Source organism: Methylobacterium mesophilicum SR1.6/6, from assembly GCF_000364445.2.
In the GTDB taxonomy this organism is placed as follows: domain Bacteria; phylum Pseudomonadota; class Alphaproteobacteria; order Rhizobiales; family Beijerinckiaceae; genus Methylobacterium; species Methylobacterium mesophilicum_A.
The window spans coordinates 6,447,094-6,555,179 of sequence record NZ_CP043538.1 but is presented as its reverse complement, the minus strand read 5'-3'; the positions used below and the strand labels follow the sequence as shown (position 1 = coordinate 6,555,179).

The following is a 108,086-nucleotide window of genomic DNA, read 5'->3' as shown; positions in this document are numbered from 1 at the left end:
CGCTATCGGCCATCAGCATCGCGGGCTCGCTGCCGTGTAGCTTCGTCGGCGGATCGGTCCAGATGGTAGGCCGAGACGGCGACTCAAAAGCCACCGTGACGACCCGCGATCTACGATCCGATCGCTCATAGTTGCCCGGATGCAGGATATGGGCGGCGGCGAGCAGGCCGACTACTGCGATCGCCGTCGTTCCGAGGGTGGATCGATAGTGTTCCATACCGGCAGAACAAACGGCCAAGCTCGCCGTTCCAGCGGAACCTCCGCGATAGCTAACCGTGACTTTACAGCCGCAGCCTGCCGCTCAATCCCCCGATTGAACCGCCCGCTCCAGAATGCGGTGAATTGCTGAGATACGCCTGCAACCAGGATGGCGCTTCGGGGTTGGAAGCCGGACTCCTGACGCGGCCAGAACCCTGTTGGATCCGACGATGCCCACCGAGATGCACGACAAGGCCCACATCGACGTGTTCGACCGCGCCGCTCGCGAGCATTGGGCGCTGCGCTTCGGGGTCACCGAGGAGCGTTTACGCAAGGCCGTGCGGATGGTCGGTTCGCGCGCCACCAGCGTCGCAGCCTATCTCGGCCAGTCCGTCCATTAGACGAACGGCGCAGACCTTGGGTCGGGTCCTCTACGCTAGCTCGAACGGTGATCGCTGGGTCCTTCTGCGTGATCCCACCGATGAGCGAAGCTTCGTCCGGCACGAAGCCAATCCGGCTTCAGGCGGCCATACCACCGACATCGCGTTGTCCGCCTTCCTAGCAGCCGATCGTGGTGGCCCGGAGCACCGCGCGCTTTGGCGGCTCATCGGTGCCCTCCTCGAAGACCACGAACCTAAATCGCAGACAGACTTGGCATAGCCGTGCTGCTACCGCCCGGAGCAACGCTGCCTTGTCGACGATCAAGGCCGCGGCGAAGCCTATCGACGGGCTTGTCGATGGGACAGTCGATGATCAGCGACACCATGAGGCAGCGCCACACCAACGCATGCCCACGACCGACCCCGTGACAGCAGGATCGCCGACGAGGCGTTGATCCCCTGTTTTCGGCCTATTCGCTTCGACCAGCATGGCCGCGGAGAAGCAGCACAGCACGAGGGCGGCGACCCAGAGGCAAGCGCGCAGGGTGCGGGTGGTACGCTTTGACATGCCCGCTAGCGTGGAGCGGCAGCGTTAGCGAACTCTTGCGCACGGCTTCGGAGAAAGAGCTGCGCTACTTCGGATCGATGTTCACGTTGCGGGCCATGACCCAGCCGTGATCACAAGGACCGGTGTACGCCTGCTCGACGGGTACAAGGATCGTCGTCCGGCAGCCGAGTAGGGCCGCCCCGTAGACGACACCTACCCATGGCCCAAGCTTCTCGCAGACCACAACCATATCGCCGTCGTGCAGGCGCCCGATCTCGCGGAAAGGCGCTTCGCCCGGCCCGCTCTGCACGGGCAGGAAGCTTTCGGGCTTCGGGCCGACCTCGACGATACGCCCGTTCTCAGGACAAGCATCGTCGCCGATCGAGCCGTGCATCAGGATCGGCACGTTCAGGGGCGTGGTCTCCGCCACGGCCACGCTGGGCAGCATGAGTGCGAGGAGCAGCCCAAACCGCGACGCTATCGAAGGCATCAGAGATGCAGTGCTGTTGGGTGCCGAAGCCATACGGGCTGCTCTGACGGCGCGGGGTCGGCTCGTGAGCCGCCGCTCGGCCGTGAGTTAGTCGGTCAGGACGGCGATGAGCGAGAACGATGTGGCGAGCACGAACGTGCCCGCCACCAGGGACGAGATAAGCAGCATGTGAAGACCTTGGTGGGATGGCTATATGGCCGTGCTTTCCCAACGCTCAAGGTCAAGCGCAGTTGCGCGACCGAATGCCAGGCATGGCCGCTCGTCCCCGCCCCGATCTGCTCACGGGGCGGGGGAGCGTCCGATCACACCAGTGGTGGGCCGATACGCAACGAGACCCAACAGCATCATGCCTATGCTCGGTTAGGCGGCCGTCACCGACGTCGGCCGGAAGCTGTCCCGGGATGGACGCAATCGCCTCATCGGCGACCGAGGGCCGTCCACTGTGTGACGACCGACTCGTCGGCCGGCATGTAGGCGTCGACGATGGCGCCCTTGCGGTTCACGATGCAGATCATCGTCGCCTGGCGCACCTCGTACATCATCGGCCGGTCGTAGGTGATGCGGAACAGCACCGGCGCGAAGTAGTCACCCTTCTTGTCCGTCTTGTCCGCGCCCATTGAGACTGCTTCGACCTGCTTCATGCCGGCTTTGCCAGCTTCGCTCATGACGACCGCGCGACAGGTATCGACGGTGCGGTTGCGGCCCGGCACCTGCGGCAAAGGCTGTCCGATGGATTGAAGGGCCACGGCTGTCCCCTTCACCAAGCCGGTTCCAGGCACCATCGACAGAATGGTCTGCTCACCAGCCGACATAGAGGCTGCCCCGATCGGCGCGATCTGCCAAGGCATCTGCCATGTGGCGGCCGAGGTATCCGGTGCGGCGGGCGCATCCTGAGCCAGCGCAGGGCCAGCCAAGGCAGAGACGAGGGCAGCGCAGCAGATCGAACGTATGGACATCACGGCTTTCCTTCTTCGCGGGGGTGAACGAGGGGCCGCGGCATCGCGCTAGTCCGTCGGCGCGAGGGCGGGTGGCAACGTCCAGGGAGAGGACGGTGCGGCAGTGGGGGAGGAGGTGGGGCGATTGGCTCGCGCCCGGTGCATGGAGGCCTGTGCGACCGCGCCGGCATCGATCCGCCCCGCCGCCGAGGTCGGCCGGCTGATGATGCTCGCCGTCTGGTCGGTGTCGCGGCCGGGCACCCGAGGCCGCGAAGCCGCTGGTGCCGATTTTGGCCGTCGCAGCGCCCGTGCGTGCCGTGCTGGTCCCGGGTTCAGGACCGGCACCTCGACGGTGCCCACTTCTCGCGGCGGCGCGGTCGTGCTGGCTCGATCCACCACCTGCTGCGCAGGATCGGGACTGAGAGTCGCTACGTGTCCGAGCGGGGGCGCGGTGGTGATCGCCGGTGCGGAGCGAACGATGACTTCGGTCGGGGCCCGCGCCTGTGTCGATCGCGGTGGCAGGATCAACGTCGGCACTGGATCAGCCGGCAGTGTCCGCGTCGTCCTCGTCTCCGCTGGATGTTGCGATGGTGGCGGCACGTCCGGTTCGAGCGTTGCCACCACCGATGGCGGGGCTGCCTTTGCGATGTCTTGGCGATCGGGGCGTTCGTTCCAGGCCGGCGGCCGCTCGTGTGTCAGATGCGCAGCATCGAGCGGTGCGCGGCCGATCAGCGGAAGGCGCGGGTTGACGCGTGGTGGCAGGTGGACCAGCGGCTCGACGGCGTCCGCAGGATCAGGATCCAGGAAGGTGCGGGGTCTGTCGGCGCCGGAGAAGGCATCTGGATCGTTTGCTTGGGAGAGTGGGCCCGTCAGGTGAGGGACTTCAACCCAGGTTGGGAAAGTGGATGGGGATTGTGGCCGAGCAGATGACACTGATGCCGGCTGCCGAACGGACATCATCGAAGTCCAATCGCTGTGGGGGACAAGCCAAGCTGCGCCCAGGGCGAGCAGTGTGAGGGTAGAGAGGCAGGAAATCGAGATGGTAGCCAGAGATGACAGAGAAGCACCGGGCCTTACGACCGCGAGGGGCCGGGCCACGCCAACGGGCTTCAGGTCGCCCACATAGATGGGACCACGCTGCAACATCCTCCGAGAACTGGATTTTGCGAGAGACAGTTCAAGACCGGAGCTTTTGAGAGTCGGCGACAGTTCGGCGTGGTTAAGATCGCGCTCGTGCGCGCCGATTATGCAGGCGGTCCAAATATTCTGCCGCAGAGTCTCGTCCCAGCCGACGAGCTTCGCCTGAATCGGGCGCGTTCCTCCTGTTGATCAGCTGCAGACTCTCACCGCATAGCACAGCTCGCCCACCCCCACGCGAGAATCCTGACAGGAGCGACGTGGCCGGAATCGCCAGCTTCTATGCGGCAACCTGTTCAAGGACGGGGTCTGAGCCGGAATCGGACGATGGTGATGTCCGGACGCACCTCAGACTATGCCGGGGAACGCAGCGGATCGCGGAACGTAGGCTCCAGAGCACGGAGGCGCACACCATGATGCAGGCTGACACCCCGATGCCGGGAGAAGATCCTGGCGCTTTGATCGAAGACCCCTCGCGCCTCGATGAAATCGAGCCCTCGCCAAAGCCCATCGTGCCGGAAGAAGACGATCCAGAGGTTGAGGACACTGAGGTGCAGCCGACCTGATCCGTTGCCCGGGTCGCCCAGTCTGGCCTGCCGATTGCCAAGGGTTTCTGGCTCGTCAGTGAGACCGCGGGCCGACTAGCGGCGCGCTCCTGACGGGGTGCGTCGCCCTTTTAAACAGATCCTGCAAAACCGCCGGCCGCAGATGACGCAGGCGGGTGGCGGACTGAACGCCTACATCCCCTTTACCGAGTCGACGAGGCCGGGCTTCTCGGCTTCGGGAACCGTGTCAGGCGTCTGATCGTCGGTCGCGGCGTCTGGGACCTGCGACTGCTCAGACGGGCCGCCGTCTTCGACGAGTCGTGTCTTGCTGGCGTTCTCGCTGGCAGCGACGTCCTGCGTAGAAGAGGGTTTGGCGCCGTTCTGTTCATCAGCCATCGCGACCTCCCACAGCCATCACGATCCCAACATTCGTGCTTAGCGGTCGCCGAGCATCCCCCTGCCCACGGCAAGCTGGACGACCGCAGCCTCCGTCATGATGAAATCACCCATCCGCCAGTGCTGAAAGCCGTCCCTGTCTTGATACGGCACCACTTTGAGCCCGCCTGCACGTAGGGCTGCTACAGCCTCCAAGATGCCAGAATGGCGGACAGGTTTGCGCCTACCCGCCCAACGGCGCAGCCAAACCAAGATCTGCATGCGCATGGCGGTGACCTTGCCCGGCTGAGAGCCTCTAGCGACTGACGAGCCGGCCCCAGACTGCTAAGGCCATGACTCGCCGCCTGCGTAAGATGCGCCTCAAGGTCTGCCAGGGGAAGACGACGGTGCAATGTCGCCGCTTCATGGCAGGCGGATTGCTTCCGAGAATGGATGGCTGTGTTCCACCTCGAATGCTCCGTCCATCGCCGCTGTATGAGCGGGATCTCGGTCGCGAGTGAACAGATTCACGCGCCGACGGAAGCCGATGCGATCGCGGACTCCGAAGCTTGGTTCTCCCAGCTACTCGCAGGTCGATCAGGGGTTGCGATCCTGAGGGATGAGGCCGGTAAGGTTGTCTGGACCGCTCGGCGAATGGAACCCGTCACAGCATAGCAGTCGCGGCTGCCGCCGAATGGAAGTGCCAGCAATCTTACCCTAAGTATTTTTTACGGACAGCAGACGGTGACGCCATGGACACGCGCCAGCCCACAATCATCGAGGCGATTGCTGAGGGCGCACACGCGCGGGCCATTGGCTTGCCAAAAGATAGCTGCCCCTACGACGCAGACATGCCGGAGCGTAAGGCGTGGCTTGAGGGCTATGACGGTACGCCGACCGAGGATGCGTTCGACAGGCCGATAGGGGATACCTGATCACGGGCGGTAGGCGGCGAAGGCGGATTAGGAGCGACCGCTCTCAATGGGCATCGTTGAGGACGGACCGTAGCGCTCCTCCAACTCGGCCCGGCCGGCGTCAGTGATACTGTACTCGGCGCTGTCCTTCTCGGGATCTGTTCGACCGGTGGCCTCGATCAATCCGAGCACTTCCATGCGGCGCATGTAGACGCTCACTTGGTAGAAGCGCGCGCCGGTCTGAGCGAGCGTGCGAAGACGGTAGAGGCTGCCCGGCGCGAGCTTGTGCATGATCTGCGCTCTATGAAGCCATATCTGGCGTCAGTGCAGACGCAGAACCTGCAGCGCCTTGCGCACCAAACGCTCGCCGCACGGCTTGGCGATGAAATGGGCCTCGTCCGGCAGCAGCGCGGCCTCATGGGGCATGCAACCCGAGCAGACGATGATCCGCGTCTCCGGCCATCGCGCACGGACCGCATGGGCCAGATCGCAGCCGTCCATCACGCCAGGCATGTTCACGTCGGTGTAGAGGAGCGCGACACGCTCATTGGCCTCTAGGTGCTGGAGGGCGCCGTGTGCGTGCTCCGCCTCCAGAACATCGAAGCCCAATGCCGTCAGCATGTCGGCCGCCACGAGTCGGGCGAATTCCTCATCTTCGGCGAGGACGGCGATTGGGCGAGGTGCTGACATGGATTAGTGAATGCAGCCGCACGTTGCGTGTTTCAGCGTGGCTGCAGATTTTTCGATCTCACGCCCCACCGGCAGCGACGACGAGAGCGAGGGCGGCGAGGGCTGTGCCCATGGCGGCGGGATAGCCGCCGGGATGGCGGTGTCGCGACGCTATGGACGTGTATGAGAGGTGAGGCACAATGCTCAACCAAGGCATTGCGATCGCTGCCGGTCGTTCTAGGTACCGTCGCCAGCTCACCGGGGTGCGACTTTCGATGGGGCATATTTCATTCTGGGTCGCGGCTATCGTTGCTCCGTTTCTTTCTATCGTTGTCAACGGCGTGCTCCGTATTTGCTTGGGTAAGCCCCAAAGCGCCGCAGCAGACTTTATTCTGACGATTATTGTATTCGATGTTGTTGTTATATCGCAATCAGAGGATTTCAAAAAGTTCATTATGCCCGCAATGCGTGGCGATATTGGATCTATATTTGCGTGTTTAATATTAATTAATCTGTGTATGTGGTTTGTAGCCATATTTAAAATCGAGGAAAAATGGATAAGTTTTATGATCGCAAGAGCCGCACCTATCGCCCTGGCATCACGGGACCCATATTGGGTACTGTGGTGATGTCGGTCGCCGTGGTAACGTTGAATTTCCTGCCATTCGCCTACGGGGAGTAGCCATGCACGAGTTCCTTGTATCGGCTCTCATCGCTGTACCGGTTGCCTGCGCTGTCTCTGTGCCGGCCGGGCTTCTGATCGCGCGCTTGGCGGTGAAGGGCCCGCCGAGGTGGCTCAAATTTTACAAGGAAACGGTTGAGCCTCAGCAAGCTAAGAGCAAGCCGATCATCTTCGTGGCCTCTGCAGGAACGATCATCGGTGCTTGGCGACAAACCTCGGCCGCTGGAGTGACTTATGGCGGTTTGGAAATCGCCCCACTTGCCGCTCCGTCTGAGGGGACGCTTGTCTTTGACGGCGCGCCGGATGGCGCACCACGAGCGGCGGCGTAATTAATGAGTCTGCCTGCTCAAAATGAAGTCAGATTGCTGCTCTGTGACGAGGTTCGTCTCGAGCAGGGGAACAAGCTGGCTATACTTGGCTTCTTTCCTGGATCTGGAGTCGCACTTCCTCGGTCTGCAGATGATCAGCCTGATGCCGTTCAGGCGCTGACCTTCGTATTCATGATCGAAGGTGGCGAGGGCATTTATGAAGCCGGTATGAAGATTTTTGGTCCGGATGAAACTGTAATATTTGATCAAAATATGGGCTCTATGCAGAAAATGCCTGGAGCAGTCGCTGTCTTAATTTGCAGGGTGTCGCCATTCAAGTCAACCAAATGGGGGGAACAATATGCGATTCTTCGGCTGAACGAACAAGATTATAGAAATTTATTTACCGTACAGCCTAACGCAGTTAGTTGAACCGCCTCAGCCGCACCCTGCCTTCCCTAGCCGCACCACAGGCGCCTCGCCGTTCTCGTCAATGAAGATGAGGCCGCAGCCACTGGTATAGCGGTTGCAGTCTCGGTGCGATCGATCTTGCAGGAGAGGCAACACCATGCCGGCCAGGAGCCAAGATCCAGCCAAGTACAGCACGCTCGCCGAACGGTGCGCAGTCGCCATCGCTGACGCAAACTGGTTCCGCAACATGGCCACACAGGCGTTGCGGGACGAGAAGCCTAAGGGCCGCCTCCGCGCCGCGAGCGCGCGAACCGCGGCACGCATCATCTTGGCGCGGGCAAAGCAGGATGCAGCGATGCACCACGCGATCGCTGAAGCAGCGGCAGCTGGGCGGAAAGTTACCTGAGCTGAAGAGTCTTCAGCGCCTATTCCACGAGGCGGCGGATGGGGTCAGTGCAGGCCGGGCGAGTCGACGAACGATTGGATGCCGTTTTCAGCGACGGCTCGCTCAAAGGCCTCGTAGGCCTCTTGATCGTCCGAGAAGGTCTCGTCCCAGACGGTATGGCCACCCTCGTGGTCGACGACCTCAAGGGTCCACTCGTCATCGGTGCCGGCGAACCGGTAGATGTGGACCTGAACGGTGCACCCGTGACGCGTGACGGATCCACCGAGCGATGAGTCATCGATCTCTCGATCCGGGATGGTGGCCATTGGGCGCCTCTTTCAGGATCCAGCACTCTCGCGCGCCAGTCGCTTCGCCCGCAACTCGGCCGTTCGCTCTTCAACGGCGCGCTTCTCAGCGTCGAGTTCCTGCTGCACCTGCTCCGCCTGTTTCTGACGGGCGGCTTCCCTATCGGCCGCGGACGTCAGCAGCCCGCGGGCGTGGTGCGGCAGCTTAGGCATCGGACTTCAGATAGCCCTTCGCCTTCAGATACTCGGTGAGCAGCCTCACGAATTGCCTCCAGGCTTGGCCCTGCTGGCACTATGCCTGTCCGGACTTGGGGATCAACGTAGGCAGGAAAGAGGCTGGTTTTATCGGGATGCAGGCGAGCCGAGCGAGCCATGATGATATGGCCGCCCGGCGAGCGCGTATCAGGCCTTTCTGAAGGGCGTATGCCCCTTGAAATTTTTGGACTGCGGCTGAGCTTTGCGCGGGTCTGGCTTGTTAGCCAGCAGGCGCTTCACGCGCTCGTTGAAGTCCTGAGGTGTGACAGATTGAGCTTTGCCGGTCGTGAGTTCGCGTGCCATCTCGGCCTCCGCATCGTCACCCAGGGCACGGGATTGCGCGGAGGGATAAGCTCATATGGGCCTTCGATGGGCAAGGCGCCAATCTGGAACTCTGCTGTAGCTCTGTTGGTCCGCTGGTGGACGCATCAAACACGACACGATCGTTCTTTGGGAGCGCAAAAGAGATTTTCAGCGGCGGCGAAGCGCGGCCTCGTCTGATCGTAGCATCGGCTGAGCTTTAGGATCGCATCAAGCCGCTGTTAGACTTCTTGGCCAAACAGGCGCAGGATGCTGCGATCACCAGCCGGTCGCAGACCCGTAGGCGCTGGTGGCTGAGAGTAGCGTGTGCTCCCGCCTGCATCGCGTGGAGCGCCGTCATGCCGCTTTCGACCTTCGAACCGCTCGCTCCAGACGAGTATGAACAAGCCCTTCGCCGGATCGCTCGGCGCGACGCCCTGGCCGACTACAACCGAGGGGTCATCCGAGACAGCCGAGACGCGATCCGGCGCTCACGCGAGCTCCTGGAAGCAACCAAGCATCAGGTTCGCCCGCCGAGCGAAGGAGAGTGAACCTGGTCTCCGTGGCGGCGGGTTCAGGTCACCTGTGCTGCAAGCCACCGAGACCGTCGTCTCTCTTACAAGTAGTCCTCTCAGCCCCTAGGTGGTGTCGATGATCGTTTTCAAGCCGAACCCGCACGCGCTGCGCGTGACGCCCTCCGCGAAGGAGCCCGGCCGCTTCGACTGGTCGATCGCGCGCGACGGCGTCGTCGTCCGCCAGTCGGTTCGATCCTTCGGGTCGGAAGGCGCGTCGGAGGCTGATGGCGACGTGGCCTTTCGGGAGATCACCGCTCGGTGGCAGAGCGCGCGCTGAGGCAGTCCAACCGAAGACCGGCAAATGTCAGCGTCGCCGTGTAGACGATCGCTCCGACCTCATCGCGGACCAGCACGATGAAGGCCTGGTTGTCGCCGTCGCTCGGGATGGCGAAGCGCCCGATCTCGGGCAGCGTCTGCATGGCCAACACGCGAGCGGCATCGACATCGTCGCACTCGCTGCCTTCGTTATCGCGGTGAAAGCCGCGGTCGTGGATGTCGAAGAAGAAGCGAGGCACGCTCGACGCTCGTAGTAAACCAACCCGAAAACGGGCAACCTGCGGCTGGGGCGCGAGTTCTGTCCGATGCCAAACGAGGCGGTGGACGGGGCAGGGGCCCCGCCATAGCTCTCCGGCACGGCCGAAGAGATCCCCAACTCGGCGACCTGCGCCGCTCAACGGGGAGCAACTTTCTCAGCGCCCGTACATTCCTCCCCCCTGTGCCAGCATGAGATTGGTGCAATAAGTTCTGGGAGGTCGAGCCATGAACGGTATAGGACCGCATACCGTTGCGGCCGCCGATCCGGCCGAGTGCCCTAATGACGAGTGGTGCCCTACCGAGTTGGAGCAGGCATTGTTTGAGGCGCTCGACAGAGATTTTGTGAGTACGACTGTCGTTAGGGACAGGGCGCACCTGAAGATCCGGGCGACATCACTGATAGTTGCAAGGAGGATGCTGTCGAGAGCGCTGCCCATCGCGCCGATCCTCTCTGCGCTCTACGAACTGGATCGACGTGGATGGGCCGAACGGCTCGATATCAACGGGTGCACACGGTGGCGCCGGTCCCCGGAACCAAGCGAGGCCCAGCCAGACGCTTGAAGGTGAGGGCCACCGCTGGGCGGGACCAAGGCCATTAACCTCGGCGTTCCAGCGGCACGCCGCTCAGCGTAGGAGCGGTGCAGTCCGCACGATCCCTCCAGCAGAGTGCAGGAACGCCAAATCCCCGGGCCGGCCGCACGTGTCGGCCCAGCTTACTTGGATGACCTGAGCGCTCGGCGCTGTGGTCGCGGGTGTCTCGACCAGCTTCGTGGCGCGGCGCTAGGCAGCGCCGATCCAGCGCACGACCCAGTGTTCGCGTCCGCGGCGTGAGGCTGGCGACTGCTCAGGCTTGGACCAGCGCCGGGCCGGCCGGCCGTCGCCGTCTATGGCTAGAGACATGATGATCCCCTTTCTGGGTCTCCGGAAGTCTCTTGATAGCGTAGCCGTAACCTACGCCACATCCTCCATAAAGGGTAAGCTGCGCAGGTGAGCGGCCTCGACCAGCCACCACACCAACTGGTGCACTGCAAGCGACGCTGAATTGCTCCACCGATCATGCGTCATACCGGTGCCGGCGAACGGCAGCGCAGTGCCATCAGCAGGACGATGATCAAGCCACCGAGTTGCGAAGCGAAGATCGATGGTGTTTGGCGAACGGTATTGGTGGTCGAGGTGCATCATCGGTGTCGTGACGCCCTGAAGCGCTGCCCCGCCTGCCACGGACGTGTGCGGATCTATAGCCATCACCTGCGGGCGCACCGGCCCGTGATGCGGCACGACGAGCCGCACAACGGCTGCCCGCTGATTGTCGCGACCTATTCCGGAACGCCATCGCCGCATCCGAGGGCCATCGACTGACCGTCGTCACGAAGCCACCATCTACGGCTCACGAAGCGGGGGAGCTCCTGCTGCCGGGCATCGGTGTCTCTTCACAAACCGTAAACGCGCCGACGCTATCACAGAGCTGTGATGCTCCAGTATTGCGATGGGTCGGTGCGGTGCCTCAGCTGTTACAGCGGTTTATACGCGACGAGACCGGCGCTACCGCGATTGAATACGGGATGATTGCCGCCCTAATTGCGGTCGCCATTATTGCCTCGTTAAGGCTCGTGGGCGGGCGACTTGCCACGAAATTCACCGCGATCTCCAGCAACCTGAATTGAAGCGTGCTCCACACGCTGGGTGCCGGCGAACCATCAACCGCCGAGCGCGTTGCCGACTCTTCAACGGCAAGGAACGCGACATGAAGGTGATCTCCGCAACCGTCCTCGGAGTGGCTCTACTAAGCGGCGTAGGCCCAGCCTTGGCGCAGCCCTACGGCGGGCGCGACTATGGCTACGACCGCAGCGACTACGGCTCTCGCGACAGGGGCTACGGAGATCGAGGTTACGGAGACCGTGACCGCCGCGATTACGACCGCGACTATGACCGGGGCTCGAGAGGTGGGCGGGGCGACTACGCTTTCAACGAGGAAGAGTATCTGCGCTGCAATCCGGACGTGCGCCGGGCGGTCATAGGTCGAGCAATCAAGTCCGGGCTCGAACACTATCGGAAGGTCGGGATGGCGGAAGGCCGGAAGTTGACCTGCAATTAGAGCGCGACTGCTCGGTGTCAGCAAAGCAGGCCACAAAGAAGCCCGCCACGGCGAACCGGGCGGGCTTAGAATTTCGTCCTGCCAGACAGCTACTTGCCGCTGGGCGCTGCGCCGCTACCGGTGGCTCCGTTACCCGTGCTGTTGTCGCCGGCGGGCGCGCCGGAGGTTGAGGTACTGCCATTGGGCGTGCTCTGCGCCGCAGCCATACCGGCACTGCTAACGACGAGGGCAAGGGCGAGAAGGGCTGACTGCACGCTTCGGTTGGTCATCGGATTTCCGCGTCATAACAGGTCGGCGAAGGCCGACATGGCTGACCAACACAGGTCGTCTACCACTGTTCCTGACGCCAGACTGAGAAGTTGAGGCGGATACGTCCAGCGAGAGCCCCGTTGCCCGATCCAATCGCTGTCTGATCGTGCAGCTACCGCAGACATGCTAATGTGGGTGAGATCCGCACAGCGTCCCGAGGCGTCTGCCATGTCCTCAGCGATCGCGCAAGAAACCGAGCTTGAGATGGTTCGGCGGCATATCCGCGAGGGAGCGGGTCATCTTGCCCGTCAACGATTTCTCATAGCTCGGATGAGAATGGATGGTATCTCGACCGAGGAGGCGGAAACGCTCCTTGCCACCCTCGAGGACAATCATAGGCAACATGAAGCCCAACTCGCACGGATTGTGGGCGTAGGGCGGTGACAACCGTGAAGTGGCGCACTATGGGGTAGCGGGTCGCGACGCCGACCGAACTCCTTGCCCCGAATAAGGATTCTACTACAGGTCGCGAAAATCGAGGCGGGACCCGAGGAGTGCCCCCTATTCCGAATAAAAACCGGGTCGCCTTTTTAAGGGTGCCTCACGGCAGGTCGGCCGGCGGGAAGCTGGCGCCGTCAGCGCGCAGAGCCTGCACTAAGAGCGCCTAACAGAACCGTTTGATCTGCTTGAGGGTGATGAGGCTCGCGGCCAGGGTTGTGAAGGCCTCGTAGATGTCGCCGCGCCGCTCGTAGCGGATGGGCAGGCGGCGGAAGCGGTTGAGGACGCGGCCGGGGCGGCGGAAGAAGCGGGGCGATCTCAGTCCACAGATCGTTGGGAAGAAGGGGGCGAGCCATCCCAGCCAACGCCCGACCACACGATCCGTGCCCGTTCTGTTAGGCGCTCTAAGGCGTTGAGCTGCGCGATGGTGACCGCCGGTTCGCCAGGACTGCAGACGGCGGCACGTCGCAGCCAAGGCAAGCGCCTGGGTGCTATCCGGCGCGACTGCTATGGGCTCCCGCGGCGAGCCGCACGGCCGGCGGGGTGTAGCCCTGTCTGCGGGCCTCGGCAGGCGCGACCCAGATCGGGACGCGGCCGCCTTTCCGCGGGCGCCATTCGAGGCCCGGCGCGTAGTTGTCTCTCATGTCCAGTCTTCCTCTCCATCAGGCGCGAATCCGCCCGACGGCGAAGCTAATCCGTTTCGGCGTCGCAGCCGCGCGGCGACGGCAGGCCAATACCGGCGGTTGCCGAACAGCGGGTCCCGCTTGGGCAAGCCGCCGCGTTCAAGCACAGCGGTGACACCGTCCCACTCCCTCGTCATTTCTGGTACGGCGTCCGAGCCGTAGATCTCGGCGACGATGCGAGCCTCGCTTGGATAGAGTGGCATTGGCTCGGTCTTTGTTTTTGCGGATCGCACTGCTGGCTTCCCCAAGGCGCTTACGCAGGGGGCACGTCATCACGTGCGAGCAGCATTATCACGGATGGGAAGTTTTATAGCAATTGGCATATCTGTGACAGACGTCATCGAGCGTGACGCTTCTCAACAATTGCGATCCTCGCGGCGCAGTGCTGCGATCAGCGTCCGGCATAAAGCATCTGTCTGGGTCGCCTACGGTGCGTTCGTGCTCGCGCATGGGAGCGCCGATCTCTCCGGTGGACCTAGTCTCTCTCGCCGCGACGAAGCTGGACTGATAGGATCGCTCGGGCGGTCAGGTTGACTCAGAATGATGAAGTGCGTTGCGGCCGGCTGCTTCACCCCACAGTTGAGGCACCTCAGACCGGGCACTTCCACGACGCGGTCCTGGGCACACGCTTCTGCAAGTGGTCGATGCTCTCGCCACGGTTGAGCATGTCCACCAGCTCCTGCGCCCGCTGACGCGTGGGCCGGAACACCGGCACGTAATCCACCAAGTAAATCGACCACGCGCCGTCCACGAACTCCTCGACCGCCCACGCGCTCAGGTTCAGGTTATTCCGAGTTGGTCTTATCCGCAGCACGGAATTTTGGTGTTGGCATCGGATTTCGTCTCAGTCGCATATAGGAGGCCGGTTGCCTCTGCCGCTCGCGGCTGTTCACCGAATGCTGACGAACCGATTGGCCGGCTGGAGCAATGGCAAATTCAAACAACGAGTCGGAAAATTAGCATGGCTTGGTGGGTCGGCTAAAATCTCTCACACCGAACACCATGCGCGGATGACGTCGGGGTCATCCTGGGACGTTGCGCGGCCTCCGGAAGCCAAAAATTCATGTGTCGGGTAAAAACCCGGGGTGGGCGGGGACTCATTTCTGGAAAATCGAGGTTCGCCGCAATTTGCGGGGGCATCGTCATGGCGCGGACTCGCATCTCACGGCCAGGAACCGTCGGGCGCCGGTTTCTCGCTGGGCGATGAAGCCACCGCTCAGCACGGTTTCACCTCACCGCCCTCATGCTGCCTTGCGGGAATGGGCTTACGCGCTTCCCCTTCTAATGAACGAACTCAAACGCTTGTCCCTTGCACCCCAACCCAAGAGCGGGTGGTGAGCCGTCATTGCGGGCCGCCCGAAAGCCGCCATTCGGCTTTGCGCCCATCTCAGTCATTCAAGGAGCCTGAAGTGGTGCTCCAGAGCGGACATTTAACGCGGTGGCTGCCATGGCCGGCCACTCGCATAACGCAGGCTAATGGAGCTCGAGTCGGCTGAGGCGGGGTCGTGATGAGCCGTGCCCCATGTCAATCGGTTCAGATGCTGCCAGAGCCAATGGAGCGAGACACGCACTCGCTGAGCGTAGTTCACCAGCAGGATTATGGGCTGGAGCGTGAAAAGTGGCGCTTTCGATGACATTTTCGGCAACGCTGGAGGGGCGTCCGTATCGGCATTCGGCAGGCCAAGCGAGTCCGGTCAGCGCATGACAATCGAAGACGCGCAGACGGCCCTTTGTCCCTGAAGAGCATTTCGGACGAGCCAAACCTCATCTTTCGACGGCGCTGATACGCGAAACCGACTGGTTGTGAGCTCCGCGCAAGATCCCGAACCGGGCGCCTACCCTACCATGGCTTGTTCAAGCGGCGTTTCGCGCCGGCTCCGACGTCTGGTCGATTGCGGCGATGACCTCGCCATGCCGACGACGGATCGGAGTTTATGGCAGTCTTTGGAAACGCCCGGACCCGTCAGGGCTATCTTTGTCGATTGCGAAAGCGCAGGGTGCCAACATCACCGGATCGGTTGATCCAGGCTCCGGTGGCTGAGGGTCCATGCCCCCGCCTGCAACGGACAGGCGCGCATGGCGGACATCATCACGTTCTCCACCAAGCCCCGCTCTCGGCACGCCCGCCGAGCCTATCAGGTGCATCGGTTCGCTCAGGGCGGCGGCGTGCTCAGGTCCTGCATCATCACCGCGCGCGACGACGGTGACGCCAGACGGCAGGCGGCGCGGCTAATCGACGGCCATCGCACCGAGCTCTGGGCCAACAACCGTCTCGTCGCCGTCTTCGGTTCGGTCAGGAGTTTGCTCGCGACCGCGATCCAGCCTGCGGATCAGCCCACGATCGGACGGTGAAGTCGGTTCCGTCCAGCCTCGCAGCATATCCAGGAGCAAGACCATGGCGACTGAAAAGAAGCGCGGGCATCGCGAGACCAAGAAGCCGAAGAAGTCCGTGCCCAAGACCAACGCGGCGGCGCCCTCGAACAAGGGTACGGTCTCGGCTGCCATGAAAACCAGCGGTCGAGGCTGAGGCGATGTCCGACCCTCATGGCTGCACGGTATGGTAGAGTTCGTTCGCCCGCTGATGTGCCCAGTGATGCGGAAGCTGATCGGGATGATCCTCCGCATGTCGCAGCACCCCGGCCTTCAGGAGCGGGGCCAACTGATTGATCAGCTCACGGAGCTCGAGACTGAGGGCATAGCCAAGGATGTTCCTTGGCGGACCGTGGAGGCAATCCGGGCCACCCGGTTGAAGCTGCGCGTCGAGGGCCTCATGCCCAGGACGCCACTCCCGCGCGGTCACTGATGGCTTGGTGCATGACCGGGCACGAGGCGTGCTTGAACGACCTTCGCGCGCTCGTCAGCCGGGCGGACCGGGCCGACCTTGCCGCCCAGGAGATCCTGCTGGAAGTCACCTTGCGCGCGGACGGTGCGGAACAACGGGCGAAGACCCTCGACGGCGCTCGCCGAACTCGGGCGCGATGATGACGCGGACGCGTGCTCGCGGGTGCAGCACGCTTTCCGTATATTGCTGTTCGCGATGATTCAGCGGGCCCGTAAGACGGCAGGATCGATGAAGGGGTGACGTCCGCCGCGGGACGAATCTCCGGGAAGCCGCGCCTTGGCGCCTTACGCGATCAGCTGGCCTAGACGGGCTTACCACACCTCTTCGCTGACGAGCGCACCGTTCTCGTCGAAGATGCCGCGCCAGCCCCTGTTATGCAGCCGGACGGTCACGCGAGTCAGACAGATGCCGTCGCCATCGCTGGACGCGACACGGGCATCGAGCCGTCCCTGCCGGTCCATGCGCTTCAGATCTGCGGTGCTCACCCCAAGCCGAGGCGCCAGTTCGCGGGGATCGACGAGCCAATCACCCACGCGGCCGAATGCGAGCTTCACGGAGCACATCTCCATCAGCGCGGCAGCAGTTTGCGGGGCTGAGACCGACCATAGCACCCTTCCCGCTCGTCGGGGCGACCACGTCGAGCGGGGATGCGGCGAGCAGTCCGGCAGAGCCCGGCGTTCCTGGGTCTCGATCAGATACCGATACTGGCTGCCCCCGCCGTGGCGGCCTGTTGAACGGTGGCACCGTTCCGCAGCGCCATGGCTATGGCGATCGACATGGTGTCGATGGCGAGCGCACGGTCCTGTCCGTAATCGTACGAGCTGTTCCGGCCCGAGCTGAGCCTCGCATAGTAGGCATCCGGGAACTCCTTATCGATCCGGGCCCTGAGGAGACGTGCAGCCGCAGCGTAGTTTTCCTCGAACTTCCGATCCTTGCTCGCAGACGCGCCCTCGAACGTCCCAACTTCCTTGCGCTTTGCGGTCGCATTGGACCTGCGCTCCTGAGCGCTGCCAAGAAAAAACTGGATCGTTTTGGAGATCAGCCACCGGATGACGGGCATTGGGATCTCCTGATCGGGTCGCGACGGACGCACCCACACGGTTTCAATAGCACGATCTATCGGTCCCTGTGGGCTCCGCGATGTAATACGATCAGCCTGCGCCGGTTTGTCCTTCTGCGAGGGACACCGGGGAAACGGAATCGGGCTGGCAGCGTTACGGCCAAGTTCTGCCGCGATGAGCATGGGCATCGCAACGGGGGCGGCCTGTGTAGCCCGGAAGCCAGCAATGAGCCTGTCAAACAAGCGACAGCGCCTCGCTTCACGGAACGTGACGATCCCAGCAGAGCACGCTGCCGGCAGTCACGGCGGCACAATCTGCGGGCCTGGATGCACCAGGATCGCACCGCGGTCGGAGGCCTTCCACACCGGCAAGGATCCCTCGCGTACGAACATGGCGAAGCCTTCGATCGCATCCGGTCGGTCGAAGTCTTCGACGTCGTGCACGGCACGACCGACGATGCAGGCTGAGTCTGGTCCATCGGCCACAGGAGATCGGCTATCTAGCGAGAACATCACGCCGGATCGATCGGGCCTGAGCGCGTCCGGCAGCACGCTGATCCTGCGCCACAGGCAATGCCACCGGGCGCAGGCGTCCGGGCGTTCGGGGTAGATCCCACACCCCGTTCCGGTGTTGTGCCAGCACAGAATCCCTGCGGGCTTGTCGAGAGCTTGGATCTCCAGAACACGACAACACAGTGTGCAGGAGCCACAGGATCGATCCAGAACGGAGGCCTTGAGAAGCCTCGGGGCCGCCTCTCGTCTGCCGCCGCGGAGGTGTATTTCGCTTGGGATGAGCCTGACCTCGCTATCACGCCGCTGCAGTTACAGGCGCCGCTCCCCGCCCGCAGCGCTGGATGACCACCGGAGGCATTCCACAGCCCTCGCCGCGCGATCGAGCAACCCCAGGAAGACGATTAGGGCGGGACGGATGACGCCCGCGATTCCGCCAGCACCGCCCTCAAGTCTTCTGCGGAGCCCTGCCGGTCCTGAAGTTCCGGGTCTTCGGTTCGGGCTTAAGCGGCTTAGGCTTGTTGTCCAGAAGTCGCTTCACTCGCTCGTTGAATTCTTCCGGCGTGACCGCCTGAGCTTTGCCGGTCGAAAATTCACGCGCCATGTCTGCCGCTCCTCGCGTCGTCGCCCAAGGCACCGGATTGCGCGGAGGGAGTACGAGGCTATGCGCTTTCTAGAACCAAAGAACCACTGCTAATTCTTCGATCGAGCGGCGGAGTGCCGGAAAATTGCCGGGTGTAGACGTCGAGGCTAGTCCGTACGCTCGGCTCAAGCTGCCGGCCGTCTCACATGCCGCCACGCCGCGATCGCGCTCCGTCGCGCCTCGAAGGTCGTGCGCAGCCGCGTGCCGGGCTCACCCTGACGCTCGGCGCCGAAGCCGTGGAGCAGAACCGCGTCCGGTCCAAAAACCCGCCGCATCTCAGCGCGCCAGAGGCGGTCCGTAACGGCAAGGACACTCTCGGTCTCCGCGAGGCAATCCATGTTCAAAATCGATCTCCTCCGTTCGCTGCCCTTTTCACAGCGCGATGCTCTGTCCGGAGGTCCAGCTCGACCATGAGAACAGCTTTAGCCGCGACTCCTCTCCGAGCTTCGCTGTCTTACCTTACAGGGCGTAGCGGTTGCGTCAGAGGGCCCGCGCGAGACCGGCCTCCAGATTGAGGGCGCTGGCTGTCTGCTGAGAAAGGCGGACGCCCGTCGGCTCGACGGTCGCGTCCTCCTTCACCACGCGGCGCACGATGGTCAACGCTTCGGTTTCGGATGTGGTGATCGCGACGTAGAACATCACCAATTGTCCGGACAGTTCCGCCTCATCAGGCCGCGTCACCTTGAGGATATAGGCGGTCTGATTGGGTTCGATCATCGCCGCTTCGGCCGAATGAGTAGGCGTGTTCATCATCGCGAGCTTCAACAACCTCGATCGCGCACTGACCTCGCATTTGAGCGCAGTCAGAAAACCTTGGCGGATGTACGTTGCAGGGGGGCGTCTCTCCGTCCGAAGGGCCGGTCGGCAGAGACCACTTAGGTCGCCCGTGTGAGCTCGCCCTCCCGGACGGCGCGCTCGCCGCCCGCGGACCGGATCCGATACGTCGGCTCACCGGAACGATCGTCCGGCGTCAGGCGAACCACTTCGAAGAGGCCGTCGACGATGCTCTTCCCACCGGTATAGCTAACCCCCAGCTGCCTGACCTGCTGGCCGATCTTGAACTTGTGAGACATACGGCATCCTCCGGGTGATGGCGTTTGCAGACTGGGACCGACTTACCGGCGGGCCCGCGCCTTGCGGGCCGCAAAACGCGCGTCGCGCGCGGCCTTCTGCTCGGCCGCGAGGGCAGCCTGCCGGTCCGCCTTTTCCGCAGCCTGACGGACGCGCTCGGTGGCGGCATCGGCCTCCGCGGCCAGAACCTCAGCCTCGCGTGCGGCCTGCGCGGCGAGACGTGCCGCTTCCCGCTCGGTCGACCGCACTTCCCGCGCCTGAACAACCGCGCGTCGCGCAGCTTGGCGGACAAGGAGGGCCGGATCATCGGGTGCGGGGCGCGCCCGGAAGCGAGCCAGCATGGCCTGCCGCGCTTTGGCTGTCGCCTCGAGACGATCGACGAGTTGGTTGCTTTTAAAAGGATTCACGCATTCTCCTGAGGCACACCGGAGTTCAGCTCCGGGGCCTGAAATCGAAGAAGCCGTTCCGCGAAGGGAACGGCTTCGAAGCGCGTCACAGGCGGACGCGCGATGCTCAAGCGGCCTGCAGGCTGCCCGCTGACTGTTTGCCGCTCCGGCGGTCGGTCTCCATTTCGTAGGAAACCTTCTGGCCCTCGCTCAGGCCCTGCATGCCGGCGCGCTCGACAGCGGAGATGTGGACGAACACGTCCTTGCCGCCGTCATCCGGCTGGATGAAGCCGAAGCCTTTGGTGTCGTTGAACCATTTAACGGTGCCGATAGTCATAAGTAATCCATATCAAGTTAGGCAAACAATAAGGCCGGGCGCATAAATCGTACGCGCCCGGTCGCCGGTCGTCGAAAATGGGAGAGATGCAGAGCGCTCGCCCTGTTGAGGCGATACGGCCGGATATCTGGCCAAAAATCGAGGAATCATCTGTACGCTATCACAGTGACGATGACAACCGCGTGGCGAAATAATGTAATTCATGCCGATCCGCGCGGAAAATATTTATCCTGCAGCACCGTCTAGATCGCTTGTGCGGACAGCCCGGACGAGGTGCGAAATGAGCTATCCGCTAGCCCTGTCGCCGAACCTCCTGCTGCGCCAGGTCATCGGTGTTAGCCGGTAATTCTTGCCTGAGATCGGCGATCGGCGGCGTACCCAGATCAGTCGGTCCGCAACTTTGGCTGACTGCTCGGACGCGGCCAGCGGCATAGGTTGAGATGCTGAGGCTTGGGATGCACTCGGCGGACATAAAGCAGCGATGCGTTATCGAAACGGTCCAGAGGCACCACAAGCACACCAAGGGTGCTACCCGCGGCGTCGTGCCCCGCCGCTCACGCTTTAGGCCGCCGACACCAACCTAGATGACGAAGGCGACAAGCAGACGGTTGAGATCTGACATCGCGGACTAGTCTCAGACGTTGTATAAGCATAGACATGCAACGAAGTGATTGTCTCTCCAGCATCAAGGCTATAGCTTTCGTTCCGCTCTCGGCCAGCTTCAGTCGCGTTGACGGACCTCTCGGAATGGCTGGCCTGGGGCGGTTTCCAGCCCTTCCAATTTGGGCGGCAAGGCACTGAGGCAGACGTCGTCTTTAAACCCGCCTTCTATCCCTCTCGGAACTTTGGAGGCTCTGCTCGTGGCCGGTTTGATGGATGTAGATCGTTAGCTGCACCGTGACCGCCTTGATCATATTGCTGGCTTGGCGGCTGAACCTGATGCTTGGTCGCTTCAAGCAACTCGCGCGAGCGCTGGACTGCCTGCAGGGCATTCCGGATGATCCGGTCATTAAATTCGGAGGTTAAGGCGCGCCGGTCGGCTTCGGCGATCGCCCTTTCGTGCTCGGCATGAGAGCCGGTCAGACCGGGAGCCGGGACACCCCGCCGCCAGTCCAAGGCGTGATAGCCCGCAAAGCAGAGTGGGACTCAGCTCGCGGATACCATCAGGGCCAGCGGTCACATGAACGACTGCATCAACAGGCCGGATACAAGACTGCACCCGACCAACTCGTCAGAAGCTCAATTCGCCACTTGCAATGCGGGAGCCATCCACACAGGACCGGCGGCTTTCGACCAGCCTCGGTCATGACGCAGACCCGTGTGAGCGTCTCAGATGGGTGGTTCAGTGACGTTCCGCTTTCAGGCCATCTGCTGGTTGTAGCTGACATCGTGTCCCGACTAGGGATGACTTTATCGAGGTGGGTACCCCCTACATCCCGCAGCGACGCGTTTCGCCGCCGTATATAGCAACCCAGGAAAAACTAGGACGCGTTCGTATCTGCAGTCCAGCCTGACTGCGGACCCGCGACGCAAACTTCGCTGCCCCGGACGCCGAGTGCAGACGCCCTAATCCGGATCTTTCCTCGACCACTAGGGATCGTTCTCGGCATCCGAGGGTTCTCTTGTTGCACCGCAACCATCCCCGAGATCATCCGTCGGCCGCGCGAGTATCCCGCTGCCGCTCGGATCGTGCGGCCTGCCGCGCTGGGAAATCGTGGATCAACGGCCCGCGGTACACAGGACCTCTTCATGCGCGTCGAACTCTCTCTTGCGGCTTCAGCCCTTCTGCTCGGTCTCACGCAGCTCCCGGCTCGGGCCAGCTCCTGCGCCGAGCAGATCGGGACGATCGAACGCCGTCTCGACAGCGCCGGCGCTGTTCACGTGGCCGGTCTTCAGGACGGCCATGCGATCCGCAGCAGCCATTCGCCGAAGGCTCTCGCAGCGGCTCCAACTGGCGACCCCAGCGACGCCACGATGATCCCCACTCCGGCGCACGTCGCTGACGCCCGTCGGCTTCTGAGCCGAGCCGTCGAGGAGGATCGCCAGGGTGATCAGCGGGCGTGCGAGGACACGATGACCCAAGCCAAGGGCATGATTGGCGCGCTGCCGTAGCGCGGCGCAGGAACTCCCGGCTCGGCGTTCAATCCGCGCGGCCTATACCGCATGCCTTCAGAACGATCCGATTGATCGAGGAGCATGTCCCGCAATCCACCAGGATCACCTCATGACACGCCATTCCTCTACCGGCCGTTGGCTCGGGCCGACGCTACTCGGATCCGCCGCAGCGCTCGCGGCATCTGCGTTCTACGCTGCTTCGAAGACGCGGGATGCCGAGCGCCAAACCCCGCCGATCGGCCAGTTCCTCACCGTCGACGGGGTGCGACTGCACTATGTCGAGCGAGGCCGCGGCGAGCCGCTGGTGCTGATCCACGGCAATGGCATGATGATCCAGGATTTTCTGGTCAGCGACATCGTCGACGATCTCGCCAAGCGCTACCGCGTCATCATCATCGACCGGCCCGGTTACGGCTACAGCGATCGCCCGCGCGGCCTCTGGACGCCACGCGCCCACGCCACGCTGTTCCAGAACGCGCTTCAGCAGCTCGGCGTGACGCAAGCCGTCGTGCTCGGGCACTCCTGGGGGACACTGGTTGCGGTCGCCCTCGCGCTTCAGGCCCCGCAGCTCGTCCGTAGCCTCGTCCTGGCCTCCGGGTATTACTATCCGACCGTGCGAGCCGATGTGGTTCTGTTCTCCCCACCTGCCATCCCGGTGCTCGGGGAGGTGATGCGCTACACGATCTCGCCTGTGCTCGGGCGTATTCTGCAGCCCGCCCTGATCAAGGCCATGTTCGCGCCGGCCGCCGTCACAAAGCGCTTCGACCGCACATTCCCGAAAGCCATGATGCTGCGGCCGTTACAGCTACGGGCCTCAGCGGAGGACGCCGCGCTCATGACGCCGGTGACGATCGAGCTTCAAAAGCACTACCGCGACCTGAAGCTCCCGGTGGTGATCATCGTAGGCGGGGACGATCAGATCGCCGACGTCGATCGGCAGTCGAAGCGCCTCCACAGCGAGCTACCCAACAGTGACCTCATTGTCGTCCCTGGCATGGGCCACATGATCCAGCATCTGGCACCGAGAGAGGTTATCGCGGCGATCGACCAAGCATCGGAGCTGGTTCGCGAAGCTGCCTGACGAGCAGACGGTGCGGACGCCCGTGTCGCGATCGTGCGGTCCGAGTATGAGGACGCGCCTGTCCGTCGACGAGGTCGCGTCAGCGATCAAGGCGGGGTGGGCATAATTGAGTGCTTATCACTGCTGCACTCCGAATTTCTGCTTCCGGGAACGGCGCCAACAGGTTTCTACGATGTAATTGGGTCGGTAGCGGCAGGACTGCTCGGGGTGATTTCCTGACTGTCCGCTTTGAGGCAGAAACGTACGGAAGCGAACGTCGCCTTCAATCCCGCATCCGCAGCCAGCCAAACACCTCGCACAGAAGGTTTTCCACCACGAGGTCGTAGTCTCAGCAGACCATCTAGCACACCGTTCCCATGGCTTAATACATGCTAGGCTGCAGCGCGATAGCTTGTGCATCCGCGCGGGTTTGATGGATCGAGAGGTCAATTCCTTGGTCGACCTGCGTATTCACCACCGGACGACATATCGGTATCGCAAGCCGGTCAATCTCGGACCGCACCGGCTCATGATGCGGCCTCGGGAGAGCCGCGACCTTCGATTGCTAGCGAGCGAGGTTACCCTGTCGCCGGACGCCACCATCACTTGGGCTCACGACGTCGCCGGCAATGCCGTGGCTACGGCTGTGTTCAGGTCTCCGACTGAGCGGCTCGTCGTTGAAAGCATAGCTCGGGTCGATCTATCGGCGGCGGCGTATCCGGTTTTTGCCATCGCCGCGTCCGCCATTACGTTCCCGTTCCGGTACACCGACGACGAATGGACCGACCTCGGCAGCTTGACGGTTCTGCAGTATCCCGAGGGGACGCCAAGTGTACGCTCTTGGGCGCAGAGGTTCGTGGCGTCCTACCCGACCGACACCCTATCGCTCCTCAAAGACCTGAACACCGGAGTCGGCAGCGCCATCGCCTATCAAGTTCGGGAAGACGAAGGCACGCAGGCTCCGAGCGAAACCCTTGCCCTTGGGATGGGCTCGTGTCGGGACCTAGCAACCCTGCTCGTCGAGGCAGTGCGGAGTCTCGGCTTCGGAGGCCGGGTCGTTTCCGGCTATCTCCACGACCCGACACGAACGTTACTCGGTTCCGCCGATGCCGGGTCGACACATGCGTGGGCGGAAGTTTTCCTGCCTGGAGCGGGATGGATCACCTTCGATCCAACGAACCGCAAAGTCGGGGGCGCGAACCTGATCCCCGTCGCGGTCGCGCGAGACGTCAGGCAGGCGATGCCATTGGTCGGAAGCTTCGTAGGGCCCGCGGACGCTTTCCTGGACATGTCCGTGGAGGTCAGCGTCAACGAATAGGAACTCGTCCGCGTCTCCGACCGTAACGATTGGGATAGGTTCGACGAACGTGCCGATCAGCGTGAGAAGCTCACATTGCTCGGGCGAACCTTACTTGAATGCGAGGAAGGCTGCGGTTGAGAGAGCCGGTCACCGGCCTATGCAACCTAAGTCCCGCGAGTCCGTTGCATCAGTATCCATTCAATCGGTTGCAATGAGGCGCGATCTTCGTGAGAAGTCGCGAGAAATCGCTTATGTCTTCCAGTCCCACAGCAGTCCTGAGTCGAACCATCACGCATATCGATATCCATGATCGCGCCGTCCGCGCTGCGTGGGCTGAGCGCTACGGCGTGACCGACGCGCAGTTGCGTAAGGCCGTGCGGATGGTGGGTTCGCGGATCACCACACTCTCAAACCATCTTCGCATGGCGTCCACATCGTGATCGCTTCGCTTGCCTCGGATCAAAGGGCGTCATTGGCTGCGCATGAAGTCGGCGTCTTGGTCGTGGACGACAATCCCCTATTCCTGATGGACTTGGCGCAGTTGCTCGCCAATGCCGGCATCGTCGTGTTCGAGGCACGAAATGCGGACGAGGCGCTAGAGGTGCTCTCCACTCGAACTGACGTGCGCATGACGATCACCGATGTGGACATGGGTGATGGTAGCCAAAACGGCTTCCAGCTGGCGAAAACAATTGCTGCGCGGTGGCCGGAGGTGGGCCTGTTGATCGTATCCGGTCAAAGCCATCCGAAAGTGAGCGACCTACCGGAGGGGGCACGGTTCCTCACAAAGCCTTGTGACCCCAACTTACTTACTGGCAACGTGTTTGCTTTCGTGTCTCAGAAGAGTGGCTCCATTTAACGCCCTGCTCATACAAAGACATTCAGATCATAGCGCTGCAGGAGGCGTAGATGCTATGTCGCACTTCGGTCCGCATGATGTCTGCTTTCGGGAACTGCTCACGCCGAGAGCTATGGCGAGGTTGGGTCGACAGAGGACCGTCTGCTTTTCAAGCGGTCAATCTCCGAAGCGGACCAGCTGCTTTCGGCCAGATCCGGCCACGTGGCCAAACGCCTATGAGCGACTGAGTTGGGTGGATTTCTGCCGGTCTGCTTCGGGGAGCCAGAGCGGTCGACGCGGACACCCCGCGATGCGCGCTTATAAACTCAGACGGCCTTCGAGTGCAGCACCACGGCTGGATCTCGACAACTATCGCTCAGGGTATACTGCGCTTCGAGGGGGGTAGCTGGCCAAGTACCGAGCTCGTTCCCACAAATCGATACCATGGCCGTTCGGCAGCATTTCGGCGATAGCTTTCGCTTCGTCATCGCTCCGAGCTTCAATCGCACGGCTTTCACCCACTCTCCCATCGGGGCTGAGGCTGAACACTCGGTACGCCCGGGGCCCCGGGTCGGGTTCATCAATACTGGTTGGCGAGCCTGACACGCGAGAGACCGTCCAATGTGAGCGGAACCACGTAACGGTCGCCGCTTCGAATTGCAGACGCTTACTGCAGTGGATCGAGGGCATGAAGAAACATCGACACAGTCGGCACTGGCAGAGCCGGTAAGATCAATGTTTCATGATCGCCGCTGAACCGCATCCCGGGAAAACGCTGAGACCCCACTAGCCATCCACAATTTTCCTCGAGACCGGGGCGCAGACAAACTTCGTTTCCCGCACCGCCATCAAGTCGTGCGTTGCCATAAGGCAGAACTGCGTTGGCGAATTTCAGATCGTCTATCGATTGCTACCCTGCTCGGCGATCCAGCGGAGGTAGGCGAGGCCCCGCTGTCGAGCATCACGATCAGTAATGCTCGCAAAGATTTCTAAGGCTTCGGCATTTTCGGCAAGAACGCGGTCTCTGTCGCCGTGAGGTTCTACCGTTTGCTTAAATGCGGTTGTTGAGATGGCGAGCGCGGCAGCAATCCTCTTCACCGTCGCGTCTGCGTTCGATCGAGCCTCGGTCTCAGCCAAGTTCCGGATAGACGCTGCGCTCCCTTGCTGACGAGGCGGGACATGGCGAGTCACAGTCGGAGCTCCTGTCGTTTTTAACGATATGGGGAGCCCGGCAAACGACGGTTATGATGCAAATGTACCGGTTAAGGAAGTCGTTGGGAGGTGTGCCGTCACCTTCTCGGATGCTGTACCTTTGCGCTGACGACGAGCAGGTCAACACGACAAGGCAATTGCCACCCTTGGCGGCGTGGAGCCAGCGCAAGGGCAGCGACGACTTGGCGACCGCACCACGTCTAAGAGTGGATTTCCGCCGGTCTGCTAGCGGAAGCGAATGCATTGAAGCAGATGTCGCCGCCGTGGCCGTTTCGGATTGCTGGCATTTACTTTAAATGCTTGCTTAGCTGCGAGTGCTGACGGCGGACATGCTCGCATCTCTTAGAAGGGGTTCTTCCTGCGCAGGGGATCCGGCTTCTGCTCGTCCGGCATAACCTCGTGCAGGTGGTGATGCACAATCCTTGCGCTGAACGGCTTGCCGATGAAGTGTGCGCCGTCCGGCAGATCGTTCGGTCCAGGCTTAATCTGGCCCGACGCGACGACGATCGAGATGTGCGGATAGGTGCTGGCGACTTTGCGGGCGAGGGCGAAGCCATCGTGTACGCCAGGCATCTGCACGTCGGTGAACAGCAGCGTTAGGCACGCGTGGTGTTCCTCAAGCACGAGCAAAGCCTTATCGCCGGAGGCGGCCTCGAAAGTCGTGAACCCTGCTTCCTCCAGGATGTCGACCGCAGCCATTCGGACCATTTCGTCGTCATCGACAACGAGAGCACAGGGCGAAGGGTTCGAGGAGGCGTGGCTCATTTCCCCTCAATGCTACGTCTCACGGAAAGGTCCGGGTGGAACGACCCGAAGTTCAGCCGCCGGCCATGAGATCGACGCCCAGGCCGTCAGCGTGCAGACCACATCCTCGGGGATAGCAGACGTCGACGCCTCCGCCGGCGAGGTGTTCACGGATGTCCGTTTCCGAAGCGCATTGAACGGATCTCCAGCGGAGGCATCGGGTCGCTATAGGACCGTCCGCTTCTTCAGCGCCTCCGCTTCGAAGCGGACCAGCGGCTTTCGGCCAGACTGCGCCACGACGGATCGTCTTTGCGTGCAGGAGCGGACATTCGACTTCGCGCCCAATCCTGACGAAGAGGTCGTGCCGCCGTAATTACCCACGCGTTTGATGGCAGGGTTCAAGCGCCGATGGTTTTGAGGATGGCGTCGAAGGAACTGCTGCCTGTGAGGCGCGCGGTGTCGACGACGGTGCGGATGGCGGCCTCGCCCTCGGCTGGTCCTGAACGCCCGTGCTGCCGTTGACGTGGCCGTAGAGCACCCGCCGCTGGGACAGGCCCTTCATCCGCGCGGTCAGCACATACTGCTTACGGATCTCGTCGAGGAACGAGCTTCATGAGGTCGTGCCTTCTGCCACACCCCACCCCTACCCCTCCCCGCAAGGGGGAGGGAAAAGCTCAATTTTCTCAGGACATTGGTGCCGGATCGAGACGTGTGAATCCGTTTGCCATTGCGGCAGACGGTGCACCCGCCTCACGACTTCCCGGACACCCGCTTCTCGATCCAGCCCGACAGCCAGTCGGCGATGTCGAGGCTGTTCTTGTCCTGCATGAGCATGTGCGAATTGCCGTGGATGCCGATCTCCGGCAGCAGGATCAGCTCGGCCTTGCCGCCTGCCGCGTTCGCCGCCGCCACGAAGCTGCGGCAAAGCTTCAGCCGCGGCGCCCAGCGGGGCGAGGCATCGACGTAGTCGCCGAACAGGACGAGGATCGGCAGGTCCTTGTAGGGGGCGAGGTCATCCTTGGCCGGATCGGGACAGGCGGCAGGCTCGATGGCCACGAGGGCGCGGATCCCCGTGCGATCGAGGGCGGCGGTCTGGAACGGGTAGATTCCCGACTGCGAGTGGGAGACCAGGACCGCGCCCTTCAGGCGCTTGGCAAGTTCCGACAGGGCCGGCACGGTCGGATTCGGGACCGCTAGGGAGGCCGACCAGTCGGGGACCATCTGCTTCCAGAACTCGCCCTGGGCCTCCAGGGGGAATTGCATGCCCGGGAAGACCTTCGGGTATTCCGGGCCGAAGCGGAAGATCGCCCAGGCCGGCTCGCGGCCGGCCGAGAAGACGGTGGGCAGAGAGTTCAGCTCCGCGTGGCCGCTCTTCACGGCGTTGATCTGCGCCGGGCTCGCCGCCGAGCGCCCGCGCCAGGCTTGATCGATCACGTAGGTGGGGAAGCCGCGGCGCACGAAGAACTCGTCCCAGCCCATGCGGCCGTCCGGCGTGGTTTCCCAGGTCTTGCCGGTGAGGCAGCAGCCGTGGATCAGCACCAGCGGCGGGCGCGCGGCCGAGACCGGCACCTGGTAGCGGACATAGATCTGGTCGACGCTGATCGTGCCGGAGGGCGCGTAGGCCGGCAGGGTCGAGAGCGTGTCGGAGGCGACGTCGCGTCCGCCGACGAAGAAACTGCCCTGCTCGGCGATGGTCAGCGGTCCCGGAGGCGGATCCGCCGCCCGGGCGGGGCCGCCGCCGATCAGCATGGCCACGACCGCCGCGCAGGCGGCTCGCCGGGCGCGCGATGGGGCGGGCACTGACGATCCTGCCATGAAATGTCCCGGCCCTCCGCGCTCGGGCCGATCCGGCCCTGTTCAAGCACCGAAGAGCCTAGCATGGAGCGCGGCAATATTGGGATGTCGGTCGACCGCGGCGATGACAGGATCAGGCCGCGATGTCGCGCTCGACCCGCTCCACCGCCTCGGTGGGCAGGTCGAGGGCTTCGGCAAACATCTTCAGGAACTGGCGTTCCTGGAGGGTGTCGGGGTCGATGGCGAGGCGGGCTGCCGCATAGATGCGCGCCGCCGCGTCCGGCCCTGCGACCCGCTCGGCGATCTCGTCGACATCGGCCGGGCTCGCGAGTTCGCGCTCCAGCCACGATCGCCCGTCGGGATCGAGGCCCGCCTCGGCAACGGCCGCATCGAGGCGCTTGCGCTCAGCGGCGTCGACCAACCCGTCGGCCGTTGTGGCCGCCACCATGGCCCGCAGCATCAGCCTGGCCTCGTCCTCGGCGACGTCGGTGAAGTCCGGACCACCCGTCTCGGGGGGCGCCGCGCCGCGCAGGGCCCGGTAGGCGAGCCCGCCGATCAGCGCCAGTCCGCCGAGGGCGGCGCCCGCGGCGAGTCCGCCACGCCGCGCGCGCACCAGCGCGTCGACGATCCGCCTGCTGTCAGCCATGCCATCCTCCCGGGATCAGATCCGAACCGGATCGGAAACCACCCGGGAGGCGGTCGGGTTCAGCCGCGCTCAGGCGTCGGCCTCGTCCTCGTCCTCGTCGATATCCACGAGGAAGACGATATCCGCCTCGTCCTCGTCGTCCGAATCGGCGTCGGCGTGGCGCGGATCGTCGGTGAAGTCACCCTCGCCGTCGTCTTCCGCCAGGGCATCCTCGAAGATCTCGATCTCGTCCTCGGTCGCCGCACGGACCTTGAGCGCCGAGGTGCCGTTCCAGAGCGGCTTGCCCTCGCTCGTCATCGTCCGGATGTCTTCCTTGAAGCCCGTGCAGGTGAAGAGGTCCTTGGCGGACGCCTCGTCGCTGTTGATCACCGCCACGGCGGTGCCGTCGATCTCGAGCGTGAACATGGCCGGCATCCCTCTCGTAACCGTGCTCTGGTGCGCCCGGGTGGTCGGACGGCACCCGACGCGGCGCATCCGCCCCGGGGCGACCCGCGGGTCCCAACCGGCGGTCCTGCGCGCCACGCCGGATGCTGTAGGGATGAACCCGACGGTCGCCAAGCCCGGCCGCTCCGAAGAATCGCGCTCCCGCCTGTGACCGCGTGGATGCCTCAGACCCCGGTCCCGCGGGCGATGGCGCGCTTGACCACCCCTTGCACCTCCGGATTCGACAGGAACAGGTCGTGGTTGATCAGGCCGCCGCCGTAATCGGAGGCGTCGGCGACGCGCACGCCCAGCGCCTCCAGCTTCGCGCGGTCGACTGCGCCGGCCCGGACCCCGCCCGCCAGGGCCGCCGAGAGCTCGAGGGCGCGGTCGTTGGTGGCGGAGATCACGGTGATCTTCGAGACGTCGGGTCCCAGGCGCGCGACGCCGTTGGAGAAGAGGTCGAAATCGATGTCGGGGGCCGCCAGCACCACGGCGCCGATGCGCGACATCGCCGCCTCGCCGGCTTCGGCGCGCAGCATCCGGAGAGTTTCGAGGGTCAGGAGCGTGCCCATGGAATGCGCGACGATATTGATCCGGCCTCCGCTCGGCGATGCGGCGAGCGCCTTCAGCAGGTCCTCGAAGGCATCGCGCGACCAGAGCGCGCTCTCGCGATCGTAATTGTAGTCGAGCGTTGCGGCCGCCGAAGGCCACGTGAACAGGCCCGAGACGCCCCGGAAACGGATGCCGTCCGACAGGCGCGCGGCACTGACGGCGGCCGATTCGAACGATTCGCGGTAGCCGTGGACGTAGATCAGCACGTCGCGTCCCAGCGCGGCCTGCGCGAAGGCCTCAGCGGCGCCCGGTCCGGTCTCAGATTTCGGCACGGCCCCGATCGTCCAGTCGCCGGTGATGACGGAGGAGACCTTACCCAGCAGCGAGCGGTCGGGAGGCGAGAGGCGCACCTCGGCGAAGCTCAGGCCGCGGCCGCGGTCGCTGCTGAAGTATGGGGGCCGGGGCGGGTGACCCACGGGCTTGCGGGTCGTGGCGACCAGCAGCACCGGCATGACGTCGAGGGCCGACTGCTTCTCGGGCAGCGCCGCACCGGTGCCGAGATCATCGGTGACGCAGGCGCCGAGGGATGGAGCGAGGCCTGCGGCGCCCGCGAGGGCACCGAACCGGAGAAGGACGCGGCGTGAGACGGTCTGGCTCGACATGATCCGGGTACGCTCGGGCGGGGGGCACCCTCGTCGCGCAGGATCATGACCGTGGCGGGGCACGCCGCCTGTTGGTCGTTGTGGAGAACCCGCAAGGCCCGGCTTGTGGTCCCCCGGCCACAGGGCGCCGCGGGCTGATCGCGTGTCCGACCCTCTCGACGGCGGCCCGCGCCACAGCCATGAAGAGATCATGACGCCGTCCATCGACATCGAGAGCCTGCGCGAGCGCCTGCTGCGCGGCGACCGCGCCGCCCTGGCCCGGGCCATCACCCTGGCCGAGTCGAAGCGGGCCGATCACCGGGCGCTCGCGGCCGGCCTGATCGACTCGGTCCTGCCGGAGACCGGCAGGGCGATCCGCGTGGGGATCACCGGCGTGCCCGGGGTCGGCAAGTCGACCACCATCGATGCCCTCGGCTCGAACCTGACGGAGGCCGGCCACAAGGTGGCGGTCCTCGCGGTCGACCCGTCCTCCTCCCGCACCGGCGGCTCGATCCTCGGCGACAAGACCCGCATGGCGCGGCTCTCGCACGATCCGAACGCCTTCATCCGCCCCTCGCCGTCATCGGGTACGCTGGGCGGAGTCGCGGCCAAGACCCGCGAGACCATGCTGCTCTGCGAGGCGGCGGGATTCGACGTGATCCTGGTTGAGACCGTGGGCGTCGGTCAGTCGGAGACCGCGGTGGCCGACCTGACCGACTTCTTCCTCGTTCTGATGCTTCCCGGCGCCGGCGACGAGCTGCAGGGCATCAAGAAGGGCATCCTCGAACTCGCCGACATGATCGCGGTCAACAAGGCCGATGCCGGCGAGGCCGAGCAGCGGGCCAACGCGGCGGCCTCGGAATACCGCGCCGCCCTGCACATCCTCACCCCGGCCTTCGCCACGTGGACGCCACCGGTGGTGACGATCTCGGGCTTTCACAACCTACGGCTCGATGCCCTGTGGGCGAAGATCGTCGACCACCGGGAGAAGCTCACCGCCACCGGCGAGATCCAGGCGAAGCGGCGGACGCAGGACGTCAAGTGGATGTGGGCGCTGGTGGACGAGCGCCTGCACCAGCGACTCGTCGGCTCCCCGGAGGTCCGGCGCCGCACCGCCGAGGCGGAAGCGGGCGTCGCCCGCGGCGAGACCTCTCCCGCAGCCGGCGCGACCGCCATCGCCGAGCTGATCGGACTCTGAACCGCTCGGGGACGCCGGCCCCGGAATGCGCAGGTCGGCAGAAATTCATGATCGGTCGGGGGCACAAACGCGATCTCGTGCGTTCCGAGGACGACGGCGTATCGAGGGCGCCCGGTCCCGGCGCCGCGCCCACGTCCAGGAGAGTGCCATGGTTGATACGGATCGGATCGTCGGCGGTGCCAAGGAAGCCGCCGGCAAGGTTCAAGGTGCGGCCGGCGATTTCGTCGGTTCGAACCGCGACTCGGTCGAGGGACGGTTCCGCGAGGCTCAGGGCCAGGCGCAGAACGTCTATGGGCAGGTCAAGGACAGGGCGCGCGACATGGCCGACCGGGCCGGCGACTACGCGAGCGATGCCTACGATCGCGCCGGGGATCTGGCGGGGGACGCCTACGAGCGGGGTGGTTCCTATCTGCGCGACGGCCGCGCGGCCGTGGGGGCTCGCGTGGAGGAGAACCCGCTTGTGGCGCTGCTGATCGCCGGCGCGGTCGGGTACGGCCTCGCGCTGCTGATCCACAGCCGTCGCTGACCGAACGCGGCCCCGTCCGCCCTCGGGCGGGGCCGCCCCCCATTCCAGGGCTACTGCGCCGTCCAGCCGCCATCCATGCTGATGTTGGCGCCGGTGATCTGGCTCGCCGCGTCGGAGCACAGGAACACCGCGAGTGCGGCGACCTGATCGACCGTCACGAACTCCTTGGTCGGCTGCGCTTTGAGCAGCACGTCCTCGATCACCTGCTCCTTGGTCAGGCCGCGGGCCTTCATGGTGTCGGGGATCTGTGCCTCCACCAGCGGCGTCCAGACGTAGCCCGGCGAGATACAGTTCACCGTGATCCTATGAGGCGCGAGTTCGAGCGCGGCCGTCTTGCTCAAGCCGGCGATCCCGTGCTTGGCGGCGACGTAAGCCGACTTGAACGGCGAGGCGACCAGCGAGTGCGCCGAGGCCGTGTTGATGATCCGGCCCCAGCCCCGCGCCTTCATGCCCGGGATCGCGGCGTGCATCGCGTGGAAGGCCGAGGACAGGTTGATCGCGATGATCTGCTCCCACTTGTCCGCCGGGAATTCCTCGATCGGCGAGACGAACTGAATCCCTGCATTGTTGATCAGGACGTCGACGGATCCGAACGCCTGTTCCGCCTCCCGGACCATGGTGGTGATCGCCTCGGGCTTGCTCATGTCGGCGGCCGAGTAGCGGGCCTCGACGCCGTAGGCGCCCTCGATCCCCGCGCGGGTCTCCTCGATGGCATTCGCGTCCCCGAAACCGTTCAGCACGACGTTGGCGCCCTCCGCCGCCAGAGCCCGCGCGATGGCGAGGCCGATGCCGCTGGTGGAGCCTGTGACGAGGGCGGTCTTGGTCTTGAGGGTCATGGGACCTCCTGGGACGCGGACGCACCGTCGATCGGGACGGGCGCCGCGAGCGCGGCGGGACGAAACGGGGATCTAACTAGCGCGTGAAGGCGCCGCCGGCACAGAGGCGGCCGATGGCGGCGCGTCGCGGATGTCACCGGCCTCCGCCACGGCGCGCGCCGCGGCCGGAAATGCGATCTCGACCCGCAGCCCCGGAGCATTGTCGGAGAGGTGCAGGACCCCATGATGCAGGCGCACCACGGCGTTGACCAGGCTGAGTCCGAGCCCGAAACCCGGCCTCGACCGGGCATCCTCCAGCCGGACGAAGCGATCGAGGACGCGGGCGCGCTGTGCCTCCGGGATGCCTTGTCCGTGATCGGAGACGGCGAGCCGGATCGAGTCTTCGGCCCGCCACGCCTCGAGGGTCACCCGGGCCGCGCCTCCCTCTGCGGCAGCCCCGTATTTCAGGGCGTTGTCGACGAGATTGGCCAGGGTCTGGCCAATCAGCTCTCGGTTGCCGGCGATGATCAGCCCCTCCTCCGCGCGCACGTCGAGGACGAGTCCCTGATCCTCCGCCAGGGCCTCGTACAGCTCGCCGACGCCTCTGACCGCGGGGCCGATGTCCAGCGGCACCAGGATCTCCCGCGCACTGCCGGCCTCAAGCCGGGCGATCATCAGGAGCGCGTTGAACACCCGGATCAGCCCGTCCCCCTCCTCGATCACCGCCTCGAGCGCGGCACGCAGCTCGTCCGGCGTCGAGGACCGGCGCAGGGCCTCGTCGGCGCGGTTGCGCAGGCGCGTCAGCGGCGTCTTGAGGTCGTGGGCGATATTGTCGGAGACCTCACGCATCCCGCGCATCAGCTCGCCGATACGCTCCAGCATCAGGTTGAGGCTTGAGGCGAGGCGGTCGAGCTCGTCGCCGTTGCCGGCAACGGGGAGCCGGTCGTCGAGATCACCCGCCATGATGGCCCGGGTGGTCTGGGTCATGGCATCGACGCGCCGCAGGACGCGGCTCGCCGCGAGCCAGCCGCCGATTACGCCCAGGAGCACCACGGCGGCCAGCGAGGTGACGAAGGCCCGCCCGATCACCGCGCGCAGGCGGTCGCGCTCCTCGGTGTCGCGCCCCACGAGGAGCCGGAATCCGCCCGGCAGGGTGAAGACCCGCACGATCGCCCGGTGCGCCTCGGCATCCGAGTCGTTGCGGCCGTAGCGTGTCTCGCTCTGGCCGGGGGTCGCCAGCACGGCGGCGGGGACGTAGCCGACATTGCCGACGACGTGGTCGCCCCCGGCCGTGGTCACGAGGTAGAGCGAGGCCCCCGGCTCGCGCGAGCGCCGCTCCACCACGGTGATCAGCCGGCGCAAACCGCCGGCATTGTACTGTTCCGACAGGCCGTTGATCTCGGCGTCGATGGTCGAGACGATCTGGTCGTCGAGCACCGCGCGGGCGTTCCACGCGACGTAGCCCAACGCCAGGAAGGCGCAGAGTGCGAAGATAGCGAGATAGGCCAGCGACAGCTTGAACGCGGTGGTGCGGAACAGCTTCTGGAAGCGCGCGCCGCTCGTCTCTGGCGGGAGCGCGGCGTCGGCCCGTGGCGTGTTCACCCGGAGCTGCCCTCATCGACGCGCAGCACGTAGCCCGCGCCCCGGACCGTGTGGATGATCGGGGTGGGAAAACCCTTGTCGAGCTTGCCGCGAAGGCGCGAAACGTGGACGTCGATCACGTTGGTCTGCGGATCGAAGTGATAGTCCCAGACATGCTCCAGCAGCATGGTGCGCGTCACGACCTGCCCGGCATGGCGCATCAGGTACTCGAGGAGGCGGAACTCCCGCGGCTGCAGCAGGATCTCGCGCCCGGCGCGGGTCACACGATGTGAAAGGCGGTCAAGCTCCAGGTCGCCGATCCGGTAGCGCGTCTCCTCCGCGGCCCCGGTGCCGAACTGCCGCCGGGCCAGGGCCTCCGTACGGGCGAGCAACTCGGAGAACGCGTAGGGCTTCGGGAGGTAGTCGTCGCCGCCGGCACGAAGACCCTTCACCCGGTCGTCGACCTGCCCCAGCGCCGAGAGGATCAGCACGGGCGTCGCCACCTTCTGCTCGCGGAGCGAGCGGATCAGCGAGAGGCCGTCGAGCTTGGGCAGCATGCGGTCGACGATCAGCACGTCGTAGGCGCCTTCGCGCGCCAGGGCGTACCCGTCGAGGCCATCATGGGCGCTGTCGGCGACATGCCCGGTCTCGCGGAACGCCTTGACCAGGTAGGCCGCCGCCTCCCGATCGTCCTCGATGATGAGCAGTCGCATGGAACTGGTCCATAGCGTGCCACGCAATGCGGGGGAACGTGTCTCGGTCAGCATGGTCAAGCCGATCCCCTCCCCTATCGCCCCATGAGCCGATCGGATGAACGGGCCGGGTCCGCGGGGCGCGAATCCCGACCCGTTCCGAAGCGGCATTGAGGGTCCTCGGAGGGCGCGAGGTTCGCCGCGGCTTCGTCCGCGCGATCCGAGGAGCGGATCGGCGGCTCCGGCACCATCGCGCGCTGCCGATTACGGGACGCTCGCGGCGAGATGACTTCGCGGTAAGGCAAGCTCCGTGAGGGCCACGGTCCAAACGCGAAAAGGCCGCCCCGGAAGGAGCGGCCTTTTCGCGTCGTGTCTCGCGATGAGGGAATGGTTGGAGGTGTGTCCGGCAATTGCGATGGGCAGGCCTGGCGGCGACCGACTCTCCCGTGTCTTGAGACACAGTACCATGGGCGCTGGCGTGTTTAACGGCCGAGTTCGAGATGGGATCGGGTTCTGGGCACGCCGCTCAGGCCACCTCCCACGAAGGAATCAGCGAAATTCGCCCCGCGCAAGAGACGACCCGCGCAAGAGGCAAGCTTGGCTCGGCAGGAGCGCAGCCGCGGGCGTTCAACCGACGACCAAGCTACCCCGTGGGTAATTACGTGCCGCCGACATCTCGAAAGCAGACATCAACTCTGGATTGGTTTCGCTGCCGCCAAGTCGAGGGAGGCCTACCGCAGACGGAGTCGCCGGCCTACAGGCAAAGCACTTGATTAACCCTAATCCGGCTTGATGAACTTGCACTTGCCCCGCAGTGACCACGGTCCCCGCGCCCCTGCCTCGGCGCAGAACGTATCGACCGCCCGGGTAACACCCGGGAAGCGGCCGCCCAGGCGGTCGTAATCGTCGGCGATCAGGAGGCCTCCAGGTCGCAGGACCGGCCACCAGGCGCGCAGGTCCGCCGCGACGGACGCCTCCTCGTGCCCGGCATCGAGATGAATGACATCGGCGGTCACGCCGCGCAGACGCAGAAGTTCCGCGGCATTCACCGAGTCGAGCGGTAACGGCACGATGTGGTCCGTCATGCCTTCGCGCAGCACATTGGCCAGGAAGGTTCGGTAGAGGCTCGGATAGCCATGCTCGGTGGCGAGTTCCGCGAAAAGCGTCTCGTCCGCCCAATGATCGACGGCTCCGAGCCACGTATCGACCGCGATCACGGTGCCGGCGACGTTGTGCTCGGCCATGGATCGCGCAAGAAAGAGCGCGCTAGCTCCCTTCCAAGTCCCAATTTCGACGACCACGCGTGGCCGGAACTCGATCACCGCCTCCTCGAGGTAGGGATGGATGCTGCGCCAGCCTTGAAGGTCGCCGGCGCGTAGGTCCGTCGGGGGATCCGCGAAGGGGTCGCAACCGTGCCACAGGGCGGCGATCAGTTCCTGACGGGTCATGTCACTCTGATTTTAGGCTGTTGAGAAGGCGCAGGAGGGGCAGCCATGCGGGAAGAGCGGTGGGGTCACCCGACGGCGCAGGCCTGCGCGTAGAGCGCCTCGCATCGGTCGAGCCACCGTGCGCGGGTGAACAGGCGCAGGACACGCCCGCGCGGGACCGGCCGCGGGATCGCGATCGCCTCGCCGATAGCGCGGGCAAGACTCTCCTCGTCCCCCGGCGCAGCGAGGGATCCAGATTCGCCAACGACCTCCGGGACGGCGCCCCGGGCGAAGCCGGCGACCGGCAGGCCACAGGCCATCGCCTCGATCGCCGCCAGCCCGAACGGCTCGTCCCAGCACGGGGTGGCCAGGAACACGGAGGCGCGGCCGACCTCCGCAGCCAGATCCGCACCGCTGAGTTGACCGCCGTAGCGGATCGATCCTCCGAGCAACGGCGCGACCTGCCCCTCCCAATATCCGGGCTCCTCGATCGGGCCGAACAGGGTCAGCGGAAGCCCGGCCCGACGCGCCGCCGCGATCGCGTGCGGCGCGCCCTTGTCCGGCGTGATCCGCGCGCACCAGACCGCGCTGCCGTCGCCGCGCGGTCGGTAGGGCCAGGCGGCAGGATCGATGCCGTTGTGGAGCACCGATGCCTCCGGGGGCCCCCCGTCCGGCCACCACGCATCCAGCTGCGCCCGGGACGTCGCGGTGATCCGGTGTCCCGGGGCGGGGCTCGCCTGCACGAACCAGCGGAGGGCATCGTAGGGCGGCACGTGCAGCGACGTGACGGTCGGCGTCGCAGCGGTACGCCGCTTCTCCAGGGGCAATCGGCTCAGGCTGTTGTTGTGGAGCACGTCGAAGCCTCCGGCCGCGATCCGGTCGCAGGCGGCGGTGTAGCCGCTGTCGAGATGACTCTTCAGCCCCACATCGCTCCGGTGCTCCAGGCCGGCATGGCTCCGTTCGTGATGGATCGGGATCACAGGATCCAGGGCGAAGCGCGCGTCGCTATCACCGGAAGCGAACAGCGTGACCGCGTGGCCGCGGGCGGCGAGTCCGTCCGCGAGGCTCCAGGTGTAGGCTTCAAGGCCGCCCGCGAAGGGCGGGGCGATCGGGTGGCGGAGATGAGCGAGGAGCGCGATCCTCACGCCGTCACCGGCGCGGGCTCGCCCGCCCGGGCCTCGATGGCACGGATCACCGAAGCTGAGTTGGTGTAGGGCTGGTGGCCCTGCTGGCCGGTCAGCGCAAGATCGGCGGCGTCGGGCCGGCGCAGGATGCGGATCGGCCGGTCGGGCGTGTCGTCGATCAGGCCCATCACCTTGAAGGCGTAGAGCCAGTGGCCCATCGTGCGGTAGCCCCACTTGGCCTCGAACAGCTCGGCGTTGCGCACCACGCTCTCGAGGTGATGGACCGGCGGCATGTGGTGCGGGTGGTACTGGTGATAGGCGCGCGCGCCCTTCATCCAGGCGATTGGGATGCCGCTCCGGTCGAGGAGCTTGCCGAAGTCGGTGTCCTCGCCGCCATAGCCGGTGTAGCGCTCGTCGAAGCCGCCGGTCGCCAGGAAGGTGGCCCGCTGGATCGCGAAGTTGAGCGACCAGAAGCAGCGGTAATCGTTACAGATCTCGATGCCGGAAGCAGGAGGGCCCCGGCGGTCGGAATGCTTCTCCGCCACGGCGTCAAGCCCGGCGTAGTCCCAGGCTTCCGTCGTGGCGCGCTCGGGCAGGTGCAGCACCTCGCCCATCAGCAACCCGTCGAGCTCGGAGAGGCCCCGCGCGTAATCGGCGACGAGTTCGGGCGCCGGGATGCAATCGACGTCGAGGAAGACCACAGCATCGCCGGATGCCGCCGCCACGCCGCGGTTGCGCGCGGCCGCGAGCGGCAATTCGCGGCCCGGCACGAGGATCTGGCGCATGGGGAAATCGACCGCGGGCAGGTCGTAGGGCGTGTCCTGCATCACCGCGACGATGAACTCGACGGGGGCCTGCGTCTGGCGCTCCAGGCCAAGGAGCACGTTGCGCAGATGGGCCGGCCGGCCCTTCGCGAGGGTCACGACGGAGACGGTGGACATGCGGGCGGCGGGCTCCGGTCGTCGCGGGGGGAGGTGGGCGTTCATTCGGCCGCGAGGTTCTGAAACGAGCTGGGTTCGACCCCGGCGGGTCCAAGGTCCCAGAGCGCGTCGGTCAGCTCTTCGAGCCAGCCGGCGGCGCGGGCGGCGGCTTCGGGGGCATAGAGGCCGCGCAGGGTGGTCCCATCCAGGGCGCGGGCTCGGGCGAGGAGGTCGCGCCAACTCTGGAGATCGCCGGGCCAGATGGGGGCTTGCACGGCGGCCCCGAGGCGGACCAGCGCCTCGGCCTTGCGGGTCTGCTCGGCGAAGTAGCGCCATTCCGGCATGACGATCAGGCGACCGCCGACACGGGCGACCTCATGGACCGTGTTGTCGCCCGCCGAGGCAATCACGATGTCGGCGGCGGCGAGGTAGTCCGTCACAGACGGCACCCAGCCAAGTTCGCGCAGATTGGAGAAATCGGTCTCGTGGCCCTCGCGATGGGTCGGCCCGAGCGTGAGCCACAGGGCATTGGGTTCGGCGCGGGCTGCGACTGTGAGTGGCGCGTAGGGCGTGCCGCTGCCGCCGCCGCCGGTCACCGCCACGACGATCTCGCGCTGAGGGTCAAGGCCAAGCTTGGCGCGAGCCTCCGCGCGCTCCGGCACCCGGTCGACGCTGGTGCACAGGCCGCCACTGTAGAAGGTCTTGGCGCGCAGGTGCGCCGGGTACTCGTCCTGCTCCAAGCGCTCGTCGAAGGGGGCGAGCATCCCGACGCAGGCTTCGTAGGCACCGACATGGCCGATATCGGAGCGGTCGCCGTGCATGCGGATCTGCACCGCCGGCACGCTGGCGATGCGCGCGAGCAGCGCGATCTCCGCCGAGACATCGACCACGAACAGGCCGATTCCGCGCTCGTCGAGATGGTCGAGGATAGCCCGCATGGTCCGGCGCATCGCGTCGAGACCCAGGGGGACGCAGTGCATTACTTGGGGCGTCGGCTCGGCGTAGAGGCGCGCCGTCGGCACAGCGGCGCCGATCATGTTGGGCAGCGCCACGATCTCGATGTCACGGCCGAAGCTGTCGAACAGGTGCGGATCAGCGGTCAGCACCGAGACGGCCCGGTCTCGGGCAAACTCGGCGGCCACCGCCATCGTGCGGTTGGCGTGGCCGCGGCCCTGGTGATGGACGAAGAACGCGATCGGCTTCTTCATGGCGGGAGGCTCGATCTCAGGAGAACAGGGCGTTGGGCCGCAGGGCGGCGGCGATCTCGGGTCCGGTCGGCGGCCGGATCAGGCGGATCGCGGGGGCGTCGGCGTGCCAGTCGATCAGCCCGGCCGCGCGGAACTGGTCGAGCCAGTAGGTCATGCACCAGCGTCCGTGCCGCGCCCGGAACCGCGCCGCGTTCGCGAGGATCGGCGCGAAGTGCTGGAGGGGCGGCACGTGGACCGGATGGTGCTGGTGGTAGGCGCGGGCGCCCGCGACCCAGAAGGTCGGCAGCCCAGATGCGGCGAGCCGGGCGGCGAAGTCCGTCTCCTCACCGCCGTAGCCCACGAAGGCCTCGTCCATGCCGCCGGCCGCGCGCCAAGCCGCGGACGGCAGGGCGAAGGACAGGCCCCAGAGCTGGCCGGCATCGGGTTCCGGCCGCAGACCGGTTTCGGGCAGGGCGGGCCGGGCCGGATGGGGCCGGCCCAGGCGGTCCAGCACCGTGGGATCGGGATCGTGTTCGAGCGCCCGGGGCGGCAGGTAGAGGACTTCGCCGAGGAACAGTCCCCGCGTCGTCCGGGCCGCCCCCGCATAGGCCGCCACCAGACCGGGCGAGGGGATGCAATCCACGTCGAGGAAAAGCAGGAGATCCGCCGTGGCCGCCTCGGCGGCCCGGTTGCGGGCGGCGGCGAGCGGCATCGGCTCGCCCGACACGTGGATATGCCGCACCGGGCAGCCGGGATCGGGTAGATCCGGTGCACGCTCCGGCTGCATCCAGGCGATGACCAGTTCCCGCGGGGGCAGCGTCTGGCGGGCGAGACCCTGCATCAGGTTGCGCAGGCGGTCGGTCCGGCCGCGGACCAGGGTCAGGACGCTGGGAGCCGGCTCCCCCCCGTGCTCATCCGACATCGGCGAGCATCCGGCGGAAGTGCGAGACCCCTTCGATGATGCCCCGGGCGTGGGTCCGGCGGGACACGTAGGAGTGCTTCAGGGCGGCATGGCTTGCGAGGTCATCCGAATAGTTCGCCACGATGATCGCGTGCACCCGAGCGCCCAGCATCTCGATGTCGTTGCCGGAATCGCCAGCCACGAACACGGCGTGCTCCGGTAGGTCGTACAGGGCTCGGACGTGATCGACCGCGGTACCCTTCGAGGCGGCCTCCGGCAGGACGTCGAGATACCGTCCATGACTGTGGATCACGCGCGCGGCGATACCGGCCTCTGCCAAGCGCGCGCGGACGCGCCGTTCGGCCGCGGTATCACCGAAATAGCTCAGCTTCAGGACCCGCTGCTCCAGAGGACCCTGGGGGCTCAGCCCGTCGAGCTCGTCGAGCGCCGCCCGCACGGCGGGCCGATCCCAGCCGGGCGCGATGATCTGGCGCCACGCGGCGTCCGCCGTGTAGGTCACGCCGTTGGCGTCGAGGTGGTAGATTTCGGACCCCACCGAGGTGATCATCACCTGGGGCCGGGGGCTGTCCTGCTGCTCCAGCACCGCCATGGCGCTGTGAAAGGACCGGCCGGTGGCGACGCCGAAAGCCAGCCCCGCCTGCCGGCTGCGCCACCGGCGGAAGATTCCCATCGCTGCGTCGCAGCCGACCAGCGTGTTGTCGATGTCGCAGACGAGCAATTGCCGAGGAGCCGAGGCGGGCGGTTCCGCGGCCAGCAGCGCGCGCAGTAGGACGTGATAGCGGGCGGCGTGCCGATCCCAGTCGTAGGCCGCCGCTGCCCGGGCGCCGCCAGCCACGCAGCGCGCGTAGAGGGCCGGATCGCCCAGGATCCGCAGGCACGCTTCCGCGATCGCCCCGTGGGCCCGGGGATCGACCAAGAGCCCGTTGCCGCAGGTCTCGACGATGTCGTTGGGGCCGCCGCTGTCGGTGGCGACCAGCGGCAAGCCGGCGGCCGAGGCCTCCAGCAGCGTCAGGCCGAACGGCTCGTTGAGGGCCGGGTTGACGAACAGGCCGCCCCGGGCCCGAGCATAGGCGTAGATCGCCGGCACATCCTCCGGACGATGGGTCTTGGGGTAGGCGACACGCCCGTAGAGGTCATAACGGTCGATCAGGACCAGGAGGTCGCGCATCGTCGCGGCCATGTCGCCGTCGAGGGTGTCGATGTCGTCGCGGGTCCCGGCGACGATCACGAGATTGGCGCGGGCCTGGAGCGCACGACTCTCGCCGTAGGCGCGCACCAGCGCCGCGAGATTCTTGCGCGCCACCGGCCGGGCGAGCGCCAGGACCGCCGGCTTGGCCGGATCCTCCAAGAAGCGGTCGATCACGGCGTCGACCCGGGGATGCGGCTTGGCCGCGGCGAAGCGAGCGAGGTCGCTTCCCGGAGGTAGGACGCGGACGTGCCCGGGATCGTAGGCCGCATAACCGGCGTACTGCACCTCGGCCTCGTCCCGCGAGGAGGCGATCACGAGTTGGGCCCGCGCCAACGCCTCCTCCTCGGCGGCGATTCGGCGCGCGAGGTCGGGCTGGACGGGGACCGTGCCCAGCATCGTCGCCTTCACGCGTCCCAGGGAATGGGCCGTAAACACGAAGGGGATGCCAAGGCGATCCTCCACCAGGGTCGCCACCGTCGCCGCGTCCGCGTAGTGCGCGTGAATGAGATCCGGCGCCCGGTCCTGGGCGGCGATCCAGCCGATGAGGTTCTCGGCGAAGGACGCGACCTCGGCGTGCATCGCCTCCTTGGCGCAGTAGTCCGGGGACGCGCTCGCGAGCCGCACGAGCGTGACCTTGTCGGCGATCGGCTCTTCAGGCACGGCGTAGGCGTCACCGAGGGAGCCACGAAACAGACGGGTCGCCACCACGATTCGAGTGAGATCGCGATCCTGCACCGCGGCCGAAACCAGATCGAGCAGGTAGCGGATATGGCCGCCGGTGTCGGCGGTAAGCCCGTAGACGACGCCGTCACCGCGCAGGCAGCCCTGCAGGGCGATGTGCAGGACGAACATCAGGCGTGCGCTGCGGCTCTCGAGCGACCCTGGACACTTAACTTATGTAAAGCGATCGCCGCGCCCCGGCTTAACATATGTAAAGAGGTTGCCGTGCTTCGCGTCGCGCAGGTCGCTCCAAACATTTTTCCCGTTCCCCCAGGCCATCACGGCGGCACCGAGCGGGTTGTGCACGATCTCAGCACAGCGCTACGAAGCTTGGGCGTGGAACTAACATTGTTTGCTTCTTCGGACAGTGCGACAGACTTGCCGCGCGTCGGCGACTATCCGAGCCTCGCCGCTCTGGAACGTCAATACGGGCGCGTCGCACCCGGGGTACCGGCTTCCCTGGACGCCCTGCAGCTGGAGGCCCTTTGCCGGCGGCTGGACGCGTTCGACATCGTTCATTGCCATGGCGAATTTGCGCATGCGGCTCTCCTGGGCGCGCGTCGCCGGCACAGCCTGACCACCATCCACTGGCGGGTGGACGAACTCGACCGGGCGCTTTTCTTTCAGGGCTTCCCCGACCTTCCCGTGGCGGCGATTTCGGCCGCGCAGGCCGCCGGCATCCCGGCCTCCAACCGGGCCGGCATCGTGCATCACGGCATTGACCGGACCCGCTACAGCCTTCGCGGCGTACCGGACGACCATGTCGCCTTCGTCGGCCGCATGACCGACCAGAAGCGGCCCGACGTGGCGATCCGCGTCGCCCGCGCCGCCGGCCTGCCGATCCGGCTCGGCGGCACGATCGATGTCGGCAACCCGGACTATTTCGATCAGCGGGTGCGGCCCCTACTCGGCACCGATGCGACCTATCTCGGGCCCGTCGACGATGCTCGGAAGGGCGAGCTCCTGGGGGCGGCCCGGGCGCTTCTGTTCCCGATTGACTGGCCCGAGCCCTTCGGCCTCGTGATGATCGAGGCGATGGCCTGCGGGACACCGGTGGTCGCCTGGAACCGAGGCTCGGTCCCCGAGATCGTCGAGGACGGGGTCACGGGCTTTATCGTCTCCACCGAGGCCGAGGCGGTCGCAGCCCTCGCCCGCATCGGGCAGCTCGACCGCGCAACAGTCCGCCGCCGATTCGAGGAACGGTTCACCGCCGAGCGCATGGCGCGGGATTACCTGGCCCTCTACCAGCGCCTGCTCGCCGCCTGATGCGCACAGCCCTTTTGACCTGGGACTACCCGCCATCCCCGAGCGGCCTGTCGACCGCGGCCCGGGAGATCGCCGAGAGCCTTGGGGAGGCCGGCGCGGCGGTGACGGTCTTCACCCTCGACCGGACCGGACATGAACAGACGGGCGGCGTCGCAGTGTCGGGCCTCGCCCTGGCGCCCGGAAGTCCCCTGGCGCGCCTGCGCCTCTGGGGCTCGGCCGGTCATCTCGCCGCCCCGCTCGCCTTCCGGCGCGCCGTCCTCGCCGCCCACGACGAGGCGCCGTTCGACGTCGTCGAGGCGACGAACTGGTACGCGCCGGCCGCGTTGCTGGCCGGCCGTCGAGATCTGCCGCTGGTAACCCGCAGCTCGACGCCGGCCACCTTCACACGCGACCCGGCCGGCAGCTTGCGGAACCGCCTCGATGGCTGGATGGCCGACGGCCTGGAGCGCCGACAGGCCGCGGGAAGCGCCGGGCTCATCGCCAACACGGCGGCGCACGGGGCGGCGGTCGCTCGAGCCTACGGCCTGACCGGACGGCAGCCCGAAGCGGTGATCGGTCTCAGCCTTTCCCCCGAAGTCACCGCTGCCGCGCGCAGCGCCCCCTATCCCCAGGCGGCGGAACCGGTCCGCCTGCTCTTCGTCGGGCGGGCGGAGGCGCGGAAAGGGTTCTGCGCCCTTCTCGGCGCGGCCGCGATCCTCGGTGCCGAGCATGCGCAGGGCGCGCTGCCCGCCTTTCGGCTTGACCTCGTCGGGGTCCCGCCAGACGATCTCCCGACCGATCTGCCCGAGGCTGCGCGGCGGCACATACAGGCTAGAGGTCGAATCGACGGCCTATCGCTGTCAGAGGCCTATGCCGAGGCCCATGCGGTGCTCGCGCCCTCACGCTACGAGAGCTTCGGACTCGTCTACCAGGAGGCGCTCGCCTACGGCCGACCGGTCGTGGCCTGCGCCGAGGATGCGAGCGCCCGCGCCTTCGTCGGCGCGCCCGGCGCCGGTCCCTTGGCCTCGGCAGCGACCGGACCGGCCCTCGCCGATGCCCTGCGCCCGCTCCTCACCGATCCGAACCTGCGCCGCGCCTATCGCACCCGCGCCCTGGCGGCGGCCGGGCGCTTCAGCCGGGCGAGCCTCGGGCGCGAGACCCTGGCGCTCTACGAACGGGCGATCGCGGCGGCGCGCGGCGGCTGATCGTGCAGCCGCCGCGGATCCGGCCTGCTCCGACCCGTCAGTCTGTGTAGGGACGCAGCAGCGCGGCCTCCTCCTCCAAACGTCCGCGACCGGGATCGAGCGCCTCGTAGCGTCGCGAACGTGCCCGCACATGGGCCGAACTGAGGCGGTGCTCGATCCAACCGTGCAGGGCGATGAGACTCCCGGGCCAGCCGCCGTCGAGAACAGGGCGCTCGTGGACGCGACCGGCGTACAGCAGACTGGTGCGATTCAACCGATACTGGACATCTGGGAAGACGTTCGAGAGGACACCGTCAACCCGGTTCGCCCGGGCGAGGCCAACGGAGACCACGCCTTCCGCCTCGGCGAGGGCCGCCAAGGGGGGTAGCAAGCGGCCGGTCGCCGGGTCGAGCGCCTCGTCGGCGTCGAGCTGCAGCATCCAGCCGTGGCGGGCGAAGCCCTGGAGGGCATTGCGCTGCGCGGCGAAATCCCCGTTCAGGGGTCGGGCGGCCACGCGCACCGCCCCCGCGGCGAAGCCCGCGACCATGACCGACTCCGCCGCCTGCGCCGGCTCGTCGATCAGGATCACGACGTCGTCCGTCCAGTCAGCCTGCACCGGCAGCGAGGCCAGGACCGCGTCCCGGTCCGCCGGACGGCAGATAAGGCCAAGGGACACCGGGCGTCCGTCGGCGGCTTCAAGGGCGAACAGCTCAGCTTCGGCCGCCCGGGTACCGTGGGGGTGCCGGAGCTCCGCGCGGCCGGCCTCGTCGCGGGGACAGGCGCCGAGCCGCCAACGGGTCGCGGCGCTACGCAGGGTGTAGAGGTCGAGGCCGTAGGGCGCTTCCCGGTCCGGCGCGAAGACGGGACCGGCGAGGCCTCGGGCCAGATGCGCGCGGCACGCCTCTGCATCCCCATTCTCCACGAGCAGGACCCCGCAGGCGTTGCAGGCCAGCGGGAAGGCGCGGCGCTCACCATCCGGATAGGACAGGGTCCGGTCACTCGGCCCGATCGTGGCGGCCGCACAGACGAAACACCGCCGCATGATCTCCTCTCCCGCGCCCGCGATCAGGCAGGAGAGGCCTGGATGCGTCCGGCCCGCGCCTTACCTTCGCGGTTCACATAACCCCTGCCGCACGTGCTCCCAGACGTCGACCCCCTCTTCGCCGGACGCGCCGGCCTGCCCGCCGACGGGTCCCTCGCCATCGTGGGCAACTCTTCCGGGACGGGTGCATGGGGAGCCGCGATCGATGCGGCCGACAGCGTGGTCCGCTTCAACAATGCGCCCGGTTTCGGCGCCGCCGGCCGCCGCATCACGCATCTCGCACTGGTCAACCGCGGCGGCCAGACGCGGGAATGGCTGGCGGACCGGAACTTCCTCGAGCGTCCGGTGGTCCGCGCCGCGCAGGCCTTCATCCTGCCCTTCCCGATGCTGCCGGCGGAGCACAACGTCCCTGAGCCGATCTGCTGGACCCGCGAGCTTCTAGCGCTGCTGCAACCGTCGGGCCGCCCGGTTCTCCTCCTGCCTGAGACGCTTCACCAGCAGGCTCACACCCTGCTCACCCCCCGCACGGCGGGACGCCCGAACCCGAGCACCGGCTTCCTCGTGACGCTCGCGCTGCTACTCGGCCGCCCGGCGAGTGCCAGACCGGCGCAGGCCTTCGGCTTCGGGTTCGACGGATGGCCCGGTCATCCCTGGGCGGCCGAGCGCGCGTGGTTCGCCGAGGCCGAGGCGGCCGGACGCATCCGTGTGCATCCGCCATCTCCGACCGAGCAATAACGTCATGACCACGCTGATCACCGTCCTGAAGGGCGGCGGGCGCTACGACGCCACCTGGGTCGCCCGTCTCGCAGGCGGCATCCGCCGCCATGCCCCGGCTTTCGAACGGATCGTCTGTCTTACGGACCTGCCAGTGGCCGTCCCGGGCGTGGAGACGATCCCGCTCCGGCACGCTTGGTCGGCTTGGTGGGCTAAGATGGAGGCGTTCCGGCCGGGTCTCAGCACGGGTCCGACCCTCCTGTGCGACCTCGATACGGTGCTGACCGGCCCGGCCGATGTCCTGGCCGAGCCCGGCTTCGCCGCAATGGAGGACTATTTCCACTCGGGTCGCCTCTCCAGTGCGTTGCTGCGCTGGTCCGGGGACGAGCTCGCATCGCTCTACACGACCTTCGCGGCCGACCCCGACCGCTGGATAAGCCCGGGGTCCTGCGGCCCCGTGCCGAACGCCGTGCATGGCGATCAGGTCGTCATCGACCACCTGCTGCGCCGGAGCGGCCGGCAACCGCATTTCATCCAGCGCCTCCATCCCGGCCTGCTCGATTTCTATGATCCCCGGCGCGACTCCCATGGCCCGGTCGTGATCTTCATCGGAGCGGCGAAGCCCGATACGGCGACTGGGGCCGTGTATGCTGCGTGGATGCGTAGCTGACGGAGGATTCCCGACGCCGTCTCGGCCGACGGCATCTGAAGCGTTGTTGTGATCAAGCCGGCCGCAGAGAGTACGACCTATCTGGTCCAGAAGCTCCGAAGCTGTCCTTTGCCTACGGGCCACATTCTCGCATGCCCCCACGTGGCAGTGGGTTGCGGTTCAGCAGGGCGAAGAATGTCTGCATTTCGGGCGGCATTCCGAAGCGGACTGGTGGGTTTCGGCCAAGGGCAGCCACCTGGGCCGAGGAAACATCGCAACGAACATGTCGAGCTAGTCGCTACTAATAAACCGAAGTTCGCGACCAGTGACTCCCTTCGTTAGCGATCAGAGGAACTCGCTCAATCGGCTGCGGTTGGCATGGCATGGCCATAGGCGCCCCGCAAATCAGTCGTCGGGTCATTGGAGACGTCGACACCAGCCAAGCTCACGTCCGGTGCTGCTATGCGGACCCAAGGCACGTCCGCGTCGAGGGGCGTGAGGCCCTCTTCTACGATCCCGCCACCGCCGCCGCGTCTCAAGCCGACATCGAGCGTGCTCGCGTCGCCTGCACGGTTCTGGCAATCCGGGTCGGGAGCTACGACTACGAGGGCATCTACGATGGGATCTAACTCGCCCGTACGTGCTGTCGTGGTGGTCGGAGCAGGCCTCGCGGCCCTGCGTGGGGCCGAGGCTATGCGCCAAGCCGGCTATACGGGTTCGCTCACGATCATTGGGGACGAGTCCTACCGCCCTTACGATCGACCGTCGCTCTCCAAGCACGTCCTGACCGGTCACATCTCCGCAGACGCGACGACCCTGCCGAGCAGCCTCGATGGTGATGTCGACTGGCGCCTCGGCAGTCCGGCTGCGCGCCTCGATCGTGCGGCACAGGTGGTCCACCTCGCCGACGGATCGGCCCTGTCCTACGACCGCCTGCTGATCGCCACCGGCACCCGCGCCCGGCCTTGGCCGAACCCGCACGAGCGCAAGCTCGCCGGTGTCCATTCCCTGCGGTGCCGGGACGATGCGGTCGCCTTGCGCGCAGCGCTCGTCGCCAGGCCGAAGCGCGTTCTGGTGATCGGCGGCGGCCTGATCGGCTGCGAGGTCGCGAGCGCCTGCCGGCACCTCGGCTTGCCGGTGACCCTGGTTCAGCCCGGCCCGGCACCGCTCGGGCGCGCGCTCGGCCGGTATATCGGCGAGATCATCGGCGCCATGCATAAGGTTCGTGGTGTCGAACTGCGACTCGGCGCCGAGGTCGAATGGTTGGAGGATGCGGACGGCCGGCTCGTGCGCGCGCACCTCGCCGACGGCACCGCGATCGAGGCCGACGTGGCGGTGACGGCGCTCGGCGCGGTACGCAACACCGAATGGCTCGCGGGATCCGGTCTGTCGTTCGACGCGGGGGGCGTCGACTGTGACGCGGACGGTCATGCGCTGGACGTGGATGGGCGGCCCGATCTCGCGATCGCGGCGGCGGGCGACGTCGCCCGCTTCCCGCACCCGCTCTACGGCGGGCGCCGCATCGCCGTGGAGCATTGGGGGCACGCGGTCGCGCAGGGCGTGCATGCCGGACGTGTGCTCGCCGGGGACAAGCCCGAACGGGGCTACGCCGCATTGCCCGCCTTCTGGTCCGGGCAAGCGGGCGTGACGATCAAGTCGGTCGGCTTGACCGACGGTGCGGACGCCATGACGATCGCGCACGGCGATCCAGCCGCAGGGCGCTTCCTCGCCCTCTACGGTCGGGCGGGACGGTGCATCGCCGCCGTGTCGGTGGATTGTGGGCGCTGGCTGCCGGCCTACGCCGCACTCATCGCCGAGAACGCGCCGTTTCCACCAAAGGGGGCCGCGACCGATCGGGCCGGCCCACTCAAGATCCTCGCGTCTGGCCTGACCTGACGCCCGTTCGCGGACATGCCATGGCCGACGCCAACCTCCTCGGGCAGATCAAAGACTACGCCAACCGCGCCGACCCATACCCACTCTACGCTCGCCTGCGTCGGAGCCCGGTCTCGCGCCAGGATGAAGTGGGCGAGGAGAGTGAGGCTCCGGGCGAAGTAGCGCGCAGCGTTTGGGTGGCAGCGAGCCACGCTGCCATCACGCGACTGCAGAACGACCCCCGCCTGAGCGTCGAGACCCAGCCGCCGACCAAGCGCCCGTCCACCGGCAACCCGGTGACCGACTACCTCGTCAACCCGATCAAGGACCGGATCACCGACCGACACCAGCCGTTCCTGTTCCGCGACCCGCCCGCGCACGATCTCCTGCGCGCCGCCACCGTGCGCCAGTTCGCCCCCGAGCGGGTCCACGCGATGCGAGCCCGCTCGGAGCGGCTGGTCGGCGAGATGCTCGACCGCAAAATCGGTGCGCGCGTGATCGACGTCGTCGACGACGTCGCCTACCCGCTGCCGGTCGCGGTGATCTGCGAACTGTTCGGGGTGCCGGACGGGGACGAGGCCCGGTTTAGCGATTGGTCGAGCCAGCTCGCCACAGCGGTCGAACCCGGTGTCGTGGTCAGCGACGAGGCCCGCATGGACAACGCCCGGGCCTTCGATGGCATCTCGGACTACCTCTCCGATCTCATCGCCGAGAAACGCAAGCGACCGCGCGACGACCTGCTCTCGGGGTTGGCCAACCAGGTCACTCAGGATGGCTATCGGATGGGCGACTTCGATCTGATCTCCACGGCGATCCTGATCCTGGTCGCCGGCCACGAAACCGCGGTGAACCTGATCGCCAACGCTTGGCTCACACTGCTGCGCCACCCGGACGAGCTGGCGCGCCTGCGCGCCGATCCGAGTCGCGCCCCGCGCGTGGTCGAGGAGGTGATGCGCTACGATCCTCCGGTGCAACTCGTCACCCGCAAGACGCTCAGCGCCATCGACATCGCCGGTATCACGATCCCCGCCGATGAGACGCTCATCCTGATGATGGCCGCCGGCAACCGTGATCCGGCCTCGTTCCCTGACCCGGACCGGTTCGATCCCGATCGCACCGGCACGCGCCATCTCGGTTTCGGCGGCGGCCTGCACTACTGCGTCGGCGCGCCCCTCGGCCGGTTCGAGGCGGAGGCCGCGCTGACTGCGCTGGCGCGCCGGCTGAAGGCCCCGCACCTGATCGAGGATCCGCCGCCCTATCGTCGCCCGGCGACCCTGCGCGGACCGGAGCGTCTGCGGGTGGCTGTCGAGGGGATCCTCTAGCCTGCTTCAGCGCCTGACAGCACGAGTCTCAACCGGGTGCCTCGCACCCACGCCGACCATGGGTCTAGATGCGACGAGGTCTTGCAGGCTCTCTTGCGGGATCATCGAAGTAGAGGCTTTGGCTCGAAACCAGGGCTCGCGCTTCAGGTGTGAACCCGGCTACGAGTTGCTCAAGCTCGATCGTGGCGGGCGTAGGTAGCTGGCATGCCCGACACCCATCCCCTGATCCAGCGTCCAGGTCTGCGGGGCGCGCGTCCGCTCGCCGGGCTGCCCAGTTCGCCGCTCGCTTACGCCCTGCTCGCCGTAGCCTTGACGGCGGTCGGGTGGAACTTCGTGGCCGGCGACGCCGCACGTCGCGAAGGGCTGCACCGCAGGGAGTTGATCAGCCACAGCGAGCGCTTGCTCTCGACGATGAAGGATTTGGAGACCGGCATGCGCGGCTACGCGCTCACCGGCAAGCCCGAGTACCTCGAGCCCTATGCCGATGCGCTGGGTCGCATCCCCAGTGAGGGCGCCTTCCTCGACACCCTCGACGGTGGCTCTTCCGATCCTGCGATCGCAGCACTTGCCACCGTGCGCAAGCTGATCGGCGATGAGACGGTGTTCTCCGACAGGGTCGTCACTGCACGGCGTGACCAGGGGTTCGACAGCGCAGAAGCCCTGATCGAGACTGGCGCGGGCAAGCGCCTGATGGACGCGATCCGTGCCGCCACCGCGACGGCCAACCGATCCGCCGGAGAGGCGTTGGCGGAGAACGACCGTCGCGACAACCTGCGCTACACAGCCCTGACGGCGTTCAGCTTGCTGTGCGCGACCCTCGCGATCGTGCTTCTGGGCCGCCTCGCGATGGTTCGGCGCCGCGAAAGCCAGCGCAGCAGCGGACTGTTCGAGGGCGTGCTCGCCAATGCCCCGGTCGGGCTCGGCTTCCTCGACGGCGGGTTCAACATCCGCCACATGAACCGCGCGCTGGCGACGATGAGCGAGCGCGGCTTCGGCGCAGATCTCGGCGCACCGATCTGGACGCTTCTCCCGAGGCTGGAAGACCAGCTCACCCCGCTACTGGAGGCGGCGCGCGACCACGGCCTCGTCAGCGCCGACGTGCCGGTGAGTGTACCGAGCGAGAGCGCGCCGGGCGGGACGCGCCATTTCCGCATGAGCTTCTACCCGCTGAGCCAGGATGAAGGGTCGGCGGTGGCCACCGGCGTCGGCCTCGTGGTGGCGGACGTGACCATGGCCGTCCAGTCCGAAGCCCAAGTCCGCGCGGGCGAGGCGTTACTCCGGACTGTTCTCGACACACTGCCGGTGGGCGTGCTCATCGCCGAGGCACGATCCGGACGGATCACCGGCCACAACGCCCGCGCCGAGACGATCCTCGGGCACGGGGTACTGCCCGCGCAACCCGGCGACGAGCCTGAGCGCTGGGTCGGCTTCCACGAGGATGGCCGGCCGGTCGAGCCGAGCGAGTGGCCGCTGATCCAAGTGGTGCGCGCCGGCGAGCCGCAGTCCGAGCTGGAAGTTGACTATCAGCGCGGCGATGGTGCCCGCGCCTGGATCGGCTTCGCCGGCGCGCCGATGCGGGCGGCCGACGGCGCGCTCGTCGGTGCTGTCGTGGTGGTGTCCGACATCGACGCGCGCAAGCGCTCGGAGCACGTCCTCGCGGCGGCGAAGGACGCCGCCGAGGAGGCCAATCGCGCCAAGTCCGAGTTTCTGGCCAACATGAGCCATGAGCTCCGCACCCCGCTGTCGGCGGTGATCGGCTACTCGGAGATGCTGCAGGAGGAGATGGAGGACGCCGGCCAGGCGGACCTGCTGCCCGACATGAAGAAGATCGAGGCGAACGCGCGCCACCTGCTCGGGTTAATCAATGACGTGCTCGATCTGTCGAAGATCGAGGCCGAGCGCATGGAGGTGTACCCGGAGAGCCTCGACGTCGCCGCGACCGTGCGCGACGTCGCCGCCACGGTGGAAGCTTTGGTGGAGAAGAAGGGCAACGCCCTGGTCCTCGACATCGCGGACGGGCTCGGCAGCGCGTACACGGACGCGACCAAGCTGCGCCAGTGCCTGATCAACCTGCTGAGCAACGCGGCAAAGTTCACGGACGGCGGGCAAATTACGCTGACGGCACGCCGGCAGACCGACGCCGAGGGCGATCGGCTGGTGTTCGCGGTAACCGACACCGGCATCGGCATGAGCGAGGAGCAGGCGTCACGCTTGTTTCAGCGCTTCAGCCAGGCCGACGCCTCGACCACACGGCGCTTCGGCGGCACGGGGCTGGGCTTGGCGATCACCCGGGCGTTCGCGCACATGCTCGGCGGCGACATCGCTGTCGAGAGCCGCGAGGGCGCTGGCACGACCTTCACCCTGACGCTGCTGCGAGCGTGGCCGAGGGCGAGGAGAAACAGGCGCAGGCGAGATCCCCGCGGGCGCCGCAACCCTCGGCCGAGTCGATAGCGGGCAGTGAGGTCTTGGTCATCGACGACGATCAGGCCACCCGCGACCTGCTCGCGCGTTTTCTGGCCCGAGAAGGCTTCCACGTCGCGACGGCGGGTGACGGACTGGCCGGGCTCGAACAGGCGCGCACGCGGCGTCCGCGCGTGATCCTGCTCGACGTGACCATGCCGCGCATGGACGGATGGACCGTGCTGCGCACCCTGCGCGCCGACCCGGAGCTCGGCGATCTGCCGGTGATCATGGTCACAGTGCTCGACGAGCAGAACCTCGCGTTCTCGCTCGGGGCGACCGACTACCTGCAAAAGCCGGTCGACTGGACGCAGTTGAAGGAAGCGATGGAACGGTTCCGGCCAAAACCCCACGCCGGGCCGGTGCTGATCGTGGACGACGACGCCGACCTGCGCGCGTTGATTGCCTCGCAGCTGACCCGGGACGGCTGGCAGGTGGTCACGGTGGCCGACGGTCGGGCCGGCCTGACGGCGGTCGGCGAGCACCGGCCGCGGTTGATCCTGCTCGATCTGATGATGCCGGAACTGGATGGCTTCGGCTTCCTGCGCCTGCTGCGTACCCGCCCGGAGTGGTACGACATCCCCGTCGTCGTGCTAACGGCCAAGGACGTCACGGCGGACGACTTCCGCCAGTTGGCCGGGCAGGCCGACCGCGTGGTTCAGAAGGCCGGATTGTCCTTCTCCGACCTCTCGGCGCTGCTGAAAACGCTCTACGGAGCCGATCCCACCGAGCATCAGCTCGGTGGGCCGGGGTCGGATCAGGCCGATGGGACCGAATGACCACGACGTCCGAGTGATCGGCTTGTCGGCGCATCCACCGGATCAAAGATGCGGATCGTCGGCCGCTCGGAGCTTGCCCGCGGCGATGGCCGTCCGGAACGCCTGATAGTCCGCCTCGTTCCGATCGCCGTAGGCCATCGCCCAATCGGCCAGGGCCACCCGCAGGTCGGCGCGGTCGTCATGACCGCAATAGCCCGCGATCGCCGCCGCATCCCCGGTCCGCGCGTGGGCCTTGGCCAGCAGCGCGCCGTAGGCGTGCGAGAAGTACAACAGCGACCGACCCGTCATGCGCGCGACCGGGATCTCGCCCTTCATGTTCTTCATCTGCCGCACGTAGAACGGCCGACCCTCGATCTTCGTCCAGCCCAGCAACGGATCGCCTACCGCCTGTAGCAGGCGCTGGCCGTAGATCACGCGCTCGCCCTCGTGATCGGCATAGGGCTTGGGCATGCCACGCACGTACGGCGCGTGGGCCGGTCGCACGGCTTCCTTGACCTGGAGGAAGAGCGCGTCCTGATCCGAGTTGCCGCACAACAGCGCGACGTAGGCGCGGGTGCCGACGCTGCCGACGCCGACGACGCGGTGCGCGACGTCGACCACGTGATAGCGGCTGAGCATGAACCGCCGCTCGCGCGGCAGCGTCTCGGCGTAACGCTCCAGGCCGGTGGTGACGGCCTCGCGCGTGGCCTCGTCGACGCGGACGAGGATCGGCGATTCCTCGCGGAAGCGCCAGCCGCCGTCCGTGCGCCGCTCGCCCACCCGATCGAGCAAGCTGGTGTTGTTCTTCCGCCGCGCCTTCTCGACGGCCTTGCGCACCACGGCTCGCGAACGCGCGTCGATCTCGATGCCGGCGAACGCGAGGTCCTCGGCGCGCGCCGCGCGCTGCCAGACGTCGAGCGAACCGCGCGGGGCGAGGTCGTCCATCGTGTGCTGATAACCCGCCACCGCGCTCAGCGCGGCCTGGCGCCGTTCGGCCGGCGGGACATCGGCATCCCGCGCGGCGACCTCGATGCTCGCGCACAGGCGCTTCAGGTCCCACTCCCACGGCCCGACCGTGACCTCGTCGAAGTCGTTGAGGTCGAGCACCACCTCGCCCTGGGGTGAGCCAAACAGGCCGAAGTTCGAGATATGGGCATCGCCGTTCATCACCACGTCGATGGCGCCGCGCGGTCCCTGTGCGAGATCCCAGGCCATGACCTGTGCGGCCCCACGCAGGAAGGCGAACGGCGAGGATGCCATGCGGGCGACCCGCAGCGGGATCAGGTGCGACTGCCGCCCCTGGTGGGCCGCCTCGATGAGCGCGACCGGGTCGGGACGGTCGCGGGCGAGATCAAACGCGGCCTGAGTTGAGTGCGGCAGTTCCAAGCGCAGGATCTTACCGCTGGCGCGGCGCTTCTCCCACGGCTCCACGCCCGAGCGCAGGTCGATGTGTGGGAAGTCCGCCAGGGGTTCGAGGACCGCCTCTTCGGCAGCTTCGATCACCGCCTCATGCTCATCGACCGCCGCCGAGGTATCCGTGGGATGCGCTGACCGTTCCATCGACCTCGTCCGACCGCCTCAGACCACACCAACGGTTCGACCAGGGAATAAACCCTTCGGCTCAACGTGGACTTAACCGCACACCCCGGCCGAGCGGCGATCCGGCCGTGACAAGGCCCACTGCCTGCTCCAAGCCTCCTCGCGCGACCGTTTGGGGTAGCCGATTTGGTGTTGGAGCGATCATTCTCGACCGCAACCAGTAAGACTATCGCCCGCGGGAGATCAGCTTAGCGGTCGACCGCTCACCACAAACCCGAGGCGCCTACATAGTCGCCGTATGTGCGCGTCAGCTTAGATTCCCTCGTAAGCAGGTGTATCGCATGGAGAAGACGTTCACCGCCCAACGCGAGGATCGCCCTGGCACAGCGTGGCTCGAACGCTTCCGGGCGGGGCGGGACGAAGCCGAGCGGTGGTATTTCGGAGAGGGGAACGCCGAACGCCCATCGGCTTCCGAGTGCCGTGCCGCCCTGCTGCGGCACATGCCGGAACTTGTCCCGCACTACGATCACGTGTGCGGGCTGGTTGGAGACGACGACCTGGCTCACCGCATCCTCAGCCACTATCGCCCGGCACCTCGCCCGCAGGGTTGCAGCCAAGCCGTGTGGCTGGGCGACGAAGGTCCAGCTCTGGTTCGCAACTACGATTATCCCCTCCCCATCATCACCGGGCGCATCGAACTCACCGCGTGGTCCCAGCGGCGCGTGATCGCGATGGCGCAACGACCCTGGGGCGGCTGCCTGGATGGGATGAACGACGATGGACTGGTCGCCAGCTGTACGCTCGGCGGTATGGCCAGGCGCGGGCTGGGCTTCGCCATCATCCTGATGCTCCGCTACGTGCTTGAGACGTGCGGGTCGGTCGGCGAGGCCGTCGCCGCCTTGTGCCGCATCCCGGTCACCCAACTCCACAACGTCACGCTACTCGACGGGACGGGCGAGCATGCCACGCTCTTCCTCGGACCCAGGCGTGAGCCCACTGTGACGTGGCTGAGGACATGCACGAACCATCAAGAGCGGGCGTCACCTGCGTCAGGGTCGTTCCTACGCCAGAGCGTGCTCGACGATGCTCTGGGTGATCCTTCCAGCACGTTAACGGGGCTGACGGCACTCTTCTTCGAGCCGCCGCTGTACTCGCGGAAAGTCGCGTTCACCACAGCCTACACAGCCGTGTACCGACCTGCAGAAAAGCGCGTCGATTATCTCTGGCCCGGGCAGCGTTGGAGCCAGACATTCGAGTGTTTCGTACCTGGGGCGTACAAGCACGACTATGGCGATCTCGAGCGGTGACCGCGGGTGAGGCGTACGTAGTTGCTCGCTTCTTGCACGTGAAGCTCGCCGCCTGGATCGCGGCTTCTCCTCGATCCAGGCGGCGAGCTTCACGTGCAAGGCCGTTAGTCCGCTTCGTCAGCCTTTCTGCCCGGAAGCAGACTTGCTGCTTTCGGCCAGACTACGCCACGCTGGATTGTCGATGAGCGCAAAAGCCGCCGTTCGGCTCTGCGCCCATCCCGGTCATACAGCGGCGCCAATGCGATGCCCCGAAGCGGACGCGCGATCAGCGAGATGAAGCGTTTAACCCGGTTGGAGCCCAAAGTCGGCCTGACCGCGGTCAGCGGACGAAGCTGATGGGCCGGCCAGTGTCGGGGTTAGAGGATGACGCCCATGGCGAGGCCGTAGATCGCCCGCAGGCGGTCGGCGGTCATGATCCCGGCTGGGGGCCGCGGGCGATCAGCCGGCCGGTATCCAGCGCCAGGATCTCGTCGCAGAAGCACACGGCCATGTTGACGTAGTGCAGCACGACGACTCCGAGGCCGCGCTCGGCCGACAAGCGCCGCAGGAGGGCCAGCCCCTCGACCTGATGGCCGACGTCGAGCAACGAGATCGGCTCATCGAGGAGCAGGCACTCGGCATCCTAGGCCACCAGCATGGCAAGCTAGGCGCGCTGGCGCTCGCCCCCCGACACCGTGCGCAGCGCCGACACGCTGTCGGGGACGGGGGCATGCGAATGCTGCTGGCCCGGGCGCTCGCCGTCGAGGCCGCGTGGCTCCTGGCCGATGGGCCGATCACTGCGCTCGATCCCGGCCATCAGCTCGACGCGATGGCGCTGCTGCACGCCGTCAGCCGCAAGAGGGTCGGCGGCGGCGGCGTTCTGCACGACCTGATGCTGGCCGCCCGGTTCTGCGACCGGGTGATCGTCCTCGACGGCAAGGTCCCCGCCGACGGACCGCCCGTGACCGTGCTGGACAACGCGCTGCTGGCGCGCGTGTTCGGCCTCAGTGTCGAGCGCGGGACGTGCGCTGACGGCACACCCTACCTCCTGCCCTGGAGCCGCCCGGGGCCCGTCCGGCAAGGAGATGGTTGATCGTATCGATATTCGCGTCGCTGATCGCCGGCGTCTAGGGGTCGGGCGAGCGAGGTCCTGGGAGGGGGCAATGCCGGAAGCCTTGGACGGACTGGCCGTTAAGCACGTCGAGAGCGCCCGACGCATCTATGAGACCAAATTCTTCCCGATCTCGAATGCGGCCTGCGTCGCCGGAGGACCGTGACGGCTCGGTCAACGGTCGCGGCGCGCCGGAGGATGCGGGATGTGCGGAGCGAACTGCCAGCCTGAGCCGAACTGCCGGCGCGCAGGCGCGGTGCGTCGGGGTTCAGCTACGCCCCCTCTGCCGCCGTTCACCGTCCGGAACGAACGGCGCCAGATCGACCGGCGCCCCCGGAGCGCGCCCGCGGACGGCGACCCGCGCCTCTCCCCCCTCCGCCGCCTCCTCCCGCTCGACCCGGTCCGCATTGTCCTGGAGGCGCGCCAGGATACCAAACAACTGCTCGGTCTCGGCCTCCGTCAGCGTCTCCAGGAAGCGGTGGTGCCGGCGCTGCTTGGCGCCCCAGACCCCGGACCAGGTGACGCGCCCGGATCTGGTCAGCGTGAGGATCTGACGTCGACCATCGGCGGCATCGGCGCTCCTGGCGACGAGGCCGACCTCGGTCAGCTTGGCCACGGCGCGCGAGACGAGCCCCTTGTCCATGAGCGCGGTCCCGGCGACGTCGACGGCGAGGACGGGCTCGTAGTGGCCGATCACGTTCAGGACGTGGACCTCGGCGACGCTCAGGTCGAAATGGCGCAGGTAGTAGCGGACCGCGCTCCTGTTGTAGCTGCTGGCTAGCCGGCCGATGTTGAAGGTAATGTTGTCTAGCAGGCGGTACTCGCCGCGGGGCAGCGGCCGGACGAGCTTGGGGACGTCACCCATGCGGCAGGGATCCTCCGAGAGGCGAGGCGGCACCGGAGTCTCACAACCTGAGAGGAAAAACGCAACCGGCCCGCGGCGGGAGGACCGCCCGCGGGGCTCAGGGGAGGGCGACGAGAACCGCGTCCCCCTCGACGCGGACCGGGTAGGTCCGTAGATCCTCGATGATTGGGGCGCCCTGCCCCTCGCCGGTGCGGACGTCGAACTGGCCGTTGTGCAGCGGGCACTCGATCAGGCAGCCCTCCAGCCAGCCGTCGGTCAGCAACGCGTAGGCGTGCGTGCAGACGTTGTCCGTGCAGTACCACGCCCCGTCGACGCGGAAGAGGGCGAGGCTCAGGCCCGCGACCTCGACCGGCACGGCCTCCCCCTCGCCGACGTCGCCCGTCCCGGCGATCCGCGTCCAGTTGCCGTCCACCGTGTCCTCGCTCACCGCGCGTCACTCCCTGCCATGTCCAGGCGGATCATGTCCTGTCGGATGTAGAGCGACCGCGCGTTGCCGATGAAGAATGCCTCGCGCTGCGCGGGCGTCGGCGCGAGCTTCAGGGCGTGGCGCGGGTCGTCGTAATCCCAGTGCGGGTAATCGGTGGCGAACAGCAGCCTGTCCCAGCCGATCCACCCGATCGTGTCGGAGAGATGCGCGGTCTCGTCCGGCTCCTCCATCGGCTGGGTCGTGAGCCAGAAGTGATCGCGAATGATGGCGCTCGGAGGCCGGGTCACGGCGGGCGTCTCGCTCCGCAAGGTCCGCCATGCCTGGTCGAGGCGCCAGGCGAGCGGCGGGAGCCAGGCGAAGCCTGCCTCGATCAGCACAACGCGCAGATCCGGGACGTGCGCAAACAAACCGCCGAGCACCATGCTGCTCACCATCGCCTGGCACGACTGCGAATGGCCGATCATGTCCTCCGCGTAGTAGCTGGGCCACCCGGTGCCGGTGGTCGGCTGGCCGCCGTTGCCGAAGGCGTGGATCCCGACCGGCAGCCCGGCGCGCGAGGCCGCCTCAAAGATCGGCCAGTAGCGCCGATGGCCCAGCGGCTCGACGGTGCGCGACAGCAGGAGCACCTGGACCATGTCTGCGTGCCCGGCCCAGCGCTCGATCTCGGCGACCGAGGCCGCTGCGTCCTCGTAGGGCACGACGATCGAGGCCTTGAAGCGCCGCTCGCGCCCCGTCCACTCGGCGACCTGCCAGTCGTTGATCGCGGCCGCGAGCGCGCCGGAGAGGTCGAGGTTCTGCATGCCGCCGGGATGCGGGCGGATCATCGCTAGGATGCCGAGCTCGATCCCGTTCGCGTCTAGGTGGTGGGTGCGCATGAAGTCGAGGTCGCTGCCCGGCCGCCCGCCGACCGGGGGCCACGCGTCGCGCCGCGACGCGTCGGGCTGGCTCTTGGGGAATTGCGGCCCGGCCGCGGGACCCTGCCGGGGCCGCTGGCCGAACATGTCGAGATGGTCGCGCCACTTCTTCGGGAGGTAGGCGTAGAGCATCCGGAAGTCGCGCGGGCTGTGGTGGATGTCGCAGTCGGCGATCCCGAGTCGCTGCGCGGCGGCGGCGGCGGGGCGCGGGCGAAGTTCGACGTTCATGCTCGTCTCCTAATGCGAAGGACGCGTCGTCCATGACACTCGGACGGTGCCCTGCCCATCACCGTCCGCGATGCTCTCCAGTCGGACCGACTAGGCGGCGCCGAGCGGCCGCGCGACCGGGGCGTCGGGCTCCCCGCCGAGCGCCTCGATCGTGATCGGCTCGCCGACGCCGAAGTAGAAGAACGCGGCCGCGGCCATCATCACGGACGCGCCGAGCGCCAGCGCGAGCACGAACGAGCCCGTCGAGTCCACGACCATCCCCGTCACGATCGGCGAGAGCGTGCCGCCGAGGTAGGACCCGAAGTTCTGGATGGAGGAGGCCGAGGCCGCGTAGGATTGCGGGGCGATCGCGGTGATCAGTGTCCACTTGCCGGACTGGGCGATCGCCATGAAGAACATCGAGGCTGAGATGGCGGCGAGCGCCCACTCCATTGAGGCGGCGGAGGCGGCCAGCCCGCAGAACACCGACGCCGCGACGTAGCCGAGCGCCGCCGGGAGCTTGCGGCTCTCCACGATCCCCATGGTGCCATGGGCGAGGCGATCGGTCAGCCAGCCGCCCACGATCGAGCCGATGATGGAGCAGGCCAGCGGGATCATAGCCAGCACGCCGGTCCGGGCGATGCTGACGTGGTGCTCCATTTCCAGGTAGCCGGGCAGCCACGTGCCGTACATCCACAGGGCGTAGCCCGAGCAGAAGGCCGCTAGGATCATCCCCCACATCGAGCGGAAGCGGAACAATCGCTTCCAGCTCGCCAGCGTGACGGGCCCGCGGGCGCCCACGCCGTTCTGCGCGAGATAGGCCCGGTCCGCCGCCGCCATTCCGTCGAACCTCGGGTCGCGGTAGAGCGCAAACCACGCGAGCGCCCCGAGCAGGCCGACGACGCCCATCACGACGAACATCGTGCGCCAGCCGAAGGCGAGCATGAGCGCCGTGAGCAGCGGCGTCCCGATCAGGCGGCCGAGGTCGCCGCCGATCGTGTAGACGCCGGTCGGGCGGCCGCGGTCGCGGATCGCGAACCAGTTCGCCACCGTGCGGACCGCGCTCGGGAACGCGGGCGACTCGAAGACCCCAAGCGCAACGCGCGAGCACAGGAAGCCCATGTAGCCCGCCATCGCGCCGCCGGCCGCCTGGGCGAGCGACCACAGGACGAGCGCCCAGCCGAGGAGCCGGCGCGGGCCGACGCGGTCGATCATCAGGCCGACCGGGATCTGGGCCAGCGCGAAGGCGATCGACCACGCCGACTGGAGCGCGCCGATCCCCGTAGCCGAGATGCCGAACTCCTCGCGGATCTTCAGGTTGCCGATCGCGAGCGTCGAGCGATCGATGTAGTTCAGGGCGATCGCGAACGTGCACATCGCGACCGCGACCCACTGCATCCGGCGGAACGCCGGCGACCGGTCCGTGCCCATCGTCTCCACCCGTGGCCGTCTTGTTCTGAGCGCAGAGTAGACCCGAACGCGGGGCTGATGCAAACCAGTTGTCGAAACAACTTTCCTGGGGCATGATGCCTGCGGTCGGCGGTCGCTGGCCACACCGCCCGCAGAGGCGGGTGCCAAGAAAGCAGGACTGAGGGAGGTCAGGGCCATGTCGTGGAGCCCCGCGTCGTCGATCGACTGCGACATCCATCCGTCCGTGCCGAACCTCGCCGCGCTCCGGCCTTACATGGAGGAGCACTGGCGCGCCGTCGTCGAGACGCGCGGCATGGACGACCTCAACTCCATCAGCTACCCGGCCGGCTCGCCGCTGAGCGCGCGCGCCGACTGGCGGCCCGGGACGGGCAAGCCGGCCGCCACCCTGGAGCAGGTCCGCGCGCAGTGCCTGGACGCCTTCGGGTCGGGGACGGCGATCCTGAACTGCCTCTACGGCGTGCAGCTCCTGTTCAGCGAGGACATGGCGGCGGGCTACGCGCGCGCAGTGAACGACTGGATCGCCCGCGAGTGGCTCGACCGCGAGCCGCGCCTGCGCGCCAGCATCGTGGTGCCGGTCCAGAGCGTCGAGTTCGCCGTCGACGAGATCGAGCGCTGCGCGGCCGACCCGCGCTTCGTGCAGGTGCTGCTGCTCGCCGGCGGCGATCACCCGCTGGGCAAGCGGCTGTACTGGCCGATCTACGCGGCGGCCGCGCGCCACGGCCTGGCCGTCGGCATCCACGCCGGCAGCAACTATCACAACCCGCCGACCGCCGTCGGCTGGCCGAGCTACTACACCGAGGATTACGTCGCGCAGGCCCAGGCCTTCCAGACGCAGCTCACGAGCCTGATCTGCGAGGGCGTGTTCTCGAAGTACCCGGACCTGAAGGTCGTGCTGCTCGAATCGGGCTGGACGTGGCTGCCGGCCCACCTGTGGCGGCTGACGAAGTACTGGCGGGGCCTGCGCGCCGAGATCCCCTGGGTCGACCGCTCGCCCGTCGAGATCGTGCGGACCAACGTGCGCCTGTCGCTCACGCCGACCGACGCGCCGCCGAGCACGGACGCCCTGCTACGCATCCTCGACCACATGGGCTCGGACGAATTGCTGCTGTTCTCGACCGACTACCCGCACGCCCAGTTCGAGGGGCAGGATCCCTGGCCCGCGGGACTGCCGGACACTTTGAGGCGCAAGATCGGTGTCGACAACCCGCGGGCGACCTACGCCCGCCTGCTGGAGCCCGTGGCATGAACGTCGAGGTCCGTCCCCAGCGGTTCGCCGCCGCGCCGGCGACACCCGGCATCGCCGATTGCGACATCCACCCGGCCCTACGCTCGCCGAGCGACCTCGACACTTGGCTGGAGCCGCGCTGGCGCGAGTACGCGGCCCAGTACGGCATCCTGCGCCGGCTCGGCATGCACAAGGGCCCGGCCTACCCCAAGAACCAGCCGGACGCCTCGCGCCGCGACGCCTACCCGCCGGAGGGCGGGCGCCAGGGGTCGAGCCCGAGCTTCATGGCGTCCCACCACCTTGACGCCCACAACGTGACGCTCGGCATCCTCAACCCACTGCTGTCGGGCCAGGGCGTCATGAACCCAGACTTCAGCGCCGCGCTCTGCCGCGCGGTCAACCATTGGCAGGAGGAGGCCTGGCTCGCCGCCGACCGGCGCCTCAGGGCCTCGATCGTCGTACCCTACGAGTTCGCCGACGCGGCCGCTGCGGAGATCGCGTTCTGGGCCGCGCGCAACCCGGAGTTCGTGCAGGTGCTGCTGCTCTCGCGCACCGCCGAGCCGCTCGGCAACCGGCGCTACTGGCCGATCTACGAGGCGGCGGCCGAGGCCGGGCTTCCGGTGGCGGTCCACGCCTTCGGCTACGGCGGTAACCCGATCACCAGCACGGGCTGGCCGAGCTACTACATCGAGGAGATGACCGGTCACGCCCAGAGCTGCCAGGCCGGCCTCGCCAGCATGGTCGTCGAGGGCATCTTCGAGCGCTTCCCCACCTTACGCACGGTGATGGTGGAGGCGGGCTTCGCCTGGGCTCCGCCGCTCGCGTGGCGCCTCGACAAGGCGTGGTCCACGCTGCGCGCCGAGACGCCGCACCTGAAGCGTCTGCCGAGCGAGTATCTGCGCGAGCACGTGTGGTGGACGAGCCAGCCGATGGAGGAGCCGGAGCCGCGGGCGCACCTGCTCGACACGATTCAGTGGATGGGCTGGGACCGGCTGCTGTTCGCCACCGACTATCCGCACTGGGACTTCGACGACCCGGCCCACGCGCTGCCGCTCAAGATCGGCGAGGCGGAGCGGCGGGGGTTCTTCTCGGGCAACGCCCACGCCCTCTACGGGGTCGCGGCGTAGGACGCCCGCGGGAGCGCGGCACACATATCGACACCCGATGGCCGCCCCACGAGAAGGTGCCTCGGCGATGGATCGACGACGTTCGGGAGGACACGTCATGGCCAATATTGCGGCGCCCCGCCCAGAGACGGAGACGATCGGCTTCGGCAAGCGCTGGGCGCATATCCTGCCGAGCGTGTTCATCGTCTACACGATCTCCTACCTCGACCGCGTCAACATCGGCACCGCGCTGCCCGCCATTTCGAAGGAGTTCGGTCTCAACCCGACCGAGGCCGGCTTCGTCGGCGGTGTGTTCTTCTGGGGCTACCTCGTCAGCTTCCTGATGGGCGGATGGCTGTCGAACCGCTTCGGCGCCAAGCGGGTGACGCTGGCCTCGCTCGTGGCCTGGAGCCTCGCCGCTATGGCGACGGGCTTCACCACCAGCCTCGCGTCGCTCCTGGTCATGCGCGCCCTGCTTGGGCTCGCCGAGGGGCCGATCTGGTCCTCGATGTCGGCGATCCTGGCGCAGTGGTTCGTGAAGCCCGAGCGGGCGCGCGCCTTCGCGACCTGGAACGCCAGCCTGCCCGTCGGCGCCCTCCTGTCGGGGCCGATCTCGGGCCTCATCATCAGCCACTATAGCTGGCAGACGATGCTCGTGGTTGAGGGTCTGCCGGCGCTGATCTACGCGCTGGTCTGGTCGCGCTTCATCCCGGACACGCCCGACGAGGCGGCTTGGCTCGAACCCGCCGAGCGCGCCGCGCTGGCAGATGGGCTAGCTCGCGAGCAGGCTCAGTTCGACGCGAGCCTCGGCCCGGTGGACCTACGCGGGGTGCTGCTCCATCCCGGCGTGTGGCTGCTGCTGGTTGCCAAGACCTTCAACAACATGATCGCCTACGGCTTCACGCTGTGGCTTCCGACAGCGATCAAGGACGCGAGCGCGCTCGGCATCGGCAGCGTCGGCGTACTCACCGCGCTACCCTACGCGGCGAGCGTCCTCGGCATCTGGCTGATTGGCCTCAGCTCCGACCGCTTCAACGAGCGGCGCCTACACGGGGCGATCCCGATGCTCCTGCTCGCCGCGCTCCTCTACGCGAGTTCGCGCACGGGCGCCGGATCGGTCGCCGCGATGATGGTGTGCGTGACGCTAAGCGGCTTCTTCATGTTCATGACGCTGCCGCTCATGACCGTGATGTTCACCCAGCTCCTGCCGCGCCGGCAGGCGATCGTCGCGATCGCGTTCAGCGGCGCGGTGGCCAACCTCGTCGGCGGCTTCTTCGGCCCGGTCGTTGTCGGCTGGCTGAAGACGATGACCGGCGACGTCTCGGCCGGCTTCACGTTCCTGGCCGCGATCGGGCTGATCGGCGGGTTGCTGATGATGATGGTGCGCACGCCCGAGCATGCCCCGGGCGCCGTCGCTCCCGCGCCGCCTGCCGGCATCGGCGGCGCCCCCTCGGTCGGGCGCGAGTGATTTTTCGGGTTGGCGGGAGAGGACGAGCGCGATGACGAGGGACGAAGTGCGATGATCGAGCCGGGCGCGATTGACTGCGACGTCCATCCGACGGTCCCCGGGCTGGACGCCCTGCTGCCGTACATGGACGGTCACTGGCGGGCGATGGTCGAGACCCGCGGGATCGACGAGCTGAACACGATCAGCTACCCGGCCAACGCGCCGATCACGGCACGCGCCGACTGGCGGCCCGCGGTGGGCAGGCCGGCCGGGACGCTCGCGCAGATGCGGGGCGAGTGCCTCGACGCGTTCGGCTCGTCGCTCGCAATCCTCAACTGCCTGTACGGCGTACAGATGCTGTTCGCTGAAGACATGGCCGCCGCCTTTGCGCGCGCCGTGAACGAGTGGATCGCCCGCGAGTGGCTCGACCGCGAGCCGCGCCTGCGCGCCAGCATCGTGGTCCAGACGCGAAACGTCGAGTTCGCCGTCGACGAGATCGAGCGCTGCGCGGCCGACCCGCGCTTCGTGCAGGTGCTGCTCCTCGCGAGCGGTGAGCACCCGCTCGGGCGGCGGCTGTACTGGCCGATCTACGCGGCGGCTGCGCGCCACGGCCTGGCCGTCGGCATCCACGCCGGCAGCAACTATCACAACCCGCCGACCGCGATGGGTTGGCCAAGCTACTACACAGAGGACTATTTCGCGCAGGCGCAAGCCTTCCAGACGCAGCTCACGAGCCTGATCTGCGAGGGCGTGTTCTCGAAGTACCCGGACCTGAAGGTCGTGCTGCTCGAATCGGGCTGGACGTGGCTGCCGGCCCACCTGTGGCGGCTGACGAAGTACTGGCACGGGCTGCGGATGGAGATTCCCTGGGTCGACCGGCCGCCCGCCGAGATCGTCCGGTCGAACGTCCGGCTGTCGCTCACCCCGACCGACGCTCCGCCGGAACCGGCCGACCTCGCGCGGCTCGTAGAGCACATGCAGTCCGACGACATGCTCCTGTTCTCGACCGACTACCCGCATGGGCAGTTCGAGGGCACGGCCGCGATCCCCGAGGGTCTGCCGCGAGGCCTGCTGCGCAAGATTACCCACGACAATCCGCGGGCAACCTACGCCCGCCTGAGGGAGACGGTAGCATGAACGTCAGCGTCAAGCCTAATGCGGTGGTGCGCGCTGCGGCGCGACCCGCGATCGCGGATTGCGATATCCACCCGATGCGCCGCTCGGCCAGCGACTTCGATCCCTGGCTATCGAAGCGCTGGCGCGAGCACCTCGCGGTCTTCGACGCCGGGCGCCGCCTTGGCATGCAGGCCGGGCCCGCCTACCCCAAGGCCCAGCCCGACGCGGCGCGCCGCGACGCCGTGCCGCCCGAGGGCGGCCGGGCCGGGTCGAGCCTCTCGTTCATGCAGGCCCAGCACCTCGATCCTAACAACGTCGGGCTCGGCATCCTCAACCCGCTCCAATCGGGCCAGGGGATCGCCAACCCCGAGCTCTGCGCCGCGCTCTGCCGCGCGACGAACGAGTGGCAACGCGCCGAGTGGACCTCGAAGGACGCTCGCCTGAAGGCGTCGATCGTCGTACCCTACGAGTTCGCCGACGCGGCCGCCGCGGAGATCCGGCACTGGGCCGGCGATACGGACTTCGTCCAGGTGCTCGTCCTGTCCCGCACCGGCGAGCTGCTCGGCAACCGGCGCTACTGGCCGATCTACGAGGCGGCGGCCGAGGCCGGGCTTCCGGTGGCGGTCCACGCCTTCGGCTACGGCGGCAACCCGATCACCAGCACGGGCTGGCCGAGCTACTACATCGAGGAGATGGCCGGTCACGCCCAGAGCTGCCAGGCCGGCCTCGCCAGCATGGTCGTCGAGGGCATCTTCGAGCGCTTCCCAACGCTCAAGGTGATCATGGTCGAGGCCGGCTTCGCCTGGGCGCCCGCCTGCGCGTGGCGACTGGACAAGCTCTGGAGAAGCTTGAAGGCCGAGACGCCGCACCTGAAGCGTCTGCCGAGCGAGTATCTGCGCGAGCACGTGTGGTGGACGAGCCAGCCGATGGAGGAGCCGGAGCCGCGGGCGCACCTGCTCGACACGATTCAGTGGATGGGCTGGGACCGGCTGCTGTTCGCCACCGACTATCCGCACTGGGACTTCGACGACCCGGCCCACGCACTGCCGCTCAAGATCGGCGAGGCGGAGCGGCGGGGGTTCTTTTCGGGCAATGCCCACGCCCTCTACGGGGTCGCGGCGTGAGCCGGCACGTCGTCGCCCCGACGAGCGAGATCCCGCCGGGCGGCCGCAAGCGCTTCGTGGTGAAAGGCCGGCCAATCGCGATCTTCAACCTGGAGAACGAGTACTACGGCATGCTCGACCGCTGCCCCCATCAGGGCGGCAGCCTGTGCGCCGGGGTCGTCACGGGGCTCGTCCGCTCAAAGGGGCCCGGCCACTACGAGACGATCCGGCCCGGCGAGTTCGTCCGCTGCCCCTGGCACGGCTGGGAGTTCGATATCCGCACGGGTCAGTCCTACTGCGACCCCGAGCGCATCCGCTCGAAGTCCTACCCCGTGTCCGCGCAGTCCGGGGCGAGCGTCGTCGAGGGACCCTACGTGGCCGAGACCGTACCGGTCAGCGTCGAAGGCGAGTACATCGTGGTGGACGTCTGAGCGTGGCCGATCCCGCGATCATCGTGGGCGCCGGCCAGGCCGGCGCACACGCGGCGGCCGCGATGCGTCGGGCCGGATTCGCTGACCCCATCCTCCTCGTCGGCGACGAGGCGAAGCGGCCGTACGAGCGGCCGCCCCTGTCGAAGGAGTGGCTCACCGCCGCCGCGGAGCCCGCGGTCAGCCACTTCCACCCGGAGGCGCACGACGCCGAGAACAAGATCGCGTTCATCGGGGGAACCGCGGCCACCCGCATTGACCCGGGGGCGCGGACCGTGGACCTAGCCGACGGCCGCAGCCTGCGCTACGGCGCGCTGCTGCTGGCCACCGGCGGGCGGGCGCGCCGCCTCGACGTGCCGGGGGCAGAGCGGGTGCTCGCCCTGCGCACCCTCGACGACGCCCGATCCCTGCGCGCCCGCCTGAGCCCTGGCGCCCGCGTCGTCTGCGTCGGGGCGGGGGTGATCGGGCTGGAGGTCGCGTCCTCGGCGCGCGCCCGCGGCTGCGCGGTCACGGTGGTCGAGGCGGGCCCGACCGTCATGGGCCGCTCGCTGCCGCCCGGGATCGCCGCCTGGCTTGCCGACCTGCATCGCGGCGCGGGGGTCCGGCTGATCTTCGGGTCGGGCGTGGCCGCCGTGACTCCCGAGGCAGTCATCCTCGCTGAGGGCACGGCGGTGGCGGCCGACGTCGTTGTCGCCGGGATCGGAATGGTGCGCAACACCGAGCTGGCCGAGGCCGCGGGCGTCGCGCTCGACGGCGGGATCGCGGTCGACGCGTTCGGCCGGACGAACCTTCCGGACATCTACGCGGCGGGCGACGTGGCGGCGTTCTGGTCCCCGCGGCTGGGTCGCCGCCTGCGATGGGAGACGTGGCGCCATGCCCAGGACCACGGCGCCGCGGTCGGCCGCGCGATGGCGGGCGCCGGCGAGCCATACGACGCGGTGCCCTGGTTCTGGACCGACCAGCACGGCCGCTCGCTCCAGGTCGCCGGCGACGTCGCGGCGCGACCGGCGGACGGGTCTTGCGGTCCCTTCGTCATGCGCGGTCGCGCGGGCGAGGCCTCCTTCTCGGCCTGGCTCCTGGACGAAACGGGGGCCGTCACGGCCGTGATCGGGGTCGACGCTCCCCGCGACGTGCGCGCCGGGCAGGCCCTAATCCGCTCGCGCCGCGTGATCGACCCCGCGATCGTCGCGAATCCGGCTGTGACCCCTCAACAACTGGCGAAACTGTGATGTCGGGGGCCGTCACGCCGCAGGAGCAATGTGATGACCCGCCCGATAGCACTGGACCCGGACGGACCTCGCCCGGTGTCAGGTGTCTCCTTGGATCGAAACGATCGTCGTTCGCTGTGATCGTCGGAGTGGTCGTCGTGAGTAGCAGGCGTCCGGGAGTACCGTTGTGGCGACGGTGGTAGAGGCAGGCCTGGCGGCCTCGGTCAAGGCCGATCCGGCAACGGTCCAGGGGAAGGCCGTCGTCCGCCGGGTGATGTGGCGGCTGATGCCGTTCCTGGCGCTGCTCTACTTCATGGCGCAGCTCGACCGCGTGAACGTCTCCTTCGCGGCGCTCACGATGAACGCCGATCTCGGTCTGTCGGCCACCGTCTACGGATGGGGCGCGAGCGTCTTCTTCATCAGCTACGTGGCTCTGGAGGTGCCGAGCAACCTCGTGCTGGAGCGCGTTGGCGCGCGCATCTGGATCGCCCGGATCATGTTCACCTGGGGCCTGCTCGCCGCCGGCATGGCCTTCATCACGGGTCCCTGGAGCTACTACGCGGTCCGTCTTCTCCTTGGGGCGGCCGAGGCCGGCTTCTACCCAGGCGTGATCCTCTATCTGACCTACTGGTTCCCGCGCAGCTATCGCGCGCGCGTGCTAGCCGTCCTGAGCCTCGCGACGCCGCTCTCGACGGCCGCCGGAGCGGTCCTCGCGGCGCCGCTGCTCTCCATGCACGGCGTCCACGGTCTCGCGGGGTGGCAGTGGCTCTTCCTGATTGAGGGGTTGCCCTCCGTGGTCCTGGGCTTCGCCACCCTCAAGGTCTTGACCGACCGGCCGGACGACGCGCGGTGGCTTGGCCCGGCGGAGCGCCGCTGGCTGAGCGCCGAGCTCGCCGCCGAGCGCCGGCAGGCCGGGGAGGACGAGCACGTCTCGTTCGTCGCGAGCCTGCGCGATGCCCGCGTGCTTCTCCTCACGGCGGTGTGGCTGTGCCGGGCCACCTGCCTCTACGGCGTAGCCTTCTTCCTGCCGCAGGTGGTGCGGACGATCGGCGGTTCGACCACGACGACCGCCCTGCTCTCCGCCGTGCCTTTCGTCGCGGGGGCGATCGGCATGCTCGCCCTCGCCTACAGCTCCGACCGCATGCAGGAGCGGCGCTGGCACGTCTTCGCGACCTTCGTAATGATGGCGGTCGGCCTGGGCTGTTCGGCCCTCCTCGGGGCCTCGCCGTGGACGATCCTCGCCCTCTCGATCGCGACCATCGGCAACACGGCCATGGTCCCCTGCTTCTGGCCGATCCCGCCCCTGTTCCTCACCGGCGCGGCCGCCGCGGGCGGGATCGCCTTCATCAACGCGGTCGGCAATATCGGGGGCGTCATCGGCCCCTACGTCGTCGGCGCGATCAAGGACTCGACTGATAGCTTCGCGGGCGGCCTATACGCCCTCGGGGGCGTCGCCGCGCTCGGCGCGATCCTCACCATCTTTGTCCAGACCGCGCCCACGAGGTAGGTCGATTGACGGGTGAACCGCCCTCGATGTCCGGTTTCCCAAAGGTCGTGATCCGAAGCAGTCAGGCCGCTTTCGGCCACATCCGGCCGCATCGTGTCACTGCGAGCGCGATCAATCGTGCTCGTGCAGACTCCGGGCACCCCGTCGGATCGCGTCGCTCGTCCACACTTGTGAATTGCCCGTCACCCCTCCATCACCGCGCCGTGATGGAATGCACAGCACCCGATCGCCTGTCCACATAATGGACATTTTCTTGTATCGCCGTCCATAAACTTGATAGGTCGATGGTTCTCATTCATCCTTTCACGATGAGTGTCGTCCCCCTCTCCAAGCCAATCTCCGGCGCGCTGGCGGCAAGCGACACATCGATCGCTCGTACTCTGGCCAAGGGGCTCGTCGTGCTGGAAGCATTCGGTGCCGGCGGATCTGCCCTCGGCAACGCCGAGATCGCCGTGCGGACTGGTCTTCCACGTCCTACGGTCGCCAGACTGACCAGGACGCTGGCTGAGTTAGGTTACCTCGCCTACGAACCTCGCGGTGCGAAGTATCGCCTTTGGGGCGGCGTCCTGAAGCTCGCTTATCCGCTACTTGCGGAGATGGGGCTCCGACAGATCGCGCGCCCGACGATGCAAGACTTCGCCGATTCAGTGCGTGGGACTGTTTCACTCGGCATCCGATACGGACAGGACATGATCTACGTCGAGACCGCTCGCTCGACGGAGAACCTGCACCATACGCCCGATATCGGTTCGTCTATTCCACTACCGCGGTCGGCGATGGGGCGCGCCCTGTGGTCGCTCCTTGACGACAAATCCGCCTTCGCCCTGCGACGTCAATTTGAGCGCGAGGCTCCAGACCTCTGGGCTCGGTTCGGGGCAGCCGTCGAACAGGCCCGCCGCGATTGCGCGGAACGGGGATTCTGCGTGTCGCGGGGCGACTGGGTCGCGCAGATTCACGCCGCTGCGGTGCCGCTCTTCGTCGATCCGACGACGGGTTTCGCCTTCGCGATCAACTGCGGGCTCCCAGCCTATCGTCTGAGGCCCGAACAGCTCGAGGAGGAGATCGGCCCCCGGCTGGTCGCTCTGGCGGCGAATGTCCGCATGCTGGTCGAACGGCGACGAAGCAGCGGCTGATCGGCCCGCTTCCGCACGCGGGCGGCAGAAGCGCGAGCCCGAAATAAGAGCATGGGAGGAGACGATGATCCGGGATCCGGAGCGCTTCGGCGCGTTCCTGGACGAAGTCCGTGACTTCGTTCGCACGGTCGCGATGCCCGCCGAGGACCTCGTCGAGCGCGAGGATACAATCCCCGACGCGCTCGTCGCCGACATGCGCCGACGCGGCTACTTCGGGTGGTCGATCCCGGAAGCCTACGGAGGCGCCGGGCTGACCACCGAGGAGCTGGCGCTCGCCAATATCGAACTCTCGCGCTGCTCGGTGGCGTTCCGAGCCCGCGTCGGGATCAACACGGGCATCGGCTCGGAGTCGCTCGTGCAGGATGGCAGCGAGGCCCAGAAGGCCGCTTACCTGCCGCGGCTGGCGTCGGGCGAGATCACCGGAGCCTTGGCCCTCACCGAGCCGGAGGCCGGTTCCGATGCCTCAGCGCTGCAGGCGACCGGCGTCTCGATCGGCGACGGCCGGTGGCGGCTGAACGGGCACAAGCGCTACATTACCCTGGCGCCCATCGCCGACCTGTTCACGGTGTTCGTGCGGACGGAAGCCGACGCGGCGCGCAACGCCGACGCCATCACCGTCTTCCTCGTGGAGCGCGACACCGCCGGCCTCTCCACCTCCGGTTCCACGCCGAAGATGGGTCAGGAAGGGGCACCGATCGGCGAGGTCTTCCTCGACGACTGCATCGTCTCCGACAGCGCCATCCTCGGCCAACGCGGCGGTGGCTTCCGCACGATGATGAAGACGCTCAACAAGCAGCGCATCAACCTGGCAGCGCTCGCCACCGGTCCCGCGATCCGCATGCTCGACGATGCGCTCGATCACGCCGCCGGGCGGCGCCAGGCGGGCAAACCGATCGGCGAGCATCAGCTCGTCCAGGCGATGCTCGCCGAGTGCAAGGTCGAGATCGAGGCAGCCCGTGCCCTGATCCTCGAGACGGCGCGCAAGCGCGACCGTGGCGAGGACGTCGCGATGGATGTCTCATTGTGCAAGTACTTCGCCACGGAGATGTGCGGCCGCGTCGCTGACCGCGTCGTGCAGATCTTCGGCGGCCAGGGTTACGTCAAGGGCAGCGGGATCGAGCGCTTCTACCGCGACGTGCGCGCCTTCCGGATCTACGAGGGCACCAGCCAGATCCATCTGCTCAACATCGCGCGCCTGATGCTGCGCGGGAGGACGGCATGACCGGGCCGCTCCAGGGACTGCGCGTCCTCGACATCTCGACCATCATCGCCGCACCCTTCGCCGCGACCCTGCTCGGCGACTACGGGGCCGACGTCCTGAAGGTGGAGATGCCGGGCGCGGGCGACGGGGCCCGCGGCTTCGGGCCGTTCAAGGATGGCCGATCGCTGTGGTGGAAGGTGATCAACCGCGGCAAGGATCTGGTCACCCTCGATCTTCGCCAGCCGGAAGGCGTCGCCCTGTTCAAGCGGCTGCTGCCCGACTTCGACGTGCTGGTCGAGAACTTCAGGCCCGGCACCCTCGACCGCTGGGGCCTGAGCAAGGAAGTCCTCTGGCAGATCCAGCCCCGCCTCGTCATCCTGCGCACGACCGGCTTCGGGCAGACCGGCCCCTACCGGGACCGCCCGGCCTTCGCCCGCGTGTTCGAGGCGATGGCGGGCCTGACCTACATCACCGGTGAGCCCGACGGCGAGCCGATGCACGCGGGCTACCCGCTCGGCGACGCCATCGGCGGTCTGTTCGGGGCGGTCGGCGTTCTGGCGGCCCTCTGGAAGCGCGCCGCCGACCGGGACGCCCCGGGCGAGGAGATCGATCTGTCCCTGACCGAGTCGATCCTGCGCGTCCTAGAGTTCCTGCCCATCGAGTACGATCAGCTCGGCGCGGTGCGGGAGCGCTCGGGCAACCGCAACCAGTACTCCTCGCCTTCCGCCGTCTACCGCACCCGGGACGGGCACTGGGTCACGTTGGCCGGATCGACCGCCGCGATCTGGGCCAACAACTGCCGCGCCATCGGCCGCGCCGATCTCATCGCTGATCCGCGCTTCGCCACGAATGGGCAGCGCACCGAGCATGCGGGTGAGCTGAACCGCATCTTCTCAGATTGGTGCGCCGATCACATCCTCGATGAGGTGCTGGCCGCGTTCCGCGAGAACCACGGCGTGATCGGGCCGATCTACGGCATCGATCAGGTCTTCGCCGATCCGCAGGTCCAGGCTCGCGGGGCGATCGTGCCGGTTCCGGACGAGGATTTCGGATCGGTGCGGATGCAGGCCGTGGTCCCGCGCTTCACCCGGGATCCCGGTTCCGTCCGAGGCGCCGGCGGCGGGCTGGGCCGCGACAACCGGCGGATCTACGGCGAACGACTGGGTCTCACCGCCGAAGAGATCGCCGACCTCGCGAAACGCAAGGTGATCTGACGAACGAAGACAACACGTCCGACGGGAGGATGAGATATGAAACTCGTGGCCGACGACGCGCCCGAGGCGGCCGTCTATCGCAGGATCATCCTGCGCCTGATCCCGTTCCTGCTGCTCCTGTATCTGATCTGCTACATCGACCGCGTGAACATCGGCTTCGCCAAGCTGCAGTTCATGGACGACCTCGGCCTCAACGAGGCACAGTACGGTCTGGCCACGGGCCTCTTCTTCGTCACCTACAGCCTATTCGACATACCCAGCAACCTGATGCTCGCCCGGATCGGGGTTCGCAAGACACTCCTGCGGATCATGATCGCTTGGGGACTGCTCACCGCCGCGCAGATGTTCATTCAGAGTGCCGGCCACCTCTACCTCGTCCGAATCCTGTTCGGCGCCGCGGAGGCCGGCTTCATCCCCGGCATCATGCTGTATCTGACCTACTGGTTCCCCAACCGCTACCGCGGTCGCGTCGTCAGTCTGTTCCTGATGGGCGTGCCGCTGTCGGGCATCATCGGCGGCCCGATCTCCGGCACGATCATGCAGGGCCTGAACGACGTCTGGGGACTGCGTGGCTGGCAGTGGCTGTTCCTGCTGGAGGGCGTCCCGGCGGTGATCCTCGGCTTCGTCGCCTACTGGTATCTCGATGATAAGCCCTCCGACGCGCGGTGGCTCGCCCAGACCGACAAGGCGCAGCTCGAAAGCGATCTGCGCGAGGATCGCGCGAGGGGCGGCCCCGGCGAGAAGCACTCCTTCGCCGAGGCCTTGCGCGACCCGCTGCTCTACGCGATGGCGTTCATGAACTTCGCGGTGAATTGCGGCACCAACGCCGTCAGCTTCTGGACGCCGACCCTGTTGAAAGGCACCGGTCTGACGAACCTCGGGACGATCGGGTGGCTGACCGGCGGCCTCTCGGCCGTCTCAGCCGTCGCCATGATCCTGATCGGGCGCAACTCCGACCGGACGCTGGAGCGACGCTGGCACTTCGCCGCCTGCGGCGTGCTCGGCGCGGGTGCGTTCCTCTGCCTGCCGCTGGCGGCTGGCGATACCGCGGCCACGGTCGTCATCCTGACGCTCGCGGCGATCGGCAACTTCTCCGTGTTCTCGATCTACTGGACGATCCCGACCTCGTACCTGAAGGGCCGGGGCGCGGCGGGCGGTATCGCGCTGGCCAGCATGGTCGGCGCGATGGGCAGCGGCGTCAGTCCGACCATCATCGGCTACCTTCGGGTCCAGACCGGCAGTCTCTATGTCGGCCTCGCTGCCGTCGCCGCGATCGTGCTGGCCGGTGTCGCCACGGCGCTTCTCACCCTGCCGTCCCGTCGCGTGGCTGGTCCGATCGTGGCCGACCCGGTCTCGACCTGAGGCCGAGGCAGCGGATGGATCGCGTCGCGTCGAGCGTATCTGCGACGACATCGTCTGCCGCAGCGGCCACGGACGGCGCGGCCGAGCGGAAGTCGTCCCGCGAACGACCCGAATTGAGGTCGACTGCCCCGGCCCGGCCGCTTGCCTCCAGGCCGGTCCTCGCCCGACGGCCGAGCGGCTCCTATCGGGTGCTTGCCTGCGCACTCGCCGTCGGCCTCGTCGCGGGGCTCCTGGTCGTCTTGATCAAGGCGCTCGTTGTCTGGCTCCAGGCCGCGAGCCTCGGCTTCGTGGCCGAGCACGCCATCCCGGATCTCTCGACGACCGACGCATTCAGAGTGACGCTCGCACTCGCCGCCGCCGGCCTGATCATCGCCGGGGTGACGGCAGCCGCCGAGGCGCTCGATCGTCGGCGCGGGCGCCCAGCCCCGATTGACGCCGTCGAGGCCAATGCGCTGCGCGGCGGGATCCTGACCGGTCGCGACGGCGTATCGGTGGTGGGCCCGATCCTGACGTCCGTCGGGAGTGGCGCCTCCGTCGGGATCGAGGCGGCGGTGACACAGGTCGGCGCCGTCCTGGCGAGCGTGCTGGGGCAGAGACGGCGCCTGGCCCGTTCCGAGATCCGGCTACTCGTCGGTGCCGGTGCGGCTGCCTCGATCGGGGCAGCGTACGACGCGCCGGTGGCAGGCGCGCTCTACGCGTTCGAATTGGTCCTCGGCGAATACAGGCCCAGCATGCTGGCTCCTGTCGGCCTCGCCGCCGCGGCGGGGGCCGTCCTGGCACGCCATCTGGGTGGCGGCGCGGCCGCTTTCGCGCCCCTGCACCTCGGGCCGACGGTGGGCCTCGATATCCTGTTCGCCGCCCTCATCGGTGCGATCTGCGCGCTTCTGGGCATCGCGACGATGGTGATGGCCTCGAGCACGGAACGAGGGCTGCGCCGACTTCTGCCTTGGACCGTGCCGCGGTTCCTGGCGGGAGCGATCGCCCTCGGTCTCCTCGCTCTGGCCTGTCCAGGCGTCCTGGGCAGTGGCCATGCGGGCATCGGTGAAACGGTCGACGGGCGGATCGTCGGCCTGTCCGCCCTCGGTCTCCTCGCGGCCAAGATCGTGGCTTCGGCGATCAGCCTCGGTGCCGGCTATCGCGGCGGCCTGTTCAGCGCGTCGCTCTTGATCGGAGCCCTGGCGGGTCAATCCTTCGCCGCTGCGATGCCTCTGCTGGGTCTGCCGCCAATCCCACCCGCACTATGCGCTGCGATCGGCATGGCGGCGCTCGGCGCCAGCATCATCGGCTGCCCGTTGGCGATGATCTTCCTCGTGCTGGAGACGAGCGGATCGATCGAGCTGGCCGTCGTGGTGGCGATCGGGGCGGCGGTCGCCTCGTTCCTCACGGGACGCCTCTTCGGATACTCGTTCGCCACGTGGCGCTTCCAGCAGAGGGGTCTAGCCCTGGACGGTGGCCAGGACGTGTCGCGGCTGGCGGCGATTTCAATCAAGACCTTGGCGCGGCCGCCGAAGTGCACCCTCGAGGCACATACCGGGCTCGAAGTCGTGCTGCGGGCGGTCTCATCGGCGGGTGGACGGGGCACCGCCGTTTTTGCAGCCGATGGCGCGTTCATCGGCCTGATCGACCCGGTGCTGGTTGAGCTCGCGGTGGCAGGGCCAGTCCTCCCGATCATCGCGGCCGATCTCGTATACGGCACAGCTGGTACGATCACGGATGCCGCCACGGTGGCGGATGCGATCGATCTTTTCCGAGCAGACGACCGCGCCACGATCGCCGTGGTCGAGACTGCCGCCTCCAGCCGCCTCGTCGGCTGCGTCAGAGCACGCGACGCCTTCGCGGCAGCGTCATCGCTGGCGGATGCGCAGCGGTGGTCGGATATCGGCGTCCGATAGCGGCGGCGCGGGTCACGATGAGCCGGTCGCCGAGTTGCACCAGGGGTCTGCTTGCGTGCCAATCGAGCCTCGAAGTAGCCGAGCCGCGATCGGCCAGACGCGATCATTGGTTGCGAGATCTGGATGCGTAAAGCGGCCAGAGTGCACGAGCGGTGTGGATGCCGCTGCGGGTTGAGGCGCTTTGGTAACGCGGCTCTGGTTTCAAAGGGCGAGCTACAGCTCGCCAATTCCGAATTAGCCCCTTTGTTGGCAGGATTATACTTGAAAGCTTTTTATATTTTCAAATACTTAGATGATACGCTAAGCGGGCAGAACTGCTGGATGATTGGTCGTGGGTGCGGTGGTGCCGCAGGCGCGGACGCGCGGATGAATAGGAGGGGCCTAAAGCTTACCACGAAAGCGAATTTTTACTGGCGGCAATGAGCGAATTCAAATGATAGGCTGATGGGGCGGAGCACCGAAGCCTGAGGGGTCGAGGACGAGTGGGCGGCGGGGATGCCGCAAGTGCCATGAAGGTCGCTGGTGCCGGTCGGCGGCAAGGAGAGCTAGCGGCGTCCCTGGTGTCCGAATGCCTTGTGGCGACGGAAGAGGTGCGGCTGGGACCGCCCGAGACAGCCCGAGGGTTGAACGGCAGTTGGGGCAGTCGTGAGCGCACCGGCTATCGTACGGCGGTGGCTGGCGTAGGGGTAGACGCCAGGGGCGCCGCTGGTGCGGTGGATGGGTGCGCCTGGGTCAGGCGCAGGTTGAGAGGGGTTGGATGCGATGTAGCCGGTGGGATACGCGCTCGACACGCCCCGCCGTGCGTCAAAGCGCCGTCCGGTTCTCGGGTCAGTGTCAGGCAGCAACGCGCGCGGCGTCGAACAGGTCGCCGGCCATCCGTTCGATCCGTCCGCGCCAGGCAAGCCGGTCGAGCCAGTCGGCGGGGATATCCGCGGCGCCGTACAGGGCACCGGCGATCTGTCCGGCGACTGCCGCGGTCGTGTCCGCGTCCTGGCCGAGATTGGCGGCCAGCAGCACAGCGTCGCGGAAGGTCGAGGTGCGCGAGACCGCCCAGAGCGCGGCGTGCAGCGAAGCGACCACGTAGCCGGTACCGCGCACCTCGTCGCGGAGCTGGCCTGGCCGGAAGCCCCGGATCCGGTGTGCGGCGTCGGAGACGACAAGGTCCGACAGTGCGGCACCGCCGATGGCCGCCGCGAGGAGGTCGGCGAGGAGCTCGCAGCCCTCGATAGCCTCAAGGGCAGCGTGGGTGACGCGGGACTGGTCCCGAGCGACGCGCAGCATCGCCGTCCGGTCCCGCCAGTGCCGGACGGCGACCGGAGCGAGCCGCATGATCGAGCCGTTGCCGGCCGTGCCCGGATCAGTCGAGCCGGCAATCGGGTCGCTGGTCCGCTCATACCGGCGCAGGGCCGCCGCGGTGGCCGTGCCGATGTCGAAGCAGGCGCCCGTGCAGGAATAGATCCCGTCCCGGTACCAAGACACGAACCGACGAGCGAGGTCGTCGGAGTTGAGGTCGGGGTGAGCGAGCAGGCTGTCGGCCAGGGCGAGGGCCATGGCGGTGTCGTCGGTCCACTGTCCCGGCTTCAAGCGAAACGGGCCGCCGCCGACCATGTCGGACAGGACCGCCCTGCGGGGCTTGGCCGAGAACTCGATGGTGGTGCCGACGGCGTCGCCGACGGCGAGACCGAGCATCGCACCGACGGCCCGGTCGCGAGCGCCGTCTGCCTCGGGACGGACGACTGACTGCGGGCGGCCCTTCCGGACCCAATCCTCCTGAGCGCGTGTCTCGATGGCTCGGGGGTCGCGGGCGCGGCGGACGGCGGCGACGGCCTCTGCTGGAGCGGCACCCAACTCGACGAGGAGCCGAGCGGCGACCATACCGGCCCGGCCCAGGCCGCCCCGGCAGTGGATGAGGACGCGATTGCCGGCGGACACCAGCAAACGCAGACGGGCCGAGTGCTGGGGCCAAGCCGCCTCGAACGCGGCGTCCGGGACGTCGACGTCGCGGATCGGCAGGTGGTGCCACTCTATGAATCGGGCGCGGACTTCGGCGCCGATCTCGCGGATACGATAGCGGTCGAGCTCGTCGGTCTCCATCAGGGTAACGACCGCGGCGGCGCCCCAGGCCGCCACGGCGTCGAGGTCGGCGGCGAGGTCGCGGTCGTGGCGGCCCGTCAGGCCATCCGCCTGCTGCTTGCCGGGGGCGAAGGTGACGCCGACCAGACCGCCGAGGGTCCCGGCGGGCAGTTCGGCGATACGAATGGCGGCGGTTTCACGGTGGCTCGTCATGGCGCGCTCCTGTTTGGCTGATGACGAGCTCACGGTACTCTCGCCCGGACGGCCGAACGGCGCGCGTCGGAATTTTCCGGGTCGGGAGGACAGGGAAACGGTATGGGTTCGTTCGTCGGTTTCTACTGGACGTTCCCGGTGCGGTGGGCAGGCTTCCTCGACTTGCCGGACGACGTAGCCCGGGCGGCGCAGGCGAGCCGCACGGTGGCCTACCAGCGCGCGCTGGTCCGCCGCTTCGTCGACTAGGAGAACGGCAGGCTCGCGCACGAAGTGGTGGCCATGGAGGTCAGCCCGGACCGGGGCACGGCGGCCATCGCGGGCGACGTCGCGCGGGCCGGCCACCTCTGCCGCGAGGCGGGCGCCACGCTCGCGCACGTCGACTTTCACCGAAACGGCGGCTGGCGCCCCCACCCGATCCTCGCCGATGCGCTGGCGGCGCTGCGACGGTCGGGGGTGCCGACCGTGGGCCTCGACGCCGAGGAGATCGTGTTGGACGGGCAGCGCTTCGACCCGGCCGAGCACTTCTCGATGTGGCGGGTGCGGGATGCCGAGGAGCGGGCTCGCAGGCGGCAGGATGTGCCAGCGGCGCTGGCCGCAGCGCTCGCGGAAGCGCCGGAGGGGCGCGGCCGCTGGAAGGCTGTGGCGGAGCTGCTGAACGCGCGGAAGGTGCCGACGTTGGGGGGCAGTGCGACCTGGACGCCCGACAACGTGCGCAAGGCGGCCCGCGCTGTGACGTTAGGGGCATTTGAGCGCGATTCAACCGAAACCGCGCGGACATCCCCGGGGCTATCAGAGATCGGTTAGCCTAAGCTGCCGCGTGTCACGAACGGTCGAGCTGTCATTGCACCGACGGTGACCTCGATCGCCCGGTCCTCCGAGACACTTGGCGGCGAGGGACGTCCAGCGGTCCGGGGATCGGCGGTAGGCGGCGACTGTTCCTTTGCATGTCACCCCATTCAGTAGCATCGGCTAAGCGACGGTCCGAACCGGTTCGATCCACGGCCAGGCCCACAGCCGATCCTGGACGCCGCCGCGTGAGCGCAGTCGGTCCGCGGCAGTGCCGCGACGGGGCAAACGCGGGGCCTCGATAGGGGCAGCGCCTTCTGGAGATGGGCCGGAGATCACCGGCGGCGCCCGAGGGAACACTTCGGCATCGCTGGGTGGGTGTGCCGCCGCCGCGGGGGTGGACACGGGCCGCCGAACCGCCGGAGCTAGCGGGCGGCCTACGGGTCTTTCCGGCCCCTGGGTGTGTTTAGATGAATGTAGTCAGTTGACCACGCTGCGCGCAGTTGGTGGGTCGCTCGGCCTCCGCAGCGAGTCCGCCGGATCTCTCCACCCGGTCAGTCCCGCCCCGCCTCGGCGCAGTCATCGCGGACTCGACGCCAAATCGGCACGTAGGTCGGATCGAGCCGGGCGCGCCGCTCCGCCATGAACCGGTTAAACGAGGACGTCGTCGATAGGACTGCATCCCCGATCGCCAGCCGCAGCCGCCTTTGGCCGGCCTCTTCGACGTCGTCCGTCTCGCGCAGAAGGCCCTACACGCGGTAGAGGTCGACGGTGCCCCCCGCGATCAGCGCGGAGGCGTCAGCTGGATGATCGGCGCCGTCCGAGTGGCACCAGAGCCAGAGCAAGTGTTCCGCGCTGGCCAGTCGTGTTGGGACATCGAACCAGGGGCGGGTGATCGTCTCCGCCAGAAGTCCCGCCTCGGTCGCGCAAATGCAGGGTCTCAGCGTCAGTTTGATCGGCCGCGGACACAGCATCGGGTCCATATACGCCGCGAACCGCCCGCGCGTCGCCTGCACGAGGTCCGCGGCACACGCGCGCCCGCCCGCGCTGAGGTCGGCGACGATCTCGATCGCGCCAACGTACCGCGCCTGCTCGTGAAAGGTCAGGGCGATGCGACCGACGACGGCGTAGGCATAGCCCTCGGCCTCGAGCGCCCCGACGATGTCGCGGAAGACCGCCGGCAGCATACCCGGGGTCGGGTTGGCCGGGTCGTTGACGCCGACCAGGAGCGCCTCGATGTCGGCCGAGCTACCGCGCATGCTGGGGATCTCCGGATCAGGTGCGGTAGTGCGCGTCCGAGCGCACCGCATGGCGCTCCCCGGCGAGGCCGAATACCTGCACGAGTTCAGCGATCGTCTCCGGCCTCTGCAGGCGCCGGTCGGCATAGAGCGTGAACAGCGCTGGCCCACGCATGTAGACCACCCGCCCACGTGGGAACGCTTCATACTCGTGACCCGCGATCGCCGGCGGCAAGCCGCGGCGGCGCAGCGCGGTGGCGCCGAGCCTGCGCCAGGCCTCCCAGACCTCGTGGTGGCCCCGTGGATGGGTGAGGCAGTCGCCGTAGAGTTCCGCTTCCGCCAAGACCGTGCGGTCCGCCACCAGCACGGTGCAGTCACCCTCCGGCACGCTCCAGAAGATGCCGACGCTTGGTAGAGGGTTTGGGATTTCAGGATGATGAGGGCTCGGGCCGGCGGTGTCGCCTGTGGTCATAGCGCGCCCAATCCATAAAGGGACCAAGCTGGCGTCGGGGTGGCGTCGATGATGGCGTTGAGCATGGAACCCGGTCTCGGAAGCTCACGCAGAGCTGATGGAAGGGTTTCCCACGAGGGGCGGGAAAATTTACAGCTGCACGCTAATTTCAGCGCGGCGGACCGACGCACGATCTGCAAAGAGCGCGGTGAGAGGCCACGACGCAGCGGCCGCGAATGCCCAACGTTGGCCGGGTGGTACCTCGGCTGCGCCGACAGGGCGGCAAGGCCAGAACCTGAACATCGACCGATGCCACCTTGGCCTCGTACCCAGCCTGCGCAGGGTCAGAGGACGTCGTCGCTTAGTGCCGGGACGTTTGACCGACGCGGCGCTCGCTGGACCTCAACAGGTTGCGCCGGTCGGCATCGAAGCCCGGCACAGAGGGAGGTTGGGTTCAGCAGGCGTGGCAGACGGTCGACCGCGACCCGATCGATCGGCGATGGCGGGGCTAGAGAACCGCGGGTTCTTAATGGCCGACATGCCGAGGCTGAGATGGCCACGGATCTCCGCGAACAGTCACGGATACCGGCAGATTTTCCGTATATTTTCCGTACGTCCAGCCGGTGCGCCAACAAATTCGATGCTAAGTGGTTGATTTTGTTGGCGCGCCCTACGGGAATCGAACCCGTGTTTTCGCCGTGAAAGGGCGACGTCCTGGACCGCTAGACGAAGGGCGCACTGGCTGGGCCGGGGTTCTATAGTCGGAGCGCGGGCAGCCGGCAACCGCTCATGCGCGGCGGAACTCACGTTTGACCCTGGGCCGGGTTGAGGCAATGGAGGGACATGCCACAGCTTCCTCCCCGCATGACCCTCGTCCTCGGCGGCGCGCGGTCCGGCAAGAGCGCCTACGCCGAGGGGCTGATCGAATCCTGCCCCGGCCCGTGGCTCTATCTCGCCACCGCGCAGGCTTTCGACGACGAGATGGTGGCCCGCATCGCCCAGCACCGCGCCCGGCGATCCGGGCTTTGGCGCACGCGGGACGTGCCGCTGGCCTTGCCGGAGGCGGTCGCCGCGTCCGAGGGGCCCGTCCTGATCGATTGCCTGACACTCTGGCTCACCAACCTGATCCTGGCGGAGGCTGATCCGGCGGAGGCTGCGGAGCGGCTGAGCGCCGCTTGCGACCGGGCGCCGGGTCCGCTGGTCCTGGTCGGCAACGAGGTCGGACTCGGGATCGTGCCGGACAATGCCCTCGCTCGCCGCTTCCGCGACGAGGCCGGCCGCCTGCACCAGCGGCTCGCCGCCCGGGCCGACCGGGTCGTTCTCACCGTGGCGGGCCTGCCGCTGGTCGTGAAGCCGCAGTCCCTCACCCCAGGAGCCCCCGCATGAGCGACGATGCCGCGCGCCACCGCGCCAAGATGGAGAAGCGCAAGGCCGTGCAGGACGCCGAGGTGGCGGGCAAGACCATCGAGAAGGGTCTGCTCCTCGTCCATACCGGCCCCGGCAAGGGAAAGAGCACGGCGGCTCTGGGGCTGATGCTGCGGGCGCTCGGCCGCGGCTGGCGGGTCGGCATGGTGCAGTTCATCAAGGGCGGCTGGGACACGGGCGAGCGCCACGCCGTGGCGGCCTTCGGCGACCGGGTCGTGTGGCATACCCTCGGGGAGGGATTCACCTGGGAGACGCAGGACAAGGCCCGGGACATCGCCGCCTGCCGCCACGCCTGGGCGGTCGCCGAGGGCTTGATGGCCGATTCCACGATCCGCCTGCTCGTCCTCGACGAGCTGAACATCGCGCTGCGCTACGACTACATCGACCTCGACGCGGTCCTGGCCGCGCTCCGCGCGCGGCGGCCGGACCTGAACGTGGTCGTCACCGGCCGCAACGCCAAGCCGGCCCTGATCGAGGCCGCCGACCTCGTCACCGAGATGGGCAGCGTCAAGCATCACTTCGCCGCCGGCGTGAAGGCGCAGGAAGGAATCGAGTTCTGAGCGCGCCGCGGGCGAAGGCCCTGATGATCCAGGGCACCGGCTCCGATGTCGGCAAGTCGCTGCTCGTGGCGGGGCTGGCGCGCGCCTTCACGGAGCGGGGCTTGCGGGTGCGGCCGTTCAAGCCGCAGAACATGTCGAACAACGCCGCCGTCACCGCGGACGGCGGCGAGATCGGCCGGGCGCAGGCACTCCAGGCCCGGGCCGCCCGGGTGGCGCCCTCGGTCCACATGAACCCCGTGCTGCTGAAGCCACAGAGCGAGGTCGGCTCCCAGGTGGTGGTGCAGGGCCGGATGGTCGCCACCGTGAAGGCGCGCGACTACCAGGCCTGGAAGCCCCGGCTCCTGTCCGCCGTCCTCGACAGCTTCGACCGCCTCGCCGCGGAGGCCGATCTGTTGCTCGTGGAGGGCGCGGGCTCGGCCTCCGAGGTGAACCTGCGCGCGGGCGACATCGCCAATATGGGCTTCGCCCGGGCCACCGACACGCCGGTGGTGCTGGTGGGCGACATCGACCGGGGCGGGGTGATCGCCAGCCTCGTCGGCACCAGGGCGGTGATCGCGCCGGAGGATTCCGCGCTGGTCGCCGGCTTCATCGTCAACCGGTTCCGCGGCGATCCGAGCCTGTTCGCCGACGGTCTGCGGCTGATCGCCGAGCACACCGGCTGGGCGGCGCTCGGCCTCGTGCCGCACTTCCCCGACGCCGCGCGCCTGCCGGCCGAGGACGTGCTGGGACTGGCGGGCTCCGGGCCGCGCGAGAACGGGGCCGTCACGGTGGCGGTGCCGGTGCTGCCGCGCATCGCCAATTTCGACGACCTCGACCCGCTGCGGGCGGAGCCCGGAATCTCCGTCGTTCTGGTTCGGCCCGGCACACCGATCCCCGCCGCGGCCGCCCTGGTGCTCCTGCCGGGCTCCAAGACCACGATCGACGACCTGGAGGCGTTCCGCGAACAGGGCTGGGACATCGACCTGCGCGCCCATGTCCGCCGGGGCGGGCGCGTGCTCGGGCTCTGCGGCGGCTACCAGATGCTCGGACACAGCCTCGCCGACCCGCACGGGATCGAGGGGGCGCCCCGGACGGTGCCGGGCCTCGGTCTCCTCGCCGTCGACACCGTGATGACGCCGGACAAGCGCCTCGCCGCCGTCACCGGCACGAGCCTGCCGGACGGCGTGCCGTTCGCCGGCTACGAGATGCATATCGGCGCGACGGACGGCCCCGACGCGGCCCGGCCGCTGCTGCGGCTCGCCGACGGGCGCCTGGACGGCGCGGTCTCGGCGGACGGGCGCGTGGCCGGGACCTACGTCCACGGCCTGTTCGCGCAGGATGCCCAGCGGGCGGCGTGGCTCGCGCGCCTCGGGGCGGCGTCGGACGGCGCGGGCTACGAGGCCGGGGTCGAGGCGGCGCTGGACGGACTCGCGCGACACATCGCGGCTCATGTCGACTGCGACCGTCTCCTGGCGCTTGCCCGATAGGCCGGCGCCGCGCCAGGAATTCCTCCCTGTCCTGCCGGTCCCGCCACGAAGGGCCGCACGCGCTCGGAGGAACGCTCCATGCCGCCCACGCAATCGCCCGTCGAGGGGGATCTCGCCGAGAGCACCGTCCGCACGGTGACGCTGCGGCTGATGCCGCTCCTCGGCCTGCTCTACCTGATCGCCTATATCGACCGGCAGAACGTCTCCTACGCCAAGCTGGAGATGGTCGGCAGCCTGGGCCTCAGCGAGACCGCCTACGGGCTCGGGGCGTCGCTGTTCTTCCTCGGCTACTTCCTGTTCGAGGTGCCGGCCAACGTCTTCCTCGAGCGGGTCGGAGCGCGGCTCTGGTTCGCCCGGATCATGATCACCTGGGGGATCGTCACGGTGCTCCTCGGCTTCACGCAGGGCACGGCGATGTTCTACGTGCTGCGCTTCCTGCTCGGCGCCGCCGAGGCCGGCTTCTTCCCCGGCGTGCTGTTCGCGCTGACCCTCTGGTTCCCGCAGGCACACCGGGCGCGGATGATCGGCTGGTTCATGATCGCCAGCGCGATCGCCAACGCGGTCGGCGCCGCTGTGGGCGGGGCTCTGCTCGGACTCGACGGGCTCCTCGGCCTTCAGGGCTGGCAGTGGGTGTTCCTGGCCACCGGCGCGCCGGCGATCCTCATGGCCGCGGTGGTGCTGGTGGTCCTCCCCGACGGGCCCGAGAGCGCCCCTTGGCTGTCGCAGGCCCAGCGCGACTGGCTCGCCCGCACGCTCCGGGCCGAGCGGGAGGAGGGCGGCCATGTCGATCACAGCAACCCGTTCGCCGCGCTCCTCGACCGGCGGGTGCTGATGCTCGCCGGCGTCTACATCTCCCTGCCGCTCGCCGCCTACGGGCTCGGCTACTGGCTCCCCACCGTGGTGAAGGGATTCGGCGTCTCGAACCTCACCAACGGCTTCCTCAACATCATCCCCTGGATGGCGACGGCCTTCGCCCTGTGGTGGGTCCCGCGCCACGCGGCCCGCACCGGCGCGCAGGGCACGGCGCTCACGTGGCACGTGGTCGGGCCGGCGCTGGTCGGCGCGGCCGGCCTGGCGCTCTCCGTGATCCTGCCGGGCAACGCGGTGAAGTTCGCCTGCCTGTGCGTGGCGGCGGCCGGGACCTTCTCGGCGCAGCCGGTCTTCTGGTCGGTGCCGGGGACCTTCCTGCGCGGCGCCACGGCGGCCGCCGGGATCGCGGCGATCAACTCGGTGGGCAATCTCGGCGGCTTCGTCGCTCAGAACGCCGTGCCCTTCATCCGCGACCAGACCAAGAGCGACCTCGTGCCGATGCTGTTCCTGTCGGCCTGCCTCGCTGTGGGCGCCGGCCTGATGTTCGTGGTGCTGTCCGTCCTGCGTCGGGACGCCGCGAAGCGGGCTGCCCCGGCGGTGGTGCGACCGGCCTGAACGGGGGCCGGCTTCGTGCGTTATCCTTCCTCAAGCCGGACGGACCGGCACGATGATGCAAACCCGCAGGCCCGCGGGCCATCGTCGAGGAGGGTACCGCGATGAGCCAGGGATTCCCGCTGATGATCCTCGCCTTCGGCACGCTCGGCGGCATCTGGTTCCTGGCCGCCGCGGCCCGGAAGCAGGTCGCCGACGCGAAGGGGAGCCCGGAGCGCTCCAGCGTCATCCACCACCACGGCGGTGAGCCCCGGCCGAACATGCAGGGCACCGAGCACTGAGCGCCCGCTTGACCCGGATCTTGGGTTTCCAAACGGCTTCAGCCCTTTGGTGGGTTGTCAGGGCAGAGCCCTAGCGGACCCCGGGGCTCTGCCCTGGACCCGCGAAAGGTCTCGGCCTTTCGAGACCGTGATTCGACCGCCCTCAGTCGGCGGCGATCCGCCGGCAATGGTCGAGGGCGGCGCCGATCAGGTTGTCGCTGGCCTCGGGCGTGCGGAACGCGGAATGTGCCGAGAGGGTGACGTTCGGCAGGCCGGCCAGCGGGTGATCCGCCGGCAGGGGCTCGACCGTGAACACGTCGAGCCCGGCTTGCGCCACGTGCCCACGGCGCAGGGCCGCCACCAGGGCGTCCTCGTCGATCACCGCGCCCCGGGCGGTGTTGACCAGGAGGACGCCGGGCTTCATCGCGGCGATGCGCGCGGCGGAGAGGAAGCCGCGGGTCTCGTCGGTGAGGAGCAGGTGGAGCGAGACCACGTCGCTCTCGGCGAGCAGCTGGTCCAGGGGCACGAAGGTGACGCCCGGATGCGCCTTCGGCGTGCGATTCCAGGCGAGCACCCGCATGCCGATGCCTCCGCAGAGCCGCGCCAACTCGGCCGCGATCCCGCCGAAGCCCACGAGGCCGACGGTCTTGCCGGTGAGCTGGATCGCCTCCCGGCGCAGCCATGTCCCGGCGCGCATGGCCCGGTCCATCTCGGGCAGGCCCCGGGCGGCCGCCCACATCAGCGCGAAGGCGCATTCGGCGACCGCCGTGTCGCCGTAGCCCTTGATCGTGTGGACCGCGACGCCGCGTTCGGCCGCGAGCGCCTCCGGGTCCATGTAGCTGCGCGCGCCGGTGCCGAGGAACACCACGTGCTTCAGCCCTTCGCAGGCGCGGGCCACGGCGAGGGGGAGGGCGGTGTGGTCGATCACCGCGATCTCGGCCCCGGCCAGGATTCCCGGCAGGTCCTCCGGGGCGATGGCCGGATCCGGGTGGATGGCGAAGGGCGGATCGTCCGGGCGCAGCAGGCGCCTCGCCACTGCCGCCAGGGTTTCGCTCGCATCCACGAACACCGCGCGCATCGGCTTCCTTCCTGTCCCGGTCGCCCACGATGCGTCCGGAGCGGAGGCCTGCCAAGCCCTGGCTTTGACGGCGCGGTTCAGTCGGCCAGGGCCAGACAGAGGACGAGGAGAGCGAGGACCAGCCCGCCCTGGAGCCAGCAGGCCGTGCGGTAGAGCGTCAGCGCCCGGGCGATGTCGTCCGCCGTGGCCTCGGCCCGGCCGTCGCCCATATGGGCGTCCGGGACGAGGGTGCCGTCGTAGACCCGCGGACCGGCGAGCCGGAGTCCGAGCGCCCCCGCCATGGCGGCTTCCGGCCAGCCGGCATTGGGCGAGCGGTGGCGGCGCGCGTCCCGAACCATCGCCCGGAGCGCACCGCGCGCATCCGCACCGCGCAGGGCCGCCGCCCCGGCGATCAGCAGGCCCGCGAGCCGGGAGGCCGGCAGGTTCACGCCGTCGTCGAGCCGGGCCGCCGCCCAGCCGAAGTCTTCGTAGCGCGGGCTGCGGTGGCCGATCATGCTGTCGGCGGTGTTGATCGCCTTGTAGAGCGCGCCGCCCGGGAGACCGAGGCCGCCGATCCAGAAGGCCGGCGCCACGATCCCGTCGGAGAAGTTTTCGGAAAGACTCTCGATGGCGGCGCGGCAGACCGCCGGTTCGTCGAGGCGTTCGGGGTCGCGCCCGACGATCATCGACACCGCCCGGCGCCCCGCCTCCAGGCCGCCGGTCCGCAGGGCCGTCTCCACCGCGGCGACGTGGTCGTGCAGGCTGCGCTGCGCCGGCAGGCTCGCGCAGAGCAGGCCGAGGAGCAGGAGGGCGGGGAGGGGACCGGTGAGTCCCGCGAGCGCGGCGAGGATCCAGGCGCCCGCGCCCACGGCGGCGAGCAGCAGCGCCAGCGCAAGGCAGCCCGCGCGGCGGCGACGGCGCGGCGAGCCGCGGTTGAGGCCGCGCTCCAGGGCGGCGATGAGCCGGCCGATCCAGGTGACAGGATGGCCGAGGGCCCTGTAGAGCGCGTCCGGATAGCCGGCCACCGCCTCGATCCCAAGGGCGAGGATGAGGACGGCGAGCGTGTCGGCGAACGTACCGGGCAGATGGACCATTCGGTGTGGAGTTTTTCCGCGCGGGAGCCCGCCGCGATCGCCCATGGCGGCGATCTGGGCGGGCTTCGAGAAGCCTTTCCCGATGCGCCAAAACCCTGGCTCGACCTCTCGACGGGGATCAACCCGGTCCCGTATCCCGTGCCGCCCGTGGAGGCCAGCGCCTGGACGCGGCTGCCCGAGGCCGCCGAGGTCCGGGCCCTCCGGGAGGCGGCCGCCCTGGCCTACGGGGCACCGGACGCGGCCCATGTGGTGCCTGCCCCCGGCACACAGATCCTGATCGAGACCCTGCCCCGGCTCCTGGCGCCGACCCGGGTGGCGGTCCTCGGGCCCACCTATGCCGAGCACGCCGCCGCCTGGGCCCGGGCCGGGCACGCGGTGGCGGAGGTTCCGAGCGTCGACGCCCTCGGCGACGCCCGGGTGGCGGTGATCGTCGATCCCAACAACCCGGACGGGCGGACGTTTCCGCTCGCCGCGCGCCGCGCCCTGGCCGAGGCCCTGCAGGCCCGCGGTGGCCTGCTTGTGGCCGACGAGGCCTTCGCGGATCTGGAGCCGGTGGCGAGCCTGTGCCAGCATGTGGCCCCCGGCCTCGTGGTCCTGCGCTCCTTCGGCAAGACCTACGGGCTCGCCGGCCTGCGCCTCGGCTTCGCGGTCGCGGATCCCGGTACGGCAATGCGGCTCGCCGAGGCCCTCGGGCCCTGGGCAGTGTCGGGCCCGGCCCTGGCGATCGGGTGCGCGGCCCTGTCGGATGCGGGCTGGCGCGCGGAGGCGGCCCGCGCCCGGGCGGCGGACGCGGGCCGCCTCGACCGGATGATCGTGCGGGGCGGCGGCCGGATCGTCGGCGGCACCAGCCTGTTCCGGACCGCCGATTTTTCGGATGGGCCGGATCTCTACCGGCGGCTCGCGGCGGCGGGGATCGCGGTGCGCCGCTTCGCGGAGCGCCCGGAGCGTCTGCGCTTCGGCCTGCCGGCGGGGAAGGCGGCGTGGTGCCGGCTGTCTCGGGTTCTCAGGTAGACCGCACACCCGGCGGATGCGGGTCGCGGGCCGCCACGATCACGGCCAGCGCCGAGAAGGCGAGCCCCACCGCGCAGACGCCCGGCCAGCCGACCAGCAGGAAGGCCTGCGAGCCGGCATAGGCGCCGAGTGCCCCGAACACGAACAGGGTCGTGAACAGCACGGTGTTGATGCGGCCCCGCGCCCCCGGAACCAGCGCGTAGGCCCGGGTCTGGTTGGCGATGAGCGCGCCGTTCATGCCGATGTCGATGAGCAGCACCCCGAGCGCCACCGCGACGAGCGACCACGTGCCCCCGGCCCACAGGATCCCGAACGACAGGGCGACCATCAGGCTGCCGCCGAGCACGACGGGCTTGGCCCCCCGCCGGTCGGTGAAGCGGCCCGAGATGGGGGCCACGAAGGCGCCGCAGACGCCGATCACCCCGAACAGGCCCGCCCCGGCGGCGGAGAGCCCGAAGGGCGGCCCCTCCACCAGCAGCGCCAGCGTCGCCCAGAAGGCGTTGAAGCCCGCGAACAGCAGCGCCTGCGACAGGCTCGCCGTGCGCAGGACCGGCTGCGTGCGCGCGAGATGCAGGATCGACAGCATCAGGGCGCGGTAGCGCAGGGGGTGCGTCTGCACCGTGTGCGGCAGGGTGGCCCGCGCGATGCCCGCCATGGCGAGCGCCAGGACAGACGCGACGAGGAAGACCGGCCGCCAGCCGAGATGGGCGCCCAGGAACCCGCTCGCCGTCCGGGCGAGCAGGATGCCGGTCAGGAGCCCGGTCATGACCTGACCGACGATCCGCCCGCGGCTCGCGTCGGGTGCGAGCTCGGCCGCGAACGGCACCGCCTGCTGCGCCGCGCACGACAGCACGCCGACCACCAGATGGGCCAGCGCGAGGCTGGCGAGGTTCGGGGCGAGGCCCACGGCGAGCAAGGCCAGGGCGAGGCCGAGGCACTGCCCCACGATCAGGGCGCGGCGCGGCAGCGCGTCGCCGAGCGGCACGAGTCCGACGATGCCGAGCCCGTAGCCGACCAGCGCCGTGGTCGGCACCCACAGGGCGGCGCGGTCGCCGAACTCGGCGACGATCAGGCCGAGCAGGGGCTGGTTGTAGTAGATGTTGGCCACGGCCCCGCCGGCGATCAGCGTCAGGCCGAGTCTGGCCTTCGCGTCGAGGCTGGCGGTCACGGCTGGGTCGGGGGCAGGCAGACGCGCCGCCGCGGGAGGGCCATGGTCGGGTCCGTGGGTGCGGGGTGAAGATCCGGCCGGAGCGATACGGGGAGAGCGCGCCGCACGGCAAGCGGCGGCGCTGCATCCCTGCCGGCACCCGCCATCACGCCGCAGGCCCTTCACCGGAGCCGGCAGCGCACCATATGCAATCGACATTGTCCGCGCCGCCGGCACACGCGTGGTCCCACCCGTGGTGCACGCGCGGGTGCCGTAAGGCACAGAATCCGGACCTCGAGGCCGGTAGGCTTCCGCACCGGATTACGAACGAGAGGGCGGTTTCGTTCCGTGCGGACACGTCCGGAACCGCCACAGCAGGGAGTACGGGATGCCGAACTACCGCGTCGACTTCGCCAAGGAGATCCTCGGGGTTCCTTTCACGGTCGGGTCCGTCGAGATCACCCGGGCCCGAGATTCCGGACGCGCCCGCCGTGCGGCCGAGCTCCGCTTCGCCCGCCAGCACGGCGTCGGCGACTGGCGGGAGCGGGCCGATCTCGCCACCGTGGCCGAGCGGCTCTGACCCGACGCTGGTCCGACCCGGACCCGGCCGTCACACAACCTTCGCGCCACGACCGCAGGCTGGGAGCCGTCATCCGGGACCGGCCAAGCTCTGGTCGCAGCGGCCGCATCGCCGTAGAGTGACGGCAGGATCGGGAGCGAGATCCATCCCCGCGGCGGGAACGATGGCTCCCGGCCCTGCGCGCGCCCGACCGACGAGCCGGCGTCGGGGGCCCGGAAGCGCGCCAAGTCCGGTCCGGCGGGGTCAGTGCGAAGGTCATGGCGGCGATCTCCTTCTTCGGCGACCTGCTTCAGACCATTAGCGAGCGCGGCCGCGACCTGATCGGGATCGCCCGCGGCGATATCGCGTCCCGGGCGAGCGCCGGAGACCTCGTCAAGCTGTGCGAGGACCTGATCTCCCGGCGCGGCGAGGCCTCCGGCGTGGCGCTGGCCCGCCTGATCCTCGACCGCTACGCCAGCTTCGGCCAAGCGGAGCGCCACGCCTTCCTGCGGGCCATCGCCCTCGACTTCGACGCCGACCATGCCGCCGTCGACGAGGCGATCGCCGCCTACCGCGCCGATCCGTCCCGCGCCCGCCTGGGCAGCCTGCACGAGGCCGCCGAGCCGCGCAGCCAGGAGTTGATCCGGCGCCTTAACCTCGCCCGCGGCGGCACGCTCAGCCTCGTGCGGATGCGCGAGGACCTGCTCGACCTGCGGCGGACGCTCCGGGGCGGCGACCCGGCCGAGCCCGCCCTGCTCGACGCGGTCGACAGCCTCGACTGCGACTTCGAGCACCTGTTCGCCTCGTGGTTCAACCGCGGCTTCCTGGTGCTGCGCCACATCGACTGGACCACGCCGGCCCACATCCTGGAGAAGATCATCCGCTACGAGGCGGTGCACGCCATCGCCGACTGGGACGACCTGCGCGCCCGGATCGAGCCGCCGGACCGGCGCTGCTTCGCGTTCTTCCACCCGGCGCTCGCCGACGAGCCGCTGATCTTCGTGGAGGTGGCGCTCACCGACCAGATCGCGCCGGCGATCGCCCCGATCCTGTCACAGGCGCGCAAGCCCCTGCAGCCGCAGGCGGCCACCACGGCGATCTTCTACTCGATCTCGAACTGCCAGAAGGGGCTCGCCGGCGTCACCTTCGGCAACTTCCTGATCAAGCAGGTGGTCGAGGATCTCACCCGCGAGATTCCGACGCTCAAGACCTTCGTGACGCTCTCGCCGGTGCCGGGCTTCGCCGCGTGGCTCGCTCGGGAGCGACGGGCCGACAGCCCGCAGGGCCTCCTGCCCGAGGATGTCGAGACCCTGCGGGCACTGGACGATCCGGACTGGGCCGCCGACAAGGCCCGCGCCGAGACCGTGCGGCGGGCGCTGATCCCGGCGGCGGCCGCCTACTTCCTGCGCGCCAAGAACGAGCGCGGGCGCCCCCTCGACCCGGTGGCCCGGTTCCACCTCGGCAACGGCGCGCGCCTCGACCGGATCAACTTCCTGGGCGACACCTCGAAGAAAGGGCTGGCGCAGTCCCACGGCCTGATGGTCAACTACCTGTACGACCTCGCCGCCATCGAGCGGAATCACGAGACCTACGCCAATCTCGGAACCGTGGTGGCGGCCCCAGCGGTGACCCGGGAGCTGCGCGCCAAGCTGCCGCCGCCCCGGGCCGTCGTGGTGCTCGCCGAGGCGTAGGACCGGAACCCCGTCCTTGCGAGCGCAGCGAAGCAAGCCGGGTGCGCGACCTCGGTGAGCGCGGCACCGGCCGGATCGCCTCGCTGCGCGCAGAGACGGTTCATGGCTGGATCATGAGAGCTTCGCGTTCAACCGGGTGGCGAAGGCCAGGGTGATGCGCCGGGCGGCGGCCTCCGCGGCCTCGCCTTCCAGGGGCACCCGGCCGTCGAGGATCAGCGCTGCGAGCCCGTGCACCAGCGACCACGCAGCGAGCGTCAGGTCGGCGGCGGGCATGCCCGGGCCGGCGAGGGCGGCTGCCCGTCGCTCCAGGATTCCGTAGGCCCGCGACGCGTCCGGCTTCCGACAAGGTCGCATGAACATCAGCCGGAACAGGGCCGGTCGGCGTCGGGCGAAGGCCACGTAGGCCGCCCCCTGCGCGGCCAGGGCCTCGCTGCCCGACGCGGCGCTATCGGCCGTCTCCAGCTCCGCGGCGAGATCCTCGAACCCCCGGGCGGCCACCGCTTCGAGGAGATCGTCTTTGCCGGGAAAATGCCGGTAGGGCGCCATCGCCGACACCCCGCAGGCGCGCGCCGCCGCCCGCAACGAGAGCGCCGCCTCGCCACCCGCCTCAAGCAGGTCCAGGGCCGCCGCGACCAGGGCCGCGCGCAGGTCACCGTGATGATAGCTTTTCTCCGGATCCAATGTTGACACCGTAAGCATCACGCGCCAAGTTTACACCGTAAGCAAAGCGCAGGAGGCCGCGCCGTGCAAGCCACTCAGCCATCGTCTCGGCAATCCATCCGGCATGCCACCCGGCAAGCCGCCCCCGCCCGCCGCTCGGTGGACCTGTCCGCCTATCCCGACCTCGTCGTCGTCTATCTCGGCTTCCGCGTGACGCGCTGGCGCGGCCTGCTCGCCCTGATGGGGCTCGGGCGCGGCATCGCCGCCTCGGTGCAGAGCCGGCCGGACGGGCTGCTCGCGCACGAGAACCTGTTCTTCGGGCTGACCCATGTCGGCCTGCGACAGTACTGGCGCGACCTCGAGAGCCTCGAACACTTCACCCGCTCGGAGCCGCACCGCACGTGGTGGCGGGATTTCTCCCGGGATCCCAAGGGCTCCGGCTTCTGGCACGAGGCCTATAGCCGGGGTGGGGTCGAGGCGATCTATGTCGGGATGCCCGCGCCCACCGGACTCGGGCTGTTCGCACCAGAACGCGCCCCCGAAGGCGCCTTCCTGTCCTCGCGGCAGCGGCTGGCCGCCTGAAAGGGCTCGCCGAGAGGGTATTCGGGCGGCTATGGGTGCGCGGGACACACAGCCCGTGATAGCTCAAGCTCACGATGACGAACCACCTCTTCTCCCTGATCCGTGACGGCGTCCGCGATCCCGCCAAGACCGTGATCGAGACGCCCGACGGGCGCCGCTACGCTTACGCGGACCTGATTGCCCGCTCCGGCGCCTACGCGGCGGCCCTGCAGGCGGCGGGCGTCCAGCCGGGCGACCGGGTGGCCGTGCAGGTCGAGAAGAGCCCCGAGGTCATCTTCCTGTATCTCGGCGCGGTCCGGGTCGGCGCCGTGTTCCTGCCGCTCAACACCGCCTACACCCCGGCGGAGATCGGCTATTTCCTGGGCGACGCGGAGCCCACCGTGTTCGTCTGCGATCCGGGCCGGCGCGACGCGCTGGCGGAGGTCGCCGCGAAGGTCCGCCAGATCTGGACCCTCGACGGGTCGGGCGGCGGCAGCGCCGCGGAAGCCGCAAACCGGGCGGCGGACCGGGCCGGGAAGGCGGGCGCCGCCTTCGCCGATGTCCCCCGGGGTCCGGAGGATCTCGCGGCGATCCTCTACACGTCGGGCACGACCGGGCGCTCCAAGGGCGCCATGCTGACCCACGACAACCTCGCATCGAACGCCCGGACGCTGGTGGAGTATTGGCGCTTCACCGCCGACGACGTGCTGATCCACGCCCTGCCGGTGTTCCACACCCACGGCCTGTTCGTGGCGACCAACACGGTGCTGGCGAGCGGCGGCTCCATGCTGTTCCTGCCCCGGCTCGATCCGAGGCTGATCCTGAGCCTGATGCCCCGGGCGACCGTGATGATGGGTGTGCCGACCTTCTACACCCGCCTGCTCAAGGAGCCGGGCCTCACGCCGGAGGCGGCCCGAGGCATGCGCCTGTTCGTGTCGGGCTCGGCGCCGCTGCTCGCCGAGACGCATCGCGAATGGCAGGCCCGCACCGGTCACGCCATCCTCGAGCGCTACGGCATGACCGAGACCAACATGAGCACCTCGAACCCCTACGACGGCGACCGGGTCGCCGGCACGGTGGGCTTCCCGCTGCCAGGGGTGTCGCTGCGGGTGGTCGACCCGGAGGGGGGCGCGGTGCTCGGGCCCGACGCGGTCGGCATGATCGAGGTGAAGGGCCCGAACGTATTCCAGGGCTACTGGCGGATGCCCGAGAAGACCGCGGCCGAGTTCCGCGCGGACGGGTTCTTCATCACCGGCGACCTCGGCAAGGTCGATGCCCGGGGCTACGTCCACATCGTCGGGCGGGGCAAGGACCTGATCATCTCGGGCGGCTTCAACGTCTACCCGAAGGAAGTCGAGACCGAGATCGACGCGTTGCCGGGCGTGGTCGAATCCGCCGTGATCGGGCTGGCGCACCCGGATTTCGGCGAAGCGGTCACCGCCGTGGTGGTGAGCGGGCCTGGCTGCCCCGACGAGGCCGGCGTCCAGGCCGCCCTGGAGGAACGTCTGGCGCGGTTCAAATGCCCCAAGCGCGTCCTGTTCGTGGACGAGCTGCCGCGCAACACCATGGGCAAGGTCCAGAAGAACCTGCTCCGGGAGGCGCATGCGGGGCTGTACCGGGACTGATTCAGGTTCCCGGTCGGTCCATCGGTAAAAGGGTACCGAACCGGGGATCGAAGCCGCACCGTCCTTGCGAGCGGCGCGAAGCGATCCAGCGCGGCGCCACGATTCCGGACGTGGCGCGACCCTGGGTCACTTCGCTCCGCTCGTGATGACGGTGTGGGCGTGACGCGCCTGAACCGAAATCCGGATCAGAGATTATGCTGCGTCCGCTCCCCCTCTGGCGGCTTGTGGCCGTCCGGATCCACCACCTTGCGGGCGGCGGCATTGAGGTTGTCCGGATCCAGGGCGGTCTGGACGAACTCACGCCCGATATTGGTCACCTCGCGGGCGTAGCGCAGGCCCTGGTCGCGCACCTCGTCGGCCCAGGGGCCGATGCTGCGGTCCTCCTGGCGCGTGCGCGGCAGCAGCGCCCCGAGGAGCAGGCCCGCGGCCACGCCGACCACGCCGACGAGGAGCGGGTTGTCGTCCACGAAGCGTTCGACGGCGGTACGGCCGCGGTGCAGCCCGTCGATGCCCTGGCTCGTCAGGTCGTCGAGCGCCCGCATGTTGCGGCGATGCAGGGTGCCAGCCCGCTCGCGGGCGTCGTCGTAGGCCGCGGAGGCGCGGTCGCGCGCCTGGTCGGCCGCGCCGCCGAGGCGGTCGTTGATGTCGTCGGCGAGGTCCGACACGGTCCGGCGCGCCTGCCCGGCGAGGTCGGCGGCGCGGTCGCCCACCGCCCGGACGCCGTCCTTCGCGGCAGAAGCGGCATCATGCGGTGCATCGTGCGAGCCCGTCGCCGCGCCGGGCCGGAGCGGGTCGTGCAGGCCGCGCGGATCGGGCCGGAGGGTGAAGTCGCCCGCGGCCGTGCCGGGCGCGCCTGGATCGCCGAGGCCAGCCGGATCCGGCCGCAGGCTCCGGTCGCCGGCGCCGTGCGGCATCCCCGCCTCGGCGGCGAGCTTCTCGGGGGTGCTGGAAGGGGTAGAGCTGCCGGGCTTGTCGGTCATGACGCTGTCCTCGGATGTCGGTCCCGGCGGCCCGCCTTCGGCGCCGGTCTCCCCGGCTCCAGGCCGGGCGCGTGGAAGTTTCGTCCCGGCCTCGCCCGGACGTCAGATCTCGGTCTTGTCCAGCGGATCGCGGACCGGGCGAACCGTCGGAAGATCGGGGTCGTAGCCGCGGGCCGCGCCGGTGTTCAGGGTGGGCACGCGCGCGGCCGAGACCTCGGTGCGCCGACGCTGGGCGTCCTTCGCCATCCGGTTGAACAGCAGTCCGACGCCCGCCGCGATCAGCAGCACCGGCACGGGATTGCGGCGCACCGCCTCCAGGGCGCTGTCGTAGGTTGTGTTCAGGGCCGGCACCCGCCGGGCATTGCCCAGCATCTCGTCCACGAGGTTCGGCACCGAGAGCCGGCCCTGGATGCGGTCGATCGTGTCGTCGAGCCGGGCTCGGCTCTCCTCGATCTCCTTCTCGAGGTCGTTCATCGTACTCATCCGGACACGCGCTCCGACAGGGCCTGGGCATCCTGGCGGACCTGGCGCGTGGTGCGCGTCGGGGCCAGGGTGGAGAGGGAGAGGACGCTGCGCGCCCACAGGGCCATCCCGAGGGCGAGGACCAGCAGCACGCCGCCGACGATCAGAGCTGAGAGCCACTCGGAGCCGACGATCGTGGCGAGCCACTTCACGAAGGCACCGATCAGGACCAGCAGGGCGACCACGGCGAACACCGCCGAGCCGACCATGCAGGCGAGCCCGACGATGAGCTGGCGGAGGTTGCCGGCCATCTCGGCCCGGAACAGCGCGATCTCCTTGCGGGCGAGCTCGTTGGTCTCCCGGAGAGCGTCGCCAATCAGGCTCTGGATGCTGGAGGCGCCGTTGGCGGCGCCCGCCTGGCGGGGATCAGGACCCTGGGCCATGGCGTCAGGCCCGGAAGCTGTCGCGGGCGTCGCCGTCCGGCGCCTCGGGCGGCAGGCTCGACGACTTGATGAAGCGGGCGGCGATCAGGCCGGCCACGAAGGTGCCCACCGCCACCGCCACCGGCGCGCGGCGCGCGAAGGACTCGGCCTCGCTGTAGAAGTCGCCGAGGCTGCGTCGCTCGATCGAGGTGCCGAGCTGCTCCAGGCCGTCGGCGGCGCTGTCGAAGAAGGCGCGCACGTTCGGCTTGTCGCCGAGGTCGCGGCCGGAATTGCGGATCGTCTGGGCGAGGTCGTGGACCGACTGCGCCGCGTCGCTCTTGCGCTGCTCGACATAGCTCTGCGCCTGCAGGCGCGCCGCGTCGATGAGCCCCCGCCCGCGCTCGGCCGCCACATCGGCCAGCCCCTCGACATCGCCCTGCAGGGCGCGCCACTGGGCGCGCTCGTCCGCGGCCCCGTGCGACGCCTGATGCGAGGTCTCGTGGAGCGGATCCGCGAGCGGGTCCTTGGGTGCGTCCTGCGGGAACTCGTTGCCGGCCATGTCGAAAACACTCCTCGCGACGCAGGGTGGGCGCCGCTTGCGGCGACCGCGGCCCCCGCGATGGCTGAGTAACCGATTGGGCACTCACCGGTTCCGGCACCGTTTGCGCTGCCGGCGCGGGCTGCGCGCTGCCTGGGCTTCTTTCCCGGATGCCTGCACCCGGCTCCATCTTGGCGCGGCGCTCAGGCGGCGCTCAGTCTGCGTTCAGACACTGTCTGGCAGAACCGCCACGCTTGCACAACGCGCCCGAAATCGCCGGCCAGTAACCTCCGGCGGCCGGGGCGCGTGACGCAGCGCGGGAACGGAGCGATCGCCCTGTCCTGGAAGGGCGCCGCCTCGACTTGACCCGCGCCCGGCTTCACGCTTGGGTTGCCCCAACTTGGGCTGCCCACTCGGGTTGCCCTAAGAAACAACAAAGGATCGCGCAGGACCCCCGCGCGTTCTGACATATAGTTGATGTCCCGATGCAGGCGCGGCGAGATCCCGACTCGACCCGCGCCCCTGATCCGGAGCCGACCCGCGTGGCACGCCTTGTGATCGTATCGAACCGCGTCGCCGTCCCGGAAGAGGGCGGCAAGGCGGTGGCGGCGGGCGGCCTGGCCGTCGCGGTCAAGGAGGCCTTCACGGCCTACGAGGGATTGTGGTTCGGCTGGAGCGGCACGATCACGGAGGAGCCCTCCGAGGAGCCGACGCTGATCGACCGGGGCCGGGTCCAGTACGCCGTCGTCGACCTCTCGCCGCAGGACCACCTGGAGTACTACGCCGGCTTCGCGAATCGGGCCCTGTGGCCGATCATGCATTACCGGCTCGGTCTCGGCGCGTTCTCGCGCTCGGACTATGCCGGCTACAGCCGCGTGAACCGGACCTTCGCCCGCGCCCTCGCCAAGCTGGTGGAGCCCGACGACATCATCTGGGTTCACGACTATCACCTGCTGCCGCTCGCGGCCGAGCTGCGCGGCCTCGGGCTCGACAACCCGATCGGCTACTTCCACCACATCCCCTGGCCCGCCGCCGACGTGTTCAACTCGCTGCCGGCGAGCACCGAACTGCTGCGCGCCATCGTCGACTACGACCTGATCGGCCTGCAGACCGAGGCCGACGTCCAGAACCTCCAGCGCAACCTCGTCGATACCCAGCGGGCGATCCCGCTGGGCGGCGGCTCGCTGATGGTCGACGGCCGCCGCACCCGGATCCGCGCCTTCCCGATCGGCATCGACGTGGCGGGCTTCAAGGAGGCCGCCGAGAAGGCCAACGCCAACAAGGTCGTGCGCGAGACCATGGCGGGCCTGCGCACCCGCAAGCTGCTGATCGGCGTCGACCGGCTCGACTACTCGAAGGGCGTGCCCGAGCGGATGGAGGCGGTGGAGAGCTTCTTCGCCTCGAACCCAGACCAGCGCGGCAACGTCACCTACATCCAGATCACGCCCAAATCCCGCAGCGAGGTTCCGGAATATGAGCAACTCGCCCGCGAGGTGAACGAGAAGGTCGGCGAGATCAACGGGTCGCTCGGCGACCCCGCTTGGACGCCGATCCAGTACATCACCAAGGCTTATCCGCGCCCCGTGCTCGCCGGCCTGTACCGGGCGGCCCGGGTCGGGCTCGTCACGCCGATGCGCGACGGCATGAACCTCGTCGCCAAGGAATACGTGGTCGCGCAGGCTGAGGACGATCCGGGCGTGCTGGTCCTGTCGAAATTCGCCGGCGCCGCCCGGCAGCTGCCCGAGGCGCTGCTGATCAACCCCTACGACAAGTTCGAGGTGGCGGAGGCGATCCGGGCCGCGCTCTACATGCCGAAGGCGGAGCGGCTGGCGCGCTGGAAGCCGATGGTCGAGCGCATGACCCGCGAGGACGTCGATTGGTGGGCGCGCAACTTCCTGGCGGAGCTAGAGAATTTCCGCACGGTCGAGCGTGAGCCCCCGACCACGACGGCGGCGGCGGCCGAATAGCCGGCTCCGTCCGCTGACCTCCCGCGCCTCCCCCTCCGCGCCCCCCTTCGAGACCGGACGCCCCGCATGATCGCCGTCGACGACGGGGTGCCGGCGCCGCTCGGCGCGCATTTCGACGGGCGCGGCGTCAACTTCGCCCTGTTCTCCGAGCACGCCACCGCGGTCGACATCTGCCTGTTCGAGCCGGGCGAGCGGCACGAGACCCGCACGGTCCGGCTGCCGTGCCGGACCGACGACGTCTGGCACGGCTATCTGCGCGGGGTCCTGCCGGGGCAGCTCTACGGCTACCGGGTGCACGGGCCCTGGGACCCGGCCGCCGGGCACCGCTTCAACCCCTCGAAGCTGGTGCTCGATCCCTACGCCCGGGAGATCCGCGGCCGGATCCGCTGGCACGACGCGCTCTACGGGCACCGGGCGGGGCGGCGAGAGCCGGCGGGAGGACCGGATCGACCGGCGCGACAGCGCGGTCTACATGCCGAAATGCGTGGTCACCGCCCCCGAGGTGCCCGACCTCGCCCTCACGCCGGTGCGCCGGCCGCTCGCCGAGACGGTGGTGTACGAGGCCCACGTCAAGGCGCTGACCCGCACCCATCCCGACATCCCCGAGGCGGAGCGCGGCACCTACGCGGCGCTCGCCCACCCGGCGATCATCGACCACCTCGTGAAGCTCGGCGTGACCGCCCTGGAACTCCTGCCGATCCAGGCCTTCGCGGATGACCGCTTCCTGGTGGAGCGGGGCCTCGTCAACTTCTGGGGATATCAACCCGTCGGCTACTTCGCCCCGGACCCGCGCTACCTGGGGGAGGGGGGCCTCGGCAGCCTGAAGGCGGCGATCCGGGAGCTGAACGCCGCCGGGATCGAGACCTGGCTCGACGTGGTCTACAACCACACCGCCGAGGGCGACCATACCGGCCCGACCCTGTCGTTCCGCGGCATCGACAACGCCAGCTACTACAAGCTCGACACCGCCGACCCGCGCCGCACCATCGACTGCACCGGCTGCGGCAACACCTTCGACGTGAGCCACCCGCGGGTGATGCAGCTGGTGCTGGATTCCCTGCGCCACTGGGTGACCGCCTACGGGATCGCCGGCTTCCGCTTCGATCTCGCCTCCAGCCTCGGGCGCGCGCCGCTGGCCTTCAGCGCGCGGGCGGCCTTCTTCCAGGCGGTGGCGCAGGACCCGGTGCTCGCCCGGGTCAAGATGGTGGCCGAACCCTGGGACATCGGGGAGGGGGGCTACCAGCTCGGCGGCTATCCCCGCGGCTGGAGCGAGTGGAACGACAAGTTCCGCGACGCGACGCGCGGCTTCTGGAAGGGCGATTCCGGCACGCTCGCCAAGGTCACGCAGGGGCTGACCGGCTCGCGGGAGGTGTTCGCGCCGTCCGGGCGCTCGCCGCTGGCCAGCGTCAACTTCATCGCGAGCCACGACGGCTACACGCTCGCCGACACGGTGGCGTACGAGGAAAAGCACAACGCGGCCAACGGCGAGGACAACCGCGACGGCCATAACCACAACGTCAGCCGCAACTACGGCGTCGAGGGCGACACCGACGATGCGGCCATCCTGGCGGTCCGTGCCCGGCAGAAGCGCAACATGCTGGCCACCGTGATTCTGGCCCAGGGTGTGCCGATGCTGCTGATGGGCGACGAGCGCTCCCGCAGCCAGGGCGGCAACAACAACGCCTACGCCCAGGACAATCCGACGAGCTGGATGGATTGGAGCGTCGATCCCGACCCCGCGCTCACGGGGTTCGTGGCCAACCTGCTGGCCCTGCGCCACGCCCAGCCGGCCCTGTGCCGGCGGCGCTTCTTCACCGGCGCGCTGATCGATCCGGACGAGCCCCTGCGCGACGTGCACTGGCTGGCACCCGAGGGCACCGAGATGGAGGTGCGCCACTGGTCCGATGACGGGCTCCAGGTCTTCGGCATGCAGATCGGCAACGACGGCGGGCCGGGCGACCGCCTGCTGATGCTGTTCAACGCCGGAGAGGGGGCCGTCACGTTCCGCCTCGTCCCGGTGGTGGGCGGACCGTGGAGGCCGGTCTTCGACACCGGCGCGCCGGAGGGCGCGCTTCCGCCGGACGCCGCATCCTACGAAGCGGGAGCCGCGGTGCCGCTGCCCGGCCGCACGGTCCTGGTGCTGACGGCGGCCGGGACGGAGAACGGGAGCCGGGGCGGGTGGGTGCCGGGGTGACAGGGGCAAAACCGTTCGAGGATGAGATCGGTGACCGCCCCACGGGCTCTCCCGCCCCCCTCCGCGGGGGAGGGTGACGCGCGCGCGCCATCCCCCAATTGCCACACACCGCATCCGCCATAGCTGCACTGCGGGAACCGGATCGACCCCGGGGCCTTCTCCCACGACAGATGAGCCTGCCGCGCTTGCGCTCCGCGCGGCCAACGACGAGGACGGTGGCCCGATGCGGCGCGCCCACAGCATGGAATTCGGGGCCGAGATGGTCGAGGGCGGCGTCCGCTTCGCCCTCTGGGCGCCCACCGCCCAGAGCGTGGACCTCGTCGTCGACGGTGTCGACCACCCGCTGCCCGAATCCGGCGGCGGCTGGCGGCGCACCGCCCTGCCCGGCGTGAAGCCCGGCGCCCGCTACGGCTTCCGCATCGACGGCGACCTGATCGCCCCCGATCCCGCCTCCCGCTTCCAGCCCGACGACGTCTCGGGCTTGAGCGAGGTGATCGACCCGCGCGCCTTCGAATGGTCCGACGAGGCCTGGGCCGGGCGGCCCTTCGAGGAGGCGGTGATCTACGAGTGCCATGTCGGCACGGCGACGCCGGAGGGCACCTATGCCGGTCTGCAGGGCCGCCTGCCCGACCTCAAGGCGCTGGGCGTCACCGCCATCGAATTGCTGCCGCTCGCCGACTTCAAGGGCTCGCGCAACTGGGGCTATGACGGCGTCCAACCCTACGCCCCCGACGGCGCCTACGGCCGCCCGGACGACCTCAAGCGCCTGATCGACGCCGCCCACGGGCTCGGGCTGATGGTCTACCTCGACGCGGTCTACAACCATTTCGGCCCGGCCGGGAACTACCTCCACGCCTACGCCAAGACCTTCTTCACCGAGCGCCACCAGACGCCCTGGGGCGCGGGCATCAACTTCGACGGCAAGGAGAGCGGCGCCACGGTGCGCCAGTACTTCATCCAGAACGCCCTGTACTGGCTGGAGGAGTACCGCTTCGACGGCCTGCGCTTCGACGCCGTCCACGCGATCCTCGACGATTCGCCCCGCCACTTCCTGGCCGAACTCGGCGAGACGATCCGGAGAACCTTCCCCGACCGGCAGATCCACCTGATGCTGGAGAACGAGGCCAACCAGGCCCGCTGGCTGGAGCGGGACGCCGCCGGGCGCCCGAAGATGCACGACGCGCAGTGGGCCGACGACCTGCACCATTGCTGGCACGTCCTGCTGACGGGCGAGGACGCCGGCTACTATAAAAGCTTTGCCGACAAACCGGTCGCCCACCTCGCCCGCTGCCTCGCGGAGGGCTTTGCGTATCAGGGCGAACCGTTCTCGACCCTCGGCAACCATCCCCGCGGCGAACCCTCCGGGCACCTGCCGCCCTCCGCCTTCGTGACCTTCCTGCAGAACCACGATCAGGTCGGCAACCGGGCGCTCGGCGAGCGGCTCAACCATCTGGCCGATCCCAAGAAACTCGACCTTGCGCGGGCCGGGTTCCTGCTGGCGCCGCAGATTCCGATGCTCTGGATGGGCGAAGAATGGTCGGCCTCGGCGCCGTTCCTGTTCTTCGTCGACTTCGCGCCGGACGAGGCGCTGAACAAAGCGGTGCGCGACGGCCGCCGCCGGGAGTTCAAGAGCTTCGCGGCGTTCGCGGACGACACCTCCAAGATACCCGATCCGACCGAGGCCGAAACCTTCGCGGCGTCCAAGCTCGACTGGTCGGAGCGGGAGCGCTCGCCCCACCGGGAGGTGCTGGCCGACACGACCCGGCTGCTCTCCATACGCCGCGATGTGGTCGTGCCCCTGGCGAAGTCCGGCTACGACGGCGCCGCCGCCACGATGCCGCGGGCGGACGTGGTCGACTGCACGTGGCGCTTCGGCACCGGTACCCTGCGCTTCGTCGCCAATGTCGGCGCTGCGGCCTTCGCGCTGGATCCGGGCGGCGCCCGTGTGGTCTGGACCAACGCCCCGGACGGGGCCGGACGCGATCTGCCCTCCTGGACCGGCGTGTTCCTGACGGAGCCCCGCGCGTGAGCCTTCTCGAAAGACTCGCCGATCTCGTCGGCGTCGCATCCGGCTACACGGACGCCTTCGGCAAGCCTGTCGAGACGCCGCCGGAGGTGCGGCGCGGCCTGCTGGCGGCCCTCGGATTCGCGGTGGAGGACGAGGCGGCGATCGCCGGGAGCCTGGCGCAAGTCGAGCACCTGCGCCGCGGCCTGATCCCGCCGCTCCTGCCCGTGGAGGCCCGCCGGGCCGCCCGGGTGCCGGTGCGCCTGCAGGACGGTGCGCCCCATACCCTGGTCTGGCGCCTCGTGGACGAGCGCGGCACCGCCCGCGAGGGGCGGGCGAACCCGCAAGGGGCGGAGCCGGGCTTCGAGCTGCCGCCGCTGACGCCGGGCTATCACCGCCTCACCGTGCAGGCCGGGCAGAGCCGCACCGAGGCCTGGGTGATCGCCGCGCCGCAGCGCTGCTGGCGCCCGCGCCCCTACACGGAGGAGGGGGCCTCCGACTGGGGGCTCGCCGCCCAGCTCTACGGCCTGCGCTCGGCCACCAATATCGGCATCGGCACCTACGCGGATGCCGGCGAGGCCGCCCGCGAGGCCGCCCTGCGCGGGGCGGCCTTTTTGGGGCTGAGCCCGGTCCACGCCCTGTTCGGCTCCGACCGGACCAAGATCTCGCCCTACTCGCCGTCCTCGCGCCTGTTCCTGGAGACCCTGTTCATCGCGCCGCGCAGCCTGCCGGGGCTCGCGGGCTCCCGGGCCGAGGCGCTGCTGGCCGAGCGCGCGGACGCGATCACGGCGCTGCGGGAGGCGGCCCTCGTCGACCACCAGGGCGTCCACGACGTGCTCGACCCGGTGCTCCGGGCCCTCTGGGCCGAGTCGCCGGCCCGGGCCGGCACCGATGCGGGCTTCGCGCGCTTCCGCCAGGAGGGCGGCGAGGATCTCGAATCGCACGCCCTGTTCGAGGCGCTGTCCGAGCATTTCCGCGGGCAGGGGGCGCACTGGCTGGGCGACTGGCCGGAGGATTACCGCCGCGCCGGCACCGACGCGGTGCGGGCCTTCGCGGCGGAGAACGCGGAGCTCGTCGGCTACCACGCGTGGCTGCAATACCTCGCCGACCGGCAGCTCGCCGAGGCCTCCGCGGCGGCGCTGGGTGCCGGCATGCGGGTCGGGCTCTACCGCGACCTCGCGGTCGGCGCCGACCGGGGCGGATCCGAGATCTGGTCCCATCCCGAGCGCTTCGCCGACAAGGTCTCCATCGGCGCGCCGCCGGACCTGCTGGCGCCCAAGGGCCAGAACTGGGGCCTACCGGC

At 68.3% G+C, this 108,086-nt stretch carries 107 protein-coding genes, 1 tRNA gene, 1 rRNA gene and 3 pseudogenes (1 of these 112 running past the window's edge); 59 read left to right on the top strand and 53 right to left on the bottom strand.

Annotation, left to right across the window (positions count from 1 at the left end; all coding sequences use genetic code 11):
* Window positions 1-428 precede the first annotated feature (428 nt).
* On the top strand, window positions 429-599 hold the full coding sequence (locus tag MMSR116_RS31240) for a DUF3606 domain-containing protein (RefSeq protein ID WP_158169358.1): 171 nt from the start codon (window positions 429-431) through the stop codon (window positions 597-599).
* Window positions 600-1,210: 611 nt separating this feature from the next.
* On the opposite strand, the gene MMSR116_RS31235 is transcribed toward MMSR116_RS31240, so the two are convergent.
* Both MMSR116_RS31235 and MMSR116_RS31230 read right to left on the bottom strand, forming a co-directional pair.
* Window positions 1,211-1,648, bottom strand: coding sequence for an integron (locus MMSR116_RS31235; protein ID WP_158169356.1), 438 nt, complete (start codon window positions 1,646-1,648; stop codon window positions 1,211-1,213).
* A gap of 383 nt (window positions 1,649-2,031) precedes the next feature.
* Window positions 2,032-2,571, bottom strand: coding sequence for a hypothetical protein (locus MMSR116_RS31230; protein ID WP_158169354.1), 540 nt, complete (start codon window positions 2,569-2,571; stop codon window positions 2,032-2,034).
* Between the two features lie 1,529 nt (window positions 2,572-4,100).
* Here MMSR116_RS31230 and MMSR116_RS31225 point away from each other — a divergent pair.
* Window positions 4,101-4,253 carry a hypothetical protein gene (locus tag MMSR116_RS31225; RefSeq protein WP_158169352.1) on the top strand — a complete coding sequence of 51 codons (153 nt, stop codon included), beginning with the start codon at window positions 4,101-4,103 and terminating at the stop codon, window positions 4,251-4,253.
* A 171-nt stretch (window positions 4,254-4,424) separates the two neighbouring features.
* Here MMSR116_RS31225 and MMSR116_RS31220 read toward each other — a convergent pair whose 3' ends face one another.
* Window positions 4,425-4,628 carry a hypothetical protein gene (locus MMSR116_RS31220; protein WP_158169350.1) on the bottom strand — a complete coding sequence of 68 codons (204 nt, stop codon included), beginning with the start codon at window positions 4,626-4,628 and terminating at the stop codon, window positions 4,425-4,427.
* 731 nt (window positions 4,629-5,359) lie between these two features.
* On the opposite strand from MMSR116_RS31220, the gene MMSR116_RS31215 reads away from it, so the two are divergent.
* Window positions 5,360-5,542: a ribosome modulation factor gene (locus MMSR116_RS31215; RefSeq protein WP_158169348.1), complete on the top strand. Its 183-nt coding sequence runs from the start codon at window positions 5,360-5,362 to the stop codon at window positions 5,540-5,542.
* Window positions 5,543-5,569: 27 nt separating this feature from the next.
* On the opposite strand, the gene MMSR116_RS31210 is transcribed toward MMSR116_RS31215, so the two are convergent.
* Together MMSR116_RS31210 and MMSR116_RS31205 are read right to left on the bottom strand one after the other, a co-directional pair.
* Window positions 5,570-5,812 carry a hypothetical protein gene (locus tag MMSR116_RS31210; protein ID WP_158169346.1) on the bottom strand — a complete coding sequence of 81 codons (243 nt, stop codon included), beginning with the start codon at window positions 5,810-5,812 and terminating at the stop codon, window positions 5,570-5,572.
* 30 nt (window positions 5,813-5,842) lie between these two features.
* Window positions 5,843-6,211, bottom strand: a complete 369-nt coding sequence (locus MMSR116_RS31205; RefSeq protein WP_158169344.1) for a response regulator — start codon at window positions 6,209-6,211, stop codon at window positions 5,843-5,845.
* Between the two features lie 179 nt (window positions 6,212-6,390).
* Between MMSR116_RS31205 and MMSR116_RS31200 the strand changes: the two genes are divergently transcribed.
* Genes MMSR116_RS31200 through MMSR116_RS31190 form a run of 3 tightly spaced genes read left to right on the top strand, consistent with a single transcriptional unit; the run spans window position 6,391 to window position 7,612 of the window.
* Entirely contained in the window at window positions 6,391-6,819 is a 429-nt protein-coding gene (locus MMSR116_RS31200; protein WP_158169342.1) for a hypothetical protein, read from the top strand.
* Window positions 6,820-6,874: 55 nt separating this feature from the next.
* Window positions 6,875-7,201: a hypothetical protein gene (locus MMSR116_RS31195; RefSeq protein WP_158169340.1), complete on the top strand. Its 327-nt coding sequence runs from the start codon at window positions 6,875-6,877 to the stop codon at window positions 7,199-7,201.
* Between the two features lie 3 nt (window positions 7,202-7,204).
* Window positions 7,205-7,612 (top strand): hypothetical protein, encoded by a 408-nt coding sequence (locus tag MMSR116_RS31190; protein WP_158169338.1) that lies wholly within the window; start codon window positions 7,205-7,207, stop codon window positions 7,610-7,612.
* Between the two features lie 429 nt (window positions 7,613-8,041).
* Here the strand turns inward: MMSR116_RS31190 and MMSR116_RS31185 are convergent, their stop codons facing one another.
* Together MMSR116_RS31185 and MMSR116_RS31540 are read right to left on the bottom strand one after the other, a co-directional pair.
* Entirely contained in the window at window positions 8,042-8,302 is a 261-nt protein-coding gene (locus tag MMSR116_RS31185; RefSeq protein ID WP_191991864.1) for a hypothetical protein, read from the bottom strand.
* A gap of 381 nt (window positions 8,303-8,683) precedes the next feature.
* The gene (locus MMSR116_RS31540; protein ID WP_191991862.1) at window positions 8,684-8,839 is read right to left on the bottom strand and encodes a hypothetical protein; all 156 of its coding nucleotides are present in this window, start codon (window positions 8,837-8,839) and stop codon (window positions 8,684-8,686) included.
* 639 nt (window positions 8,840-9,478) lie between these two features.
* Here MMSR116_RS31540 and MMSR116_RS31175 point away from each other — a divergent pair.
* Window positions 9,479-9,688 (top strand): hypothetical protein, encoded by a 210-nt coding sequence (locus tag MMSR116_RS31175; RefSeq protein WP_158169334.1) that lies wholly within the window; start codon window positions 9,479-9,481, stop codon window positions 9,686-9,688.
* Here the strand turns inward: MMSR116_RS31175 and MMSR116_RS31170 are convergent.
* Together MMSR116_RS31170 and MMSR116_RS31165 are read right to left on the bottom strand one after the other, a co-directional pair.
* Window positions 9,660-9,926 (bottom strand): DUF6894 family protein, encoded by a 267-nt coding sequence (locus tag MMSR116_RS31170; protein ID WP_158169332.1) that lies wholly within the window; start codon window positions 9,924-9,926, stop codon window positions 9,660-9,662. The two genes, MMSR116_RS31175 and MMSR116_RS31170, sit on opposite strands and share 29 nt — an antisense overlap.
* 970 nt (window positions 9,927-10,896) lie before the next feature.
* Window positions 10,897-11,235 (bottom strand): hypothetical protein, encoded by a 339-nt coding sequence (locus tag MMSR116_RS31165; protein ID WP_158169330.1) that lies wholly within the window; start codon window positions 11,233-11,235, stop codon window positions 10,897-10,899.
* Between the two features lie 209 nt (window positions 11,236-11,444).
* On the opposite strand from MMSR116_RS31165, the gene MMSR116_RS31160 reads away from it, so the two are divergent.
* Together MMSR116_RS31160 and MMSR116_RS31155 are read left to right on the top strand one after the other, a co-directional pair.
* Window positions 11,445-11,609, top strand: coding sequence for a Flp family type IVb pilin (locus MMSR116_RS31160; RefSeq protein WP_158169328.1), 165 nt, complete (start codon window positions 11,445-11,447; stop codon window positions 11,607-11,609).
* An 80-nt stretch (window positions 11,610-11,689) separates the two neighbouring features.
* On the top strand, window positions 11,690-12,040 hold the full coding sequence (locus MMSR116_RS31155; RefSeq protein ID WP_158169326.1) for a hypothetical protein: 351 nt from the start codon (window positions 11,690-11,692) through the stop codon (window positions 12,038-12,040).
* 913 nt (window positions 12,041-12,953) lie between these two features.
* Here MMSR116_RS31155 and MMSR116_RS31145 read toward each other — a convergent pair.
* A pseudogene (locus tag MMSR116_RS31145) lies at window positions 12,954-13,067 on the bottom strand (IS5/IS1182 family transposase); the annotation flags it as partial.
* Between the two features lie 2,479 nt (window positions 13,068-15,546).
* On the opposite strand from MMSR116_RS31145, the gene MMSR116_RS31140 reads away from it, so the two are divergent.
* The 3 genes from MMSR116_RS31140 (at window position 15,547) to MMSR116_RS31135 (ending at window position 16,452) form a co-directional block, all read left to right on the top strand.
* A complete protein-coding gene (locus MMSR116_RS31140) occupies window positions 15,547-15,822 on the top strand; it encodes a hypothetical protein (RefSeq protein WP_158169322.1) in 276 nt (91 codons plus the stop codon).
* A gap of 43 nt (window positions 15,823-15,865) precedes the next feature.
* Window positions 15,866-15,997, top strand: a complete 132-nt coding sequence (locus tag MMSR116_RS32335) for a hypothetical protein (RefSeq protein ID WP_280178351.1) — start codon at window positions 15,866-15,868, stop codon at window positions 15,995-15,997.
* A gap of 308 nt (window positions 15,998-16,305) precedes the next feature.
* On the top strand, window positions 16,306-16,452 hold the full coding sequence (locus MMSR116_RS31135) for a hypothetical protein (RefSeq protein ID WP_158169320.1): 147 nt from the start codon (window positions 16,306-16,308) through the stop codon (window positions 16,450-16,452).
* A 171-nt stretch (window positions 16,453-16,623) separates the two neighbouring features.
* Here MMSR116_RS31135 and MMSR116_RS31130 read toward each other — a convergent pair whose 3' ends face one another.
* The 9 genes from MMSR116_RS31130 to MMSR116_RS31095 form a co-directional block, all read right to left on the bottom strand.
* On the bottom strand, window positions 16,624-16,875 hold the full coding sequence (locus tag MMSR116_RS31130; protein ID WP_244625724.1) for a DUF6522 family protein: 252 nt from the start codon (window positions 16,873-16,875) through the stop codon (window positions 16,624-16,626).
* Window positions 16,876-17,003: 128 nt separating this feature from the next.
* Window positions 17,004-17,372, bottom strand: a complete 369-nt coding sequence (locus tag MMSR116_RS31125; RefSeq protein WP_158169316.1) for a hypothetical protein — start codon at window positions 17,370-17,372, stop codon at window positions 17,004-17,006.
* A gap of 300 nt (window positions 17,373-17,672) precedes the next feature.
* Window positions 17,673-17,924: a hypothetical protein gene (locus MMSR116_RS32170; protein ID WP_244625576.1), complete on the bottom strand. Its 252-nt coding sequence runs from the start codon at window positions 17,922-17,924 to the stop codon at window positions 17,673-17,675.
* Window positions 17,925-18,330: 406 nt separating this feature from the next.
* Window positions 18,331-18,486 (bottom strand): hypothetical protein, encoded by a 156-nt coding sequence (locus tag MMSR116_RS31535; protein ID WP_191991860.1) that lies wholly within the window; start codon window positions 18,484-18,486, stop codon window positions 18,331-18,333.
* Window positions 18,487-18,650: 164 nt separating this feature from the next.
* On the bottom strand, window positions 18,651-18,863 hold the full coding sequence (locus MMSR116_RS31115) for a hypothetical protein (RefSeq protein WP_244625575.1): 213 nt from the start codon (window positions 18,861-18,863) through the stop codon (window positions 18,651-18,653).
* A 142-nt stretch (window positions 18,864-19,005) separates the two neighbouring features.
* Window positions 19,006-19,290 (bottom strand): hypothetical protein, encoded by a 285-nt coding sequence (locus tag MMSR116_RS31110; RefSeq protein WP_244625574.1) that lies wholly within the window; start codon window positions 19,288-19,290, stop codon window positions 19,006-19,008.
* 110 nt (window positions 19,291-19,400) lie between these two features.
* A complete protein-coding gene (locus MMSR116_RS31105) occupies window positions 19,401-19,598 on the bottom strand; it encodes a hypothetical protein (protein WP_158169312.1) in 198 nt (65 codons plus the stop codon).
* Window positions 19,599-19,640: 42 nt separating this feature from the next.
* A complete protein-coding gene (locus MMSR116_RS32165) occupies window positions 19,641-19,937 on the bottom strand; it encodes a DUF6481 family protein (RefSeq protein WP_244625723.1) in 297 nt (98 codons plus the stop codon).
* Between the two features lie 172 nt (window positions 19,938-20,109).
* Window positions 20,110-20,319, bottom strand: coding sequence for a cold-shock protein (locus MMSR116_RS31095; RefSeq protein ID WP_091715344.1), 210 nt, complete (start codon window positions 20,317-20,319; stop codon window positions 20,110-20,112).
* A 1,749-nt stretch (window positions 20,320-22,068) separates the two neighbouring features.
* Here MMSR116_RS31095 and MMSR116_RS31090 point away from each other — a divergent pair.
* The 5 genes from MMSR116_RS31090 to MMSR116_RS31070 all read left to right on the top strand — a co-directional run bounded on the left by MMSR116_RS31090 (window position 22,069) and on the right by MMSR116_RS31070 (window position 25,653).
* Window positions 22,069-22,431 (top strand): hypothetical protein, encoded by a 363-nt coding sequence (locus MMSR116_RS31090; protein WP_158169308.1) that lies wholly within the window; start codon window positions 22,069-22,071, stop codon window positions 22,429-22,431.
* Window positions 22,432-22,543: 112 nt separating this feature from the next.
* Window positions 22,544-23,515 carry an alpha/beta fold hydrolase gene (locus MMSR116_RS31085; protein WP_158169306.1) on the top strand — a complete coding sequence of 324 codons (972 nt, stop codon included), beginning with the start codon at window positions 22,544-22,546 and terminating at the stop codon, window positions 23,513-23,515.
* Window positions 23,516-23,948: 433 nt separating this feature from the next.
* Window positions 23,949-24,812 (top strand): transglutaminase family protein, encoded by an 864-nt coding sequence (locus MMSR116_RS31080; RefSeq protein ID WP_158169304.1) that lies wholly within the window; start codon window positions 23,949-23,951, stop codon window positions 24,810-24,812.
* A 233-nt stretch (window positions 24,813-25,045) separates the two neighbouring features.
* On the top strand, window positions 25,046-25,234 hold the full coding sequence (locus MMSR116_RS31075; protein ID WP_158169302.1) for a DUF3606 domain-containing protein: 189 nt from the start codon (window positions 25,046-25,048) through the stop codon (window positions 25,232-25,234).
* A complete protein-coding gene (locus MMSR116_RS31070) occupies window positions 25,231-25,653 on the top strand; it encodes a response regulator (RefSeq protein WP_244625573.1) in 423 nt (140 codons plus the stop codon). The genes MMSR116_RS31075 and MMSR116_RS31070 overlap by 4 nt, the downstream gene beginning before the upstream one ends.
* A 1,533-nt stretch (window positions 25,654-27,186) precedes the next feature.
* Here MMSR116_RS31070 and MMSR116_RS31065 read toward each other — a convergent pair.
* From MMSR116_RS31065 to MMSR116_RS31050, 4 genes are all read right to left on the bottom strand, one after another.
* Window positions 27,187-27,609, bottom strand: coding sequence for a response regulator (locus MMSR116_RS31065; RefSeq protein WP_158169300.1), 423 nt, complete (start codon window positions 27,607-27,609; stop codon window positions 27,187-27,189).
* A 729-nt stretch (window positions 27,610-28,338) separates the two neighbouring features.
* On the bottom strand, window positions 28,339-29,403 hold the full coding sequence (locus MMSR116_RS31060; protein ID WP_158169298.1) for an esterase: 1,065 nt from the start codon (window positions 29,401-29,403) through the stop codon (window positions 28,339-28,341).
* A gap of 112 nt (window positions 29,404-29,515) precedes the next feature.
* A complete protein-coding gene (locus tag MMSR116_RS31055) occupies window positions 29,516-30,028 on the bottom strand; it encodes a DUF533 domain-containing protein (protein WP_158169296.1) in 513 nt (170 codons plus the stop codon).
* 69 nt (window positions 30,029-30,097) lie between these two features.
* Complete coding sequence (locus MMSR116_RS31050) at window positions 30,098-30,433, bottom strand: hypothetical protein (RefSeq protein ID WP_158169294.1); 336 nt, start codon at window positions 30,431-30,433, stop codon at window positions 30,098-30,100.
* On the opposite strand from MMSR116_RS31050, the gene MMSR116_RS31045 reads away from it, so the two are divergent.
* Complete coding sequence (locus tag MMSR116_RS31045; RefSeq protein WP_158169292.1) at window positions 30,432-30,623, top strand: hypothetical protein; 192 nt, start codon at window positions 30,432-30,434, stop codon at window positions 30,621-30,623. The two genes, MMSR116_RS31050 and MMSR116_RS31045, sit on opposite strands and share 2 nt — an antisense overlap.
* 13 nt (window positions 30,624-30,636) lie before the next feature.
* Here the strand turns inward: MMSR116_RS31045 and MMSR116_RS31040 are convergent, their stop codons facing one another.
* Window positions 30,637-31,665, bottom strand: a complete 1,029-nt coding sequence (locus tag MMSR116_RS31040; protein WP_158169290.1) for an alpha/beta hydrolase — start codon at window positions 31,663-31,665, stop codon at window positions 30,637-30,639.
* 190 nt (window positions 31,666-31,855) lie between these two features.
* Between MMSR116_RS31040 and meaB the strand changes: the two genes are divergently transcribed.
* Both meaB and MMSR116_RS31030 read left to right on the top strand, forming a co-directional pair.
* Entirely contained in the window at window positions 31,856-32,842 is a 987-nt protein-coding gene (meaB, locus tag MMSR116_RS31035; protein WP_158169288.1) for a methylmalonyl Co-A mutase-associated GTPase MeaB, read from the top strand.
* 148 nt (window positions 32,843-32,990) lie between these two features.
* Window positions 32,991-33,368, top strand: a complete 378-nt coding sequence (locus MMSR116_RS31030; RefSeq protein ID WP_158169286.1) for a CsbD family protein — start codon at window positions 32,991-32,993, stop codon at window positions 33,366-33,368.
* A gap of 50 nt (window positions 33,369-33,418) precedes the next feature.
* On the opposite strand, the gene MMSR116_RS31025 is transcribed toward MMSR116_RS31030, so the two are convergent.
* The 10 genes from MMSR116_RS31025 to MMSR116_RS30980 form a co-directional block, all read right to left on the bottom strand.
* A complete protein-coding gene (locus MMSR116_RS31025) occupies window positions 33,419-34,204 on the bottom strand; it encodes a 3-hydroxybutyrate dehydrogenase (RefSeq protein WP_158169284.1) in 786 nt (261 codons plus the stop codon).
* 72 nt (window positions 34,205-34,276) lie between these two features.
* Complete coding sequence (locus MMSR116_RS31020) at window positions 34,277-35,785, bottom strand: sensor histidine kinase (RefSeq protein ID WP_158169282.1); 1,509 nt, start codon at window positions 35,783-35,785, stop codon at window positions 34,277-34,279.
* The gene (locus tag MMSR116_RS31015; RefSeq protein WP_158169280.1) at window positions 35,782-36,477 is read right to left on the bottom strand and encodes a response regulator transcription factor; all 696 of its coding nucleotides are present in this window, start codon (window positions 36,475-36,477) and stop codon (window positions 35,782-35,784) included. Before MMSR116_RS31015 ends, MMSR116_RS31020 begins: the two co-directional genes overlap by 4 nt.
* Window positions 36,478-36,879: 402 nt before the next feature.
* Window positions 36,880-36,995, bottom strand: a 5S ribosomal RNA gene (gene rrf, locus MMSR116_RS31010).
* A 240-nt stretch (window positions 36,996-37,235) separates the two neighbouring features.
* Window positions 37,236-37,904, bottom strand: coding sequence for a class I SAM-dependent methyltransferase (locus MMSR116_RS31005; RefSeq protein WP_010686978.1), 669 nt, complete (start codon window positions 37,902-37,904; stop codon window positions 37,236-37,238).
* Window positions 37,905-37,969: 65 nt separating this feature from the next.
* Window positions 37,970-39,028, bottom strand: a complete 1,059-nt coding sequence (locus tag MMSR116_RS31000; protein ID WP_010686979.1) for a glycosyltransferase — start codon at window positions 39,026-39,028, stop codon at window positions 37,970-37,972.
* Complete coding sequence (locus tag MMSR116_RS30995) at window positions 39,025-39,948, bottom strand: glycosyltransferase family 2 protein (RefSeq protein WP_010686980.1); 924 nt, start codon at window positions 39,946-39,948, stop codon at window positions 39,025-39,027. The genes MMSR116_RS31000 and MMSR116_RS30995 overlap by 4 nt, the downstream gene beginning before the upstream one ends.
* A gap of 41 nt (window positions 39,949-39,989) precedes the next feature.
* Entirely contained in the window at window positions 39,990-41,135 is a 1,146-nt protein-coding gene (locus MMSR116_RS30990) for a glycosyltransferase (RefSeq protein ID WP_010686981.1), read from the bottom strand.
* 16 nt (window positions 41,136-41,151) lie between these two features.
* Entirely contained in the window at window positions 41,152-42,036 is an 885-nt protein-coding gene (locus MMSR116_RS30985; protein ID WP_010686982.1) for a glycosyltransferase family 2 protein, read from the bottom strand.
* On the bottom strand, window positions 42,026-44,077 hold the full coding sequence (locus MMSR116_RS30980; protein ID WP_010686983.1) for an HAD-IIB family hydrolase: 2,052 nt from the start codon (window positions 44,075-44,077) through the stop codon (window positions 42,026-42,028). Before MMSR116_RS30980 ends, MMSR116_RS30985 begins: the two co-directional genes overlap by 11 nt.
* 93 nt (window positions 44,078-44,170) lie before the next feature.
* Here MMSR116_RS30980 and MMSR116_RS30975 point away from each other — a divergent pair, with 93 nt between their 5' ends.
* Window positions 44,171-45,211: a glycosyltransferase family 4 protein gene (locus MMSR116_RS30975; protein ID WP_010686984.1), complete on the top strand. Its 1,041-nt coding sequence runs from the start codon at window positions 44,171-44,173 to the stop codon at window positions 45,209-45,211.
* Window positions 45,211-46,395: a glycosyltransferase family 4 protein gene (locus MMSR116_RS30970; RefSeq protein WP_010686985.1), complete on the top strand. Its 1,185-nt coding sequence runs from the start codon at window positions 45,211-45,213 to the stop codon at window positions 46,393-46,395. Before MMSR116_RS30975 ends, MMSR116_RS30970 begins: the two co-directional genes overlap by 1 nt.
* 37 nt (window positions 46,396-46,432) lie before the next feature.
* On the opposite strand, the gene MMSR116_RS30965 is transcribed toward MMSR116_RS30970, so the two are convergent.
* Entirely contained in the window at window positions 46,433-47,416 is a 984-nt protein-coding gene (locus tag MMSR116_RS30965) for a hypothetical protein (RefSeq protein ID WP_010686986.1), read from the bottom strand.
* A gap of 93 nt (window positions 47,417-47,509) precedes the next feature.
* Here MMSR116_RS30965 and MMSR116_RS30960 point away from each other — a divergent pair, with 93 nt between their 5' ends.
* The 6 genes from MMSR116_RS30960 to MMSR116_RS32160 all read left to right on the top strand — a co-directional run bounded on the left by MMSR116_RS30960 (window position 47,510) and on the right by MMSR116_RS32160 (window position 55,215).
* Window positions 47,510-48,151 carry a hypothetical protein gene (locus MMSR116_RS30960; protein WP_010686987.1) on the top strand — a complete coding sequence of 214 codons (642 nt, stop codon included), beginning with the start codon at window positions 47,510-47,512 and terminating at the stop codon, window positions 48,149-48,151.
* Window positions 48,152-48,155: 4 nt separating this feature from the next.
* Window positions 48,156-48,800, top strand: a complete 645-nt coding sequence (locus MMSR116_RS30955; protein WP_010686988.1) for a hypothetical protein — start codon at window positions 48,156-48,158, stop codon at window positions 48,798-48,800.
* 597 nt (window positions 48,801-49,397) lie between these two features.
* On the top strand, window positions 49,398-50,675 hold the full coding sequence (locus tag MMSR116_RS30950) for an NAD(P)/FAD-dependent oxidoreductase (RefSeq protein WP_010686989.1): 1,278 nt from the start codon (window positions 49,398-49,400) through the stop codon (window positions 50,673-50,675).
* A gap of 20 nt (window positions 50,676-50,695) precedes the next feature.
* On the top strand, window positions 50,696-51,976 hold the full coding sequence (locus MMSR116_RS30945; RefSeq protein ID WP_010686990.1) for a cytochrome P450: 1,281 nt from the start codon (window positions 50,696-50,698) through the stop codon (window positions 51,974-51,976).
* Window positions 51,977-52,180: 204 nt separating this feature from the next.
* The gene (locus MMSR116_RS30940; protein WP_244625572.1) at window positions 52,181-54,427 is read left to right on the top strand and encodes an ATP-binding protein; all 2,247 of its coding nucleotides are present in this window, start codon (window positions 52,181-52,183) and stop codon (window positions 54,425-54,427) included.
* Window positions 54,428-54,441: 14 nt separating this feature from the next.
* The gene (locus MMSR116_RS32160) at window positions 54,442-55,215 is read left to right on the top strand and encodes a response regulator (RefSeq protein WP_244625571.1); all 774 of its coding nucleotides are present in this window, start codon (window positions 54,442-54,444) and stop codon (window positions 55,213-55,215) included.
* A 42-nt stretch (window positions 55,216-55,257) separates the two neighbouring features.
* Here MMSR116_RS32160 and MMSR116_RS30935 read toward each other — a convergent pair whose 3' ends face one another.
* Window positions 55,258-56,754, bottom strand: coding sequence for a DUF2252 domain-containing protein (locus tag MMSR116_RS30935; protein ID WP_010686991.1), 1,497 nt, complete (start codon window positions 56,752-56,754; stop codon window positions 55,258-55,260).
* 320 nt (window positions 56,755-57,074) lie between these two features.
* Between MMSR116_RS30935 and MMSR116_RS30930 the strand changes: the two genes are divergently transcribed.
* Window positions 57,075-58,040, top strand: coding sequence for a C45 family autoproteolytic acyltransferase/hydolase (locus tag MMSR116_RS30930; RefSeq protein ID WP_010686992.1), 966 nt, complete (start codon window positions 57,075-57,077; stop codon window positions 58,038-58,040).
* A 319-nt stretch (window positions 58,041-58,359) separates the two neighbouring features.
* Here the strand turns inward: MMSR116_RS30930 and MMSR116_RS30925 are convergent.
* A pseudogene (locus MMSR116_RS30925) lies at window positions 58,360-58,716 on the bottom strand (Fe3+-hydroxamate ABC transporter ATP-binding protein FhuC); the annotation flags it as partial.
* Window positions 58,717-58,749: 33 nt separating this feature from the next.
* On the opposite strand from MMSR116_RS30925, the gene MMSR116_RS30920 reads away from it, so the two are divergent.
* Window positions 58,750-59,112, top strand: a complete 363-nt coding sequence (locus MMSR116_RS30920; protein ID WP_039894745.1) for an ABC transporter ATP-binding protein — start codon at window positions 58,750-58,752, stop codon at window positions 59,110-59,112.
* Window positions 59,113-59,398: 286 nt separating this feature from the next.
* Here the strand turns inward: MMSR116_RS30920 and MMSR116_RS30915 are convergent, their stop codons facing one another.
* The 4 genes from MMSR116_RS30915 to MMSR116_RS30900 all read right to left on the bottom strand — a co-directional run bounded on the left by MMSR116_RS30915 (window position 59,399) and on the right by MMSR116_RS30900 (window position 62,974).
* Window positions 59,399-59,995 (bottom strand): MarR family winged helix-turn-helix transcriptional regulator, encoded by a 597-nt coding sequence (locus MMSR116_RS30915; RefSeq protein WP_010686995.1) that lies wholly within the window; start codon window positions 59,993-59,995, stop codon window positions 59,399-59,401.
* Window positions 59,996-60,092: 97 nt separating this feature from the next.
* Window positions 60,093-60,422, bottom strand: coding sequence for a non-heme iron oxygenase ferredoxin subunit (locus MMSR116_RS30910; RefSeq protein ID WP_010686996.1), 330 nt, complete (start codon window positions 60,420-60,422; stop codon window positions 60,093-60,095).
* Window positions 60,419-61,564, bottom strand: coding sequence for an amidohydrolase family protein (locus tag MMSR116_RS30905; protein WP_010686997.1), 1,146 nt, complete (start codon window positions 61,562-61,564; stop codon window positions 60,419-60,421). The genes MMSR116_RS30910 and MMSR116_RS30905 overlap by 4 nt, the downstream gene beginning before the upstream one ends.
* Before the next feature lie 90 nt (window positions 61,565-61,654).
* A complete protein-coding gene (locus tag MMSR116_RS30900) occupies window positions 61,655-62,974 on the bottom strand; it encodes an MFS transporter (protein ID WP_010686998.1) in 1,320 nt (439 codons plus the stop codon).
* A 175-nt stretch (window positions 62,975-63,149) separates the two neighbouring features.
* Here MMSR116_RS30900 and MMSR116_RS30895 point away from each other — a divergent pair, with 175 nt between their 5' ends.
* The 13 genes from MMSR116_RS30895 (at window position 63,150) to MMSR116_RS30835 (ending at window position 78,916) form a co-directional block, all read left to right on the top strand.
* On the top strand, window positions 63,150-64,220 hold the full coding sequence (locus MMSR116_RS30895) for an amidohydrolase family protein (RefSeq protein WP_010686999.1): 1,071 nt from the start codon (window positions 63,150-63,152) through the stop codon (window positions 64,218-64,220).
* The gene (locus MMSR116_RS30890; RefSeq protein WP_158169278.1) at window positions 64,217-65,326 is read left to right on the top strand and encodes an amidohydrolase family protein; all 1,110 of its coding nucleotides are present in this window, start codon (window positions 64,217-64,219) and stop codon (window positions 65,324-65,326) included. Before MMSR116_RS30895 ends, MMSR116_RS30890 begins: the two co-directional genes overlap by 4 nt.
* 97 nt (window positions 65,327-65,423) lie before the next feature.
* On the top strand, window positions 65,424-66,773 hold the full coding sequence (locus tag MMSR116_RS30885; protein ID WP_010687001.1) for an MFS transporter: 1,350 nt from the start codon (window positions 65,424-65,426) through the stop codon (window positions 66,771-66,773).
* A 51-nt stretch (window positions 66,774-66,824) separates the two neighbouring features.
* On the top strand, window positions 66,825-67,889 hold the full coding sequence (locus tag MMSR116_RS30880) for an amidohydrolase family protein (protein ID WP_010687002.1): 1,065 nt from the start codon (window positions 66,825-66,827) through the stop codon (window positions 67,887-67,889).
* Entirely contained in the window at window positions 67,886-68,992 is a 1,107-nt protein-coding gene (locus MMSR116_RS30875; RefSeq protein ID WP_010687003.1) for an amidohydrolase family protein, read from the top strand. Before MMSR116_RS30880 ends, MMSR116_RS30875 begins: the two co-directional genes overlap by 4 nt.
* Complete coding sequence (locus MMSR116_RS30870) at window positions 68,989-69,402, top strand: Rieske (2Fe-2S) protein (RefSeq protein ID WP_010687004.1); 414 nt, start codon at window positions 68,989-68,991, stop codon at window positions 69,400-69,402. The genes MMSR116_RS30875 and MMSR116_RS30870 overlap by 4 nt, the downstream gene beginning before the upstream one ends.
* A 2-nt stretch (window positions 69,403-69,404) precedes the next feature.
* Window positions 69,405-70,628: an NAD(P)/FAD-dependent oxidoreductase gene (locus MMSR116_RS32330; protein ID WP_010687005.1), complete on the top strand. Its 1,224-nt coding sequence runs from the start codon at window positions 69,405-69,407 to the stop codon at window positions 70,626-70,628.
* 166 nt (window positions 70,629-70,794) lie between these two features.
* On the top strand, window positions 70,795-72,114 hold the full coding sequence (locus tag MMSR116_RS30860; RefSeq protein WP_010687006.1) for an MFS transporter: 1,320 nt from the start codon (window positions 70,795-70,797) through the stop codon (window positions 72,112-72,114).
* Window positions 72,115-72,398: 284 nt separating this feature from the next.
* Entirely contained in the window at window positions 72,399-73,247 is an 849-nt protein-coding gene (locus MMSR116_RS30855; RefSeq protein WP_010687007.1) for an IclR family transcriptional regulator, read from the top strand.
* A 64-nt stretch (window positions 73,248-73,311) separates the two neighbouring features.
* The gene (locus MMSR116_RS30850) at window positions 73,312-74,469 is read left to right on the top strand and encodes an acyl-CoA dehydrogenase family protein (protein ID WP_010687008.1); all 1,158 of its coding nucleotides are present in this window, start codon (window positions 73,312-73,314) and stop codon (window positions 74,467-74,469) included.
* A complete protein-coding gene (locus MMSR116_RS30845) occupies window positions 74,466-75,662 on the top strand; it encodes a CaiB/BaiF CoA transferase family protein (protein ID WP_010687009.1) in 1,197 nt (398 codons plus the stop codon). Before MMSR116_RS30850 ends, MMSR116_RS30845 begins: the two co-directional genes overlap by 4 nt.
* Window positions 75,663-75,698: 36 nt before the next feature.
* Complete coding sequence (locus tag MMSR116_RS30840) at window positions 75,699-77,024, top strand: MFS transporter (protein WP_010687010.1); 1,326 nt, start codon at window positions 75,699-75,701, stop codon at window positions 77,022-77,024.
* Window positions 77,025-77,137: 113 nt separating this feature from the next.
* On the top strand, window positions 77,138-78,916 hold the full coding sequence (locus MMSR116_RS30835; protein WP_158169276.1) for a chloride channel protein: 1,779 nt from the start codon (window positions 77,138-77,140) through the stop codon (window positions 78,914-78,916).
* Window positions 78,917-79,750: 834 nt separating this feature from the next.
* On the opposite strand, the gene MMSR116_RS30830 is transcribed toward MMSR116_RS30835, so the two are convergent.
* Window positions 79,751-81,202 (bottom strand): ADP-ribosylglycohydrolase family protein, encoded by a 1,452-nt coding sequence (locus MMSR116_RS30830; RefSeq protein ID WP_010687012.1) that lies wholly within the window; start codon window positions 81,200-81,202, stop codon window positions 79,751-79,753.
* A 102-nt stretch (window positions 81,203-81,304) separates the two neighbouring features.
* On the opposite strand from MMSR116_RS30830, the gene MMSR116_RS30825 reads away from it, so the two are divergent.
* Window positions 81,305-81,448: a hypothetical protein gene (locus MMSR116_RS30825; RefSeq protein WP_158169274.1), complete on the top strand. Its 144-nt coding sequence runs from the start codon at window positions 81,305-81,307 to the stop codon at window positions 81,446-81,448.
* A gap of 33 nt (window positions 81,449-81,481) precedes the next feature.
* Window positions 81,482-82,006: a hypothetical protein gene (locus MMSR116_RS30820; protein ID WP_039894735.1), complete on the top strand. Its 525-nt coding sequence runs from the start codon at window positions 81,482-81,484 to the stop codon at window positions 82,004-82,006.
* A 731-nt stretch (window positions 82,007-82,737) separates the two neighbouring features.
* On the opposite strand, the gene MMSR116_RS30815 is transcribed toward MMSR116_RS30820, so the two are convergent.
* The 3 genes from MMSR116_RS30815 to MMSR116_RS30805 all read right to left on the bottom strand — a co-directional run bounded on the left by MMSR116_RS30815 (window position 82,738) and on the right by MMSR116_RS30805 (window position 84,414).
* Window positions 82,738-83,247, bottom strand: coding sequence for a hypothetical protein (locus tag MMSR116_RS30815; protein ID WP_010687013.1), 510 nt, complete (start codon window positions 83,245-83,247; stop codon window positions 82,738-82,740).
* A gap of 16 nt (window positions 83,248-83,263) precedes the next feature.
* The gene (locus tag MMSR116_RS30810) at window positions 83,264-83,698 is read right to left on the bottom strand and encodes a hypothetical protein (protein ID WP_010687014.1); all 435 of its coding nucleotides are present in this window, start codon (window positions 83,696-83,698) and stop codon (window positions 83,264-83,266) included.
* A gap of 640 nt (window positions 83,699-84,338) precedes the next feature.
* A tRNA-Glu gene (locus MMSR116_RS30805) sits at window positions 84,339-84,414 on the bottom strand.
* A gap of 106 nt (window positions 84,415-84,520) precedes the next feature.
* On the opposite strand from MMSR116_RS30805, the gene cobU reads away from it, so the two are divergent.
* The 5 genes from cobU (at window position 84,521) to MMSR116_RS31530 (ending at window position 88,831) form a co-directional block, all read left to right on the top strand.
* Window positions 84,521-85,063: a bifunctional adenosylcobinamide kinase/adenosylcobinamide-phosphate guanylyltransferase gene (gene cobU / locus MMSR116_RS30800; RefSeq protein ID WP_191991858.1), complete on the top strand. Its 543-nt coding sequence runs from the start codon at window positions 84,521-84,523 to the stop codon at window positions 85,061-85,063.
* The gene (gene cobO / locus MMSR116_RS30795) at window positions 85,060-85,662 is read left to right on the top strand and encodes a cob(I)yrinic acid a,c-diamide adenosyltransferase (RefSeq protein ID WP_010687016.1); all 603 of its coding nucleotides are present in this window, start codon (window positions 85,060-85,062) and stop codon (window positions 85,660-85,662) included. Before cobU ends, cobO begins: the two co-directional genes overlap by 4 nt.
* A gap of 23 nt (window positions 85,663-85,685) precedes the next feature.
* Window positions 85,686-87,128 (top strand): cobyric acid synthase, encoded by a 1,443-nt coding sequence (locus tag MMSR116_RS30790; RefSeq protein WP_010687017.1) that lies wholly within the window; start codon window positions 85,686-85,688, stop codon window positions 87,126-87,128.
* Window positions 87,129-87,206: 78 nt separating this feature from the next.
* Complete coding sequence (locus tag MMSR116_RS30785) at window positions 87,207-88,553, top strand: MFS transporter (protein WP_010687018.1); 1,347 nt, start codon at window positions 87,207-87,209, stop codon at window positions 88,551-88,553.
* A 101-nt stretch (window positions 88,554-88,654) separates the two neighbouring features.
* Window positions 88,655-88,831 carry a hypothetical protein gene (locus MMSR116_RS31530; RefSeq protein WP_010687019.1) on the top strand — a complete coding sequence of 59 codons (177 nt, stop codon included), beginning with the start codon at window positions 88,655-88,657 and terminating at the stop codon, window positions 88,829-88,831.
* Window positions 88,832-88,973: 142 nt separating this feature from the next.
* Here the strand turns inward: MMSR116_RS31530 and MMSR116_RS30780 are convergent, their stop codons facing one another.
* Both MMSR116_RS30780 and cbiB read right to left on the bottom strand, forming a co-directional pair.
* A complete protein-coding gene (locus MMSR116_RS30780) occupies window positions 88,974-89,888 on the bottom strand; it encodes an NAD(P)-dependent oxidoreductase (protein WP_010687020.1) in 915 nt (304 codons plus the stop codon).
* Between the two features lie 77 nt (window positions 89,889-89,965).
* Complete coding sequence (cbiB, locus tag MMSR116_RS30775; RefSeq protein WP_039894737.1) at window positions 89,966-90,961, bottom strand: adenosylcobinamide-phosphate synthase CbiB; 996 nt, start codon at window positions 90,959-90,961, stop codon at window positions 89,966-89,968.
* Between cbiB and cobD the strand changes: the two genes are divergently transcribed.
* A complete protein-coding gene (gene cobD, locus MMSR116_RS30770) occupies window positions 90,953-91,972 on the top strand; it encodes a threonine-phosphate decarboxylase CobD (RefSeq protein WP_039894738.1) in 1,020 nt (339 codons plus the stop codon). The two genes, cbiB and cobD, sit on opposite strands and share 9 nt — an antisense overlap.
* Here the strand turns inward: cobD and MMSR116_RS30765 are convergent.
* The gene (locus tag MMSR116_RS30765) at window positions 91,965-93,140 is read right to left on the bottom strand and encodes an MFS transporter (RefSeq protein ID WP_039894739.1); all 1,176 of its coding nucleotides are present in this window, start codon (window positions 93,138-93,140) and stop codon (window positions 91,965-91,967) included. The genes cobD and MMSR116_RS30765 overlap by 8 nt on opposite strands.
* Before the next feature lie 367 nt (window positions 93,141-93,507).
* Between MMSR116_RS30765 and MMSR116_RS30760 the strand changes: the two genes are divergently transcribed.
* Together MMSR116_RS30760 and MMSR116_RS30755 are read left to right on the top strand one after the other, a co-directional pair.
* Window positions 93,508-93,699, top strand: a complete 192-nt coding sequence (locus tag MMSR116_RS30760) for a hypothetical protein (RefSeq protein ID WP_010687024.1) — start codon at window positions 93,508-93,510, stop codon at window positions 93,697-93,699.
* A gap of 257 nt (window positions 93,700-93,956) precedes the next feature.
* Window positions 93,957-95,369 (top strand): malonyl-CoA decarboxylase, encoded by a 1,413-nt coding sequence (locus MMSR116_RS30755; protein ID WP_010687025.1) that lies wholly within the window; start codon window positions 93,957-93,959, stop codon window positions 95,367-95,369.
* Between the two features lie 111 nt (window positions 95,370-95,480).
* On the opposite strand, the gene MMSR116_RS30750 is transcribed toward MMSR116_RS30755, so the two are convergent.
* Entirely contained in the window at window positions 95,481-96,068 is a 588-nt protein-coding gene (locus MMSR116_RS30750; protein ID WP_010687026.1) for a TetR/AcrR family transcriptional regulator, read from the bottom strand.
* 45 nt (window positions 96,069-96,113) lie between these two features.
* Between MMSR116_RS30750 and MMSR116_RS30745 the strand changes: the two genes are divergently transcribed.
* Both MMSR116_RS30745 and MMSR116_RS30740 read left to right on the top strand, forming a co-directional pair.
* Window positions 96,114-96,611: a monooxygenase family protein gene (locus tag MMSR116_RS30745; protein ID WP_010687027.1), complete on the top strand. Its 498-nt coding sequence runs from the start codon at window positions 96,114-96,116 to the stop codon at window positions 96,609-96,611.
* A gap of 74 nt (window positions 96,612-96,685) precedes the next feature.
* A complete protein-coding gene (locus tag MMSR116_RS30740) occupies window positions 96,686-98,215 on the top strand; it encodes a malonate--CoA ligase (protein WP_010687028.1) in 1,530 nt (509 codons plus the stop codon).
* A 185-nt stretch (window positions 98,216-98,400) separates the two neighbouring features.
* Here the strand turns inward: MMSR116_RS30740 and MMSR116_RS30735 are convergent, their stop codons facing one another.
* From MMSR116_RS30735 to MMSR116_RS30720, 4 genes are all read right to left on the bottom strand, one after another.
* A complete protein-coding gene (locus MMSR116_RS30735) occupies window positions 98,401-99,195 on the bottom strand; it encodes a hypothetical protein (RefSeq protein WP_010687029.1) in 795 nt (264 codons plus the stop codon).
* 102 nt (window positions 99,196-99,297) lie between these two features.
* The gene (locus tag MMSR116_RS30730; protein ID WP_010687030.1) at window positions 99,298-99,669 is read right to left on the bottom strand and encodes a DUF3618 domain-containing protein; all 372 of its coding nucleotides are present in this window, start codon (window positions 99,667-99,669) and stop codon (window positions 99,298-99,300) included.
* A gap of 5 nt (window positions 99,670-99,674) precedes the next feature.
* Window positions 99,675-100,100, bottom strand: a complete 426-nt coding sequence (locus MMSR116_RS30725) for a phage holin family protein (RefSeq protein ID WP_010687031.1) — start codon at window positions 100,098-100,100, stop codon at window positions 99,675-99,677.
* A gap of 4 nt (window positions 100,101-100,104) precedes the next feature.
* Window positions 100,105-100,638, bottom strand: a complete 534-nt coding sequence (locus MMSR116_RS30720) for a hypothetical protein (RefSeq protein ID WP_010687032.1) — start codon at window positions 100,636-100,638, stop codon at window positions 100,105-100,107.
* Between the two features lie 521 nt (window positions 100,639-101,159).
* On the opposite strand from MMSR116_RS30720, the gene MMSR116_RS30715 reads away from it, so the two are divergent.
* The 4 genes and pseudogenes from MMSR116_RS30715 to MMSR116_RS30700 all read left to right on the top strand — a co-directional run.
* A complete protein-coding gene (locus MMSR116_RS30715) occupies window positions 101,160-102,584 on the top strand; it encodes an alpha,alpha-trehalose-phosphate synthase (UDP-forming) (protein ID WP_039894761.1) in 1,425 nt (474 codons plus the stop codon).
* 66 nt (window positions 102,585-102,650) lie between these two features.
* Window positions 102,651-104,778, top strand: a pseudogene (gene glgX, locus MMSR116_RS30710) (glycogen debranching protein GlgX).
* Window positions 104,779-105,001: 223 nt separating this feature from the next.
* A complete protein-coding gene (treZ, locus tag MMSR116_RS30705; RefSeq protein ID WP_010687036.1) occupies window positions 105,002-106,807 on the top strand; it encodes a malto-oligosyltrehalose trehalohydrolase in 1,806 nt (601 codons plus the stop codon).
* Window positions 106,804-108,086, top strand: partial view of a malto-oligosyltrehalose synthase gene (locus tag MMSR116_RS30700; RefSeq protein ID WP_010687037.1) — the start only. Its footprint extends 3,631 nt past the window's final position; the window shows 1,283 of its 4,914 coding nt (coding positions 1-1,283); it begins with the start codon at window positions 106,804-106,806; its stop codon lies off the right edge, out of view. The genes treZ and MMSR116_RS30700 overlap by 4 nt, the downstream gene beginning before the upstream one ends.

Coding starts and splice junctions, on each gene's coding strand:
- MMSR116_RS30945 (WP_010686990.1), top strand. CDS start 50,696: ATGGCCGACGCCAACCTCCTCGGGCAGATCAAAGACTACGCCAACCGC.
- MMSR116_RS31055 (WP_158169296.1), bottom strand. CDS start 30,028: ATGGCTGACAGCAGGCGGATCGTCGACGCGCTGGTGCGCGCGCGGCGT.
- MMSR116_RS31230 (WP_158169354.1), bottom strand. CDS start 2,571: ATGTCCATACGTTCGATCTGCTGCGCTGCCCTCGTCTCTGCCTTGGCT.
- MMSR116_RS31030 (WP_158169286.1), top strand. CDS start 32,991: ATGGTTGATACGGATCGGATCGTCGGCGGTGCCAAGGAAGCCGCCGGC.
- MMSR116_RS30730 (WP_010687030.1), bottom strand. CDS start 99,669: ATGAACGACCTCGAGAAGGAGATCGAGGAGAGCCGAGCCCGGCTCGAC.
- MMSR116_RS30760 (WP_010687024.1), top strand. CDS start 93,508: ATGCCGAACTACCGCGTCGACTTCGCCAAGGAGATCCTCGGGGTTCCT.
- MMSR116_RS30935 (WP_010686991.1), bottom strand. CDS start 56,754: ATGGAACGGTCAGCGCATCCCACGGATACCTCGGCGGCGGTCGATGAG.
- MMSR116_RS30780 (WP_010687020.1), bottom strand. CDS start 89,888: ATGCGCGCGGTGTTCGTGGATGCGAGCGAAACCCTGGCGGCAGTGGCG.
- MMSR116_RS30830 (WP_010687012.1), bottom strand. CDS start 81,202: ATGACGAGCCACCGTGAAACCGCCGCCATTCGTATCGCCGAACTGCCC.
- meaB (WP_158169288.1), top strand. CDS start 31,856: ATGACGCCGTCCATCGACATCGAGAGCCTGCGCGAGCGCCTGCTGCGC.
- MMSR116_RS31040 (WP_158169290.1), bottom strand. CDS start 31,665: ATGTCGAGCCAGACCGTCTCACGCCGCGTCCTTCTCCGGTTCGGTGCC.
- MMSR116_RS31540 (WP_191991862.1), bottom strand. CDS start 8,839: ATGGCACGCGAACTCACGACCGGCAAAGCTCAATCTGTCACACCTCAG.
- MMSR116_RS30850 (WP_010687008.1), top strand. CDS start 73,312: ATGATCCGGGATCCGGAGCGCTTCGGCGCGTTCCTGGACGAAGTCCGT.
- MMSR116_RS31530 (WP_010687019.1), top strand. CDS start 88,655: ATGAGCCAGGGATTCCCGCTGATGATCCTCGCCTTCGGCACGCTCGGC.
- MMSR116_RS31095 (WP_091715344.1), bottom strand. CDS start 20,319: ATGACTATCGGCACCGTTAAATGGTTCAACGACACCAAAGGCTTCGGC.
- MMSR116_RS31065 (WP_158169300.1), bottom strand. CDS start 27,609: ATGAGCCACGCCTCCTCGAACCCTTCGCCCTGTGCTCTCGTTGTCGAT.
- MMSR116_RS30810 (WP_010687014.1), bottom strand. CDS start 83,698: ATGACCACAGGCGACACCGCCGGCCCGAGCCCTCATCATCCTGAAATC.
- MMSR116_RS30790 (WP_010687017.1), top strand. CDS start 85,686: ATGATCCAGGGCACCGGCTCCGATGTCGGCAAGTCGCTGCTCGTGGCG.
- cobD (WP_039894738.1), top strand. CDS start 90,953: ATGGACCATTCGGTGTGGAGTTTTTCCGCGCGGGAGCCCGCCGCGATC.
- MMSR116_RS30905 (WP_010686997.1), bottom strand. CDS start 61,564: ATGAACGTCGAACTTCGCCCGCGCCCCGCCGCCGCCGCCGCGCAGCGA.
- MMSR116_RS31235 (WP_158169356.1), bottom strand. CDS start 1,648: ATGGCTTCGGCACCCAACAGCACTGCATCTCTGATGCCTTCGATAGCG.
- MMSR116_RS31535 (WP_191991860.1), bottom strand. CDS start 18,486: ATGGCGCGTGAATTTTCGACCGGCAAAGCTCAGGCGGTCACGCCGGAA.
- MMSR116_RS30985 (WP_010686982.1), bottom strand. CDS start 42,036: ATGTCGGATGAGCACGGGGGGGAGCCGGCTCCCAGCGTCCTGACCCTG.
- MMSR116_RS31225 (WP_158169352.1), top strand. CDS start 4,101: ATGATGCAGGCTGACACCCCGATGCCGGGAGAAGATCCTGGCGCTTTG.
- MMSR116_RS30815 (WP_010687013.1), bottom strand. CDS start 83,247: ATGCGCGGTAGCTCGGCCGACATCGAGGCGCTCCTGGTCGGCGTCAAC.
- MMSR116_RS31185 (WP_191991864.1), bottom strand. CDS start 8,302: ATGGCCACCATCCCGGATCGAGAGATCGATGACTCATCGCTCGGTGGA.
- MMSR116_RS32165 (WP_244625723.1), bottom strand. CDS start 19,937: ATGCTGGCTCGCTTCCGGGCGCGCCCCGCACCCGATGATCCGGCCCTC.
- MMSR116_RS31015 (WP_158169280.1), bottom strand. CDS start 36,477: ATGCGACTGCTCATCATCGAGGACGATCGGGAGGCGGCGGCCTACCTG.
- MMSR116_RS31025 (WP_158169284.1), bottom strand. CDS start 34,204: ATGACCCTCAAGACCAAGACCGCCCTCGTCACAGGCTCCACCAGCGGC.
- MMSR116_RS31050 (WP_158169294.1), bottom strand. CDS start 30,433: ATGTTCACGCTCGAGATCGACGGCACCGCCGTGGCGGTGATCAACAGC.
- MMSR116_RS30930 (WP_010686992.1), top strand. CDS start 57,075: ATGGAGAAGACGTTCACCGCCCAACGCGAGGATCGCCCTGGCACAGCG.
- MMSR116_RS31215 (WP_158169348.1), top strand. CDS start 5,360: ATGGACACGCGCCAGCCCACAATCATCGAGGCGATTGCTGAGGGCGCA.
- MMSR116_RS30825 (WP_158169274.1), top strand. CDS start 81,305: ATGGGTTCGTTCGTCGGTTTCTACTGGACGTTCCCGGTGCGGTGGGCA.
- MMSR116_RS30845 (WP_010687009.1), top strand. CDS start 74,466: ATGACCGGGCCGCTCCAGGGACTGCGCGTCCTCGACATCTCGACCATC.
- MMSR116_RS31125 (WP_158169316.1), bottom strand. CDS start 17,372: ATGCCCGTCATCCGGTGGCTGATCTCCAAAACGATCCAGTTTTTTCTT.
- MMSR116_RS31220 (WP_158169350.1), bottom strand. CDS start 4,628: ATGGCTGATGAACAGAACGGCGCCAAACCCTCTTCTACGCAGGACGTC.
- cobO (WP_010687016.1), top strand. CDS start 85,060: ATGAGCGACGATGCCGCGCGCCACCGCGCCAAGATGGAGAAGCGCAAG.
- MMSR116_RS30875 (WP_010687003.1), top strand. CDS start 67,886: ATGAACGTCAGCGTCAAGCCTAATGCGGTGGTGCGCGCTGCGGCGCGA.
- cobU (WP_191991858.1), top strand. CDS start 84,521: ATGCCACAGCTTCCTCCCCGCATGACCCTCGTCCTCGGCGGCGCGCGG.
- MMSR116_RS30955 (WP_010686988.1), top strand. CDS start 48,156: ATGACCACGCTGATCACCGTCCTGAAGGGCGGCGGGCGCTACGACGCC.
- MMSR116_RS30720 (WP_010687032.1), bottom strand. CDS start 100,638: ATGGCCGGCAACGAGTTCCCGCAGGACGCACCCAAGGACCCGCTCGCG.
- MMSR116_RS31155 (WP_158169326.1), top strand. CDS start 11,690: ATGAAGGTGATCTCCGCAACCGTCCTCGGAGTGGCTCTACTAAGCGGC.
- MMSR116_RS31060 (WP_158169298.1), bottom strand. CDS start 29,403: ATGGCAGGATCGTCAGTGCCCGCCCCATCGCGCGCCCGGCGAGCCGCC.
- MMSR116_RS31105 (WP_158169312.1), bottom strand. CDS start 19,598: ATGTCTCACAAGTTCAAGATCGGCCAGCAGGTCAGGCAGCTGGGGGTT.
- MMSR116_RS30890 (WP_158169278.1), top strand. CDS start 64,217: ATGAACGTCGAGGTCCGTCCCCAGCGGTTCGCCGCCGCGCCGGCGACA.
- MMSR116_RS31240 (WP_158169358.1), top strand. CDS start 429: ATGCCCACCGAGATGCACGACAAGGCCCACATCGACGTGTTCGACCGC.
- MMSR116_RS30750 (WP_010687026.1), bottom strand. CDS start 96,068: ATGCTTACGGTGTCAACATTGGATCCGGAGAAAAGCTATCATCACGGT.
- MMSR116_RS30995 (WP_010686980.1), bottom strand. CDS start 39,948: ATGTCCACCGTCTCCGTCGTGACCCTCGCGAAGGGCCGGCCGGCCCAT.
- MMSR116_RS30990 (WP_010686981.1), bottom strand. CDS start 41,135: ATGAAGAAGCCGATCGCGTTCTTCGTCCATCACCAGGGCCGCGGCCAC.
- MMSR116_RS30885 (WP_010687001.1), top strand. CDS start 65,424: ATGGCCAATATTGCGGCGCCCCGCCCAGAGACGGAGACGATCGGCTTC.
- MMSR116_RS31090 (WP_158169308.1), top strand. CDS start 22,069: ATGCGCGTCGAACTCTCTCTTGCGGCTTCAGCCCTTCTGCTCGGTCTC.
- MMSR116_RS30840 (WP_010687010.1), top strand. CDS start 75,699: ATGAAACTCGTGGCCGACGACGCGCCCGAGGCGGCCGTCTATCGCAGG.
- MMSR116_RS30880 (WP_010687002.1), top strand. CDS start 66,825: ATGATCGAGCCGGGCGCGATTGACTGCGACGTCCATCCGACGGTCCCC.
- MMSR116_RS32335 (WP_280178351.1), top strand. CDS start 15,866: ATGGCGACTGAAAAGAAGCGCGGGCATCGCGAGACCAAGAAGCCGAAG.
- MMSR116_RS30920 (WP_039894745.1), top strand. CDS start 58,750: ATGCGAATGCTGCTGGCCCGGGCGCTCGCCGTCGAGGCCGCGTGGCTC.
- cbiB (WP_039894737.1), bottom strand. CDS start 90,961: ATGGTCCATCTGCCCGGTACGTTCGCCGACACGCTCGCCGTCCTCATC.
- MMSR116_RS31005 (WP_010686978.1), bottom strand. CDS start 37,904: ATGACCCGTCAGGAACTGATCGCCGCCCTGTGGCACGGTTGCGACCCC.
- MMSR116_RS30895 (WP_010686999.1), top strand. CDS start 63,150: ATGTCGTGGAGCCCCGCGTCGTCGATCGACTGCGACATCCATCCGTCC.
- MMSR116_RS31190 (WP_158169338.1), top strand. CDS start 7,205: ATGAGTCTGCCTGCTCAAAATGAAGTCAGATTGCTGCTCTGTGACGAG.
- MMSR116_RS31115 (WP_244625575.1), bottom strand. CDS start 18,863: ATGGATTGCCTCGCGGAGACCGAGAGTGTCCTTGCCGTTACGGACCGC.
- MMSR116_RS30735 (WP_010687029.1), bottom strand. CDS start 99,195: ATGACCGACAAGCCCGGCAGCTCTACCCCTTCCAGCACCCCCGAGAAG.
- MMSR116_RS30900 (WP_010686998.1), bottom strand. CDS start 62,974: ATGGGCACGGACCGGTCGCCGGCGTTCCGCCGGATGCAGTGGGTCGCG.
- MMSR116_RS30820 (WP_039894735.1), top strand. CDS start 81,482: ATGGAGGTCAGCCCGGACCGGGGCACGGCGGCCATCGCGGGCGACGTC.
- MMSR116_RS31200 (WP_158169342.1), top strand. CDS start 6,391: ATGCTCAACCAAGGCATTGCGATCGCTGCCGGTCGTTCTAGGTACCGT.
- MMSR116_RS31130 (WP_244625724.1), bottom strand. CDS start 16,875: ATGTGCTCCGTGAAGCTCGCATTCGGCCGCGTGGGTGATTGGCTCGTC.
- MMSR116_RS31045 (WP_158169292.1), top strand. CDS start 30,432: ATGGCCGGCATCCCTCTCGTAACCGTGCTCTGGTGCGCCCGGGTGGTC.
- MMSR116_RS30915 (WP_010686995.1), bottom strand. CDS start 59,995: ATGGGTGACGTCCCCAAGCTCGTCCGGCCGCTGCCCCGCGGCGAGTAC.
- MMSR116_RS31075 (WP_158169302.1), top strand. CDS start 25,046: ATGTCTTCCAGTCCCACAGCAGTCCTGAGTCGAACCATCACGCATATC.
- MMSR116_RS31085 (WP_158169306.1), top strand. CDS start 22,544: ATGACACGCCATTCCTCTACCGGCCGTTGGCTCGGGCCGACGCTACTC.
- MMSR116_RS30940 (WP_244625572.1), top strand. CDS start 52,181: ATGCCCGACACCCATCCCCTGATCCAGCGTCCAGGTCTGCGGGGCGCG.
- treZ (WP_010687036.1), top strand. CDS start 105,002: ATGCGGCGCGCCCACAGCATGGAATTCGGGGCCGAGATGGTCGAGGGC.
- MMSR116_RS31195 (WP_158169340.1), top strand. CDS start 6,875: ATGCACGAGTTCCTTGTATCGGCTCTCATCGCTGTACCGGTTGCCTGC.
- MMSR116_RS30725 (WP_010687031.1), bottom strand. CDS start 100,100: ATGGCCCAGGGTCCTGATCCCCGCCAGGCGGGCGCCGCCAACGGCGCC.
- MMSR116_RS30970 (WP_010686985.1), top strand. CDS start 45,211: ATGCGCACAGCCCTTTTGACCTGGGACTACCCGCCATCCCCGAGCGGC.
- MMSR116_RS30755 (WP_010687025.1), top strand. CDS start 93,957: ATGGCGGCGATCTCCTTCTTCGGCGACCTGCTTCAGACCATTAGCGAG.
- MMSR116_RS31140 (WP_158169322.1), top strand. CDS start 15,547: ATGGCGGACATCATCACGTTCTCCACCAAGCCCCGCTCTCGGCACGCC.
- MMSR116_RS30980 (WP_010686983.1), bottom strand. CDS start 44,077: ATGTTCGTCCTGCACATCGCCCTGCAGGGCTGCCTGCGCGGTGACGGC.
- MMSR116_RS30950 (WP_010686989.1), top strand. CDS start 49,398: ATGGGATCTAACTCGCCCGTACGTGCTGTCGTGGTGGTCGGAGCAGGC.
- MMSR116_RS30740 (WP_010687028.1), top strand. CDS start 96,686: ATGACGAACCACCTCTTCTCCCTGATCCGTGACGGCGTCCGCGATCCC.
- MMSR116_RS31205 (WP_158169344.1), bottom strand. CDS start 6,211: ATGTCAGCACCTCGCCCAATCGCCGTCCTCGCCGAAGATGAGGAATTC.
- MMSR116_RS30855 (WP_010687007.1), top strand. CDS start 72,399: ATGGTTCTCATTCATCCTTTCACGATGAGTGTCGTCCCCCTCTCCAAG.
- MMSR116_RS30785 (WP_010687018.1), top strand. CDS start 87,207: ATGCCGCCCACGCAATCGCCCGTCGAGGGGGATCTCGCCGAGAGCACC.
- MMSR116_RS31210 (WP_158169346.1), bottom strand. CDS start 5,812: ATGCACAAGCTCGCGCCGGGCAGCCTCTACCGTCTTCGCACGCTCGCT.
- MMSR116_RS30965 (WP_010686986.1), bottom strand. CDS start 47,416: ATGCGGCGGTGTTTCGTCTGTGCGGCCGCCACGATCGGGCCGAGTGAC.